The following is a 115,343-nucleotide window of genomic DNA, read 5'->3' on the forward strand; positions in this document are numbered from 1 at the left end:
AGCCCAAAAGTCTTAATGGCTTTTTCACTAGCGAGGATGAGTGTGCCAACACCATCTGAGGTTTGTGAGCTATTACCAGCGGTAACGCTACCCCTAGCTGCGAATGGCGACTTCAGTTTTGCCAGACCCTCAAGAGAAGTGTCAACCCGCGGGCCTTCGTCTTTAATAAACTCGCGCCACTGAACCTCTACTTCACCTTTATCTAAGTTCATAGAGCGTTGCGCTACTTTGACTGGGAAGATTTCGGAGTTAAATTCACCTGCTGCTTGAGCGGCCATAGCTTTTTGGTGCGAGTTAAACGCAAAGGCATCTTGATCCTCGCGACTAATCTTCCATTGCTGAGCAACTTTTTCTGCGGTTAGCCCCATGCCATAAGCAATCCCAATATTCTCATCACCCATAAAGATCTCAGGTGACATGGATGGGGAGTTGCCTCCCATCGGAACCATGCTCATCGACTCAACACCGCCAGCAATCATGACATCTGCTTCACCAACCCGAATGCGATCGGCTGCCATGGCAATGGCATTTAAACCTGATGAACAGAATCGATTGACGGTGATGCCGCCGACGGTATTAGGTAGCCCACCTAAAAGAAGTCCAATACGGGCAACATTTAAGCCTTGTTGAGCTTCTGGCATTGCACACCCAATAATGGCATCCTCAATTGCTTTGGGATCCAAAGTAGGAACTTGCGTTAAAACATGTTGTAAGGCGTTGCCCAGCAAATCATCGGGACGAGTATTTTTTAATGCACCTCGACCAGATCTGCCAACAGCACTGCGAGTGGCTGCTACGATATATGCGTCTTGAAGATTTTTCATATTGATGTCTCAGTAAATTAGTTGCGGACAGGCTTGCCGGTTTGGAGGATGCCCATAATTCGTTCCATCGATTTGGGGTGGCCAATGAGTTCAACAAAAGCTTGGCGCTCAAGTTTGAGGAGCCAGTCTTCGGTAACAAGAGTGCCTGCATCAACATCGCCACCAGTAATAATGTCAATGATTTTCTTGGCTATATGAGCATCGTGTTCTGAGATAAAACCACCATCACGCATATTGACTACTTGACCCATGACAGTTGCTGCAACAGAGCGGCCGCCAACCGGAATGAGTGTGGGGATAGGTGGCCTGTATCCAGAATAGCGCATAGCTTTCACCTGGTCTTGAGCCAAAGCGAGTAATTCATAGACGTTTGGAACAATGATGTCGCCTTTTTGCAAGTAAGCCATCTTCATTGCCTCTTGAGCAGATGAAGAAACCTTGGCCATTGCAGCATTTTCAAAAGCGGCTTTCGTGAAATCCAAATAATTGGTATTGCCAGCCAATGCAACGCCTTGGGCTGCACGTATGGCTGCCTCTTTAAGGCCTCCACCAGCGGGTAATAGGCCAACACCAACTTCTACCAATCCAATATAGCTTTCCATTGCAGCAACCCTGCGTGCAGATTGCAGAACTAATTCGCAGCCACCACCTAAAGCAATGCCGGAAACTGCAGCGACAACTGGTACTTGGGAATATTTGATTTTCATCATCGTGTCTTGAAATTCTTTGACGAAAGGCTCAACACCAGCAGGGCCACCTTTCATGACCATTGGCATTGCGGCTTCTAAATTGGCTCCCGCAGAGAACGGTCCACCAGGTGTGCCTAGCTTTAATGAAGTGGGTTGCCAGATCACTAAGCCCGCATAGTTTGCCTCGGCGATTTCTACAGCCTTTTGCAGGCCACTTAATACGTCTGGGCTGAAGGTATTCATCTTCGAGCGGAAGGATGCAATTAAGACTTCTGGCTGATTAGCATCGACCCAAGCGCGGAAATCTGTATTTTCGTAAATAGTAGTGCCAGCTGTTTTCGGATCAGGTGAACCATCTCCGAGTAATGGCGCTCTAAATACTTGCTTTTGATAAACCGGCAGAGAAGAGCGGGGGATGTATTTATTTTCAGAGGTAGACCATGAACCTTCGGGGGTATGGAAAGCTTGCTTATCAACTACTGGACCGCTAAATAGCCAAGCAGGCAAGGGCTCTTTGCTCAGTGTTTTGCCGGCCTCGATATCTTCTTTAATCCAGTTTGCTACTTTGGTTACCCCGGCAGCTTGCCAGTCTTCGAAGGGTCCTAAATTCCAGCCATAACCCCAGCGCATTGCAAAGTCAATCTCACGGGCAGATTGCGCAATCTCGCCGAGGTGAATGGCGCAGTAATGGAAGATATCGCGATAGATGGCCCACAAGAATTGGGCTTGCGGCTCATCGGTTTCGCGAAGTAGCTCAAGCCGTTCAGCAATAGGCTTTTTAAGAATGCGCTCAATCAGTGGTTCAATTGTTGCAGTAGAGGGCTTGTATTCACCAGTAGCGGCGTCCAATACAAGAACATTTTTGCCATCCTTGCGATAAAAACCGGCTTTGGTCTTTTGACCAAGCGCACCTTTTGCAATCAGTTGAGTAACTACCTCAGGTGTTTTAAAGATTGCCGAGAATGAGTCGCCTTGTAAAGCATTTTCCATGGTCTTAATAACATGGGCCATGGTATCGAGGCCAACAACATCACTTGTTCTAAAGGTGGCTGATTTAGCGCGACCCAACTTACTGCCGGTAATGGCATCTACTTCATCAAAACCTAGGCCAAACTTCTGTGCTTCAGCAAAGACTGCCAAAATTGAGAAAACACCTACGCGATTACCAATAAAGTTCGGTGTATCTTTAGCGCGCACAACCCCCTTACCCATTGTGGAGGTCATAAACGTTTCTAAGGCATCTAATACAGCATGATCGGTATCGGCCGCCGGAATGAGTTCTAGTAAATGCATATACCTTGGTGGGTTAAAGAAATGCACTCCGCAGAAGCGCTTCTTTAGGTCGCCTGAAAAGCCTTTGGCGAGTTCGCCAATTGGCAGGCCTGAAGTATTGGTGGCAAAAAGTGCATGCCCCGGAATATGTGGAGCTACTTTTTCATAGAGAGCATGCTTCCAATCTAGGCGCTCAGCAATCGCTTCAATAATCAGGTCGCATCCTGCCAGAAGGCCTAAGTCATCTTCGTAATTCGCCGGGATGATGAGATTGGCTTCTGAGGGCAAGCCTAAAGGGGCGGGCTTCAGTTTTTTCAGGTTCTCAATTGCTTTTATAGCAATCGCATTTTTATTAACGGGTTTACCGTCATCCGATTTGCTCGGTAAGTCAAATAGCACAACTGGAAGACCGACGTTAATGCACTGTGCAGCAATCTGAGCGCCCATAACGCCAGCACCTAAGATGGCAACTTTTTTAATAATCTTGTTATCACTCATGTTTAGTCTTTCAGAAAAAATCAGCAGGCATAGCCATTAAGGACTTAGAACCAGCGCGTGCTTGACGGATCAGCATGGCAGTCTCGGGAAGTAGTTTGTCAAAGTAGAAACGGGCAGTAGCTAGCTTTGCTTCATAAAAAGGATCTTTGCTTGCTTTATTGGCTAGAGCAATTTTTGCCATGCGTGCAAATAGGTATGAGTAAATTAAGTGACCCACCACGCGTAAGTAAGGCACTGCAGCAGCGCCAACTTCTTCATGATTCATCATCGCTTTCATGCCAATCTCTTTGGTGAGCTTTTCAACCTTGACGGCGATATCGGAAAGAGGGTCAATAAATTCTTGCATTTCTTTGCGGACACCCTCATCTTCAATAAAAGCTTCAATGATCTTGCCAAATTTGGTGAGCTTTTTGCCCATATCGCCAAGCACCTTGCGACCCAAAAGATCAAGAGATTGAATGGTATTGGTACCTTCATAAATCATATTGATGCGGGCATCACGAACGTATTGCTCCATACCCCATTCAGCGATATAGCCATGACCACCAAATACCTGCATACCTTCATTGGTTGCAGTAAATCCGTTATCAGTTAAGAAGGCCTTAATAATTGGCGTGAGAAGGGCGACCATTTCACCCGTTTCTTTGCGAACACTTTCATCTGGATGATTTAGTTCTTTATCAATCATAAGTGCAACCCAGTAAGAGAACGCTCTACCAGCTTCTGCGTAAGCCCTTTGCGTGAGCAGCATCCGGCGTACATCAGGATGAACAATAATCGGATCTGCTGCTTTTTCAGGTGCTTTGGCTCCAGTCAAGCTCCGCATCTGTAAACGCTCTTTAGCGTAAGCAACTGAGTTCTGATAGGCCACCTCAGTTAACCCAAGACTTTGCATGCCCACACCAAGACGAGCGGCATTCATCATCACGAACATTGCATTTAAACCTTTATGCGGTTCACCAACTAGGGTGCCAATTGCGCCATCAAAGTTCATGACACAGGTAGCATTGCCATGAATACCCATCTTGTGTTCAAGTGAACCACAAGAAACTGCATTGGCACTACCAATAGAGCCATCGGCACCAACCTTAAACTTCGGAACAGCAAATAAAGAGATGCCTTTGCTTCCTACAGGAGAGTCAGGTAAGCGTGCCAATACCAGATGCACAATATTTTCTGCAAGATCATGATCGCCGCTAGAGATAAAAATCTTGGTTCCAGTAATGGCGTAAGTGCCATCGGGTTGTGGTTCGGCTTTTGTCTTTAATAAACCAAGATCAGTGCCGCAATGGGGTTCTGTCAAGCACATGGTTCCAGTCCACTGGCCAGAAACTAATTTTTCTAAATAAGTTTTCTTCTGCTCCGCAGTTCCATGGGCATGTAAGCACTCATAAGCGCCATGTGAAAGGCCTGGATACATCGTCCACGATTGATTTGCAGAATTCAGTGTTTCATAAAGAACGGTATTGAGAAGTTGCGGCAATCCTTGACCACCGTATTCAGGATCGCAGGATAGGGCAGGCCAACCCCCTGCAACATACTGCTCATAGGCTTGCTTAAAGCCAGTAGGCGTTGTCACTGAGCCATCATCATGACGTGTGCAACCTTCCTTGTCACCAACCTGATTCAGGGGAAAGGCAATCTCACTTGCAAACTTACCAGCCTCCTCAATAATCTGGTTCATAGTGTCCTTATCAACATCTTGATAAGCTGGTAGGGCAGAAAACTCTTTGCCAGCATCAAGCAGTTCATGAATCACAAATTGAATATCACGCAGAGGTGGGTTGTATTGAGGCATGTCAGATCCAGAATTTAAATAATTGATTAAATGAGAAAAGAAAGTAATGGATGTAAAAAGAAAGTTAAATAAAGAAGTTAAATAAGAAAGTCAAATAGAGAAGACGACTATTTAATTACTTGTTGAGCAAGAAAAACATTTTTAATGAGTTTTTTGGCTAAGCTAAGGCTTTTGGGATTCTGTAAAAATCTCGAGTCGTGATGGGCTCCAAGCACAATGCTGTAAAGGTTAAAAAGCATTTCTTGGGGAACCACGGACTTCTTGAGATCGCCAGCAGCAATAGATTCTTTGATAGCCCGCAAAAGAGCAGAGCGCCAATCTTCGACGCTGCGAACTAATTCATCACGAACTATTCCGGGGCGGTCATCAAATTCAGCAGCGCCAGCAATAAAGAAGCAGCTAGAAGTGTTTGCGCCAACACTCATTTTGATCCAAGCATCGATCATGTAGCGCAAACGAGGCAATCCTTTAGTCTTAGTTAGGGCGGGAATAAAAACAATTGCAGAGAAATATTCGTAGTACTTACGAATCACTTCAATTTGAAGTTCCTCACGTGAACCGAAGTGGGCGAAGACGCCGCTCTTGCTCATGCCAACGGTTTCAGCTAAACGGCCAATTGTGATGCCCTCTAAACCCGACTTGCTAGCAATATCCAAAGCGGCTTGCAAAATGACAGATTTTGTTGCCAAACCTTTTTTGGGTTCAGCAGTCAAAGCTGGAGAACTAGACCTTGTATCAAGCATGGATATCAATAATTACTGATTTTGTTGTAAAAATAATACGATCGTTCGTTTATATTACAACAATATGAAATCGTCTAGAACCCCATCAAATAAGGCCTCTGTAATTCCTACTATCTATAGGGCTAAGTAATTTATTGCATTGCAAAATAAATAAAGGGAAAACCCGAGATACAAAGGCTAATGAATCTAATTAAGATTCATGAAGTTGTTTTAGATTAATTAGAAAAACCAAACACAGGAAGACATATGAAAACAGTAAAGATCAGCGCCTTAGCTTTAGCAATGGCTGGAGTATTCGCAACAAGTGCACATGCACAGTCAGCAAAGACCAATGCTTGGGAAGGTTTTTATGCTGAGGCAGCAGTAGGATATGCAGCATTTAGCCCAACAGTCACTGGAGCTAGATTGGCTCCCACTGGATATCCTGCTGGGGTTACTGTTCCTGTAGCTACATCTACTACCGATCTAAATACTGCTACTAATAAATTAGGTGTTGGCTATAACTATGGAATTAATGATAAGTTCACCCTAGGTCTTGCTGCAAGCTACGCTATCGGAGCTTCATCGGCTGCAGGCGGAACTTTTAATGCGGGTACAGGCCCAAAGTGGTTTAATTATCAATTGAAGAATATCTGGTCTGTAACCCTAAATCCGGGTTATGTCATCGATAAAGATAGTTTGGTTTACGGCAAGGTAGGTGCAACAGGAAACACAATGGGTTTAAATGGTCAAACTGCAAACTACCAAACCAATAATTTCACGGGATATGTCCTTGGTTTGGGTTATAAGCAAATGGTTACCCAATCTATTTACTTGCTCGGAGAAGTTAATTATGCGAGTCTCAGCTCTAAGACGGCAACATTGGCAACAAGTAGCGGTCCTATAACTGCTAATTTGGGCGGTTCTGGCTACGACTTTATCGTCGGTCTCGGCTACCGCTTCTAGTATTTGTTGTAATCAATTAAGTCAAAGCCCTCTCGTTGTAGAGGGCTTTTTCTTTTTGAAATTAGATGTTGCTGTGTTTAGAATGGATTATGCAGATTTAGTAATCTGACTATAAATAAAAATAATTCGAGACTGAAAATAACTTCATGGTTAATCCTACAAAACCCTGGTTAAAGAACTATCCTGAGGGCGTTCCTCACGAGGTTGACATCTCGGGTTATAACTCTTTGCTTGATATGTTTGAAGAAGCATTTGAGCGTTATCCAAATCGTCAAGCATGTGAGTACCTAGATAAGTTTCTAACGTATCGAGATCTAGACCAACATTCCAAACATTTTGCTTCATATTTGCAGAACTTAGGTCTGGAGCCCGGGTCTCGTATTGCCATCATGCTTCCAAACGTATTGCAGTTTCAGATTGCAATGTTAGGCATTCTTCGTGCGGGATTTGTGGTGGTTAACGTCAACCCACTTTACACATCGCGTGAATTAGAGCATCAACTCAAAGATAGTGGTGCATCAGCCATTGTTATTCTGGAAAACTTTGCACACGTTTACCAACAGATTGCTGCTAACGTTCCATTGAAGCAAACCATCGTTACTTCAATGGGTGAAATGATTGGTCTAAAAGGTGCAATCGTGAACTTGGTTGTGCGCAAGGTTAAGAAATTGGTGCCTGCATGGGATTTACCGGGACACATTACTTTCTTGGCTGCTTTAGCCGATGGTAGTCGTCATCGCTGGAATAAACCTAAGACAACTTTGGAAGATATTGCCTTTTTGCAATACACCGGAGGTACCACGGGATTGTCTAAAGGTGCCATTCTCCTTCACAGAAATATCCTTGCCAATGTCTTGCAGACAGAGCTATGGCTCGAGCCAGGATTAAAACGTAAGCATGTTGATCAATTGGTATTTCTGTGTGCGCTACCGATGTATCACATCTTTGCGTTAACGGCCTGTTCAGTTCTAGGGATGCGCAAGGGCGGTCTGTTAATTTTGGTTCCCAATCCTAGAGACTTTGATGGTTTCATCAAGCTTTTGCAGAAGCACCCCAATATCAATATCTTCCCGGGGGTGAATACTTTATTTAATGCGCTCATGCATAAACCCGCATTTGCTGCAGTGAAGTTCCCTAATATTTTAGCAACTATCGGTGGTGGTATGGCTATGCAAAAGGTCGTCGCTGATCAATGGCAGGCTATGACTGGTGCACCTATTGCAGAAGGTTATGGCCTCTCAGAAACTTCTCCTGTAGCTTGTGTGAACTCCCCATTAATAGAGAGCTTTACAGGCTATATTGGTCTGCCAGTTCCAAGCACCGAAGTGCAAATTCTGAATGATGATGGTGTCGAGGTGCCTTTTGGAACGCCTGGTGAGATTTGCATTCGGGGTCCACAGGTGATGGCTGGTTACTGGAATAAGCCAGAAGAAACTAAGAATGTGATGACGCCTGATGGATTCTTTAAGTCGGGTGATATTGGCATCATGAATGCAGATGGACTAACGAAGATTGTTGACCGCAAAAAAGATATGGTTCTAGTCTCTGGATTCAACGTTTACCCAAATGAAGTGGAAGAAGTGCTGTCGCTCATTCCGGGGGTATTGGAGTGCGCAGTCATTGGCGTGCCAGATGAAGAATCGGGCGAAGCTGTCAAGGCATTCATTGTGAAACAAGATTCGTCCCTCACAGAAGAGGCCGTATTGGCGTTCTGCAAGGAGAATCTCACGAACTATAAACGCCCCAAACATATCGTCTTCCGTGCTGATCTGCCGAAAACGAACGTTGGCAAAATCTTGAGACGTGAATTACGAGATTTATAAAGCATCCAAGAAATCGGCTTGATAAGAGAGGTGCCCTAACTTTTAGGGGCGCTCAACTTGTAAAGGCTAGTCATTTAAAATACATTTTTAATTACATATTAGTAAAAATATTATCGTGATTCTTTGGCTTAAATCTTTAATGTTTTATCTATTTGGTTTCACTTCGGTGACCCTTTATGCCTCAGTCATTATTCTGGCGATCCCATTTACCAGTCGACATACTCGCTACAACATCGGCGTAGCTTGGTGTCACTTGATCCAGAATGTGTTGTCAGTCTTGTGTGGCATTCGGTCAAAAATTGAAGGCTTGGAAAACATTCCAAAAGATCCCAATAAGCCATTAATTGTTTTGGGTAAACATCAGTCTGCCTGGGAAACCTTTGTATACCCAGCAATTTTTCCTAAAGAGCTTTGCTTTGTATTCAAGAGAGAGCTCTTATACGTGCCATTCTTTGGATGGGCTTTGTCTTCGCTGCGAATGATTCATATCAATCGTGGCGATCGTGAAAACGCAAGAGCAGCAGTTGCTGCTCAAGGCAAGGTAGTATTGAAGGAGGGTAGATGGATTGCGATTTTCCCAGAGGGCACGCGCACTCCACGTGGATCTTTTAAGCCTTATCGTAAGGGCGGTGTGCGCCTTGCTATTAGCACGCAAACTGATATTCTGCCGGTGGCGCAAAACTCTGGTGCTATATGGCCGAGAAAGACATTTCTCAAGAAGCCCGGATTAATCACGTTGTCCATTGGACCTGTGATTTCTGTTCAAGGCAAAACTGAAGAGCAGTTGCAATTAGAAGTAGAGGCTTGGATTGAAGGTGAAATGCGCCGACTAGATGCGTCAGCTTATGTAAACCAATAAAAGTAAAAGTACTGGTTATTTCACTTCATCTTCTTGCGTATATATAAAGTCTTCGTAATACGCGCAACGACATCTTCTTCCTTGTCTTTAACATCCACAACAAAGTCTTTGTAGATTTTATTGCCAGGCTCTGCAGCGCTGATGATGTCATCAATTTCTTGTTGAGTGACTTCAAAGGAGGCATGCACAGTGCCTTTACCAGGCTTAAGAAATTCAATCTTCGCCGCTTGATCCCAAACGATGTAGCCCTTGCCGATATTCTGCGACACCATCATCATGAAGAAGGGGTCAGTCATTGCAAATAGACTGCCGCCAAAGTGAACACCCACGATATTGCGATTCAATAAGCCATGCTTTAGGCGAACCTTGGCATGCCTAAAATCTTTCGAGATTTTTTCAACAGTAATTCCAGCCCCCAGAAACGGAGGCCATAGATTCATTCCTCTGCGAAGTAGATTGGCATTAATCACTGAATCAATTTCTATTGATTTTTACTTCGACTGCGGCGTCTTGCCAATCATCTTGGCTGATCTTAAGAAATCAAAATCCACACCTTGATCTGCCTGCGTCACGGTATCTAGAAAAAGCTTTTTATACCCACGCTCGGCAGTTGGGGTAGTAATAGGGTTATCTTTCATGCGCTTGGCAAGTTCTTCATCCGAAATCAGTAGGCTAATCTCCCGATTTTTCACACTCAATCGAATGCGATCACCGTTGCGTACTTGCGCTAAAGGGCCGCCAATTGCAGATTCAGGTGTAACGTGCAACACAATCGTGCCAAAGGCGGTACCACTCATACGTCCATCAGAGATGCGTACGATGTCTTTCACGCCAGCTCTTGCTAACTTCATCGGAATTGGGATGTAACCCGCCTCAGGCATGCCAGGAGCACCTTTAGGTCCAATATTCTTTAATACCAAGATATCGTCAGCAGTGACATCCAAATCTGGACTGTCAATGCGGTTCGCTAAATCAGCGGCATCTTCAAAAACTACGGCACGACCTTCATGCTCCATCAACTTCTCATCGGCAGCAGACTGTTTAATGATGGCGCCACCGGGTGCAAGATTGCCATGCAATACAGCAATACTACCGCGTGGATAAATAGGCTTATTAAAAGGACGAACGACATCTTGTTTAAAACTAGGAAGAGCCGCATCAATTTCTTCGCCGAGTGTTCTGCCTGAAACGGTCATTGCATCTAGCTTCAATAATGGCTTGAGCTCACGAAGCAGGGTAGTCATACCCCCTGCATCATGAAAGTTCTCCATGTAATGATCGCCGGAAGGTTTTAAATCCACTAGAACCGGAGTCTCATCACCCATCTTATCAAGGGCATCCAAATCAATCTCAAGCCCCATGCGTCCTGCAATCGCTGCAAGGTGAACAATGCCATTAGTGGAGCCGCCAATGGCAAGTAAAACGCGCATTGCATTTTCAAAGGCATCAGCAGTTAAGATTTTGTCGATCGTTAATCCCTCTTTAGCCATCTTCACTGCACAAGTGCCAGTTTCTTCCGCGATACGGATGCGATCTGCAGTTACTGCTGGAGGGGTTGCGCCACCAGGAACGGTCATACCCAGCGCTTCTGAAATGCAAGCCATGGTGCTGGCTGTACCCATTACAGAGCAAGTGCCAACGCTGGCAACTAACTGATTGTTTACCTCATCCTTTTCTGCTGCATCGATTTCACCGGCACGGAATTTACCCCAATAGCGACGGCAATCTGTGCAGGCGCCAACACGTTCGCTACGATGTGATCCGGTTAGCATTGAGCCGGTAATCAGTTGAATAGCAGGTAGTCCAGCAGAGGCTGCGCCCATCATTTGTGCAGGAACTGTTTTATCGCAGCCGCCAATCATGACGACGGCATCCATCGGCTGAGCACGCAACATCTCTTCGGTGTCCATCGACATCAAGTTGCGTAGATACATTGATGTAGGAGAGGAAAAACTCTCATGAATGGAAATCGTAGGGAAATCCATTGGTAGACCACCAGCTAACATCACACCACGCTTTACTGCTTCAATTAATTGCGGCATATTGCCGTGACAGGGGTTGTATGCACTACCGGTATTAATAATGCCAATTACAGGGCGATCCAGGGCACCATTGGTGTAGCCAGCACCTTTAATAAAAGCCTTGCGTAAAAACAATGAGAACCCTTTGTCGCCATAGCTTGTTAAGCCCTTGCGTAAGCCGCTTTCAGTAGGATCTTTTGGTTTATTGCCCATGAATGTCTCGTATCTCTTATCAATGTTCTTTCACGTGATTGTAGCGACGGAATGACTTGTTTACCTATAGTCCGCCGCCCCAGCGGTATTGCCACGAAATACCCAGGGCATCATAGCTATTGTTTGTTCTGGAGTAGACTCCCGTGCTCCCAGTAAGCCGTATAGAGTTGTGCTTATTAATGGGGTAGGACAGAGTGCTCCCAAATCGCCAATTTTCTTGAGATCCATTGATCGGCATACCATTGACATGCGATTGACCACCCATATAGTAAGTTGCATCCGCTGATATCCAGGCTTGGTTCTCGAAATAGTAAATCACATGCGTTTCAGTGGAGTACATGGGATTTTGGGATAGCGTATTACCGCCCATAAAGTTCGTATTGTTGGTATAGATTGTGGCCATTCCTGCAAGTTCTAAACGCCAAGGACCAATAGCTTGTGAAGCCCCGATACCCGGTTGAATAACGGAGCGATTAGCGCCAACGTTGAGCATTTGATCGCTGTTGTATTTGCCCCATGGAATAGAGGCAGCAAGGCTGGCCCCAACAATCAAGTCTTGTTGATAAGTCTTGAACTCATCCAAGGAAAGTGCAGGAGCGCCATATAAGTTGGCAGAGACTTTAATAACAGGATCGGACAAGCCTTCTGCAGAAGCATTCATGCTCTGAGAGCCTATATTGCCTGACCCCGTTAGCTGCGCATAGGGCAATAAAAGACTAATCCTACCGGATTGCCCAAAGACATCGATGATGCGGGTGATATTGGCTGCCTCGGTAGTAAGTCGATAGGAGCCACTTTTAGCTTGAGCAATACCACCGGTAAGGAAGTTAATTCCAATCGGCGAATTGGAATACATGCGTGCTTCAATTTCTTGGGCAGACGCTTGTTGGCAAAAAATTCCAAACAAGCATAGCCAAAAAATTCTCACGCAATGAAAGGATGACAATTATTTTTTGGAGCCAAACAGGATTTCTAGCGTGGCTGTGTTGCCTAATGCTTGATTGACGCCCATAAAGATTAAATAGGGCCAAACAATGAGCCAGTAGAGAATGGACATGGCAAGAATTCTTAATGGATCGCCATGACCAAAAGCTCCCATAGATGCGATAAAAGTCTTCCCATGCATCAAGCCATCTACACCAGCCTCTAAAAAGTTCAAAGCAATTACAACGATGATGTAGATAATGGATTCAAAAACAAGTGAATTAACGATGCCATGTTCCTTATTCACCTTAATTGGATAAGCCGCTTGCGCAATCAACATGAACTTTGCTGATATACCGGCCTTGATTAGTGCAAAACCAAAAATTGAGAGCGGAATAGGGCGCTCTTCTAAAGCTGTGGCAGCCATAAAAGTAATTGCGCAGAACCAAGCGCCAAAATAAAGCGTTAATGCGAATGCTTTTTTGGCTTCCTCTTTGAACTTTTCTTTAAGGTTACGATTTTTGGTGTTGCTCGCAGCAGCGTTAGTCATCAAAGCACACTTTCAAAGAAAAAAGATTACTCGCCACAAGTGGCGCAAGATCCAGATGTTTCAACAGGAGCTGGTTCTTGTGTATAACGAGCAATAAAGGCATGTTTGCTAGTCATTGGGATCTTGAGCCATACAAAGTGACCAGAGCCTGGCGCAACATCAACAGGCTCGCCATTCACATTCCACATTTCTGACAACACTACATCGGTGTTTCCGTTGGGTTCGATAATCTCAATTTTATCGCCAACAGAAAAGCGATTCTTGACATCGACCTTGACGCGACCGTTAGCAGAATCCATATCTACAGTTTCGCCGACATATAAGCTGCGACCAGATAATGAGTGGCCACGCATATACAGTTGATACTCTTTATCATGATGGCGTTCATAAAAACCATCGGTATAGCCTCGGTTAGCCAGGCCTTCTAACTGACCTAATAAAGCGGTATTGAATGGTCTGCCCGCTACAGCATCATTGATTGCGGCTCGGTAGGCTTGCACGGTGCGAGAAACGTAATAAGGGGACTTGGTGCGTCCTTCGATCTTGAAGGAGTCGACACCCATCTTCGTTAAGCGCTCAATATGCTCAATAGCGCGCAGATCTTTGGAGTTCATGATGTAAGTGCCATGCTCATCTTCTTCCATGGGCATCAAATCATCGGGGCGGCGAGCTTCTTGTAGGAGTACGACATCACCGCTACCATTTTGCTGTCCTGGCTTCACTTTGTAGTCCCAGCGACAGGCATTGGTACAAGCACCTTGGTTAGAGTCTCGATGTGACATATAGCCTGATAATAAGCAACGGCCTGAGTAGGCAATACACAGAGCGCCATGAACAAAGACTTCCAGCTCCATTTCTGGGCAGTCTTGACGTACTTCTTCGATTTCATCAAAAGAGAGTTCGCGAGACAGAATTACTCGGCTGATACCTACGGAACGCCAGAATTTTGCTGAAGCCCCATTGACGGTATTGGCCTGAACTGACAAATGAATTGGCATATCTGGCCAAGCATCACGTGCCATCATGATTAAACCAGGGTCAGACATGATTAAAGCATCTGGCTTTAGTGCAATAACCGGATCCATGTCTTTGATGTAGGTGCGTGTTTTGCCGCCGTGCGGCAATAAGTTTGAAACTAAATAAAACTTCTTGCCTAATTCATGGGCAGCATCAATTCCTTGCTTGAGAACTTCGATCTTGCCAAAGTCGTTATTGCGAACCCGCAATGAATAACGTGGCTGTCCGGCATAAATGGCATCGGCGCCAAAATCAAATGCAGTTTGCAGCATATTGAGGCTGCCAGCTGGAGCAAGTAGTTCAGGAATCTTAGTCATGGGCTCTATTTTAGTGTGCTTAGCCCCAATTTGGTTTATGGCTGTGAGTGCCGTGAATATGCTATCTCAGGCCCTTGCGTGGGGATTGTGTAAAGAAAAAGCCCCTAAATCTCTTTAGGGGCTTCACTTATTTGGCTCCTCGACCTGGGCTCGAACCAGGGACCTACGGATTAACAGTCCGGCGCTCTACCGACTGAGCTATCGAGGAATAAGCCGATATTATAGCAAGATGAAATCACTTCTTCCCACTTCTGTGCAGATCCCCAAAGTGCTGACCATTGCTGGGTCCGATAGTGGCGGCGGGGCAGGGCTTCAGGCTGACCTCAAGGTCATCACGGCCTTGGGTGGCTATGGAATGTCTGTGATCACCGCAATTACAGCTCAAAACACCCTGGGGGTCACGCGTATTCAAGATGTGGATCTTGATGTAGTAGAGGCGCAGATTGACGCTGTATTAATGGATATTGGCGCTGACATTGTCAAAATCGGCATGCTAGCCAGTCCAGAAATTGTCAAAACGGTTGCTAAATCTTTACGCAAACATGGTGTAAAGCGAATAGTCCTTGACCCTGTTTTGCGTGCCACCTCTGGTGCAAGTTTAGGTGGTGACGATACTGCTCAAGCGATGATCGCTGAATTATTTCCAATGGCAACACTCATTACACCAAATTTGGATGAAGCTTCTTTATTGTTGGGTCGTGAGATTAGTGGGCCGAATGATTTCAAAATAGCCGCAGAAGAATTGCTCGAAATGGGACCGCAAGCAGTCCTGATCAAAGGCGGTCACTTAGATAGTACGCATACCCAAATTACAGATTACTTAATGTGGCGCACGATCGAAGATGGTCTGGAGGTAGTTCAAACAAAAGAGTTTAAGCACTATCGCGTGAACACTGTGAACACTCACGGCACAGGATGTTCTCTAGCATCTGCAATTGCGACTTATCTCGCAGATGGCCATGATCTCGCTCATGCGGTTGCTAAAGCCATTGCTTTTGTTGAGGCCGGCTTAGAAGCAGGGCGCTTCTTAAGTATCGGTGAAGGTCCTGGGCCTTTGTGGCATATGCATGACTTTTACCCAACAGCATTGTTGGATGAAAACGATAAGTGCTAATAAATTAAATGCCAAGAAAGATAAGTGCGCTAAAAGATTTAAATCAATCGCTTTAGGCCTGCATTAATTCTTGAAGATGTTTTACTGCCGCCTTTGGATCTTTTGCTTGGGTAATGGCCCTCACAACGGCGACAGACCCCACACCACTTTTGGCAACCGCATGAATGCTTTCTTGATCAATGCCACCGATAGCCACCAAGGGGTAGTGACTCATTAACTTGGCGTACTGATATAAGCGTCCCAGGCCTTGAGGTGCAGTGGGCATCTTCTTTAAATTTGTTGGAAAAACTGCACCCATCGCAATATAGCTTGGGCAAAAGCGATCGGCATGGGCAAGCTCTGCATAACCATGAGTGCTAATGCCTAGTCTTAATCCTTCCCCACGAATTTCTTCAAGGTTGGCGTCAACTAAATCCTCTTGACCTAGATGAACACCATAAGCCCCCGCATCAATAGCTTCTTGCCAGTAATCATTGATGAAAAGTAGCGTCTTGCTATCTTTTGCAGCGGCAACGGATTCTTTAATTTGTTTTCGGATCTTCGCTTTCTCGTCCGATTTGAAGCGCAGTTGCACAGTTGGAATCTCAGCATCGACCATGCGCTTTACCCAGTCGGCATCGGGCATGACGCCATACAAACCCAAACGCTTTGGGCACTCCTTAAAGGCATTCGGATTCATATTGCGAGTCCAGGGCAGCAAATCAAAATGCTCCGGTCTACTCGGCCACTTAAAGGGATTAAAACCACCATCTTGCAAAGTCATGCGTGACCAGGCTTTACCAAGAATTCGGGCATCAGATTCTATAAAACCCATTTCAATGCTGGCTAATGCACCTGCTAGTTCGTAATGATCAACCGCCACCTCGTTATCAATTAATGGGGGTGGATTGTGTAGGTTATAGCTTGGAATCGGAATGCACAGATCATCGTTGCGATGTGCTGCCACGATTTGGTCTGCTAGGTCACGAATGAGGCTCATAGAATCAGTGTACTTAAGTTTGATGCCAAAATGGCGTACCCACCAAAGGCGTACTGGCTTGAGCAGATTCTTGTGGCTTCATGGCGCCGGATACATAGGCAGCACGGCCCGCATCTACCGCCATGGCAAATGCCTTTGCCATGGCCACAGGATCGTTAGCAAGTGCCACTGCAGTATTGAGCAGGACACCATCAAAGCCCCATTCCATCACAGTGCAGGCATGGGATGGAAGACCTAAGCCCGCATCAACTAAGAGCGGGACTTTCAAACGGTCACGCAAGAGTTTCATAGCATAGGGATTTAAAGGTCCTTGCCCAGTTCCGATGGGTGCCGCCCATGGCATGACTGCCTGGCAACCTGCGTCCACTAATCGTTGACACAAAATAAGATCTTCAGTGCAATACGGCAAAACTTTGAAGCCATCTTTAATGAGGATTTCTGCAGTTTGTACTAATCGTAGAACATCGGGTTGTAAGGTGTAGTCATCACCGATTAGTTCAAGCTTGATCCAATCCGTTTCAAAAACTTCACGCGCCATTTGTGCGGTGGTAATCACTTCTTGTGGGCTATGACAACCGGCGGTATTTGGTAAAACTGGTACAGCCATCTTTTTGAGTAAATCCCAAAAGCCGCTATGCGCTTCAGCAGTCGAGGTACCTTGGCGACGCAAGCTTACGGTAATCATGGCAGGATTGGAGGCTTGAACAGCATGCTCCAACACCTGAGGGGAGGGGTAGCGTGAAGTACCCAATAACAAACGGCTGGCAAAGCTCTCGCCATAAAGAACAAGAGTGTCAGCGCTGTTAAGGTTGCTCGGTAAGGGTGCGTTCATTTCAACTTCATTCTTATATTTATCTGCATCAGCCACCGGTAACTGGGGCAATCACTTCAATTTGGTCATTTTCCTTTAAGACAAACTCGGTATGCTTAGTTTTGGGTACAAAATGCAGATTCACTGCGACAGCATAGGGCGGTTTGGCGTTAATTAAGGCTAGCGCATCACTCACCAAGCTCTGGCTCGGAAGCTCATAGGGGACTTGATTAACAATTACGCGCATACAGCATCTACCTGCTTAGTGTTATGAGTAATAGTCAAACCTAATTCCAATGCAGTCTTGCTTGTACCTTGCGCTAAAAGCTCTAGGGCGCAATCGAGCACCGCAGGGGAAATCATAAAACCATGGCGATATAGGCCATTGATCATGATCAAATCAGCCAACCCTTTTTCTTTTTGAAACCGTATTTCTGGGAGATTGTTTTTCAATGTGGGTCGACATTGCGTTGCCATTTCTAAAATTCGGGCTTCAGCAAAGCCGCTATGTACCGTGTATACGGAGCTCAGTAACTCCATAGCAGAGCGCACACTCATTTCTGAGAGATCATCAGATTCAATCTCAGTAGCACCCACTACATAGACATCATTTTCTTTGGGAGCAATATAAATCGGGTAGCGTGGATGGATTAAACGCGTTGGGCGACGCAACTTCACCTCTGGGGCATAGAGTCTAACTACTTCACCACGTACGCCCCGTAAGGCATTGGGCTGCTCACCAGTAGACCAAGACTCTTTAGCGCCGGTACCACGACAATCAACCACCGCTCTGTAACAGCTTTGTTTTTTTAGCTCTTGTGGGTCAACTTCTGTATGCCAGTGGCAATTCACCTTCAATAGCGTTAATTCATTAGCAAGTGCATCTAATAATTGACGATTATCTAGCTGCCCTTCGTTGGGTAAATATAGCCCCTGAGTAAATCTGTCGGCAACACCAGGCTCAAGTTCACGCAAGGCTTCATTGCTTAACTTTTGCGGCGCACTGAGGTCGGAGTTCGCACGACAATTCTTTTGTAAATGCGCAGTAAAACGTTCTGCTTCACTAGCGTCTTGCCTATGCCAAAGAATCAGCGTGCCGTCTTGCTGAAAGTACACTGGGCGAGACAAATCTGAAATCAGTTTTTTCCAGCGCGGTAGGCTGTATAAACCCATTCGCACAACAGAATCTTCCGTGATAGCAGACTCTGCCAAAGGCGCCAACATCGCTGCTGCAATGCGTGCGGCAGCATGAGAACCATCGGGTCCGCCCTTGTCAAAAAGGTCAACCTGCGCACCTTCTTTTGCAAGTGCAAGTGCAAGCAGGCGACCCATGAGGCCGCCGCCAACAATTGCGTACTTACTTTTGGAGAAGCTTTCGCTCGTCATATTTATCTTTTAGTTATGTGACTTACTGATAAATTTCACTACCGCGTTTGCGGAACTCTGCAGACATTTCTTCCATGCCTTTAGAAGCGTCAGCTACTTCAGTAATTGGAATGACTTTAGCTTTAGGGTTGCCATCAGCATCTAAGGTCGCTGCGTAGTCACGTACCTCTTGGGTGATTTTCATGGAGCAGAACTTCGGACCGCACATTGAACAGAAGTGAGCGATCTTTGCACCTTCAGCTGGCAGAGTTGCATCGTGATACTCCCTGGCGCGTTCTGGATCCAAGCCTAAATTAAATTGATCTTCCCAACGGAACTCAAAGCGGGCTTTAGACAATGCGTTATCGCGTACTTGTGCGCCAGGTAAACCTTTAGCTAAGTCAGCGCCATGGGCTGCGATCTTGTAGGTGATGATGCCTTCGCGTACATCTTCTTTATCTGGCAATCCTAAATGCTCTTTTGGTGTGACATAGCAAAGCATGGCAGTGCCGTACCAACCAATTTGCGCTGCACCAATGCCGCTGGTAATGTGATCGTAACCAGGAGCAATATCTGTGATCAATGGTCCGAGGGTATAGAAGGGCGCCTCTAAGCAATGTTTCAGCTCTTCGGTCATATTTTCTTCAATGCGCTGCATAGGTACATGACCAGGACCTTCAATCATCACTTGCACGTCATGTTTCCATGCCTTAGCAGTCAATTCGCCTAATGTATGGAGTTCACCAAACTGAGCAGCATCATTTGAGTCTGCAATGCAACCAGGACGCAAGCCATCACCCAAACTAAATGACACGTCATAGGCTTTCATGATTTCACAAATCTCATCAAACTTCGTATAGAGGAAGTTTTCTTTGTGGTGAGCTAGGCACCACTTAGCCATGATGGAGCCGCCGCGAGACACGATGCCGGTAATGCGGTCAGCCGTAAGTGGGACATAACGGAGTAATACGCCCGCATGAATAGTAAAGTAATCCACACCTTGTTCGGCTTGTTCAATTAAGGTGTCGCGGAACATTTCCCAAGTGAGGTCTTCTGCAATGCCGCCAGTCTTATCTAATGCTTGATAGATGGGAACGGTGCCAATCGGCACTGGAGAGTTGCGAATAATCCATTCACGGGTTTCATGAATGTGCTTACCGGTGGAAAGATCCATGATGGTGTCAGCACCCCAACGAATAGACCAGACCATTTTTTCTACCTCTTCGTTAATGGAGGAGGTCACTGCAGAGTTGCCGAGGTTGCCGTTAATCTTCACGCGGAAGTTACGACCGATAATCATGGGCTCTAGTTCAGGATGATTAATATTGGCGGGAATAATGGCGCGGCCAGCGGCAATCTCAGAGCGCACAAATTCACCGGTAATGATGTCAGGTAGATTGGCGCCATAGCCTTTGCCAGGATGTTGCTTGAGGAGTTGCTTATAAGCAGGGTCTTTGCGCAGTTGCTCAAGCCCCATCGATTCGCGCAAGGCAATGTATTCCATCTCTGGAGTAATGATCCCTTTGCGGGCGTAATGCATTTGACTTACGTTGTGACCAGATTTAGCTACGCGTGGGGCGCTGATGTGTGAGAAGCGTAAGTTTTGGGTTGCTGCATCTTGTGAACGCGCAACGCCGTATTTAGAGCTAGGGCCTGCTAATTGCACTGTGTCGTTGCGTTCTGCTATCCAGGCGTCACGCAATCTTGGCAAACCTTTTTCGAGATTGATGACAACATCAGGATCACTGTAGGGGCCAGAAGTGTCATAAACAGGAACAGGCGGGTTTGCCAATAACTCTTCGCCAACGCGAGTGGGGAGTTGCTCAATCATCCGGATTGGCGCTTTGATATCAGACCTTGAACCCTGGAGGTAAGTTTTTGTTGAAGCTGGGTAGGCAAACTTTTGCCCAAAGTCACGCTCTAAACTTTTTAAACTCGGAATCTCGTGTTTAGCGTTTTTTGTTGTGGTCTTGCCTGTACTCATGTCCATCTCCTAGCTGGTTTAGATGGACGAAACCGGGTGTCGGTCTGATGTAACTCCCCACGCCAGCATTATCTGGATCGGGTTCTAGGGTCTTTCTCAGCGCCTTCAAGCAAAATCGCAATAAAGGGCACCCCTGTTTCATCCTTAAGGAGAATTTAACCACGAATTGGTTGTTTAGAGGGTGACAGCAGTTAAGCTAAGCGCCAACGAATCAATTGGCTTGAAATCAGTTATTTATTGCGCCGCAATATGAAGTCTGCAGTTACAAAAGCAGCATCAGAGGTGAACTCGTCAGCCAAAATTCTTGCAGCAGCTTCTGGAAGTGGGATTTCAATAAATCCACTGACTTCACCATCGTGATTGGTGGGGACAAAATTATCGGCGAGCTCTAAGTCATAAACGTAGAGCTGTTCATCATGAAAGCCTCTTCCTGGTATTGGACGACGCATATGAATGCGGCCTACAGGTTCAATCTGATCGGCAATCTGATCCGGGACGCCAGCCTCTTCCCAAAGTTCACGACGCGCACTGACCCAGGGTGTTTCGTCGGCAGTGATACCACCAGCGGCTAAGTTATCTAACTTACCGGGGTCGGTAGGTTTCGTCTCGCTACGTCTGCCCAACCAAATCGTATTGCCTTGAGTGTAACCATTGATATGAGTTGCCATACTGCGAAAGCCAAAGGTGCGAAACGCAGCGCGCTCCATGCGAAAGTATTTATGACCGTTTTGATCAATCCATGCAAAATCTTCATTACGCCAGCCTGGAATAAATCCACCGAGACGCATACGATTGGCCAATTGATACAGGCTGTTTGATAAATCCTTGGGCTTACTAATGCGAATAGTGAGTTTGTCATGACCCATTTCAATCAGCGGAATAGATTCTTTTTGCAATGACGTTTGCAAGTAGGATATGAACTCTGGATTGAGATGTCCAATTAGCTGGTCACCAAGCACGCCGCGGGATAAGTAAATTGGCAGGTAATCTGCTGGAGCAGGGCGCGCCGTATTCTGGAGCATTTCCTCAAGGGCGGCTAGCGTGCTGGTAGAAAGGCTGGACATGGCCCTAAGTGTAAGGGAAGTTAGGCTCCTGCGCCCTAAGTCAAGAGTCGCCATAGCACATAATTTCAATTTGTATAAATAAAAATTTGTCAGAAAGTACGGAAAACAGAGGAATACTTCTTGCACACAAATTAGGCAAGCTAGGTCAACCTATACAAATCTGTGACTTACGAAAACTTTTGTGGATTTATCCACAAGGCCTGTGGATAAGTGGCAAGAATTTTTTGGTCCCGCCGACAGGAATCGAACCTGTATCCCACGCTTAGGAGGCATGTGCACTATCCATTGTGCTACGGCGAGATGCTAAAAAATATAAAGTGTGGTAGCGCAATTCTAATGAATTACCAACCACAAAGCGCCCAAACTTGATTGGTTACTGCCACCATCATATCTGGTGCGAAGTACAGTGAAAAAACAAACAGTAAAACAAACAACGCAAATCCGTAGGAAATGATTTTCCAGATGGATGTTTTTTTCTTAAGCATTTGCTGCTCGATGAATAGCACGTTCTTTTACGGGAAGATTCACTAAGAAGGCAAATACACCTAGTCCAATAGCAATTTCCCAAACAATTAAATACGAACCTGTTTGATCAAACAAATAACCGCCTAAGAAGGCTCCGCAAAAACTACCCAGTTGATGCGAGAAAAAAATCAAACCAGAAAGCATTGTTAAATACTTAACCCCAAAAATTTGCGCCACGATGCCATTGGTAAGTGGAATGGTTGAGAGCCATAAGAATCCCATGATGGCTGCAAAGATGTAGGTGCTCATCGGCGATGGCGGCAGTAGTAAGAATGCCGTGATGGCAATTGATCGCCCTATATAAATTGCAGACAACAAATAGCGCTTCGGAAAGCGTTGTCCCAATATTCCGGAGCTATAGGTTCCAAAGATATTGAAGAGGCCGATTAAGGCCAGGGCAGTCGTGGCGACTACTGGCGCCCCAACAGCTGGATAGCTTGAGGAGAGGTCTTTTAGGTAGGGCGCCAAATGAACGGCAATAAACACCACCTGGAAGCCACAAACAAAATACCCTAGAGTTAGATAACGAAAGCTTGGATTGCTGATGGCTTCTTTTAATGCCTGCTTGATCGTCTGATCACCTAGGTTATGGTTGTGGGTGAAATTCTTTTCACGCAACATAAAAGCAGTTGGAATCATCAGGCTCGCCATTAATGCCAACATCAGAAGTGCATCTTGCGTGCCAAATATACTGAGCAATCCTTGTTCGGCGGGAATCATCAGAAATTGCCCAAACGAGCCAGCGGCAGCAGTAATGCCCATTGCCCAAACCCGTTTTTCCGGTGATACATTGCGACCCAAGATGCCATAAACCACGCTATAGGTCGTTGCAGTTTGCGCCAAACCAATGAGCAATCCACCGGCTAGGGTGAAGTTCATCACGTCGGTAGAAATGGCCATGCCTGCTAAACCCAGGGCGTACAAAATGCCGCCGGCAACCATAATTTTGAATGCCCCGTAACGATCAGCCAGCGCTCCAGTGATTGGTTGCACAGCTCCCCAGATCAGATTCTGAAGGGCAATCGTCAGCGCAAAGGTTTCTCGACCCCAACCATTGGCTGAGGTAATGGGTAAATTAAAGAGTCCAAAGCCATGACGAATGCCCATAGACAGCGTGACCATGAGTCCGCCATAGATGAGGACATCCTTGATAGAAAGCCCTGCTTTGGAAGTGAGCGTGGTCATGGTTTAAATAACTCCCTTGATGCGCAGCTCTTCTATTGTTTTGTTATCCAATTTGAGGCGCTCATGCAGGATCTCTTGTGTATGCTGGCCCAGAGTGGGCGGCGCCATGCGTACTTCTGTTGGCGTCTTCGATAAACGCATCGGGCTTGCAACCAGCTTCATGTTGCCCACCGTTGGATGGGGAACATGAATTTGTACGCCGCGATGAATGACTTGCTCATTATCAAAAACTTCTTTGAAGTTATTGATTGGCCCGCAAGGAACATTAGCTTTCTCAAGCAATTCAATCCATTCACCTTTGGTCTTCTTGCGAGTCATTTGTTCTAAAAGCGGAATCAGTTGCTTACGATGTTCTACGCGTTGAGGGTTGCTTACAAAGCGTGGGTCATCCGCCAGCTGAGACTCGCCACCCGCGGTCACAAAATGTCGGAATTGGCCATCGTTGCCTGCAGCTACAATCATCCAGCCATCTGAAGTCGGGAAGGTTTGATAGGGAACAATAATTGGTGAGGCGTTACCCCAACGCTTTGGCACTTCACCAGAGGTTAGGTATGCGCTAGATACATTAGCCATTACGGCGATTTGTGTATCTAAAAGCGACATGTCAATGTATTGACCTTCGCCCGTGTGGTCACGATGAACGATGGCTGCAAGAATAGCGGTGCTGGCATACATGCCAGTAAAGATGTCCGCGATTGCAACACCAGACTTTTGTGGGCTGGCACCTTCAAAGTCTTGCGCTTCACCAGTCACACTCATGAAGCCGCCCATACCTTGAATAATGAAATCGTAGCCAGGACGGTGAGCGTAAGGTCCGGTTTGCCCAAACCCTGTAATTGAGCAATAGACTAGGTCTGACTTCACTTTTTTAAGGCTCTCATAATCAAGCCCGTATTTAGCGAGATCTCCTACTTTGTAGTTCTCGATAACAACATCAGACTCCGCTGCCAGCTTACGGATGAGTTCTTGCCCCTCAGGCTTGGCAATGTCAACGGTAATGGAGCGCTTATTGCGATTAATGCAAATAAAATAGGCAGATTCAGCTGTTTCCAGGCCATTGGCGTCTTTGGCAAAGGGAGGGCCCCAATGGCGGGTGTCGTCCCCAACCCCTGGTCTTTCGACTTTGATGACATCCGCTCCTAAATCCGCTAGATTTTGAGCGCACCAAGGACCAGCCAAGACTCGGCTAAGGTCTAAAACGCGAATATGACTTAAGGCTCCCATCCCCTAATTTTGGCATGGATGACAGGGGAATTCCTGAAAAATTCGGTCTAGATCTCAGACATGACTACAATTTGCGCGCATGGCTACCCGTAAAACATCCGAATACAGCGAATCGTCGATTCAGGTCCTAAAAGGACTAGAACCAGTCCGTCAGCGGCCTGGAATGTATACCCGTACTGACAATCCGCTCCACATCATTCAGGAGGTTCTCGATAATGCCTCCGATGAGGCCTTAGGAGGATTTGGCAAACAAATCATCGTCACCATGCATACCGATGGTAGTGTCAGCGTCGAAGATGATGGCCGTGGCATTCCAGTTGGGATGCATCCTACTGAAAAGTTACCGGTAGTTGAGATTGTTTTTACCCAGCTGCATGCTGGTGGTAAGTTTGAAAAAGGCACGGGTGGTGCATATGCATTCTCTGGTGGCTTGCATGGTGTTGGCGTTTCTGTAACCAACGCTTTATCTAAGAGATTAGAAGTTACTGTTTGGCGCGATGGCCAAATGTCAACATTGACCTTTGCCGATGGCAAGGTAATTGAAAAACTAAAATCGATTGCCGCTTCAAAAGAAGATAAATCACACGGCACGCGTGTTCGCGCTTGGCCTGATGGTAAGTACTTTGATAGCTCAGTTATTCCAATGCCGGAGCTCATCCGCTTATTGCGTTCTAAAGCTGTTTTGTTGCCTGGCGTAAAGGTAACCCTGATTCAAGAAAAAACGGGTGATACCCAGACTTGGCAATACGCACAAGGTTTGCGTGGCTATTTAAATGAAGCAATTGCACAAGCAGGCCATGGCGCAGAGGTAATTCCCCCATTTGAGGGTGAGCAATACGCTACTGGTAGCGGTGATGATGATTCCTTCGCTGAAGGTGAGGGCGCAGCTTGGGTTGTTTGCTGGACTGAAGATGGTGCGCCAGTGCGCGAGAGTTATGTGAACTTGATACCAACGCCAGCGGGCGGTACACATGAAAGTGGTTTGCGTGAAGGTCTATTTAATGCTGTCAAAGGCTTTATAGAAATGCATGCATTACAACCCAAAGGTGTGAAGCTGATGCCTGAAGACGTATTTGCACGCGCTTCCTTTATTTTGTCTGCCAAAGTACTGGATCCACAGTTTCAGGGTCAGATTAAAGAGCGACTTAATTCACGTGATGCAGTGCGCTTAGTTTCGGGTTACGCAAAATCTGCACTAGAGCTTTGGTTAAACCAGCACGTGGATTACGGTCGTAAGTTAGCAGACCTAGTGATTAAGCAGGCCCAAGCCAGAACCCGCGCAGGCCAAAAGGTTGAGAAGAAGAAATCATCTGGTGTGGCGGTGCTTCCAGGAAAACTCACGGATTGTGAGAGCCAAGATATCAGCATGAATGAAATCTTCCTGGTGGAGGGCGATTCTGCGGGCGGCTCAGCCAAAATGGGTCGCAATAAGGAATATCAAGCCATTCTCCCGTTGCGCGGCAAGGTGCTCAATACCTGGGAAGCGGAGCGTGATCGCTTATTTGCTAATAATGAGGTGCATGACATTGCAGTAGCGATTGGCGTTGATCCACATGGTCCGAATGACAGCCCAGATCTTTCTAATTTGCGCTATGGCAAAGTTTGCATTCTTTCGGATGCGGACGTTGATGGCGCACATATTCAGGTATTGCTGCTCACTCTTTTTTATAAACACTTTCCTAAGTTGATTGAGTTAGGTCACGTACACATTTCGAGACCACCTCTATTTAGAGTGGATGCGCCAGCACGTGGCAAGAAACCAGCCCAGAAGATCTACGCGCTTGACGCTAACGAGCTACAGGCGATTGAAGATAAGTTGCGTAAGGATGGTGTTAAAGAAACAGCATGGCAGATTTCCCGCTTTAAAGGCTTGGGAGAGATGAGTGCAGAACAGCTTTGGGATACCACTTTAAATCCAGATACTCGACGCTTACTACCGGTAACGCTTGGCGCTTGGACTGAAGACGAAACATTTAAAACAATGGATATGTTGATGGGTAAATCTGAATCTGGCGCACGTCGCGATTGGCTTGAAGAACGCGGCAATGAAGTGGAGGCAGATATCTAATGGCAACCAAAAAGACTCCTGGGAAAAATGCACCAGCAGAGCAAGCGGATCTATTTTCAAGTCCAGTAGAGGAAATGGAAGTAGTTGAAGTCAACGAGGCTTCAGCCAAAGTTGCGTCTTCTGATGGCGGTTCCGGCACTCATGATCCTAAAACCGTTGAATTAAATGAGGACGGTAAAGACAGTCTAACCCTTGCAGTATATGCAGAGCGCGCTTATTTAGATTACGCCATTAGCGTAGTCAAAGGTCGTGCGTTACCTGATGTATCAGATGGTCAAAAGCCTGTACAGCGCCGTATCTTGTTCTCCATGAGCGAAATGGGCTTACGTGCCGATGCCAAGCCCGTAAAGAGTGCTCGGGTTGTGGGCGATGTCCTCGGTAAGTTCCATCCGCATGGTGACCAGTCCGCTTACGATGCTTTGGTTCGTTTAGCCCAAAGCTTCTCATTGCGTTATCCGTTAATTGATGGCCAAGGTAACTTTGGCTCCCGCGATGGTGATGGCGCAGCAGCAATGCGTTATACCGAGGCACGCCTTACCAAGATTGCTAGCTTATTGTTGAGCGAGATCGATGAAGGTACGGTAGATTTTGCGCCCAACTATGATGGCTCATTCCAGGAGCCTAAATTATTGCCAGCTCGTTTGCCATTTGTATTGCTTAATGGTGCGTCTGGTATTGCTGTAGGTATGGCAACGGAGATTCCTTCACACAATTTGCGTGAAGTCGCTACTGCTGCTGTTGCTTTAATGAAGTCTCCAAAGATCAGTACGGCAGAATTACTAGAGATCATGCCTGGACCTGACTATCCCGGTGGCGGTCAAATTATTTCTTCAGCAGCAGAAATCGCCCAGATTTATGAGGCAGGGCGTGGCAGCATTAAAGTGCGCGCACGTTGGTCGGTTGAAGAATTGGCTCGTGGTCAATGGCAAGTTGTCGTCAATGAGTTGCCGCCAGCCACTTCTTCTCAGCGAGTTTTGCAAGAGATTGAAGAGATCACTAATCCCAAGGTAAAGGTTGGCAAGAAGACCTTAACTCCTGAGCAAAATAACCTGAAGTCGACTCTTCTCAATGTGCTCGATGGGGTTCGGGATGAATCCAGCAAGGATGCTGCAGTGCGTTTGGTATTTGAGCCTAAGAGCAAAAATATTGATGTAAACGAGTTTGTTAACCTCTTATTGGCACACACATCATTAGAGTCCAATGCGCCGATGAATTTGGTGATGATTGGCAATGATGGTCGTCCGCGTCAAAAAGGTCTCAAAGAAATCCTGTCCGAATGGATTGCCTTTAGGGTGACCACGGTTACGCGCAGAACCCAACATCGCTTGGGTAAAGTCAAAGACCGCATGCACATATTGGAAGGGCGCTTAACCGTACTTCTGAATATTGATAAGGTTATCAAGATCATTCGCAATAGTGATGAACCTAAAGCTGATCTGATTAAAGAATTCAAGCTAAGCGATCGCCAAGCTGAAGATATTTTGGATATTCGTTTGCGTCAGTTAGCTCGCCTAGAGGGCATCAAGATTGAGCAAGAGCTTAAAGAGCTTAAAGCTGAGCGTGATGACTTAGAAGGTTTATTGCAGAGTGATGCCGTCTTGCGTAAGCGCATCATCAAAGAAATTGAATCCGATATGAAGGATTTCGGTGATGATCGCCGTACCCTCATACAAGAAGATAAACGTGCTGTTGCTGAGACTAAGGTCATAGATGAGCCTGTCACAGTGATCGTTTCGCAAAAAGGCTGGGTACGTGTGCGTCAAGGACACGAGCATGATGCAACTCAGTTCGGCTTCAAGGCGGGCGATGCTTTATATGCAACCTTTGAAGTTAGGACAGTAGACGTCATTCAGGGTTTTGGTAGTGATGGACGTGTGTATACCGTACCTGTTAGCGAGTTACCGGGCGCACGTGGTGACGGTTCTCCATTAACCAGTTTTGTGAACTTGGCTGCTGGATCACAAATGGTTGCGTATTACGCTGGTCAATCGGATGATTTGGTGTTGCTTTCTACCAAAGCAGGTTTTGGTTTCTTGGCTAATGTAGCTGATATGACTACGCGCAACAAAGCAGGTAAATCATTCTTAAGCATGGATGCCAAGGTTCCTGGTAATGCCCCTCTGGGTGCGGCCAAAGTGATGCCCGGAATGAAGCAAGTTGCTTGTTTGTCAGAAGCTTCGAAATTGTTGGTCTTCCCGCTGGATGAGCTCAAACGCTTGCCAACTGGCGGTAAGGGTGTGATTCTGATGGGTCTAGATGATAAAGAGTACTTGGCATCAGCTATTGCTGTAGGTTCCGATGGTGCGACGTATTCAGGTGCTGGTCGTGCTGGTAAGCCAACCGAACTTAGCTTAGATGCTAAAACCTTAAAGTCATTTGCAGGTAATCGCGCACGTAAAGGCCACTTTGTCGAACCCCGCTTGAAAGATGGCAAGCTAAAAGCCAACTAAGTTGGCTGGCTTAATTTTTCTTCGGAATACTTAAGCCATATTTCACCGCAATCACTTCTGCCAGAATCGAAACAGCGATTTCTGGTGGAGTGAGGGCGCCAATATATAGCCCAACAGGGCCATGTAATTTATCCACCTGTTCTTGAGTGACATCAAATTCCAGTAAGCGCTCCTTGCGCTTCTGTGTATTTTTGCGGCTTCCTAATGCACCCACATAAAAAGCTGGCGACTTCAAGGCTTCCATCAACGCCATGTCGTCGAGCTTGGGATCATGTGTGAGAGCAACAACGGCCGTATGAGAATCTACGCCAATGTCCAATAAGACATCATCTGGCATGCCTTGAACAAAGGTAATGTCAGTGCGATTGAGGCCTTCCGCATATTCTTCACGGGGGTCAATCACAATAACCTCAAAGTCGGATGCCAATGCAAAATCTGCCGTATATAAGGAAAGTTGACCTGCGCCAATAATCACCATGCGCCAACGCGGACCATAGGTGGTTTGCATAAGCTCTTCCGTACAAGCAAATTCATCATTACGATTACCTGAGGTGAGGGTGGACTTGCCTGTAGATAGGCTCACAGAGCGACGGATTATTTGATGGGCGCTAATTTCCCGCAGTAATGTTTCCAATACCGCCAATTCGGGTCTAGGCTCCACCAATAGTCGTAAAGTTCCCCCGCAAGGCAAACCAAAGCGCGCCGCTTCTTGTTGCGTTACTCCATAGACCACCATTTCAGGGGTGTCGCGCGTGAGAATTTCGGTTTGCACTCTACGGATCAAGTCGTCTTCAACACAGCCCCCTGAAACGGAGCCCGAAACCTGGCCATCAGCACGGATGGCAAGCCATGAGCCCACTGGACGGGGGGCTGAGCCCCATGTCTGCACAACAGTTGCAATGGCAACGGACTGACCCGATTGGAGCCATTCAACGGCAGACTTGAGGACGCTTAAATCAGTGCTATTCATACGTTTTTTCTTCTACGTTTTCTTTGAATACTATTAATAACTATTTATTATCACTCTAATGACCCTTTCTAGCGATCCCTCTAAAACCTCAAGATTGCGCCTAGCTGTATTGATCCTGGCTGCAGGCGAGGGTAGTCGTTTGGGTGGATATCCAAAGGCCTTGTTGAAAAAGGAATCGGGCAGTTTGTTAAAGCGCTTGATCGAATCATCACAAGGTTTTGCCCCCATCGAAACATTGGTCGTTACTGGCTTTTACTCAGACGAAATAGAAGCTGAAATTCAGTCTATTCAACAGAGTGTGCTTAGCCCAATTACCTGGGTCAGAAATGCAAATCCCGCAGCAGGTCAGTCCACATCCGTAAGGCTTGGTCTTGAGTCGCTAAAGAGTGATTACGATCTTGTCTTGATTGCTTTAAGTGATCAACCTAATATCGGAACATCAGAGATCAAATCGCTACTAGAGCAATTTAGTCAACATTCCTTACAACATGAAATTGTATTGCCTGTGGTCAACGGCCAGCGCGGTAACCCAGTATTGTTCTCGAGAGAGGTTATCCAAAAGATCTTAGAGATACCTGGAATGGCCTGCAGACCCTATATGGATCAGCATCCCCAGCTCGTGAAAACTTATGAGACGGATAATGATGCTTACATTTTGGATGTCGATACACATGACGACATCCAAAAGCTTGGGCTCAATTAAATCTCAGCTATCAATTCGATTTCAACACACGCCCCAAGCGGAATCTGTGCGACACCAAAAGCACTGCGCGCATGTTTACCTGCCTCACCAAATACCTCGAAGAGTAATTCTGAGCAGCCATTGACTACCAGATGTTGTTCTGTATAGCTCTCTGTAGAGTTCACTAAACCCATGACTTTCACAATACGCTTTACTTTGTCTAGCGAGCCTAAATGATTTTGTAGCGTCGAGATTAAATCAATTGCAATGGAGCGAGCAGCTGCTTTGCCGGTCTCAGTATCCATGTCTTTGCCAAGCTTACCGACCCATGGCTTGCCATCACGTTTAGCAATGTGGCCCGAAAGAAAAATGGTATTGCCGGTGGTGGTCGCCATGACATAGGCGGCTGCAGGGGGTCCTGGTGGAGGTAAATCAATTCCAAGGGTTTTGAGACGGTCGCTAATGTTTGTAGTCATGATGGATATGAAGTTGGATTAAGAAATATATTTGAATTTGAAAAGTAGATTGAAAACTTACTTGGAAAGTTGTCGCATGGCGCTTTCAAGCCCATTTAAAGTTACTGGATACATACGATCTTTCATCAAGTTTTGCATGATATCAATCGATTGGCGATATTGCCAAATGGACTCGGGCTCCGGATTGAGCCAAGCAAAATGTGGAAAGTGATCAATCAGTCGATTGATCCAAACGGCGCCCGCTTCCTTGTTGTTGTATTCAACCGAACCATTAGGGCTGAAAATTTCATAGGGTGACATCGTCGCATCACCAACAAAGATCAATTTATAGTCAGGACCATATTTATTAATAATGTCTTGCGTTGGGGTTACTTGATCTCGTCTGCGGCGATTGCTTTGCCATAGATTTTCATAAACACAGTTATGAAAATAGTAGTGCTCAAGATGTTTAAATTCCGCTTTGGCAGCAGAGAACAGTTCAGCAATGCGCTGAATATGATCATCCATAGAGCCACCAACATCCATCAGTAGCAATACCTTGACTTGATTATGTCGCTCAGGTCGCATTTGAATATCTAGCATGCCAGCATTGGCTGCAGTTGAATGAATCGTTTTATCTAGGTCAAGCTCTAGAGTGGAGCCTTCGCGAGCAAAGCGACGCAGACGTCGTAAGGCTACTTTGATGTTGCGAGTGCCTAAGGCTAAATCGCTGTCGTAATCCTTGAATTCACGCGCCTCCCAAACTTTGATTGCCGTTCTATTGCCAGCACTCTCACCCCCGATGCGAATACCTTCTGGGTGATAGCCGCTATGACCAAAGGGTGAGGAGCCGCCGGCACCAATCCATTTATTGCCGCCACCGTGCCACTCTTTCTGCTCTTTTAAAAGCTCTTCAAGACGCTTTCTTAAGGCATCTGGCCCTCCTAGTTTCTTGAGGGCGGCTTTTTCTTCATCGGTGAGAACGCGTTGCAATTTTTTCTCAAGCCAATCAAGTGGGATATCCGGTGAAAGGGCAATAATTTTCTCAACCCCGTTAAAGTAAGCGCCAAAAACTTGGTCAAAGCGGTCAAAGTGCTGCTCATCTTTAATCAATGTCATGCGTGACAGTTGATAAAACTCATCAATAGATGGATTAATGACGCCTGATTTCAAAGCCTCCATGAGTGTTAAAAACTCTCGCACTGAAACAGGTACCTTAGCCTCTTTCAGATTTAGGAAGAATTGAATCAACATGGGTTAGCGGTGGTTGCGATTCATCATGACCAGTCTTTCAAACAAGTGAATATCCTGTTCGTTTTTGAGTAATGCGCCATGGAGCGGGGGAACAACAATCTTTTCATCGCTACTGTGAAGCGCCTCAGGTGGGATGTCCTCAGCCAGTAAAAGCTTTAGCCAGTCAATTAATTCAGAGGTAGAGGGCTTCTTTTTTAGCCCTGGCAAGGAGCGTATTTGATAGAAGGCTCTGAGGGCGGCATCCAGTAAATCCTGTTTGATGTTGGGGTGATGTACATCCACGATGCTTTGCATGGTGGTTGCATCTGGGAAGGTGATGTAGTGAAAAAAGCAACGGCGCAAGAAGGCGTCCGGTAATTCTTTTTCATTATTCGAAGTGATGATCACGAGTGGACGATGTTTTGCCTTAATGAGTTCGCGAGTTTCATATACATAAAATTCCATGCGATCAATTTCACGCAATAAGTCGTTGGGGAATTCAATGTCGGCTTTATCAATTTCATCAATCAGCAAGACAGTTGGCTCATCAGCCTCAAATGCTTGCCAGAGAACACCTTTGATAATGTAGTTTCGAATGTCCTTTACCTTTTCATCGCCTAATTGTGAATCGCGCAAACGGCTCACGGCATCGTATTCATAAAGACCTTGTTGGGCTTTGGTGGTTGACTTGATATGCCATTGAAGTAGGGGCATCTTCAGTGCGGCAGCCACCTCTTCAGCGAGCATGGTTTTACCGGTACCAGGTTCGCCCTTAATTAAGAGAGGGCGCTGCAGTGCAATGGCGGCATTAACGGCCAACTTGAGATCATCTGTGGCGACGTAGCTTTGGCTGCCGTCAAAGCGGTTTTGGGGTGAAGTAGTAGATTTGCTCATCGTGTTGCCTAAAAGTGCATGATTAAGCGTTCCAGTATAGGTAAATGGGTGAAATTTTTCAGTGTTTCTACTGATTTTGGCCTCTGAAATAGCGAGAAGGGCGTCTGTCCGCTATACTCATGCAAATTGATCTAAATCAACTCATTAATAATGATTTCTATGAAAAAACTCTCCATTCTTCCTCATTTAGCCGTAGCTGCAACTTTTGCTTTTGCTGGTTCTGTTGCCCAGGCGGATGAAGTTAAGGGCAATGCTGCTGCTGGTAATGCTAAGGTTTGGCTTTGTGTTGGTTGCCACTCTATTCCTGATTACCGTGCTGATTACCCACTGGTTTACAAAGTGCCGATGCTGGGCGGCCAAAACGGTGCTTACATCGCTAGTGCATTAGCTGCCTACAAAAAAGGCGAGAGAAAGCATCCAACGATGCGTTCTATAGCTAGCAGCTTGTCTGACCAGGATATGGCTGATATTGGCGAATACTATGCTGCGCAAACTGCCAGCTCACCAAACAACCCATTGAAGTGATTCATCGATAAAGATACCTAGAGATATTTTATGAAATTCGCACTAATTACAGCAGTTCTGCTTTCAAGCGTTGGTTTGGTAAATGTAGCCAATGCTGCTAGCGTAGATAAGGGTCAAGCTTTAGTAGAGAAGGCGAACTGTGCCTCTTGTCATGGCGCTGGGCTGAATGCACCCATTTTGCCTGCTTATCCAAAGTTGGCAGGTCAATATAGTGATTACCTTTATTACGCACTTAAAGCGTACAAAGTGGGCAATAGCAACGCTCAGTTTGGTCGCAACAACGCTATCATGGGCTCACAAGTTCAAAACTTTAGCGATGCGGATTTGCAGGATATTGCAGCCTATATCGCTTCATTGCCAGGAAACTTCGTTGTTAAGAAGTAATTCTCATTAGCGTAAAGCTAAGGCTGCTTAATTCAAAGGCTTAGAATAATCTTCTAAGCCTTTGTTTTTTTAATATATTTTAATATTTAACGTAGCGCCTCAAGGCCACGGGCAAGATGTTTTCGCATTGCCAACTCGGCCGCATGCTCATCCCGTTTTAAAAGGCCTCTGAGAATCTCACGATGCTCAACCAGAGAATTTTGTAATCTTCCCGTGCTTGTTAGCGAGTCTCTGCGATGGAGTTTAAGTACTTTGCGCAGGTCGGCAATGACGCCATTCATCCACTTATTGCCCGCAATCTCCTGAATTAATTCATGAAATCTGCCGTTTACTTCAAAAAACTGTTCAATATCGCGATCAGCTGCTGCTTTTTCTAACCTATGGTGTAGGTGATCGAGCATATTTAGCTCTGCTTCAGTGGCTTTAATTGCCGTTTCTTTTGCGGCTTGACCTTCTAAGAGGGAGAGGATGGTGAAGATTTGCTCCAAATCTTTTCTTGCTACCTCGGTGACATAGGCGCCACGCCGCATCCTGATGGTCACTAGACCCTCAGATGCTAAAACCTTAATTGCTTCCCGCATGGGTGTGCGGCTAATCCCAAATTGATCGGCCAGCGATTGCTCGTCTAACCAGCTTCCTGGGGCTAATTGCTTGCTGAAGATCTGCTCACGAAGACGATCTGCAACGTCTTCGTATAGGGGTCTATTATTCAGTTTTGTATTCATAATTATGAATACATTATGTAGACAAAAGAATGATTGTCAAGCAGAATGTAAGGGTATTTCGATGCAATGCAGCAAAAATTAACCTGGGAGTTTTTGTGAGTTCTAAAGAAAACAATTCATGGCCATCATTTCCAGATGCCAATCTGGATGCTTGGAAAAAGTCAGCGCAAAAATCGGCGCCAAATGGCGACGTCGATGCATTAGGTTGGAAAACACCAGATGGAATTCATTTAAAAGCTTTATATACATCTTCGGATGTTGAGGGACTCAATTTCACCGATACATTGCCGGGATTTGAGCCCTTTGTTCGTGGACCACAAGCAACGATGTACTCGGTACGCCCTTGGACCATTCGTCAATATGCAGGCTTCTCAACTGCAGAAGAGTCTAATGCTTTTTATCGCAAAGCGCTCGAGGCTGGCGGTCAGGGTGTGTCAGTTGCTTTTGACTTGGCAACGCATCGTGGTTACGACTCCGATCATCCACGTGTAACAGGTGACGTTGGTAAGGCCGGCGTTGCCATTGATTCTGTAGAAGATATGAAGATCTTGTTTGATGGCATTCCATTGGACAAAGTATCTGTGTCGATGACGATGAATGGCGCCGTTCTACCAGTATTAGCGGGTTATATCGTTGCTGGCGAAGAGCAAGGTGTAAAGCAGGAGCAGTTATCTGGCACGATTCAGAATGACATTCTGAAAGAGTTCATGGTGCGCAATACCTATATTTACCCACCTGAGCCATCTATGCGCATTATTGGCGACATCATTGAGTACACAGCCAAGCACATGCCGAAGTTCAACTCGATCTCAATTTCGGGTTATCACATGCAAGAAGCGGGCGCCAATCAAGTATTGGAATTAGCATTCACATTGGCTGATGGTAAGGAGTATGTAAAAACTGCGCTTGCTAAAGGTTTGGATGTGGATGGCTTTGCTGGACGCCTGTCCTTCTTCTTTGCGATAGGCATGAACTTCTATTTAGAAGTGGCTAAGTTACGCGCTGCCCGTTTGTTGTGGTGGCGCATTATGAAGTCTTTCGAGCCAAAAAATCCAAAGTCATTGATGTTGCGTACACATTGCCAAACATCAGGTTGGTCATTAACGGAGCAAGACCCATACAACAACGTAGTAAGAACTACAGTCGAAGCAATGGCAGCTGTGTTCGGTGGCACTCAATCTTTGCATACCAACTCATTGGATGAGGCGATTGCACTTCCTTCTGAGTTTTCTAGCCGCATCGCCCGAAATACCCAGTTAATTTTGCAAGAAGAAACCCATATCCCTAGCGTGATCGATCCATGGGCCGGTTCTTACATGATGGAGAACCTCACTCAAGAGATGGCTGATAAAGCTTGGGAAATCATTCAAGAAGTTGAAGCAATGGGTGGTATGACTAAGGCGGTTGAAAGTGGTTGGGCTAAGCTCAAGATCGAAGCTGCCGCCGCTGAGAAACAAGCCAAGATTGACTCAGGTTCTGACGTGATTGTTGGTGTTAATAAATACAAGCTCGGCAAAGAAGATCTCGTTGATGTCTTGATGATCGATAACGATAAGGTTCGCGAAGGTCAGGTTGCGCGTTTGAAGGATATTAAGGTCAAGCGTGATCCTAATAAAGTACAAGCTGCATTAGAGGCATTAACAAAGGCTGCTGAAGATAACTCCGGAAATCTCTTGGAGCTGTCGGTAAACGCAATTCGCTTGCGTGCAACAGTAGGTGAAGTTTCTGATGCATTAGAAAAAGTTTACGGGCGCCATCGCGCCGATACTCAAAAGGTGACCGGTGTGTATGCAGCTGCCTATGACTCAGCCGAAGGTTGGGCAAAACTCCAAACAGAAATTGCTGACTTTGCAAAAGACTTCGGTCGTCGCCCTCGTGTGATGATTGCTAAGCTTGGTCAAGATGGTCATGACCGTGGCGCAAAAGTCGTTGCTACTGCTTATGCTGACTTAGGTTTTGACGTGGATATTGGACCTTTGTTCCAGACTCCTGAAGAATGCGCTCGACAGGCCATTGAGAATGACGTTCATGCATTGGGCGTATCTACCTTGGCTGCTGGCCATAAGACTCTGGTGCCAGCCATCATTGCTGAATTAAAGAAGCAAGGATCCGATGACATCATCGTATTCGTAGGTGGCGTGATTCCAAGACAAGATTATGAGTTCCTCTATGAGGCTGGTGTAAAGGGTATTTACGGTCCAGGCACTCCAATCCCAGCTTCAGCTAAGGATGTGCTCGAGCAAATTCGTAAATCTGTTAAATCAGCTTAATACGGAATACGGAACTTAGGCGTGCTCGAAGCTGCTGATCAAGCTCTTGTAAATGACCTTACTAGTGCACCGTCGCTTAAACAGCGTCGCGCACTGGCAAAGATTATTACTTTGCTTGAGTCAACACGCTTAGATCATCGTCATCGCGCAGATGACGTGCTCAATTCTTTGCTTCCTAAGACGGGTAAATCATTTCGCCTAGGAATCTCGGGCGTCCCTGGTGTCGGTAAATCCACGTTGATTGAATCTCTTGGTTTGTATTTGATTGAACAGGGTCATCGGGTGGCCGTATTGGCGATTGACCCCTCTTCCAGTATTTCTGGGGGCTCCATTTTGGGCGATAAGACGCGGATGGAACGCTTATCAGTTCTCGAAAACGCTTTCATTAGACCAAGTCCTTCTTCATGCAACTTGGGCGGCGTCGCCGAGAAGACGCGTGAAGCAATGTTGGTTGCGGAGGCTGCTGGCTTTGACATCATCATCGTTGAAACAGTAGGTGTAGGTCAAAGTGAAATTGCAGTTGCTGGCATGACCGATATGTTTCTTTTATTGCAGTTACCAAATGCAGGCGATGATCTTCAGGCTATCAAAAAAGGGGTAATGGAGATCGCCGATTTGATTGTGATTAACAAAGCGGATATTGATCCGGATGCCGCTATGCGTGCTCAGTTATTTATTACAAGCTCATTGCGTCTGTTGGGTTTTCAGGGGAATCCAGACCACGCTTCACACGATAAAGAATATTGGCATCCACAAGTGATGACTTTGAGTGCATTAGAAGGTAAGGGCGTCTCTGAACTTTGGGATAGGGTCTCTCACTTTGAGAGGCTACAAAAAGCCAACGGGAAATTCGATTCCCGTCGCAAGGATCAAGCAGGCTCATGGATGTGGGATCGCATCGATGCAGGTTTGAAGAACGCATTTCGTAGTAATGAAGCGGTGCAAGCACTTCTTCCAAGTTTAGTAACACAAGTAAATCAAGGGACTATGGCTGCTTCAGTTGCCGCAAGGCGGTTGCTGGAATCCATGGGGCATGAATTTTTCTAAGGAGCAGGAAATGAAGGAAATCATTCAACAACTGGAAGCGAAGCGTGAGCTTGCCCGATTAGGTGGCGGGCAAAAACGTATTCAAGCTCAGCATGCCAAGGGCAAATTAACGGCCCGCGAGCGTATTGAGCTCTTGCTTGATGCTGGCACTTTCGAAGAATGGGACATGTTTGTTGAGCACCGCTGTCATGACTTTGGCATGGGTGATCAAACTGTACCTGGTGATGGTGTTGTGACTGGTTATGGAATGATTAATGGTCGCTTAGTGTTTGTGTTCTCACAGGACTTTACGGTTTTAGGTGGCTCACTATCAGAAGCCCATGCTGAAAAGATCTGCAAAATTATGGATCAAGCACTCAAAGTTGGTGCTCCCGTAATTGGTTTGAATGACTCTGGTGGCGCACGCATTCAAGAGGGTGTTGCATCTCTTGGTGGATATGCAGAAATTTTCCAGCGCAACGTTACTGCCTCAGGTGTGATTCCGCAGATTTCTCTGATCATGGGGCCATCCGCTGGCGGTGCTGTGTACTCACCAGCCTTGACTGACTTTATCTTTATGGTCAAAGATAGCTCTTACATGTTCGTGACTGGTCCTGAAGTGGTTAAGACGGTGACGCATGAGGATGTGACTGCTGAAGAGTTGGGTGGAGCAGTAACCCACTCAACGGTCTCTGGTGTTTGTGATCTAGCCTTTGATAATGATGTTGATGCCATCATGATGTTGCGTCGCTTCTTTAACTACCTGCCACTCTCAAACCGTGAAAAGCCACCTTTGATTAAAGGTGCAAATCGTACAGAAGAGCCTGATTTCTCATTGGATACATTGGTTCCATCTAACCCAAATCAACCATATGACATGAAAGAGTTGATTGAAAAGATTGTGGATGATGGTGAATTTTTCGAGCTTCAGCCCGATTACGCTAAAAACATTGTGATTGGTTTTGCGCGTATGGAAGGTCGCTCCATTGGCATTGTTGCCAATCAACCGTTAGTGCTAGCTGGCTGTTTAGACATCAAAGCATCCATCAAGGCCGCACGTTTTGTGCGTTTCTGCGATGCATTTAATATTCCGGTGGTGACCTTAGTTGACGTTCCTGGATTCATGCCGGGTACGGCTCAAGAATACGGCGGCATTATTAAACATGGCGCTAAATTGCTCTATGCCTATGCTGATTGCACGGTTCCCAAGGTTACTCTCATTACCCGCAAAGCATACGGCGGTGCATACGACGTGATGGCATCCAAGCACTTGCGCGGTGACGTGAACTTTGCATGGCCTTCAGCAGAAATTGCTGTGATGGGCCCCAAAGGTGCTGTAGAAATTATCTTCCGTGAAGAAAAGTCCGATCCAGAAAAAATTACTGCACGTGAAGCAGAATACAAATCCAAGTTTGCTAACCCATTCGTAGCGGGACGTCGTGGCTATATTGATGACGTGATTCTTCCTCATGAAACTCGCAAGCGCATTGCTCGTTCGCTGGCAATGTTGAAAGATAAAGACTTGAAGAATCCTGCGCGTAAACACGGCAATATTCCTCTGTAAAGGCGCTGACAAATTATGACTACGAAAATGTTTAAGAAAATTCTAATTGCTAACCGCGGTGAAATTGCTTGCCGTGTAATGTCTACTGCTAAGAAAATGGGCATCAAGACTGTTGCCGTGTATTCGGAAGCGGATAAAGAGGCGCGCCATGTACAGCTAGCTGATGAAGCTGTATGTATTGGGCCGGCTCCATCACGCGAATCTTATTTGTTAATGGAAAAGATCATTCAAGCCTGTAAAGATACTGGGGCTGAGGCGGTTCATCCAGGTTACGGCTTCCTGTCTGAGAATGAACAGTTTGCCAAGCGTTGTGAAGAAGAGGGTATTGTGTTTATTGGCCCTAAACACCAGTCGATTGCTGCGATGGGTGACAAGATCGCATCTAAAAAGCTTGCTCTTGAAGCTAAGGTCAATACCATCCCGGGATACAACGAAGCCATTGACACGAATGAGGAAGCCGTAAAGATTGCTCAGGGTATTGGTTATCCAGTCATGATTAAAGCTTCTGCAGGCGGTGGTGGTAAAGGTCTACGCGTTGCTTTTAATGATAAAGAAGCAGCCGAAGGTTTTGCTGCTTGTAAAACCGAAGCGATGAATAGCTTTGGTGATGATCGTATCTTTATTGAGAAATTTGTCGAGGGCCCGCGCCATATTGAAATTCAAGTATTGGGCGACTCGCATGGAAATGTTGTCTACCTTAATGAGCGGGATTGCTCCATTCAGCGTCGTCATCAAAAGGTAATTGAGGAAGCACCATCGCCATTCATCGATCCTGCGACCCGGAAAGCCATGGGTGAGCAAGCTGTAGCATTGGCTAAGGCGGTGAATTATCAATCTGCTGGTACCGTTGAATTCGTGGTTGGTAAAGATAAGTCTTTCTACTTCCTCGAAATGAATACCCGTTTACAGGTAGAGCATCCAGTAACCGAGAGTATTACTGGTTTAGATTTGGTGGAGCAGATGATCCGTGTTGCTGCTGGTGAGAAGTTGTCATTTAAGCAAGAGGATGTGAAGTTGGACGGTTGGTCCATGGAATGCCGCATTAATGCTGATGATCCATTCCGTAACTTCCTGCCTTCAACAGGACGCTTGGTCAAATACCGCCCACCTGAATCAGTTAATGGTGTACGCGTAGATACTGGCGTATACGAGGGTGGCGAGATTCCGATGTATTACGACTCGATGATTGCCAAGCTGATAGTGCATGGCAAAGATCGTGCCGAAGCCATCGAAAAAATGCGTGCCGCTTTGAATGATTTTGTGATTCGCGGCATTCATTCCAATATCCCATTTCAGGCGGCGTTGTTGCAGCACCCACGATTTGTAAATGGCGACTTTACAACGGGCTTTATTGCTGAAGAGTATCCAGAAGGTTTCAAGAAGGATTCTGTTCAACCAGCAGACCCTAAGCGTTTAGCAGCTTTAGCGGCATTTATGCGCTATCGCTACTTGCAACATATCCAAATGATTGATGGTCAATTAGCCGGCCACGAAATGATTATTGGTAAGAAGTTCGTGGTCGTCACTGGTAAAAAAACAGGATCAATGAATGACCCGTACGAAGTGCCGATCCGCGTGGAGCTCAAAGACGGTATTTATTCCGTCTACATTGACGATGCAGATGGTGTAAGTCGTTACGATATCGTCAGTGATTGGCGCCCTGGACAAGTTTGTCTACATGCCACGATCAACGGCACCCATAAGATCACCGCACAAGTTGAGCGCCGTGGCGTGAGGTATATCTTGATTCTTGACGGTGTGCATTATGAGTGTATGGTTCTCAGCCCATTAGGAGCTGAACTTCAGCGTCGCATGCCAGTGAAGTTGCCACCCGACACATCGAAATTGGTGATGTCTCCAATGCCTGGTTTGTTAACCAAGATTGCTGTCAAAGTTGGCGAAGCGGTAACCGCTGGTCAGAAATTGGCGTCAATTGAGGCGATGAAAATGGAAAATACATTGTCCGCAATGCAGGATGGCGTGGTTGCCGAGATTTGCGCTAAAGAAGGTGATAGCTTGGCGGTTGATCAATTAATTATTCGCTTTGAATAACGGAGTTGATCAATATGAGCGCTAAGCCATTTAAAATTTTAGGTATTCAGCAAATAGCCATTGGCGGTGAAAACAAAGATCGACTCAAGAAGTTATGGGTTGATATGCTGGGTTTTGAGTACAAAAGTACTTTTGTCTCTGAACGTGAAAACGTGGATGAGGATATCTGTGCAATCGGCTCTGGTGCGCACGAGATTGAAGTGGATCTCATGCAACCCTTTGATATCGAAAAGAAGCCGGCAGTACATCAAACCCCTTTAAATCATATTGGTTTGTGGGTGGATGATTTGCCCAAAGCGGTTGAATGGCTTTCATCTAATGGTTTACGGTTTGCCCCTGGTGGTATTCGTAAAGGTGCGGCTGGCTATGACATCACTTTTGTGCACCCAAAGGGAAATGATGAATTTCCAGTTAGCGGGGAAGGGGTACTTATTGAGCTGGTTCAGGCCCCTCCAGAAGTAATTGCAGGTTTAAGTTCATAATTTAGGCTCATATTTAAATAGCTAAGTAAGGCTTACATTGGCAAATCTATTGGCCATCGACACCTCTTCGGCCTGGTGTTCGGTGGCTTTATCTTTAGGCGATCAAATAGAGCTGAGGCAAGAACTTGCCTCAGCTGGCGCTAGCCAACTCTTATTGCCTTGGATTGAAACGCTTTTAAGTAATGCAAACATCGGTTTAAAGGATGTGGATGCCATTGCAGTTGGTATTGGACCTGGTGCATTTACGGGCGTGAGGTTAGGTGTTGCAGCTGTTCAAGGCTTGGCTATATCCCATAATCTGCCAGTTATTTCAGTTACCAGTCTTGATGCAATAGCTGCCCAAGTAGTTGCTTCCAACACCTTTAAAGATATAAATCCTGAAGAATTTGTCATTGCAATCGATGCACGTATGGAAGAGGTTTATTGGGGTAGATATAAAAACCAGCTTGGTCAGTTGCCAAAACGCATCGGTGACATTTGCCTTACGAAGCCCGAGGATATTGAGCTTGAAGGTATTGGTTACCTGGCTGGAAGTGCCATTAATGCTTATGGGGACCGTTTTCCTAAATTTAATGGCGTCTTAGATTCGGAGATTGCAATATCTTCTCTAGGTATTTTGGCTTGCGCAGAGCAATTACTTGCACAAGGAATGCAGCAAGATGTTCGGCAGCTAGAGCCTTTGTATGTTCGCAATAAGGTGGCCTTGACTACTGCTGAACGTGAAGAGGCATTTAAGTAATGCCAGGCCTTTCTTCGGTTGGCGGTGAGGCTGAATTAGCATTCTTGCCAATGCAGCCAGCAGATTTGGATGAAGTCTTAAAGATTGAGTCTGTTTCGCACATTCATCCTTGGACCAAAGGCAACTTTTCAGACTCGCTTGCTGCTGGTCATTGGGCTTATTGCATTCGCCCACAAGTGGATCACACGGCGAAGGGTTCTTATTTGGATCCGGCTATTCTTTGGGCCTACTGCGTCTTATTTCCCGCTGTAGATGAATTACACCTTCTCAATATTACGGTTTCACCCCATTTACGCAAACTGGGTCTGGGTCAAAGAATGATGGCTGCTATCGAAGGGGTTGCTGCTCAGCAAAAAATGCCGCGCATCATCTTAGAGGTCAGACCTACCAATGCCTCAGCCTTGGCGTTATATCAAAAGCTTGGGTACGAACAGATTGGTGTGCGTAAGAATTACTATCCTGCTAGTCCTGTGACCGGCTCCCGCGAGGATGCGCTGGTAATGGCCAAATCGATTAAGCTAGAGCCATGAGTAACGATCATTCAGCTTTTTTAAGAGAAATGGGCATTACAGAGTGGATCACTCGTGATGCTAGTGGGACATCTGCGGCAGCCTCAGTCTCGACAAGCGCTACATCTGTAGTCTCTGAAGTTTCTGAAAATACCCCATCAATACATGCTTCATACGGAGTTTGGTGGTTCTTTGGCAGTGAACCACAGGGTGATGCCAGAGTGTTATTTCAAAACATGATTCGTGCTTTGGGCCTATCAAGGAACGACTGGTCTTGGAAGAATGCATCAGAAAAATTAAATCAACTAACAAGCCCAGATCTGCCAGTAGTGGCATTTGCATTTGGTGGACCGGTTGCCCAGAAGATCACTGGGGAGAAAGATCCGTTGCCTCAGTTACGTGAAACAATTCTGGCTTTGAATACTGGCAATGATGAAGAGATTCCGGTAATTGCTTCTTTTGAATTAAATCAAGTGCTCACTAAGCCAAAAGAGAAAGCCTTGCTTTGGCAGGATTTATTGCTCGCTAGATCTGTTCTGCAAAACAGTTAAAAAAGAGCAGTGAAGTAAAGCAAGCCAAAGCAAATCAAAGTAAAGAATGGCAAGCTAAAGTAGTTTAGTGCTTATGCTCGCCAATGAGATGCATTGAGTCATACTCGGCTTGATTTCTGGCGTGGCGTTTGATGACGAGCCACATAATCAGACTAACGGTAATGCCAAACCCAATAATGACAATCTGAATTGGGATATCAAGCCAAATGAGTAGCGAGTAGATTAGCAGCATCACCAACACAGAAATATTTTCATTAAAGTTCTGTACTGCAATAGAGTGGCCAGCAGACATTAAAACGTGACCGCGATGTTGTAATAGCGCATTCATTGGAACTACAAAATAACCTGCTAACCATCCAACCAATATTAATAAAAGATATGCAGGCAACAGGTTCAGCGAGACCTGAAGTTTTCCAATGGTGAAAAGAGTGGTATTTGGAAGAAGATCCGAGTTATAAACGGCCATAACGCAGACAACAAGCCCCATAGCAATGCCATAGGGCAGCACGTTTAAAGACTTGCGTAGTGGGATTCTCCAAGCAGCATAGACCGCGCCGCCGGCAACGCCCACTGCTGAAATTGCTTGCAGGATCGCACCTTGCGATAAGTTCATATGCAGCGCAATTTGCGCCCACTTAATCACAATAAATTGAAGAGTTGCGCCAGCACCCCAGAATAAGGTGGTAACCGCTAAGGAAATTTGACCCAAACGATCATCCCAGAGAGTCTTAAAGCAAATAGCAAAGTCCTTTACCAATTCGATTGGATTGGTTTTTTGAGAAACGTAGCGTGCACCAGTGTCTGGAATTTTCAAATTAATTAGTGCGGCAACGACATAAATCATCATGATGATGAGAATCGCGGATTCTGCGGGAGTGTCGATACCAGTCTCAAATGTCGGCAAGTCCAGGGCAAGCAGACTTTGGGACACGGTGCTGCTAATAAGAACGCCGCCTAAAACGGTTCCCAAAATGATCGACCCAACAGTGAGACCCTCAATCCAGCCATTTGCAGCTACGAGTTTTTCAGGGGGCAAAAGCTCGGTCAGGATTCCATACTTGGCTGGAGAATAGGCAGCTGCACCCAATCCAACAATGGCGTAGGCCATTAGGGGGTGGCTCCCGAAAAGCATTGCCACACATCCAATGAACTTAATGGTATTGGTAATGAACATGACGTTACCTTTGGGGCGGGAGTCAGCAAAGGCACCAACAAAGGCCGCTAAGAGAACGTAGGACAAGACAAAAAATAATTTGAGCAAAGGCGTCATCCAGGCCGGGGCGTGAAGCTGGGCCAAGAGAGCAATAGCTGCAATCAGGAGGGCATTATCAGCAAGCGAAGAAAAAAATTGCGCCGCCATAATGATGTAAAAGCTACGGTTCATTCGTACAATCTAGTCATTACTACAATTAAAACATGAAAGGAGGGGTGAATATGGGTGAATCGGCTAACAGCCTGATTAATAGGCCAATTTTGGCATCTATTCATACAGCTGCCTTTCAGCATAATTTAAACCGAGTTCGAGAATTGGCGCCTGAATCCAAGATTTGGTCTGTTATCAAAGCTCGGGCCTATGGCCATTGTTTTGAGGCTGCCTTGAAGGGTTTGGCTTCTACCGATGGCTTTGCCCTACTGGACATACAGGATGCTGCGTGGTTGCGAGATCATGGTTGGGAAGGCCGTATTCTGCTTTTGGAAGGGTTTTTTCATGAAAACGAGCTAAGTCTTGCGCAAGATTTAGCGTGTGACTTAGTGGTTCATTGCGATGCTCAAGTGGAGTGGCTGGAGCGATTCGAATGCAGAGACCATAAGCCTTTTAATGTTTTCATGAAGATGAACACTGGTATGAATCGATTGGGATTTAAGCCGCATGCTTATCGAACGGCGTTTCATCGCTTACATGCAGCTGGCTATCGCATGCACCACATGACCCATTTTGCAAATGCGGATCAAATTGATCGACTACCTTCTGTCGGTGCCCAACAAGAAATATTTAATGAAACGATTGCAGGTCTTGAAGGTGCTACGTCGCTTGCAAACTCTGCAGCTATTTTGTGGCATCGTAATGCTCTAGGTGATTGGGTGCGACCTGGAATTATGCTCTATGGCGCTTCACCAACAGGACTGCACGCAGATATAGAGCATGCTAATTTACAAGCGGTCATGCAGCTTCATAGTGAAATTATCGATATTCAAGAACTGCAAGAAGGAGATCGTATTGGTTACGGTGGCCGTTATGAGGCTCCTGCTGCAATGCGAGTCGGGATTGTTGCTTGTGGTTATGCCGACGGCTATCCACGTCATGCAAAAGATGGCACTCCAGTTTGGGTGTCTAGTGGCAGTGACGGCGTAATTTGTCCGCTTATTGGCAGAGTTTCAATGGATATGCTGGCAATTGATTTACGTCAGGCGCCTGATGCCAAGATCGGTAGCCTTGTTCAGCTCTGGGGCGATAAGGTCCCAGTGGATGAGGTTGCGCGTATGAGCGATACGATTGGCTATGAATTACTTTGTGCTGTGGCGCCCAGGGTGCCGGTTGAAATCAAGTAAAAACTTAAAATACTTTCCAAACAAAAAATCCTCCAGTACGGAGGATTTTTTATAGAGCAACTCGTAATTGAAATAAGAGTTTAAAACTAAGTGTTGGCGTTTATTTATTCCAGAACTGCCACCATCTACGTTCTTTTTTGACACGTTGACCGGTTATCATCATTTCGCTATCGGGAAAGTTCAATTTGAAAACACGGGCAGAGTCATTGCTTAATTGAACCATGCCTAACTTTTCATAGGACTTAGTCAGAATATAAAGCGCTTCCTCTACAGCGGGTGCACGGTCATAGTCACGAATCACCAGCTGAGCACGATTGGCTGCAGCTAGATAAGCACCGCGTTGATAGTAAAAGCGCGCCACGATAACATCCGCTTCTGCAAGGGAGTTCACAATGTAGCGCATCCGATCTAATGAGTCGGGAGCATATTTGCTGTCTGGGAAGCGTTCTACAACGACCTTGAAAGATTCAAATGCTTCTTTAGCTGCTTTAGGGTCGCGTTCACTTAGATCTTGGCCGGTGAATTTACCTAGCCATCCCAAATCGTCATTAAATGTAATGAGGCCTTTTAAGTAATAGGCGTAATCTAAATTAGGGCTACCTTGATGCAGCTTAATAAAGCGATCAATTGCAACGAGCGCTTGAGTTTGTTCTTGAGCTTTCCAGTAGCAATAGGCAGAGTTGATTTGCGCTTGTTGTGAGTAAGGGCTAAATGGAAAGCGTGCCTCTAATTTCTCAAAGTATTTACCGCATTTAGCATAGTCGGCATCGTTGAGTTTGTCGGTGGCCTCTGAATAGAGTTTTGCTTCAGACCAAATATCGGTGTCGTCTTTGGTGCCATCGCTACCTGCGCACCCACCTAACAACATGAGCGCAAAAATGAAGGCAAAAAGTAGGGCAAGAGGGGCTCCATATAAACGGAACCTCTTTTTTTGTGGGGAAGAATTCCCAGCAAGCCTTAAACTGGCGTCTGATATTACGTCGGACATAACTGAAAGGCTTTTTAAGCGTGGCATTGCCGCAAACTCCTGATTCGAATCCCATTGATTATATCGATGATGAGGATTTCATCTCCTTAGATATCCCTTTGGAGATGGCTGGCGAACGCTTGGATAAGGTGCTAGCGCAGTCTTTGCCTGATTATTCACGTAACCGCCTTAAGGCGTGGGTTGAGGCTGGAGCAGTGATGGTCGACGGAAAAGTCACTAAAGCCCGCTATTTGCTGCATGGGGGTGAAAGTATTAAGGTATTTCCGCAGGAAATGCCTGAGCAATTTGCCTTTAGCGCTGAAGATATCCCCTTGGATGTGGTCTATGAGGATGAGGCCATCATCGTGGTAAACAAGCCGCCAGGCTTGGTAGTTCATCCAGCGGCCGGCAATTGGTCGGGGACCCTCCTCAATGGACTCCTATTTCATTACCCTGAGCTAAAGCAGCTGCCCAGGGCCGGAATTGTGCATCGCCTGGATAAAGACACATCCGGATTAATGGTGGTTGCCAGAACCTCCCAGGCCCAAACCTCTCTGGTGCGACAACTTCAAGAGCGAACGGTAGGGCGCCGCTATCTTGCTTGGGTGTGGGGTAATGCTCCAAGTCAGGGCAAGGTCCTGGCATCTGTTGGCCGTGATCAAAGGGATAGATTAAAAATGGCCGCCGGCAGCCCCCAAGGAAAGCCCGCTGCCACTATCTATCGATGTTTAGCAAAAGGGTTCTTTGAGGAGTCCCCTGTAGCCCTATTGGAGTGTCGACTTGAGACTGGTCGCACCCATCAGATTCGTGTCCACCTTGAATCACTTGGCTTTCCCTTGGTCGGTGATCCGGTGTATCGCAAAAAGACGCCAGGAGTAGCCAAAAACCTGGCATTCCATCGCCAGGCATTACACGCCTTTGCGCTGAGCCTTCAGCATCCAGTTAAAAGCGATCTCATGACTTGGTTTCGATTGCCACCACAAGACATTATGGATTTACTGCCTCAACTGGAAATGAATAATGATGTTCTCCCAAAAGAAGTCTCGGTATTGGCCTCTATAGAAAACGAATTGCGCTCATGAGTTTCATTGCTCCTAAGTGGTCAGCGCCAAATTCAGTTAAAACCTTGGTGAGCACAAGAGAGGGTGGTGTTAGTCATCAGCCCTTTGACTCACTCAATCTTGGCGATCATGTGGGCGATGATCTAAACCATGTTTTGATCAATAGAGCTATTTTTAGCAAAGAGCTTCCAGCCGAACCTATTTGGTTAAACCAAGTCCATGGCACATCCGTGAGCACACCGCAAAGTCGTCTTTTATATCAAGATTCATCGATTAAAGCTGATGCTTCTGTGACTAATGTTCCAGGAGAGGTATTGGTCATCATGACTGCTGACTGCTTGCCTGTGCTTTTTACGAATCAAGAGGGGTCTGTTGTTGGTGTTGCGCATGCAGGCTGGAGAGGACTTTGCGCTGGAGTTTTAGAAAATACACTTATCGAGTTACTCAATCTCACAGAGGATAAAAATCCCGCAAACATAATTGCTTGGTTGGGACCAGCTATTGGGCCGGATGCCTTTGAGGTTGGAGAGGAAGTGGTTACGGCCTTCAAAAAATCCGGCTCATCCATTCCTATTAATGCATTTAAGGAAATTCCACATAAGCCTGGCAAGTATTTAGCTGATATTTACCAATTGGCAAGAGGGCGCTTAGAGTCCAGCGGTGTCAAATTGATTTCTGGAGGTGAATATTGCACCGTGCGAGATCAAGAGCAATTCTTTTCCTATCGTCGCGATGGTGAAACGGGAAGATTTGCTTCGGCAATCTGGATTAAAAAATAGTCTTAATGCATGCGGGTTACTACTAGCCTTTGCAGCAAGCTAGGGTTATTGCGTATAACTCTATAGTGCTTAAGGGCGGAGAATGTCTCTAATTAATTGAAGAGACTACTATGTTTGCAGGCATGAATACCGGTGCAACGCCTTCTTTGGCGCCGCATCATATGGCGCTAATTCCGCCAGAGCGTTTATCTGAAATTCAAAAAGACTATTTCACAGAATTAGCGCACATTGCAACCAATCCTGAGGCGATTGAAGTAAAGGATCGTCGTTTCGCAGGAAAGGCTTGGCATTCATCATGGAGCAAAGTTATTGCTGCCACCTATTTGCTTAATTCCAAACATCTGATGGCTTTGGCAAAAGCTGTTGAGACCGATGAAAAGTCAAAGCAGAAAATTTTGTTCACTACCGAGCAGATGATTGATGCGCTCTCTCCATCAAACTTCATTGCAACCAATCCTGAAGTACTCGAAAGCATTATTAGCTCACAAGGACAATCCATTCAAAAAGGGATTGTGAATTTGTTGGGCGATATGAAAAAGGGTAAGGTCTCACAAACCGATGAGTCTGCTTTTGAGGTGGGTAAAAATATTGCTACAACCGAAGGCCATGTGGTGTTTCGTAATGAATTGTTTGAACTCATTCAATACACACCATTAACGGAACAGGTATTTGAGCGCCCATATTTGATGGTGCCACCTTGCATTAATAAATATTACATTTTGGATTTGCAGCCCGATAACTCAGTGGTTCGCCATATGGTTAGCCAAGGCCACACCGTTTTCTTGGTATCTTGGAAAAATCCAGATGCCTCTATGGCCCAAGTCAGCTGGGATGATTATGTTGGTAAAGGCGTCATCAAGGCAATTGATGTGGTTAAAGAGATTGGCGATACCAAGCAAATTAATATTTTGGGATTCTGTGTTGGCGGGACATTAACTACCTCTGCTTTGGCAGTCTTGGCTGCGCGAGACGAACATCCAGCAGCCAGCCTTACCCTTTTAACTACCTTATTGGATTTCACAAATACTGGCATTCTGGATATCTTTATTGACGAAGGTATGGTCGAGATGCGTGAGAACACCATCGGTGGCAAAGGTGGTAAGTACGGCATGATGTCTGGTCTCGACTTGGGCAACACCTTTTCGTTCTTACGCCCAAATGATTTGGTCTGGAATTACGTGGTAGAGAACTATCTCAAGGGAAATTCGCCGCCACCGTTTGATTTGTTGTATTGGAATGGCGACTCTACTAATTTACCAGGCGCTATGTATTGTTGGTATTTGCGTCATACCTATTTACAAAATGATTTGGTAAAGCCAGACAAAGTCAAAATTTGTGGCGAGAAGATAGATCTCGGAAAAATTAAATGCCCTGCATATTTGTACGCTTCGCAAGAGGACCACATTGTGCCTTGGCAATCTGCATATGAGTCAACTCATATCTTGAAAGGTAAAAATCGTTTTGTTCTTGGGGCATCAGGACATATTGCTGGCGTAATTAATCCACCTGCAAAAAATAAACGCTATTACTTCGAAAATAACAAGATTGCGCCTACGGCAAATGAGTGGCTCGAAGGTGCAAAACAAATTACCGGAAGTTGGTGGCCTGACTACACCAAGTGGCTAGAGCAATTTGGTGGGGATAAGAAGGCGGCCAGCGGCACTTTTGGTAACGCAAAGTACAAAAAAATGGAAGCTGCACCTGGCAAGTATGTCAAAGAAAAGGCAACGCCAGAGCTTAAGTAATAACTAACGAAGGTTTTTTAAAGGGGAAAGTAATGTCTCAAAAAGTCGCATATGTAACTGGTGGTATGGGTGGTATCGGTACCGCTATTTGTCAACGTCTTGCCAAAGACGGTTTTAAGGTTATCGCTGGTTGTGGCCCAAATTCGCCACGTAAAGACCGCTGGATCGGCGAACAAAAGGCCCTTGGCTTTGACTTTATCGCCTCTGAAGGCAACGTTTCCGACTGGGACAGCACTGTTGCTGCCTTTGACAAGGTTAAGGCTGAAGTTGGTCGCGTAGATGTTTTGGTAAATAACGCCGGCATCACTAGGGATAGCGTATTTCGCAAAATGACCCCAGACGCTTGGAAGGCGGTTATTGACACGAACTTGAACTCCCTATTTAACGTTACCAAGCAGGTGATTGACGGTATGGTTGAAAATAATTGGGGCCGTGTGATCAATATCTCCTCTGTAAATGGTCAAAAAGGTCAATTTGGTCAAGCCAACTATTCGACAGCTAAGGCAGGTCTTCATGGTTTTACGATGGCTTTGGCTCAAGAAGTTGCCACTAAAGGGGTAACAGTAAATACCGTTTCTCCAGGCTACATCGGTACCGATATGGTTAAGGCGATCCGTGAAGACGTTTTGGAGAAAATTGTTGCCGGTATTCCAGTGAAGCGTTTGGGGACTCCTGAAGAAATTGCCTCTATTTGCTGCTGGATTGCATCTGATGATGGTGGTTACGCCACTGGTGCGGACTTCTCATTGAATGGCGGTATTCATACTGGTTAATATTGCGCTGCAGCAATTTAATTAGTATGTGCAGGACGCAACACAGCGTATTTACCTTTTGGTCAAACTAGGACTAAACTACGCTCGTGTTGCGTTGCAGTAAAAAAGTAAGGAAAAAAATGGTAACCCGCGCTAAACGATCTGACCAAGATCGCCTCATTAAGAAGTATCCAAATCGCCGTCTCTACGATACCCAAACTAGCACCTATGTCACCTTATCTGACATTAAGAGCCTAGTAATGGGAAATGAAGTCTTCAAGGTTGTTGACGCCAAGACGGAAGAAGATTTGACGCGCAACATTTTGTTGCAAATTATTCTTGAAGAAGAGGCTGGTGGTGCGCCTGTTTTCTCTACTCAAATGCTTTCCCAAATCATTCGTTTCTATGGAAACTCCATGCAAGGATTGATGGGGAATTATCTCGAAAAGACAATGCAATCTTTTGTAGATATCCACAATAAGCTTGGTGATCAAACCAAGGGGCTTGGCGCTGGTAGTACTCCAGAGGCTTGGTCACAGATGATGAATCTGCAAAACCCGCTCATGCAAGGTTTAATGGGTAACTATATGGAGCAGAGCAAAGATCTTTTTATTAAGATGCAAGAGCAAGTACAAGGCTCACAAAATATCTTTGGAAATTTCCCATTTACAGCTCAGCCAAATAAGACTGAAAAAGACTAGTTGTGGCTGGAAAAATTGGATTTGTATCCTTAGGATGTCCTAAGGCGCTAGTAGATTCAGAGCTCATCCTGACGCAACTCAGTGCAGAAGGTTACGAGACTGCTAAAGATTATTCCGGTGCAGACCTCGTTGTTGTAAACACCTGTGGTTTTATCGATTCCGCCGTAGAGGAGAGTCTTTCCGCGATTGGCGAGGCTCTAGCAGAAAACGGCAAAGTGATTGTCACTGGTTGCTTGGGTGCCAGGAAGAATGCGGATGGAAACGATCTGATCTCCAGCATTCACCCTAAGGTCCTTGCTGTGACAGGGCCGCACGCTACCAATGAGGTGATGCAAGCGATTCATTTGCATCTACCCAAGCCGCATGATCCATTTGCAGATTTAGTACCACCTGCTGGCGTCAAACTAACACCAAAGCATTACGCCTACCTCAAAATTAGCGAAGGCTGTAACCACCGCTGTACTTTTTGCATCATCCCTAATATGCGCGGTGATCTTGTATCAAGACCTATTGGCGAAGTCTTGTTAGAGGCCAAACGCTTGTTTGAGTCAGGCGTAAAGGAGCTGTTGGTAGTATCGCAAGATACAAGTGCCTATGGTGTGGATATTCAATATCGAACAGGTTTTTGGGATGGCAAACCCGTTAAAACCAAGATGTTTGATTTGGTAAACGCCTTAAATCAAATTGCCCGTGAGCATCAGGCTTGGGTAAGATTGCACTATGTCTATCCTTATCCGCATGTAGACGACGTCTTGCCCTTAATGGCTCAATTCTCGGAGCATGGTTATGGCGTTCTGCCGTATTTAGATATTCCACTACAGCATGCACATCCAGATGTTTTGAAACGTATGAAGCGTCCTGCTAGTGGCGAAAAAAATATAGAGCGCATTTCAGCATGGCGACGAGCGTGTCCTGATTTAGTCATTCGCAGTACTTTTATTGCAGGCTTTCCCGGTGAGACCGAGGAAGAGTTTGAGTATTTACTCAACTTTTTGGATGAGGCGCAAATTGATAGAGCGGGTTGCTTTGCTTATTCGCCGGTAGAGGGTGCCACAGCAAATCTGTTGGATAACCCCGTTCCAGATGAAATTCGTGAGGAACGGCGTGCTCGTTTCATGGCAAAAGCAGAGGAAATCTCGATTAAACGACTTGCTAAAAAAATAGGCAAACGCATTCAGGTCATCATTGATCGCGTTGATGAATCAGGCGGTATTGGCAGAAGTATTGGTGATGCCCCTGAAATTGACGGTCTGGTGAGGGTTTTGCCACCAAGCAAGCCCTCAAAACGCTATCGTGCAGGAGAAATCATTCGTGCGACAGTCATTAGCTCCCAAGGGCATGACCTAATAGCCGAAACTTGACGAATCGAATAAAACTGATAGTTGGATTGCTTATTTAGTAATTATTTAGTGCAGTGTCAGCCTAATTATTGGGCTTAGTAAAGGGGATTGATATGAGTCGTGATGTCGTTGTCTTAAGTGCAGTTCGTTCCGCAATTGGCACCTTTAATGGTTCTCTCAGCAGCTTTGAGCCTTCAGAGCTCGGCGGCATTGTGATGAAAGAGGCGGTTGTACGCTCTGGTGTGGATCCAGCGTTAATTAATTACGTGACCGTAGGAAATACGATTCCTACAGATAGTCGCTATGCCTATGTTGCTCGCGTGGCTTCGATTCAAGCAGGTCTTCCAATGGAATCTGTAGCGATGGCGCTCAATCGTTTATGCAGCTCCGGCTTGCAAGCGATCGTGACCACTGCTCAGCAGATCATGTTGGGTGATTGTGATTACGGTGTTGGCGGTGGCGTTGAGGTAATGTCCCGCGGCATGTATGGTTCGCCAGCAATGCGCAGTGGTGCACGTATGGGTGACACTAAGATGCTGGACTTGATGGTTGCTGTTCTAACGGATCCATTTGGCGTTGGTCATATGGGCGTAACTGCAGAAAACCTTGTTGAAAAATGGAAACTGACTCGTGAAGAGCAGGATGCATTAGCAGTTGAGTCGCATCGCCGTGCTGCAAATGCAATTAAGGAAGGCCGTTTCAAATCTCAGATCGTGCCAATCACCATCAAAACCCGCAAGGGCGATATCGTGTTTGATACTGACGAACATTGCAAGCCAGACACCACAATGGAAACACTCGGCAAGATGAAAGCCGTATTTAAGAAAGAAGGCGGCTCTGTTACTGCTGGTAATGCTTCTGGCATTAACGATGGCGCAGCATTCTTTGTATTGGCTGATGCTGAGACTGCCAAGAAGGCTGGTCATAAGCCTATCGCACGTTTAGTTTCTTATGCGGTTGCCGGTGTACCAAACCATATCATGGGTGAAGGTCCAATTCCTGCCACTAAATTGGCTCTTGAGCGTGCTGGTCTCAAACTAGATCAAATTGATGTGATTGAGTCGAATGAGGCTTTTGCCGCACAGGCTTTGGCTGTTACTAAGGGCTTAGGTTTGGATCCTGCTAAGACTAACGTTAACGGTGGTGCTATTGCTTTGGGTCACCCAATTGGCTGCTCAGGTGCAGCGATTGCTACTAAAGCAATCCATGAATTGCATCGCGTCCAAGGTAAATACGCTTTGGTAACAATGTGTATTGGTGGCGGTCAAGGTATTGCCACCATTTTTGAGCGTCTATAAGCTATAGGAATATATAGCCGTCAAAATATTATGCTGATCTCTTAGGTAAAAACTTAAGAGATTAGTAGTAAAGCAGCATCTAAGCCGACTCGGTCAAAAGCCGCGTCGGCTTTTTCTTTGACAACTGGTTTTGCTTGATAGGCAACACTAATACCTGAACCATTCATCATGATTAAATCATTGGCGCCGTCTCCCATGGTGATGGCGTTGGCTTTTGAGAAACCAAGGCGAGCGCACGCTTCATCCAAATGAGCAGCCTTGGCTGCGCCATCCACGATATCGCCAAGTACTTTGCCGGTGAGCTTGCCATCGATAATTTCTAATGTATTGGCCTGCGTTTGCTTGAATCCCAACTGCTCACGCAGCTTTTCAGTAAAGAAAGTAAACCCGCCAGAGACCAGGAGGGTGTACAACCCTCGTTCATAGGCACCAGCTAATAGTTCAGCTGCACCAGGATTGGGGCGTAAGCGCTCGCGATAAACAGATTCAAGCGCGTCAGCATGGACGCCCTCAAGCAAGGCAACACGCCTGCGCAAACTTTCTTTAAAGTCTTTGATTTCTCCGCGCATGGTAGCTTCTGTAATTTCCGCTACAGCGGATTTCTTGCCTGTGTAGTCGGCGATCTCATCAATACATTCGATATTAATTAAGGTTGAGTCCATGTCCATCGCTAGGACGCGAATGTCTTGTGGTATCAGATCGGATCTCAGAAAACATAGATCAGCATTAAAGTTTGCAGAAATCGTTCTAAGCTGCTCCCGTTGAGCGGTATCTAAATTAGCGTTGGCTTCAAGACGTTCGACATAGTAGGTTCCATTGCCCCTTTGTCCGCCAATAGAATGGAGCGAAACACCAAATTTTGACGCTTGATCCTTTAAAGTAAAGACCAGTTTTTCAGCTATAGGATTTCTGGAGAGGGCAACAAGGATTTGGTGATTGGGCATGACTTAATAATAATCGGATTATGAGTTGACTTTAGCTGAGCTTAAGACGGCTGAATCATTGAGACGTCGCAAGATATTGCGAATGGCATCTAGTCTCTGTTCAAGCTTCTCAAATTCACGGTCTTTCTGAGGAAGTACTTTTAATTTATCCTGCCCATTGAGTTGGATGTGCTTTGAGGACTGGATAAGCTGAATGATCTTCATTGGATCAATGGGCGGGTTCGGGATGAATTGAATCTGTATGGATATAGGAGTTGCATCAATCTTTTTGATGCCAAAACCGGTCATCTCTAGACGTAGGCGATGCGTCTCATAAAAAGATTTGGCTTGGTCCGGTAGATCGCCAAAGCGATCTACTAGCTCTTCGCGTAAGCCCATCAATTCGGAAAAATCATGTGTCCCAGCAAAGCGCTTGTATAAGGATAGGCGTTCATGCACATCAGGACAATAATCTTCTGGAAGTAGGGCGGGAACACCAAGATTGACATCGGTTGTTGCTTGAAGTGGGGATAGCAAGTCAGGTTCTTTGCCGTTGCGTAAGGACTTAACAGCCCGATTGAGCATTTCGGTATACAGCTGGAAACCAATTTCATGGATTTCACCGGATTGCTTATCGCCCAACACTTCACCAGCCCCACGAATCTCTAAGTCATGCATGGCTAAATAAAAGCCAGAGCCGAGCTCTTCCATTGCTTGAATGGCATTGAGCCTTAGCTGTGCTTGTTTGCTTAGCGCCTCTGGATCGGGCACTAGCAAATAGGCATACGCTTGATGATGAGAACGACCTACACGACCACGTAATTGATGTAGCTGCGCTAAGCCAAACTTATCTGCGCGATGCATGATGATCGTATTGGCCGTAGGTACGTCAATGCCCGTTTCAATAATGGTGGTGCACAACAATATATTGGTGCGCTGCGTAACAAATTCACGCATGACAGATTCCAGTTCGCGCTCATGCATTTGACCGTGGGCAACACTAATACGCGCTTCTGGAATAAGCTCTTGCAATGCATGTTTACGGTTCTGAATGGTTTCAACTTCGTTATGTAAAAAGTAAACCTGACCACCACGTTTAATTTCGCGTAGAACGGCTTCTCGAATGACGCCATCCCCTTCACGCCGCACAAAGGTCTTAATTGCTAGGCGCTTTTGGGGTGCTGTGGCGATAATCGAAAACTCGCGCAACCCTTCCATAGCCATGCCCAATGTTCTAGGTATTGGTGTAGCTGTCAGTGTGAGGATATCGACCTCGGCACGTAATGCCTTCAGAGCATCCTTTTGACGAACCCCAAAGCGATGCTCCTCATCTACGATAACCAAGCCGAGGTTTGCGAATTGAGTCTCTTTTGAAAGTAATTTATGCGTTCCAATAATGATGTCTGCATCGCCTTTGGCAATAGCTTCTAAGGCTGCATTGATTTCCTTGGTGGTTTTAAAGCGTGATAGTTCGACAATGCGCACGGGCCAATCTGCAAAACGATCCTTCCAGGTGGCTACATGTTGTTCTGCAAGCAGGGTGGTTGGTGCCAAGATGGCAACTTGCTTTCCGCCCATGACGGCCACAAAGCTTGCGCGCAGCGCAACCTCTGTTTTACCAAAGCCTACATCACCACAAACTAGGCGATCCATAGGTGTACCACTAGTCATATCGCCTATTACCGCAGCAATCGCATTAGCTTGATCAGGGGTTTCTTCAAATCCAAAGCTTTCTGCGAAAGCAGCGTAGTCATGAGCTGAAAATTCAAAGGCGTGTCCTTTGCGAATTGCTCTGGCTGCATATAGTCCTAGCAGTTCGGCGGCGGTGTCACGAATTTGCTGAGCAGCTTTGCGCTTCGCTTTATCCCACTGTCCAGAGCCTAATTGATGCAGCGGTGCTGAATCAGGATCGGAGCCTGCATAACGAGTCACCATCTGTAATTGCTGTACAGGGACGTATAAGGTCGCTTGTCCTGCATACTGTAGATGGAGGAACTCTTCAAAAATGGGAGCTTCTTTTGGTGGCGCTAAATTCAAGAGAACTAAGCCTTGGTATCGCCCAATACCATGCTCTGCATGTACTACAGGATCACCGATCTTCAGTTCAGAAAGATCTTTAAAGAGCATGTCGGGATCGGCATTCTCACTTGCTTTCCCTTTACGTCTCTGTCTTGCAGTTGTAGTGAATAACTCTGCCTCAGTAATGACGAGAAGATTTTCTGCGGGCCAAGAAAATCCATTAAAGAGTGGGGCAGTGACTAGACCAAATGCAGAATCACTCTTAATAAACTCAGCAATACTATCGAAGCCTTCTGGTTTTAGGGGATAGAGTGGCTTGCCGTCTTGCCCAGCTACGGAATTACTTTCGTCAAAAAGCTGGCGAATGGATTCTTTGCGACCTGCGCTATCACTACAAACTAATACGCGAACTTTTTCTGATGCCACAACTTTGCGAAGGAGGTTGATAGGGTCAGTGTCACGACGATGCACTGCAATATCAGGCACTGGGAGAAATTGGCTCTTAGCTGCCGCATCCTTTTCGAGGGTTAAGCGTGCATAGGGTTTAGAAAGGGTAAAAAATTCATCAACGTCTAGGAATAGTTCTTTTGGAGGAAGAATAGGGCGATCTAAATCATGCTTAAGGAACTCATAACGAGAGAAGGTATCCTTCCAAAATCCTTTGATGGTCTCTTCAATATGACCAATGCTAACAAGCCATACAGGATCGCCCGAGCGAGGAAAATAATCAAAGAGGTTGGAGCGCTCTTCAAAAAAAAGCGGTAGGTAAGACTCAATTCCTGCGCTGGGTATACCTAGGTTGGCATCTTTATAGATTGAGCAGCGACTCGGATCGCCCTCAAAGACTTCACGCCAGCGACCCCTAAAGGCGGTGCGCGAGACATCATCAAATGGAAACTCATGTCCAGGCAGCAGGCGAACTTCTTTAACCGGATATAGGCTGCGCTGAGTATCAGGATCAAATGCGCGAATTTGTTCAATCTCATCACCGAATAAATCTAATCGATAAGGTAAATTAGATCCCATTGGGAATAAGTCAAACAGCCCGCCTCGAATACTGTATTCACCAGGGCGCATTACCGCGCTTACAGGATCATAGCCAGCTTGTTGCAGTTGTAGCTTTAAAGCAGCCTCATTGAGCTTATCGCCTTGTCTGAAGAAAAAGGTGTGACCAGATAAAAAGTTTGGAGGCCCTAGTCTTTGTAATGCGGTTGTTATTGGCACCAACACAATGTCGCAACTACCATTGAGTAACTCATAAAGTGTGGCGAGTCGCTCGGAGACTAAATCTTGATGTGGTGAGAAATGGTCGTAGGGAAGAATTTCCCAGTCAGGAAGGAGTCTCGTTTTTAACTGTGGAGCAAAAGCGGGAATTTCTTCCAGAAGGCGCTGAGCTTCCTGGGCTTGAGCGCAGAAGATCACCATGACTGAAAACTGATTGCGATAGCGCAGGGCAGTTTGGGCAATTAAGGCGGCATCAGCTGATCCTACTAGCCCAGAAAAGGTAAAGCGCTGCCCAGCCCGCGGAGCGGGTATGGGGGGTGCTAGATTTAATGCGTCAGACATCTGGGCTCATTATAGAATCAGGCATGGATTCTGGAAATCACACAAACAAACGTTGCCATGCACTTTTGCCAACGGCAGGCACAGGGTCACGCTTGGGCGGCGAATTACCAAAGCAGTTCCAGCAATTGGTTGGAAGGCCCATGGTTTCTTATGCGCTAGAGGCCTTTCAGGAATGCCCTCAGATCGAATCCATTTGGATTGGTGTTACCCCCAGTTTTATTACCAATCCAATTTTGCAAACTATTGCTCAGTCCGATTCAGGGATTCATGTGGTACCAACAGGCGGTCCAACCAGACAAGAGACTGTGCGCAATACCTTGGCTGCGATGATGGAATCCGGCGTTTCCGAAAATGACTGGATATTGGTGCATGATGCAGCTAGACCGGGTATTACACCAACATTAATTCAAAAGTTAATTCACTCGGTCCAATCATCCAAAAGTGGTGGCATCTTAGCTGTTCCGCTAGCAGATACATTAAAGCAAGCAGATCTTGATTCAGTGGTTGCCGGAAACATCCCGCACTCAGAAAGAACCATTCCCAGAGAACATCTTTGGCTGGCCCAAACCCCGCAGATGTTTGGATTAAAACAATTGCATGATGCTATTGATAACGCCATTCGTCTTGAAGCCGATGTGACGGATGAGGCCAGTGCGATTGAGCTCGCTGGCGATAAGCCTCTATTAATTGAAGGTGCTGCACGTAACTTTAAAGTCACGCACCCAGCTGACTGGGAATTGATGCAATTGCTTTTAAGCTCGGGTAACAAGTCAACATCATAGGCCTCCCCAATGACTCAAACTAATTCACACTTCCCGCAGTTCCGTATTGGTCAGGGCTACGATGTGCATGCCTTAGTCGCCGATAGAAAACTAATTTTGGGCGGTGTTCATATTCCTTTTGAAAAAGGTCTGCTGGGACACTCTGATGCAGATGCCTTGTTGCATGCACTAACAGATGCATTGCTTGGGGCAGCTGGCCTAAATGATATTGGACAGTTATTTCCAGATACGGACCCTCAATTTAAGGGTATGGATAGTCGAATTTTGCTCAGGGCTGCCTTGCAAAAGGTTCAGGCAGCCGGTTTCCAGATTGGTAATGTGGATGCAACCATCATTTGCCAGAAGCCAAAATTAGCTGATTTTTTGCCAGAAATGGTCCGCAATATTGCTGCTGATTTAGCCGTGACCCCCAGCCACGTTAATCTCAAGGCCAAGACCAATGAGTCACTTGGCCATTTGGGCAGAGGCGAGGGCATCGCCGTCCATGCGGTAGCTTTGCTCTATAAGGCCTAAAAGATCCTCTAAAACCCTAGGCATTGTAGAATTATGGTCTTTAGAGTGAAGTCTAGGCTTGGCAGTTTGCGGATATTCGCGAGGATGGCGAAATTGGTAGACGCACCAGGTTTAGGTCCTGACGCCAGAAATGGTGTGGGGGTTCGAGTCCCCCTCCTCGCACCACAAGATTGCTACTTGGCTTGGACTTCACATTTCCAGATTTCAATTAAGAGACGAGAATAGCTGTGCAGATAGAAAATTTAGGTTCACTAGACCGCAAAATGACTTTGGAATTCGCGCGTGCCGATTTGGCAAAAGCCCGCGAAGCCCGTTTAGCTAAAGTTGGTAAGACCATGAAAATGGCTGGCTTTCGTCCAGGCAAGGTTCCAAAGAATCTCGTTGAAAAACAGCATGGCATGCAAGTTGATTTCGAATTGCAGTTCGATAAAGCTGCTGAAATGTTTTATGAGCTTGCGCAAAAAGAGGGTGTCGCTTTAGCGGGTCAACCGCGTCTTGAGCCAAAGAGTGAACTTGATGCAGATAAAGTGGTTTTTGATGCCTTCTTTGAAGTATTGCCAGAAGTAAAGATTGGTGACTTCAGCTCAGCAGAAGTTACAAAATACTCAACCGAAATTGGTGAAGCTGAAATTGATCGCGCTTTAGATGTATTGCGTAAGCAGCAGGTTCACTACCACCCACGTGGTGAGGCTGGCGCTCATGGTGACGGCGGCTCTAATACCGCAGCACAAAACGGCGACCAAGTGGTTATTGATTTCGTCGGTAGGATTGATGGCGTTGAGTTTGCTGGCGGTAAAGCAGAGAACTTTGAATATGTTTTGGGTGAAGGTCGCATGCTTCCTGAGTTTGAAGCGGCCACCTTGGGTCTTAAGTCAGGCGAAAGCAAGTCCTTCCCATTAAGTTTTCCAGCGGATTACCACGGTAAAGATGTAGCAGGTAAAACTGCTGAATTCACAATTACGGTTAAGTCCGTAAATTGGGCACATTTGCCAGCCGTCGATGATGCCTTCGCATTGTCTTTGGGTGTTACTGAAGGCGGTGTTGCAAAAATGCGTGCTGAAGTAAAAGAAAATTTAGAGCGCGAAGTGAAGCGTCGCATCACTTCCTTGCTTAAGAATGAAGTGATGGATAAGCTCAATAGCCTTTGTGAACTCGATGTTCCTAAGTCCTTGGTTGCCTCTGAGCAAGAACGTTTAGTTGAAGGCGCACGTCAGGATTTGATGCAGCGTGGCGTTCCGAATGCGAAAGATGCCCCGATTCCTGCGGAGATTTTTGCAGAACAGGCAACTAAGCGCGTTCGTCTTGGCTTGATTTTGAGCGAGCTGGTTAAAAATCAAAACTTGGCCGCTACCGCCGATCAAATTAAGGCTGAAATTGATGAGCAAGCAGCTACTTATGAAGATCCTAAAGAGGTTGTACGCTGGTTCTACAGCAATCCCGGTCGTTTGAAAGATATTGAGAACTTGGTTCTTGAGGATAACGTAATCAAATACTTCACATCTCAAGCTAAAGTTAACGATAAAGCCGTGACTTTTGAAGAGCTCAGCAAGCTAAACTAAGCTATCCACATACCAATAAGAGGTTTCAAAATGATTCACAATCATTCTCATTCTGACAATCTAGAGCCACAAGGCCTCGGCCTAGTTCCTATGGTGATTGAAACCTCTGGTAGGGGTGAGCGAGCGTACGACATCTACTCCAGATTATTGCGTGAGCGCGTAGTTTTTTTAGTTGGCGAAGTAAATGATCAAACTGCCAATTTAGTAATAGCTCAGCTATTGTTCCTCGAGAGTGAAAATCCAGACAAAGAAATTTCACTGTATATCAATTCTCCAGGCGGATCGGTTTCAGCGGGCTTGGCGATTTACGACACGATGCAATTTATCAAACCGCATGTCAGCACCTTGTGCATGGGCATGGCTGCTAGTATGGGCGCATTCTTGTTGTGTGCAGGTGAAAAAGGGAAGCGATATGCCTTACCTAATTCTCGCGTCATGATTCATCAACCATTAGGTGGCGCACGCGGTCAAGCATCAGATATTGAGATTCAAGCACGTGAGATTTTGTATTTGCGTGAGCGCCTTAACAAAATCCTGGCAGATCGTACTGGTCAATCGATCGAAACGATTGCGAAAGATACGGATCGCGATAACTTTATGTCAGCAGAACAAGCACGAGAATATGGCTTGATCGATAAGGTTATTGAAAAGCGCCCTTAATTTGCATTAGAAATTTATTGAGTTTATTTTGAGCGATACCAACACAACTAATTCAACAGACAAAATTCTGTATTGCTCTTTTTGTGGCAAAAGTCAGCACGAAGTTAAAAAACTCATTGCGGGCCCTTCTGTGTTTATTTGTGATGAGTGCATCGATCTTTGCACTGACATCATTCAGGAGGAAATTGCTAAGCTTCCAAAGGAAGAGGGTGATGATTCATTACCAACACCGCATCAAATTCGTGAAAACCTAGATCAATATGTCATTGGTCAGAATCATGCAAAGAAAACCTTGGCAGTTGCTGTCTACAACCACTACAAGCGCTTGCAATACTTGCCTAAGCCCAAAAAAGAGAAGCTAGATAAAGATGGTAAGCCTGTAGAGGTCTCAGATAAGAAAGAATCCAAGACCCCAGCCAAGGCAATTGTTGACGGTGTTGAACTCGCAAAGAGCAATATTCTGTTAATTGGGCCTACTGGCTCAGGCAAGACTCTGTTAGCCCAAACTTTAGCTCGCATGTTAGACGTTCCATTCGTGATGGCTGATGCAACCACTTTAACTGAGGCTGGTTATGTGGGTGAAGACGTTGAGAATATTATCCAGAAGTTACTGCAAGCCTGCGACTACAACGTAGAAAAAGCGCAGCGCGGTATTGTTTACATTGATGAGATCGATAAGATTTCACGCAAGTCAGACAATCCATCCATTACTCGCGACGTATCGGGTGAGGGTGTTCAGCAAGCGCTATTAAAGCTAGTGGAAGGCACCATGGCTTCTGTGCCGCCACAAGGCGGTCGTAAACACCCCAATCAAGATTTCTTACAAGTAGATACGACGAATATTTTGTTCATTTGTGGTGGTGCCTTTGACGGCCTTGAAAAGGTTATTCAACAACGTACCGCTAAAACGGGTATTGGCTTTAATGCAACCGTGCCCGGCAAGGATGATCGCGGTGTAAGTGACCTCCTAGTTGAAGTTGAACCAGAAGACTTGATTAAATTTGGCTTGATTCCTGAGTTAATTGGTCGTTTACCGGTGGTTGCAACATTGGCCCAATTGGATGAAGAAGCTTTAATTCAGATTCTGACTGAACCTAAGAACGCTTTAGTTAAGCAATATCAAGCCCTCTTGACCATGGAGGGTTCTGAGTTGGAGGTGCGTCGAGAAGCGCTTTCTGCTATCGCTAAAAAGGCTATTGCACGTAAAACGGGTGCTCGTGGCCTGAGATCGATTTTGGAGGGCTCATTGATGGATGTTATGTATGACTTACCTTCTCTGAAGAATGTCCAAAAAGTCGTTATTGATGAAAATAGCATTGCCGAGGGCGGCAAACCCCTTTTGGTCTACAAACAGGATGCTGAACAAGCAGATTTAAGCAAAAAAGCTTAAATTCTTAGGGTTTTCGCTATTTTTGGGGCATTTTTGCCCCATTTTTGTCTTTTTACCCCTTGTTTTTCTCAAATGATTACCCATATAGGTAGTATGCTATTCATGAATTATGTCTGTATTTAGTGGCTACATATTTAAATGCTGCTGAATATGGCTTTTGAGGTTTGATTATTTTGGAGGATTTGCCCCATGCCTGGCCACTTATTACTACCCTCTGAACCTATTCAACTACCTTTACTCCCGTTGCGGGACGTAGTTGTATTTCCTCATATGGTGATCCCTCTGTTTGTAGGGCGTCCAAAATCAATAAAAGCCCTAGAAGCTGCCATGGAAACTGGCAAAAATGTTTTGCTAGTAGCCCAAAAAGCAGCCGCTAAGGATGAGCCTGTCATTGAGGATCTGTATGAGGTAGGCTGCATTGCGAATATTTTGCAAATGTTGAAGTTGCCAGATGGCACTGTAAAGGTGCTTGTGGAAGGTGTGCAGCGCGCTGAAGTGAGTCAAATTGAGGATAGTCTTGGCTATTTCAATTGCGAAGCTACTCCAACAGCAATCAATGCTGTTGATGCCCATGAAACCGAAGCATTACGTCGTGCAATCATGGCTCAATTTGATCAATACGTAAAACTCAATAAAAAAGTGCCCCAAGAGATTCTGTCTTCTTTGGGTGGCATCGATGATCCAAGTCGTTTGGCTGATACCATTTGTGCGCACTTGCCAGTCAAGCTTGAGCAGAAACAACGTTTACTGGAAATGACGGATGTTGTGCAGCGTTTGGAAAGCTTGCTTGCAGATCTCGAGAGTGAGATTGATATTCTGCAAGTAGAGAAGCGTATTCGTGGACGTGTGAAGCGTCAGATGGAAAAGAGTCAGCGTGAGTACTACTTGAATGAACAAGTAAAAGCCATTCAAAAAGAGTTGGGTGAAGGAGAAGAGGGTGCTGATCTAGAGGAGTTAGAGAAGCGTATCAAAGCTGCACGCATGCCCAAGGAAGCTTTGAAGAAAGCTGAGTCTGAGCTTAAGAAATTGAAGCTAATGTCGCCTATGTCTGCTGAGGCTACGGTGATTCGAAACTTTATTGATACGCTGGTGAATTTGCCATGGAAGAAAAAAACCAAGATTAATAATGACCTCGCAAATGCTGAAAAAGTATTGGATGAAGATCACTATGGCTTGGATAAAGTTAAAGAGCGCATCTTGGAGTATCTCGCGGTTCAGCAACGTGTTGATCGCGTAAAGGCCCCAATTCTTTGCTTGGTTGGACCTCCGGGCGTTGGTAAAACCTCTTTAGGGCAATCTATTGCTCGAGCCACTAACAGAAAGTTTGTGCGTATGGCCTTGGGAGGCGTGCGCGATGAATCTGAGATTCGTGGTCATCGCCGTACCTATATTGGATCTATGCCTGGCAAGATTCTCACTAGCCTGACGAAGGTTGGGGTACGTAATCCATTATTCCTCTTAGATGAGGTTGATAAGATGGGTATGGATTTCCGTGGAGACCCAGCCAGTGCTTTGCTAGAGGTTTTAGATCCAGAACAAAACCATACCTTCCAAGATCATTATGTTGAAGTCGACTTTGATCTTTCTGATGTGATGTTTGTTGCAACCTCTAACTCCTTGAACATTCCAGGACCATTGCTTGATCGTCTGGAAATTATTCGTCTTGCTGGATATACAGAGGATGAGAAGACAAGCATTGCAGTCAATTATTTGATTCCTAAGCAAATCAAAAATAATGGTTTGAAAAAAGACGAGCTCAAGATTGAAGATAGCGCTGTACGCAATATGATTCGCTACTACACTCGCGAGGCTGGAGTCCGTTCTTTAGAGCGTGAAATCAGCAAGATCTGCCGCAAGGTGGTCAAGCTATTGCTTTTGAAGAAAGAGGCGGCACCTGTTGTTGTAAATGCAGACAACCTGGAGAAGTTTCTTTCTGTTCGTATGTATGACTTTGGTTTGGCTGGTAAAGAAAATCAAGTTGGCCAGGTTACTGGCTTAGCATGGACAGAGGTAGGCGGCGACTTGCTCACTATTGAAGCAGCAGTTATGCCAGGTAAGGGCGTCATTACTCGCACCGGCTCGATCGGTGATGTGATGAAAGAGTCTGTTGAGGCTGCACGCACAGTTGTTCGCTCTAGAGCAAAACGCCTCGGTATTGCTGATGAATCTTTTGAAAAGAAAGATATTCATATTCACTTTCCAGATGGTGCGACGCCTAAAGATGGTCCTTCCGCTGGTATCGCCATTACAACGGCTTTAGTGTCTGTCTTTACTGGTATTCCGATTCGCTCAGATGTTGCCATGACGGGCGAAATTACGCTGCGCGGTGAAGTCTTGCCTATTGGTGGATTGAAAGAGAAATTATTGGCAGCACACCGTGGCGGAATTAAGTTGGCTTTGATTCCAGAGGAGAATGTAAAAGATCTGATTGATATTCCAGATAACGTCAAGAATGCGATCGAAATTGTTCCCGTTCGCTGGATTGATAAAGTCCTGGAGTTGGCGTTAGAGAGAATGCCTGAAGCCTTGCCGGATCCTACTCCTGAAGAGTTGGCTAAGAAGGCTACAGAAGCTGGTAAAGCAAGTGAAAAAGGCGCTGCTCCGGACGTTCTTAAGCACTGAAAATAGGGTAATTTTCCGCTTAGATCGCCTAAGTAATATAGGCTGATTTAGCGGAAAATCCACCCAATACCTGCTCTTAGGTTACAATCTCAGCTGTAATATTTTTGGGGCGCTTAGCTCAGTTGGTAGAGCGTCTGCCTTACACGCAGAATGTCGGGAGTTCGAGCCTCTCAGCGCCCACCAAATTATTACCATCCCCCATATGCCTGCTCAGGCATTTCAACACTCTTTAGCCTCAGCCCTAGTAAACTCCTAGTATTCATATTTTTACTAGCGAACTTTTTCATGTTTGATACCGTCCGTAAGCACCAACGAATTCTGCAGTTAGCCTTGATGCTCTTAATCGTGCCATCTTTTGCTTTTTTTGGTATCTCAAGTTATTCCAGCTTTTTGGATAAAGAAACTGATCTTGTGAAAGTCAACGGTAAGCCTATCACTGCGCAGGAGGTCGACTCTGCTGCAAAACGTCAAGCAGAACGCGTCGGTGGAAATGCACAGATTGCACAGAGCCTACCCTTTAGGCAGGCCATTTTGAATGAGTTATTACAACAGCGTATTTTGGGTTTTGCTGTTGGCAATCTCCGCTTGCAAGTTGGGAAAGAGGCGCTCGTTAAAAGTTTGCAGAATATTCCACAAATTCGTGCGCTATATAAACAAGATGGCAGTTTTGATGATGCTCGCTTTAAGCAATTATTGGCAAGCAATGGTTTAAATGAAGAGCAGTTTTATGCAAGCCAAGCTTTTGATCTGAAAATTGGCCAGTTGGTTAACTCTGTAGCTCGCACAGAAATTGCTAGCCCAAAATTATCTGAAATCATTTCAACTCTCTATGAAACTGAACGTCAAGTGCAAGCGATGTCGTTCGATGCCAAAGATTACTTGTCCAAAGTAAATCCTTCCCAAGAGGATTTGCAGACTTTCTATAACGCTAATGCCAAGCTCTTTGAGAGCCCTGAATATGTTGATGTTGAGTACATTGTTCTCAAGACGGATCCAAAGGATGACGCCAAGGTGTTTAGTGAAAAGGCGGATCAGTTTGCCAATATGACTTATGACCAGTCAGACAGCTTAAAGCCTGCCGCAGATAAGCTAAAGCTGAATGTTCAAACGCAGAAAGGGGTTACTCGCTCTGGTGTAACTGGTGTTGGAAAGGATCACCCATTGGCTAACCCCAAGGTTATTCAATCTCTTTTTGGGGATGAGGCTGTTAAGAATAAGCGCAACATAGAAGCCGTGCAAACTTCACCAGGCGTTTTTGTTTCGGCACGTGTAGTCACTTTTCACCCGGCACAAACTTTGCCATTCAAAGATGTGGCGGCAGAAGTCAAGCGACAAGTCAGTCAGCGCATGGCTGAGAAATTGGCCACCAGCGCTGCGGCGGACCGCTATGCGGCATTGCAAAAAGATCCCAAAAGCGCCTCTGGCTTTGCTGCTCCAATCTGGGTATCTCGTAACAAGCCTGGGAATTTGGTAGGCGGAGCGCTTGATGATGTGATGTCGGTTAATCCCGATAAATTTCCTGCAGTGGTGTCCGTTCAAAATCCTGGTGTCGGCACGATCTTGTATCGGGTAGATCAGCTTCGTCAACCCACTGGTGTAGATGCAAAGGTGCACAAAGCGCAAGCCCAGCAAATACAGGCATTGGCTGCTCAATCGGAGTTTGCAGGGTTTATGGCTTACTGGCGTGATGTGGCTGGAGTAAAAGTCATCAACCCCCTCAAGCCGTCTTCATCGGGCTCAGGCAGCTAAGTTATTTACCCTTTAGTAGTGTTCGGTAGGGTGCCATAGCGTCCCATACGTTTTTGAAGAGAATGGGCTGCGCTTGTTCATTTGGATGAATACGATCAGCTTGAAATAAAGTGGTATCAGAAGCAACCCCTTTTAAAAAGAAGGGGAGTGATTGCACATTTTCTTGAGATGCCAATTTTGTATATAGGTTCTTAAACTGCTTGGTATATTCCTGCCCGTAGTTGGGTGGTATCTGCATACCAAATAAGAGTACTTTTGCTCCAGACTTTTTGCTCAGCTGAATCATCTTGCGCAAATTATTTTCAGATTCCTGGATTGATAGTCCGCGCAGGGCATCATTTGCGCCAAGCTCCAAGAGTACGATTCCTGGTTTCTTTTGTTCTAAGAGTTTCGATAATCTAGCTAGGCCTCCAGAGCTTGTTTCGCCGCTGATGCTCGCATTAAACACGCTCCATCGGCTTTCTTCCTTGTGAAGTTGATCTTCTAGAAGTCTTACCCAGCCAGATCCCCGGGCCAAGCCATATTCTGCTGATAGGCTGTCACCCATCACCAAAATAGTGGTATTTGTCTGCGCGTAGGTGCTAATGGGAATTAGCAGGCAAAATAGGGTGACCGCCATGAATGTGGACGACAGTTTTTTACTCAAGAAGTTCAACCAAATCATTTGATGCATTTATGAGTATTCCGGTAAAGGTTCTTAGTGCGATACATCTAGGTAAACAGGTTTTATCTAGTGACGGATCATTAACTATTTTGCACGACATTAGCTTTGATGTCTGCGAGGGAGAAAGCGTTGCCATTACTGGTGCGTCTGGATCTGGTAAAAGTACATTGCTTGGCCTTCTAGCTGGTTTGGACACACCCACCAGTGGTCATGTTGAGTTGGCTTCTCATAATTTAAATCAACTAGATGAAGATGGACGAGCCAAGCTAAGGGGTCAAAAAGTGGGGTTCGTATTTCAATCCTTGCAGTTGCTGCCCCACTTAACGGCGCTTGAAAATATTATGCTTCCAGCCGAGCTGAACGGACTTAACTCTCCCAAGGAGAATGCTCTAATTTGCCTTCAACAAGTGGGCTTATCTGATCGAGCAAACCACTTTCCCAAAACACTTTCTGGGGGTGAGCAACAGCGAGTAGCTCTTGCTAGGGCCTTCATCATGAAGCCCGCCATCTTGTTTGCTGATGAGCCCACGGGTAGCCTGGATGAGCAGAGTGGGAGCCGGGTTATTGACCTGCTTTTTGAGCTTAATAGGGTAAATCATTCGACCCTGATTCTGGTAACCCACGACCAAGCCCTAGCCGATCGGTGCCAGCGGCAATTACACCTTCAGGGTGGTCGATTGCTGTAGGCAAAACCTTATAATCTAGGGATGTCTTTCTTCCACTTTTTACCCGGCGCTGATGCGCTTTCCCCCTTCCGCCAACAGCGACTTTTAGCCACGTTGGCAGCCCAAGGGGTTGATCTTGAGTCCATCGAAGCCCAGTACCTTCATTTTGTTTGGTCGACAGCTGAGTTCAGTGCCGCAAATAAAGAAGTCATGGCAAGTTTATTGACTTACGGTCAGCCATTTATTTCAAAAATGAATCTGGGTAAATCATGGTTCAGCAACGGCAAGACAGATAGTCAAGGCGCAATTGTGATCCCCAGATTTGGAACGGTATCTCCTTGGTCTAGTAAAGCCACGGATATTGCTCGTCAATGCGGATTGGATGTATTGCGTCTTGAACGAGGCGTTCAATTTGCTTGGAAGAGTAAAAAAGCGCTGACTCCAGAACAAACGCAATTAGTGCTCGCTGCGGTTCATGACAGAATGACCGAAGTTGTTATTGATTCAACCGATAAAGCCAATCATTTATATCAATCCCTTGAAGATAAACCCTTAGTACGCATTCCTGTGATGTCAGAAGGTAGGGCTGCGCTTGATAAGGCTAATCAGGATTTGGGTCTTGCTCTGTCTGATGATGAAGTGGCCTATCTAACTGAAAACTTTACTAAGTTACAACGCAACCCCTCAGATGTTGAGTTGATTATGTTTGCTCAGGCAAACAGCGAGCATTGTCGTCATAAAATATTTAACTCCAGTTGGACGATTGACGGGGATGATCAAGAGCGTTCTTTGTTCGCTATGATTCGTAATACGCACCAATTGCAACCTCAAGGAACGATTGTTGCTTACTCCGATAATTCGGCGGTGATGGTTGGCTGTGAGGCTGAAACTTGGGTTCCTCAGGGTGAGGATCATCGTTACGAAAAAGATACTCGCTTAGTTCACACCCTAATGAAGGTGGAGACACATAATCATCCAACAGCGATTGCACCATTCCCAGGCGCTTCTACCGGCGCAGGTGGTGAGATTCGTGATGAAGGCGCCACCGGTATTGGTGGTCGTCCTAAGGCAGGACTAACAGGCTTCTCTGTTTCTAACCTGAATATCCCTGGCACAGATCTTCCATGGGAAGCTAAGAAATACGGTAAACCAGAGCGCATTGCAACACCTTTGCAAATCATGATTGATGGCCCGCTTGGTGGCGCTGCATTTAATAATGAATTTGGCCGTCCAATCCTGGGTGGATACTTCCGCGTCTTTGAACAAACCTTAGATGGCACTCGTCGTGGATATCATAAGCCCATCATGATTGCTGGCGGTATTGGTAGCATCGATGCCATACATACTGAAAAAAAGGCTATACAAGCAGGCCATCTATTGATTCAACTGGGTGGCCCTGGAATGCGCATTGGCATGGGCGGCGCAACTGGCAGTTCTGTGGCAACTGGTACAAATACTGCTGATCTTGATTTTGATTCTGTACAACGTGGCAATCCAGAAATGGAACGTCGTGCACAGGAGGTAATTAATGCCTGCCGAGCGCTCGGTGAACGAAATCCGATTGTGTCTATTCATGATGTTGGGGCAGGTGGTTTATCGAATGCATTTCCAGAGCTAGCGGATGGCGCTGGTTTAGGGGCTGCTTTTAAATTGCGCAACGTACCACTTGAAGAGAGTGGCATGAGCCCTGCGGAGATTTGGTGCAATGAATCTCAAGAGCGCTATGTCTTAGCAATTGATAAAAAGGATTTAGATCTCTTTAAATCATTTTGTGAACGTGAGCGTTGCCCATTTGCAGTAGTTGGCGAGGCAACAGCAGAGCGTCAACTGACCTTAAGTGACGAAAAACAAGCATCTGGTGCAGATGCTGCTTCACCAATTGATATGCCGATGGAGGTTCTTTTAGGTAAGCCCCCAAAGATGCATCGTGATGTCAAACGCATTACTCAAGAATTTAAAGAGTTAGATGTTACTGACACTGATCTAGCGCAATCAATTGCGTGGGTCTTGCAACAACCTACCGTAGCCAGCAAATCATTTCTTATCACTATTGGCGATCGAACAGTCGGTGGCCTAAATGCACGCGACCAGTTTGTTGGTCCATGGCAAGTTCCTGTAGCTGATTGCGCAGTCACGATGATGGATTACAAGGGTTACCGTGGCGAAGCCATGTCTATGGGGGAAAGGACCCCATTGGCAGTCATTGATGCTCCTGCAGCAGCGCGAATGGCTGTTGGTGAGGCTATAACCAATCTATTGGCTGCAGATATTCTCGGTCTTGAGGGTGTCAAGTTATCCGCCAACTGGATGGCCGCTTGTGGCGCACCTGGAGAAGATGCAAAGTTGTTTGACTCAGTAAAAGCAGTAGGTATGGAGTTATGTCCTGCGCTGGGTATTTCTATCCCCGTTGGCAAAGATTCTTTGTCAATGTCGACCGCTTGGCAAGATGGCAATGAAGCCAAAAAAGTAGTTGCTCCAGTTTCTTTGATTATTTCTGCTTTTGCATCAGTTGAAGATGCGCGTAAAACATTAACACCGTTGTTAAAACTTAAAGATCAAGCGGGCTCACCTTTGGAGACCGAACTTATTTTGATCGATTTGGGTCGCGGCAAAAATCGCATGGCTGGAAGTATCTTGGCCCAGGTTTTAGACCAATCCGGTAAGGTTGCCCCCGATCTTGATCACCCAGAAGATCTCAAGTCCTTATCTGCTGCAATTATTGAGTTGCGTAAAGCCAATAAATTGTTGGCCTACCATGATCGATCCGATGGCGGTTTGCTTGCTTGTATTGCGGAAATGGCTTTTGCTTCCCACTGCGGCGTTTCGATAAATGTCGATATGATTGCCATGGATGCAGGACAAGAGCCTGATTACGGCGATGCTAAAAATTGGGCACAACAGGTCTCTGGTCGTCGCCACGAACAAACTATGCGCGCTTTATTCAATGAAGAACTTGGCGCTGTTATTCAGGTTCGCAAAGAAGATCGTGATGCCGTGTTTGCCACTCTCAGGAATTTAGGTCTTAGTGCTTACAGTCACGTCATTGGCAAGCCCAATACCAATGGCCGTATTGAAATCTGGCGTGATGCCAAGAATATCTTTGCTGAGCCTCGTGAAGTTCTGCAAAAAATGTGGACGAATACTAGTTATCAGATTGCCCGTTTACGCGATAACCCAGCTTGCGCAGATAGCGAATTCGCACTTTTGGAAAATATTTCTGATCCAGGAATGAGTCCTAAGCTGACCTTTGATGCTTCTGAGGATATTGCAGCGCCTTATATCGCCAAGAATGCACGTCCTAAGGTCGCTATTTTAAGAGAGCAGGGTGTTAATTCTCATGTGGAAATGGCCTACTCAGTTAACTGGGCTGGATTTGATAGTTATGACGTGCATATGTCTGACCTGCTTAGTGGTAAAGCAAAGCTGGATCACTTTAGAGGCTTGATTGCCTGCGGCGGTTTCAGTTACGGTGATGTGCTTGGCGCAGGTGAAGGCTGGGCAAAAACAATTCTATTTAACCAACAACTGAGAGACCAGTTCTCTACATTCTTTAATCGTCAAGATAGCTTTGCATTGGGCGTCTGTAATGGTTGCCAAATGATGAGCAATCTTTCAGGAATCATTCCTGGTGCAGAAGCATGGCCGAAATTTACACGCAATCAATCCGAGCAATATGAAGCTCGCCTTGTGATGGCCGAAGTGATGTCTTCACCATCAATCTTTACTCAAGGCATGGAAGGCAGTCAAATTCCGATTGCGATTGCACATGGTGAAGGCTATGCCAACTTTAGTCAGCAAGGAAATTTGGAGCAAATTCAGCAGCAGGGCTTAGCTTCTTTCCGTTTTGTGGATCATCAAGGAAATCCTACGGAAACTTACCCCATGAATCCCAATGGCTCGCCAGGCGGTCTTACAGGGGTCACCACACCAGACGGTCGATTTATGGTCATGATGCCTCATCCAGAGCGGGTCTTTAGGGCGCCTCAAATGAGTTGGTGCCCGCCTGAGTGGTTAGATATCCCTGATGGCGCCAGCCCATGGATGCGTTTATTCCGCAACGCACGTCGCTGGGCAAATTAATTTGTCTACTGAACATTTAATGGAGCCGGTCACTTTTTCAGAAAGTGGTGGCATTCGATATCTGCACTTTGGCACCGAACTGATTCAGGGGGCAATGCGCATTCGTGACCCGGATGAGATTTACCTTGAATACAACCAGCAAATGATGGCGTGGTTATTATTTTTGGAAACTAAGCCAGGTATGCGTGTTGCACAGCTTGGTCTGGGAACTGGCGCTCTTGCTAAATTTCAATATCGGTATTGCCCAGCCGTGAAAACAACTGTGGTCGAACTTAACCCAGCAGTTATCGTTTCAGCCCGTTCGATGTTTTTTATGCCAGATGATGGCCCTAAATTGGAAACCCATCAAGCTGATGCAAAACAGTTTGTGAAGAATAAAAAGTATTTTGGGAAGTTTGATGCTGTTCAGGTCGATTTGTATGATGCGATCTGCGATGGCCCAGCTGCAAGCTCTTTAGAGTTTTATAAGGGCTGTTTCAATGTTCTTAAAGGTCCGGGTGTTATCACAGTGAATTTATTTTCACGTCATAAAAGCTTTGAGCTAAATTTAAAGAATATCTGCGAGGCTTTTGATAACAGAGTACTCTTATTTCCGGAATCCCATGACTGCAATGTCGTTGCCATTGCATTTAAGGGTCCAAAATTAGAGGCAGAGTGGAAAGACGTATCTAAACGTGCAAAGCTCATCTTTGAGAAAACCGGCCTGCCAACCAATAAATGGGTGTCAGGCATTAGCCGTGAAAATGCACGCCAAGAATCTAAGTTATCCATCTAGATCAATTCTGACCAAGAAAAAAGGCGATCAATTGATCGCCTTTTTTATTCGACACCTTAGATAGGCGTCTGAGCTGATAACTTAGATAGTTACTGTATCAGCTACATCACTAAATGACTTGATCTTGTCAAAATTCATGTAGCGATAGACTTCGGCTGACTTCGCATTTAAGGACTCTACCTGCTCCAAGTATTCCTTCGGAGTAGGCAAGCGACCTAAGAGTGCCGCAACAGATGCTAACTCAGCAGAAGCTAAGAACACGCGCGTATCGATACCTAAGCGGTTCGGGAAATTACGTGTAGAGGTAGAAACTGCTGTGGAGCCTTTACGGATTTGTGCTTGGTTACCCATGCAGAGTGAGCAGCCAGGGGTTTCCATGCGTGCACCAGTGCGACCTAACACACCGTAGTAACCTTCTTCAGTCAGAACCATTTGGTCCATCTTGGTAGGAGGGGCAATCCATAAGCGAGTAGGGATGTCGGATTTTCCTTCCAATACTTTGCCAGCCGCACGGAAGTGACCAATATTCGTCATGCAAGAACCGATAAATACTTCATCAATCTTCTCACCAGCAACTTCTGAGAGGAATTTGACATCATCCGGATCATTAGGACATGCCAAGATTGGTTCCTTGATCTCATCCATATCAATCTCAATGATTTCTGCATAATCAGCATTGGCATCAGCCTTGAGTAAGTCGGGTTTTGCGATCCAAGCTTCCATTGCCTTGATGCGACGACCTAAAGTGCGTTTGTCATCGTAACCATTTGCAATCATCCACTTCATTAAAGTGATATTAGATTGCATGTATTCAATGATTGGTTCTTTATTCAATTGAACTGCGCAGCCACCAGCAGAGCGTTCAGCTGAAGCATCAGACAATTCAAATGCTTGCTCAACTTTAAGGTCAGGCAAACCTTCGATTTCAAGAATGCGGCCAGAGAAAATATTCTTTTTGCCTTGTTTCTCAACGGTTAACAAACCTTTTTTGATTGCATACAAAGGAATGGCATTAACCAGATCACGCAAAGTAATACCAGGCTGCATTTTGCCTTTGAAGCGAACCAAGACAGACTCAGGCATATCTAAGGGCATTACGCCAGTAGCTGCTGCGAAAGCAACCAAGCCAGAGCCAGCTGGGAATGAAATACCGATTGGGAAACGGGTATGACTATCGCCGCCTGTACCGCAGGTATCAGGGAGCAATAAACGGTTTAACCAGCTGTGGATTACGCCATCACCTGGGCGCAATGCAACGCCACCGCGGTTAGTCATAAATGCTGGCAATTCATGGTGAGTGCGAATATCGACAGGCTTTGGATAGGCTGATGTATGACAGAATGATTGCATTACCAAGTCTGCAGAGAAGCCTAGACATGCCAAGTCTTTTAATTCATCGCGTGTCATCGGACCTGTGGTGTCTTGTGATCCAACAGTAGTCATGTGTGGTTCACAGTAAGTGCCCGGACGAACACCTTGACCTTCAGGTAGGCCACAAGCACGACCAACCATTTTCTGCGCCAAGCTGAAGCCTTTCTTGTTATCAGGAGGGCTCACCGGTACGCGGAATTCAGTTGATGCAGGCAATCCAAGAGCTGCACGTGCTTTCGCTGTAAGGCCTCGACCGACGATTAGTGGAATACGGCCACCGGCACGTACTTCATCGAAAATCACAGGAGACTTCATTGTGAAGGAGGCGATTTCTTTGCCGTCCTTAAATGCTTTACCTTCGTATGGACGCAATTCAATTACGTCGCCCATATTCATTTGGTTTACATCAAGCTCAATAGGTAAAGCACCAGCATCTTCCATCGTATTAAAGAAGATTGGAGCAATTTTGGTGCCTAAGCAAACGCCGCCAAAGCGCTTATTGGGAACAAAAGGAATATCTTCACCTGTCCACCACAAGACGGAGTTTGTGGCTGACTTACGAGAAGAGCCAGTACCAACTACGTCACCTACGTAAGCAATTTGATTGCCTTTTTTCTGTAGTTCGGCAATTTGCTTCATTGGGCCGCGAACCCCAGTTTCATCAGGCTCGATACCTGGACGTGGGTTTTTCAACATTACAGTTGCATGTAGCGGAATATCTGGACGACTCCAAGCGTCAGGCGCAGGAGATAAGTCATCGGTATTGGTTTCACCGGTTACTTTAAATACAGTAAGTTTTAAACTCTCCGGAACCGCTGGACGGCTTGTAAACCATTCGGCATCAGCCCAACTTTGCAATACTGCCTTCGCATTAGCGTTGCCTTTTTCAGCGAGTTCTTGAACATCATGGAAGTAATCAAACATTAATAATGTTTTCTTGAGGGCAGCAGCGGCAGCGCCACCACACTCAGAATCGCTTAATAGCTCAACCAAAGGTTTGATGTTGTATCCACCAAGCATCGTGCCAAGCAATTCAGTCGCTTTGATGCGTGAAATTAAAGGGGATTTATCCGTACCTTTCGCGATTGCATCTAAAAATTCAGCCTTTACCTTGGCTGCCTCATCTACGCCCGCAGGAACGCGGTTGGTAATCAACTCTACGAGCTCAGCTTCTTTGCCAGCTGGTGGGTTTTTTAATAACTTAACTAATTCAGCAGTCTGATCCTTGGTTAAAGGAAGGGCTGGAATACCAAGAGCTGCGCGCTCGGCAACTTGGGCGTTATAGGCTTCTAACATTGTGTTTCCTATGAGGTAAAAGTGGTCAATAGAAAGGCCAAAAGGGAATTTTCTCCCGATTTACTAAATTATAGATGTTTATTTAAGTCTTATATAAGACTTTAAGGCTTTAAATTGTGTAAAAAATGGTCAATTTCACAGCATATTAGGGTTTTTACGCAATTTAAGGGATGAATAAAAGGCATATAGCCTTGGTAATCCTTATGGCTTATAAGACCTCTTCGTCCTTCATAGCCCACACCAAAGCGATTGCCCAGCCAATCAGAGACCAGCCTAGAAAGAGATTCAGGGCAAAAATAGCCCCAGAATTTGCCCGTTTCTTGTTGAATGCAATTGCAAATGGCAGGAAATAAAAGAGGGAGAGTAGGGCAAGGAGGATCGCAAATATGAGGCGCATAAGGACAAAAATTAGACTAAAGGGTGGATATCCCATTCATATTACTGATTTTGAAATTTATATCTAGCAGCCCTCTATCGTTATAATTACTTTTTCCAACAGAGCTTAAGCGATGACCAAATACGTTTTTGTCACTGGTGGTGTGGTTTCTTCTTTAGGGAAAGGAATCGCAGCTGCCTCGCTTGCCGCGATTCTCGAATCCCGCGGCCTGAAAGTCACCCTCCTAAAATTAGACCCTTATATCAACGTTGACCCGGGCACAATGAGCCCACTCCAACATGGCGAAGTTTTTGTTACTGAGGATGGCGCTGAAACCGATTTAGATTTGGGCCACTATGAGCGCTTCGTTTCGGCGAAGATGCGCAAAAGTAATAACTTCACTACCGGCCAGATTTATGAATCTGTGATTAGCAAAGAGCGTCGCGGAGAATACTTGGGGAAAACTGTTCAAGTTATTCCCCATATTACTAATGAAATTCAGGCATTTGTTGAGCGTGGTGCCAAGGCAAGTCACGATGGCAAAGCGGATGTTGCAATTTGTGAGATTGGTGGAACAGTAGGCGATATCGAATCGCTGCCATTCTTGGAGGCTGCCAGACAAATGAGCTTGCGCCTGCCCTTGCATGACTGCGCTTTTGTGCACTTGACTCTCGTTCCTTACATTAATAGTGCTGGCGAGTTAAAAACCAAGCCAACTCAGCATTCAGTCCAAAAGCTACGGGAGATTGGCATCTTGCCAACCGTATTACTTTGTCGAGCTGATCGACCAATTCCAGAGGATGAGCGCGCAAAGATTTCACTTTTCTCAAATGTTCGTGAGGAAGCTGTTATTTCCGTTTGGGATGTGGACACAATTTATAAGATTCCAGAAATGCTGCACGCACAGGGCATGGATGATTTAATTTGCCGTCAACTTGACCTCAAAGCGAAAACTGCAGATCTTTCTGTTTGGGCAAAGTTGGTTTATGAAATGGCGAATCCACAACATGAAGTGACCATTGGTATGGTCGGAAAATATGTTGAATTAACAGAGTCATACAAATCTCTTATTGAAGCTTTGCGTCATGCTGGCATTCACACGCATACGCGCGTGAATATTAATTACATTGACTCTGAAGTGATCGAAAAAGATGGCATCGATTGTCTGCGATCTTTAGATGCCATTTTGGTTCCAGGTGGTTTTGGTAAGCGCGGAACAGAAGGTAAGATCGCTGCTATTCGTTACGCACGCGAAAATAATGTGCCTTATTTAGGTATCTGTTTAGGTATGCAATTGGCCGTCATTGAATTTGCTCGCCATGTTGCTAATCTCACGAAGGCAAATAGTACGGAATTTGATCCTCAGGCTGAGCAACCTGTTGTGGCGCTCATTACAGAGTGGCTTGATCGAGAGGGAAATGTTGAAAAGCGTTCAAACGACTCAGATATGGGCGGAACTATGCGCCTGGGTTCACAACGCTGTCCAGTTAAAGCGGGCACCTTAGCGCATCGCATTTATGGATCTGAAGTGAATGAGCGCCATCGCCATCGCTATGAAGTAAACAATACCTATGTGCCACAACTTGAGCAGTCTGGATTAATTATTTCTGCCAGAACTCCAAATGAAGAGTTACCGGAGATGATGGAGTTACCTGCGTCTATTCATCCTTGGTTCTTTGGCGTGCAATTCCATCCTGAATTTACATCAACACCACGTGATGGCCACCCCTTATTCTCTGCTTTCATTAGTGCTGCACTTGAGCATCAAAAAATTGCCGAGAAGCAGGCTGCATAGGGGAAGAATATGAGCGCATTCAAGCTTTGTGGTTTTGATGTTGGTCTAGATAATCGCTTCTTTCTGATTGCGGGTCCTTGTGTCATTGAATCTGAGCAATCCGCTATTGATATTGCTGGGCAGCTAAAAGAAATTACTACAGCATTAAATATTCCATTTATCTACAAGTCTTCGTTTGATAAAGCCAATCGCTCTTCCGGCACATCGTTCCGTGGTTTGGGAATGGAAAAGGGCTTGGAAATTTTGGCTAAAGTTAAAAAACAAGTTGGTGTATCAGTTCTGACAGATGTTCATGACATTAGTGGAATTGATGCAGTTGCAAGTGTTGTGGATGTATTACAGACACCCGCATTTCTTTGTCGGCAAACAGACTTTATTCGCGCATGTGCTCAAAGTGGCAAGCCTGTCAACTTTAAAAAGGGACAGTTTCTTTCGCCACATGAAATGCTCAATGTAATCGAAAAGGCACGCGCTGCTGCAATAGAAAAAAACCTTGCGGATCAGTTTATGGTGTGCGAACGCGGGGCATCGTTTGGATACAACAATTTAGTTTCAGACATGCGCAGCTTGGCAATCTTGCGAGAATCAAAAGCACCCGTAGTTTTTGATGCAACCCATTCAGTTCAACTTCCTGGCGGCCAGGGTAGATCTAGTGGTGGTCAGCGTGAATTCGTGCCAGTTTTAGCCCGTGCTGCTGTTGCGGTCGGAATCAGCGGTCTTTTTATGGAAACGCATCCAGACCCTGCTAAAGCCTTATCTGATGGCCCTAATGCAGTTCCGCTTGATCGAATGAAAGAGTTACTTGAATCATTGGTGGCAATTGATAGTGTTATTAAATCAACAGGTTCTTTTTTAGAAGACAGTTTTAAGTAACTTTTTATTAGTTAAACCCATTTCATATTGTTTTAAGGAGAAGGTGCATGAGCGCCATTGTTGACATCATCGGTAGAGAAGTTCTGGATTCCCGCGGCAACCCAACAGTTGAGTGCGATGTATTGCTTGAGTCTGGGGTAATGGGTCGTGCAGCTGTGCCATCTGGCGCTTCTACAGGATCACGTGAGGCGATTGAGCTGCGCGATGGTGATAAGGCTCGCTATTTGGGCAAAGGTGTCCTTAAAGCAGTTCAAAACATCAATGTTGAAATAGCTGAGTCTATTTTAGGTTTGGATGCAAGCGAGCAAGCTTTTCTAGATCGCACACTCATTGACTTGGACGGTACCCACAACAAAGCGCGACTTGGTGCTAACGCTACTTTGGCCGTTTCCATGGCGGTTGCTAGGGCTGCTGCTGAAGAAGCTGGCTTACCTTTATATCGCTACTTTGGCGGATCTGGTGGTATGCAGTTGCCAGTGCCCATGATGAATATTGTTAATGGTGGTGCGCATGCTAATAACAGCTTGGATATCCAAGAGTTCATGGTGATGCCGGTAGGCGCTGAAAACTTCCGCGATGCGTTGCGTTGTGGCGCTGAAATTTTCCATGAATTGAAGAAAATTTTGGGGGCACAAGGTATGCCAACTACTGTTGGTGACGAGGGTGGATTTGCGCCAAATTTCAAGAGCAATCACGAATGCTTGCAAACCATTATGAAAGCCATCGAAGGTGCTGGCTATCAAGCCGGTGAAGACGTTGTTTTAGCCTTGGATTGTGCTGCTAGTGAATTCTACAAAGATGGTAGGTACCACCTGTCTGGTGAAGGACTGCAACTGAGCTCAAGCGAGTTTGCAGATTATCTTGGCAATTTAGCAGATCAATTTCCAATCGTTTCAATTGAAGATGGTATGCATGAGGGTGACTGGGATGGCTGGGCCGATATCACCAAGAAGCTTGGCAAGAAAATTCAATTAGTTGGTGATGATTTGTTCGTTACCAACACTCGGATTCTTCAAGAGGGTATTGATAAAGGCATTGCTAACTCCATTCTGATTAAGATCAATCAGATTGGTACCCTGACAGAAACCTTTGCAGCTATTGAGATGGCTAAGCGTGCAAATTACACCGCAGTGATTTCTCATCGTTCAGGCGAGACTGAGGACAGCACTATTGCAGATATTGCGGTTGGTACCAACGCAGGTCAAATTAAGACTGGCTCTTTATCTCGCTCGGATCGTATTGCTAAATACAATCAGCTCCTACGTATTGAAGAAGATTTGGGCGATGTTGCAACTTATCCTGGTAAGTCTGTTTTTTATAACCTCAAACGCTAAGATTCGATAAATTATGCGGATCGTCATCTACTCTATGCTGGTATTACTCATTGTGATCCAGTACCCGCTTTGGCTGGGCAAAGGTGGATGGCTAAAGGTGTATGAGATGGAGCGTCAAGTAGAGCTTCAGGAGGCTAAAAATAGCCTTCTAGCTCTGCGCAATGCCAAGTTAGCCGGGGATGTGAAAGATTTAAAAGAGGGTACCCGCGCTATTGAAGAGCGTGCTCGTGTTGAGCATGGCATGATCAAAGAAGGCGAGTTTTTTGTGCAAATCTTGCCAGCAGACAAATCTAGCGAATCTCAAGCTAGAAAGCAATAATTTAAGTTGTAATCAACCGGTCTTCATTAGTGACCGCTAGATGGTGGCCTTGTAGCGTCACTTAATAAATCGGTTTTGAATACCTGTAGGCAATCGATAGCATCAAAACGATAGGGTTTTGCACAGAAATCGCATGTGGTCTCTACAGCACCCTGTTCAGCAAGTATGCTTTGAACCTCTTCTTCGCCCAACATTCGCAAAATATCAGCAACCTTAGCTCTGGAGCAGCGACAAGCAAATCGAATGGATCTTGCTGGGAAGCTTCGCACACCATTTTCAGCAGATTCTTCTAAAAACAAACGCCTTAAAATGGTTTCCGGCGGAAGAGAAAGTAATTCCTCATCAGTAATTGTCTCGCCAAGCGTTTTGATTCGGGACCAGCCTTCATCTGCAATTTGTGGATCCAAATGTGCATGACCACCAGAATTGGGTAAACGCTGTAATAAAAGGCCGCCAACATGGGTATCGCTGGATGCCAGCCAAATGCGCGTATCTAGTTGCTCAGAATTTTGCATATATAAAGCAATAGCCTCGGCAGCACTGGTTACGGGTTTGATGACTGCGCCCTGGTGGTCTTGAAGGGCGACAATACCTTGATAGGGCGCTTGCCCTGGTTCGCGATCTGATGGGTCAAGGGTGATCACTAATCTTCCGCTTCCAGAGGCATCCAATAATTCCGCTAAGGTTGCATTGTCCTGAATTGCCGAGGACTCTACCGAAAGCTTGACGGTCGCACGCATTGATAAGTCTGACTTGCATTCCACAACGAGAACCTGAATAGGGCCTTTGCTTTGTGCCTGAATAATGAGAGTGCCGTCAAACTTCAGGCTGGCGCTGAGGAGGGTGGCTGCACCTACAAAGTCGCCCAAAATGCGACGCACAGCAGGTGGATCGTTGCGGCGCTCTAAAACTGCCTGCCAAGCGCTACCAATCGACACAATTTCACCCCTAACTGGGGCACCATCACACACAAAGACGAGCAATTCATTCATAGGTCAAAGTATCCACGTTTTTTGAGATTTAGTCTTAGGATTGCCGACCTGAGATAATGGCAATTATGCATATTCGTACACGATTCGCCCCTAGTCCCACGGGCTTTATTCATCTGGGAAATCTTCGTAGCGCACTCTATCCATGGGCCTTTGCGCGCCACAATAAAGGCGACTTTATTCTTCGCATTGAAGATACCGATCTAGAGCGCTCCACCCAAGAGGCAGTAGACGTCATTATCGAGGGTATGGCATGGCTTGGCCTAGACCTAGATGAGGGTCCGATCTATCAAATGCAAAGAATTGATCGCTACCGTGAGGTGGTAAAACAGATGCTGGATGCTGGCCTAGCTTACCCCTGTTATATGAGTGAGGAAGAGCTCAACCAGTTGCGCGATCAGCAAATGGCAAACAAAGAAAAGCCTCGCTATAACGGTTTATGGAGACCGGAACCTGGCAAGACGTTGCCGCCGATTCCTGAAGGGGTAAATCCAGTCATTCGCTTTAAGAATCCTATTGGTGGTTCAGTGATTTGGAATGATGCTGTAAAAGGTCAAATTGAAATTAGTAATGATGAGCTAGATGACCTAGTGATTGCTAGACCAGATGGCACGCCGACCTATAATTTTTGCGTGGTGATTGATGACATGGATATGAAAATCACCCATGTTATTCGGGGTGATGATCATGTTAATAACACGCCACGACAAATCAATATCATGAAGGCTTTGGGTGGCACGCCGCCTGTCTACGCCCATCTACCAACGGTTTTGAATGATTCCGGCGAGAAAATGAGCAAACGCAATGGCGCAATGAGCGTCAGAGATTATCAAAAAGCTGGCTATCTACCTGAAGCTATTCTGAATTACCTTGCTCGTTTAGGTTGGTCTCACGGCGATGCGGAAGTATTTACCAAGGAGCAATTTGTAAATTGGTTTGATCTGGAAAGTCTCGGACGTTCACCCGCACAACATAATCCTGAAAAGTTGCTTTGGCTTAATCATCAATATATTCAAAATGCAGATCCAGCAATATTAGCAGTAGCAACAAAGCCATTTGCTCATGAGCTGGGTATTGATACTGAATCAGGTCCGGACTTCACTCAAGTAGTTGGGCTTTTAAAAGATCGAGCAAATACTTTGATTGAAATTGCTGAAGGGGCTAAGCTCTTCTATTTACCGCCGCCTCATTTTAGTTCTGAGCAAATCAAGGAGAATATTCCTGAAGCGGTTGTCCCAGCTCTGAGAGATTTGGTTGAGGCAATTGGACTTGCTGAGCCAACAAAAGAAGGTTATAGCGCAGCATTTAAACAAGTTTTGGCTAAGCATCAGCTCAAAATGCCTGCATTAGCTATGCCTGTTAGATATGCCTTATTCGCCACCACACAAACCCCAGCTATAGATTCGGTGTTGGTTGTTTTAGGCAAAGAAGAGGCTATAGAAAGGCTCTCCAAGGTAATCCTGTAGGTAATTTGCGCACCTGCACAAAAATAGGATAAAATCTTGGATTGTTTTGAATGTCTTGTAGTTTTATTGCGAGATTTCGGGGGTATAGCTCAGCTGGGAGAGCGCTTGCATGGCATGCAAGAGGTCAGCGGTTCGATCCCGCTTATCTCCACCAAGCATTTAAAATAGCAGTTTGTTGTAGTCCAGGTCCCCATCGTCTAGAGGCCTAGGACATCACCCTTTCACGGTGAGTACGGGGGTTCGAATCCCCCTGGGGACGCCAGATTATTCTGGTTGTAGTAAAGCTGTATGATGTTGCGTTACTCGATGCATTTGGAGCGGTAGTTCAGTTGGTTAGAATATCGGCCTGTCACGCCGAGGGTCGCGGGTTCGAGTCCCGTCCGTTCCGCCAAGACAAATAAAAAGCCCCCTTTATAGGGGGCTTTTTTTATTCTCATTTAGCCTGGCTTATTCGTAACCAACTCTTAATTTGAGAACCTTACGATTTTCGGTGCTCACTGGATCTGCTGCATGTCTTTCAACTGCGCTAGTTTGAGAAATGAAATTTAACACTTCATTGAGAACAATTTCACGTTCGTTATCAATTGTGACGATGTGATAACTATTGCCTAGCCATATTACGCGACGCACTTCTGATTTGCAGTGAGCTAATATTTCATTAGCAGACCATACTGAGCATGTATCGTCTTCGACTGACTGAATTACTAGCAATCTAGCAGTTAGATTAAATAAACTATTCTGAACTTTAGACATCAAGCCCTTGGCTTCATGTAAGTGACGGGCAGAAATTGATTCAGCACCAACCTCTGAGACCTTAGAGGTCTTAAACTTTTCACTAATGCGACGGCGTAAATCAAGATTCTTAACGCCAAATGGTTCGCGCTCAGAATATTCCCAATTGCGCGCGCCAAGAAAATAAAAGAAGTCAAGAATAGGGCGATAAAAGGGTACTGACCAGCCGTCGTATCTGAGTACGGGAGACATCAGACAAAGTGAGGAGATGTCTGATCTTTGACAGCATATAAGGGTTGCCAATGTGGCGCCCATACTTATTCCGGCAAGATTAACAACGGAATAAGTTTCCTTCTGCTGGTCAATCAAATGATGAAGCTGTAGAGCCCAATCTTCGAAGCTGCTGGCAGGTGCTCCGTATACAAATCCATGGATTTCGGGAATCAAAACATCATGACCAGCAGCCTCCAAAAACCGAGGGAGCTGCCCAAGCTCCAAACCGCTCCCATTAAGCCCAGGAATAATAATGGTGAGATCATGCTTGGATTTGAGGGTTACCGGCTCAGACATCAAAATATTTTGGCTTATTCATTGAGATAGGTTAGGATACACCGAAATAAACCAAAATTATGAGACAAAATTTAAATTCCAAGCGTTGGTGCTCCAATAAAAGCTTCGGTTACCTAATGGCGATCTTTGGGGTCTTGATAGCTTTCTCTTTGCGCTACGTGCTTCACCCGTTTCTCGGTGGCTCGCTCCCACTATTTTTCTTTCAGATTAACACCATATTAATTGCATATTTTTTTGGTATTGTCCCTGCATTCCTCACTCTCGCCTTGAGCGCTCCATTGTTAATCTTTTTCTTTATGGAGCCCTTTGGCGCTCTATCGGTTGTTGATCAGAGAGATATCACCACGATATTTGTATACCTCTCCTACACATTGCTTTCGGGAATATTGGTTGAACTCTTGAGGCGCGAGCAATACAACGCCAAAATGGCTTATCTTGTAAGCGAAACTAGACTAAAGTTGATGGTTGAAGGTGACCAGAAAATGCGTAATATCATGCGCAAAACCCTTACAAAAACAACAGCTGAATAAATTTGGTCGTTTTGTATGGGCCCTGACCTTTAATTTGAATTGGTCAGGGCTATTTTAAGCAATACGTTCTTGCTTACTTCTTAGGTGTAGTGATTGATGCGGCCATTGCATCAAAGTAAATTACCTTCACTTGCTCACCCACATTAATATCCGCCAAAAGGGCTGGGTTCTTTACGGTCACTGTGGTGATTTTTCCACTTGGACCTTTCACTGATACCAGTTTCTTCTCGCGATTTACTTCAACAATATCAGCAATGATAGTTGTCTTGTTCGTAATGGTTTCGGATGGCTTTTCATCTGCCTTAGACTTGGTTACGGTATTGGTTTCAACCTTGCTACGGACGCCATCACTCTTGGTCTTGATTAACTCAATTGCAACAGCTAATTCATAGCTCACATTAACGCGATCACCTTTTTTAATCTGTGCAAAGTTGGTGATTTCAGGCCCTGCTACAAATTTAGATTCACCCTCTTTGTTTTTAAAGGTAATAGTGCGAGTTTTCTTATCAATCTTTACCACTTCACCTTCATACAACTGGTAACGGTTATCGGTCACTGCCGCATCGATTACTGCTGGTTTAGCGGCACTTGCCGCCGGGGCAGACTGAGCATGAACTGCTGCGGATCCCGCAAAAAATACCGCCGCAATCAGGGCAATAGGAGTGCATTTTGTATTCATTGTATTTCCTTATTTATATCGAACTAGCTACCATCTTAGCCTATTTTTATCGCTAAATTTAGTTGCTAATTCCATTATTTGCAGCTGACGTCTAAATTCACATCTTTTGTTAAGATTCTTGTTTATATCGAGATAGCCATAAGGAATCGAAATGCCGAAGTTTGCCGCAAACCTCACCATGCTATTTAACGAGTATCCATTTATGGAGCGATTTGATAGGGCGGCTAAAGCCGGCTTTCAGGTGGTTGAATTTCTTTTCCCATACCCATTTACAGCAAGCGATATTCGTCAAGAGTTGGATAGGAATAAGCTTCAATTAGTACTTCACAATTTACCAGCAGGGGACTGGGATGCAGGCGAACGGGGAATTGCCTGTTTGCCAGATCGTATTGAAGAATTTCGCTCGGGCGTTTCTAAAGCGATTGAATATGCCAAAGTGCTAGGAGTTCATCAGATCAATTGTTTAGCAGGTAAAGCACCTGCCGGAGTTACGCCAGATCTATTACATAAAACTTTTGTTGATAATTTGCGTTATGCAGCCACTGAATTGAAAAAGGTCAACATCAAATTACTAATAGAGCCCATCAATACATTTGATATTCCTGGATTTTATTTATCCAAAACTCAGCAGGCTCTCGATATCCTGAATGAAGTTGGCTCAGATAATTTATTTATTCAATACGACATCTATCATGCACAACGCATGGAAGGCGAGCTTTGCAAAACATTGGATACTAACCTTTCTAAAATAGCTCATATTCAATTAGCCGATAATCCTGGTCGAAATGAGCCAGGCACAGGTGAGATCAATTACGCCCATCTATTTAAATTCATCGATAGCATTGGCTATCAGGGTTGGATTGGTTGCGAATACAAGCCCGCCTCGAATACTGAGGCTGGATTGGGTTGGATCAAATCATTAAATTAAAAAAATAAATACGGAGACTATATGAGTGAGAAATTAAAGTTGGGCTTTATTGGTTTAGGAATCATGGGTGCACCTATGGCAGGACATCTTGTGAATGCGGGCCATGAAGTTTTTATTAATACCCGCACCAAAATTCCTGAGAGTTTGGCTTCTACATCAGCCATTCAATGTAGCTCTCCGCAAGAGGTTGCCAACAAGGCGGATATTATTTTTACAATGGTTCCGGATACACCAGATGTCGAGAAAGTGCTTTTCGGTGACAAAGGTATTGCATCTGGTTTATCTAAAGGAAAAATTGTTGTAGATATGAGTTCGATATCTCCGATTGCCACAAAAGAATTTGCCAAAAAAATAAATGCTTTGGGATGCGATTATCTTGATGCGCCTGTTTCTGGTGGAGAGGTTGGCGCTAAGAATGCGACTCTTTCCATTATGGTAGGCGGCGACGAAAAGATCTTCGAAAAAGTGAAACCGATCTTTGAATTGATGGGAAAAAATATTAATCTTGTGGGTGGCAATGGAGATGGTCAGACCGCCAAAGTGGCAAACCAAATTATTGTTGCTTTAAATATTGAAGCAGTTGCTGAGGCGCTGTTATTTGCTGCCAAAGCTGGCGCCGATCCTGCAAAGGTTCGTCAGGCCTTGATGGGTGGATTTGCCAGCTCTAAAATTCTGGAGGTTCATGGAGAGAGAATGGTCAAGAGAACATTTGATCCCGGGTTTAGGATTGAGTTGCATCAGAAAGATTTAAGTCTAGCCTTGAATAGCGCTAGAGCGCTTGGCGTTTCACTTCCCAATACTGCCACTGCCCAGGAGTTATTTAACTCTTGCTCAGCTCATGGTGGTAAGGCTTGGGATCACTCGGCTATGGTGCGTGCGCTTGAGAAATTGGCAAACTTTGAAATCGGCCAAAAGGCTTAAGCTACCCTTATGTCATCAACCTTAGTCGTTTACCTACATGGTTTCCGATCATCACCCCGATCAAGCAAAGCAGTCATGACAGGGGAGGCAATTCGGTCAATGGCTACCGAGGAGAATCCCATTGAGTGGTATTGCCCCCAGCTTTTAGCCTCTCCAAAACAAAGTATGGATATGGTAGAAAAACATATCCAAGATTCAAAGCATTATCGACTGGTTGTAATTGGATCATCTTTAGGGGGCTATTATGCAAATTATTTGGCTGAGAAGTATGGTTGCAAGGGGCTGGCCTTAAATCCTGCAGTGAGAGCCCCCAAAGAGCTTGCTTCGCATGTTGGTATGCTGACTGCATACGACACTAATGAGCCATATGATTTTCGCCCAGAATACATCGATCAATTAAAAGATCTTCAAGTAGAGGTCATTAGCAATCCATCGCGCTACTTCTTAATGGCGGCAAAAGGGGATGAGCTTTTGGATTGGCAAGAGATGGTTGAATTCTACAAGGGTGCTGAGCAACTAGTGCTGGAGGGTAGCGACCACGGTATTTCTGAGTACTCTGATCACTTACCCAAAGTCTTAAACTTCATCACCACCTAGATGATTGATTGCTGGCATCTTCTTCTGTAAGATGACCCAAACGAAGCCTTCTAATTTGATGACTTCTAGAAAGGAGAGTTTGTGCTGAGCATCTTGAAATTAGACGCAGGTGGAATTCCCCAGGGCTGGGTTAATGCTGAAGAATCTACCAAGCAATATGCTGACAACAACGTGTTATGGACTTTAGGTGATCCTATCTTTCAGATGCGCGGCGGCATCTCTCGTTTTACTGGAATGCAATCTCTCATTGAACTTCACTCCATTATTGCGGTGAAGGGTAGTGCCAAGATTAATCTTTTTGATGTAGTTCCTGTAATTACAAAGCACAAACTATACAAGCGTGACAAAGGTCTTTGCGCCTATTGCGGTGTTTTAATACATGAAAACCAAGCAGAGGCAGAACACATCATTCCCAATAGTCGTGGCGGTAAATATAGCTGGATGAATCTCGTGATTGCTTGCAGGCCTTGTAATCAACGTAAAGGCAATCAGACTCCAGAACAGGCTGGTATGAAATTGCTATACACCCCATATTTGCCAAGTCTATATGAAGACATGATTCTAAAAGGTCGCAATATCTTGGCAGATCAAATGGACTTCTTGTCTGCAAATCTACCTAAAAATAGTCGTCTTTTGGAGAGTTCTTCCTGAGACTGCGATTAGAGGGGAATCATCGTTTCGATTCACCCAAACTCAAATCCCTCTGGATAATTTTTGCTGCCTTACTGGTCTCAGTAGTTGGTCATCTCATTCTATTTTTTGGGCTGCCATTCCTCTCATTTGGGGTTTCAAAACCTATTCTAGAAGATCTCATTATTAGGGCGGAATTAAAAAATGAGCCACCACAAAAAATTCAGATGGCGAGAGCACTTAGAAAAAAAGCTGAAATAAACACTAGATCATCTAATGCGAGTGAGGAAAGTAACTCAAATGGTTCTGGACAGCAGGGGGCCTTAGGAGATCAATCCGGAGTCGCTTTCAAATTACCGGCATCAGGAATTATTTATTACGATTCGTATGTCGATGGGCAGAAGTACCAAACCGGTGAGATTGATTGGTTTGTGGATGGCAATAGTTATCGCCTATATATCAATATTCCGTATGCATTTGTTGGCCCATTTGTATTTGAATCACGCGGATCAGTAGATGCCTACGGAATTGCGCCGAGCATTTACTGGTCGCAAAGAGGCACAAAGCCACCGCGATATTCGCGCTTTGACCGCAATGCAAATGGGGAAGGGCAGATGTTTTTTTCTGAAAAGCCGGAGTTCACCCCTACGATCTTGCCGGGTACTCAAGACAGATTTAGTCTGATGTTCCAATTAGCCTCTTTGTTAAATGGCGATAGCAAGATGGATGAAGCTGGAAGCATACGATCAATTCCAGTGGTTGACTACAACACATTAGAAATGTGGAACTTTAAGAGTTATGGGGAGACGGTCTCAGACGATATTCCTAGCCTAGGGAAATCTGTAAATCGCCATTACGCCTTAATGCAGCGTGAAAACGACCCCTATAAGCGTCAGGTCGATATCTGGTTGGCCAAAGATCTTGAATGGCTGCCAGGGCGCATTCGCTCACAAGAGTCCAATGGGCGGGTATTAGAACTCGTTTTTAAACAGAAGAACCCTGTACCCACCGCGGTTAGCCCATAGATTTAGAATCCAGAGCCAGATTTTGGATTTTGATTGGGGTGACCTAGCAAAGCTCCCATCATGGTGTACAGCGCAGCACCAGACATGGAAACAGCAAAAATTCCGGAGAAAGAGATGATGATGGGGAGAATCCGCCATTGTTCAGACAGTTTGTAGTCCCCATATCCAACGGTCGTATACATTTCGCCAGCAAAGTAAAAGGTTTGTGGGTTTGTTGGAAATACCTTCAAAGCTACGCAAATATAGGCCCAAACTACGATTTCAGCCAAATGGATGGCAATAACTAAGAGTATGGCTATGAAATACGACAAGAAACTTGCACCCACAATACGCCGCCTAGTCATAATTTCATCAATTGCATGAAATGCGCCTGCAATACCCAGAACTGCAACTGCATGGACAGCAAGCATCAAACAGGCGCTAACAACGATGACCCAGATCTGACCATTTCCCATGTCTGTATTGATTTCATTGAACAGGGTAGCAAAGCTAGGTAGGTCAGTGTTTTGAAATAAGCTCAACATGGCAGTTCTTAGTTGGGTTGAATAACAGATTTATCTTATTTGACATAATAATGATTATACGCAAATAAGTTAAATCAGCTCTTAGGCTGGCTAAGCCCTTTGGGATAAATATAGGGTTTCTTATAAAGCTTTAACCATCGTGAAGTTAGTCCCTCTGCAACCCAGGGCTTGTCATATATCACTGCAATATCAATCGCAGACAAGCCAACCGAGTTACGAATTTGCAAATCAGCACCTTTATCTAGGAGCAACTTAATTAATGGCTCATTTCCGGATTGAACTGCCATCATTAATGGTGTTGTATCGCCAGGACTTAAGGAATCAACAGCGGCACCATTTGCTAGCAAATACTGAGCAACTTCTAAATGACCTTTGGCGCATGCGTAATGCAACGGCGTCCAACCTACATGGTCAATCATGGCTTTTCTTTGCTGCACTAGCGCCTTAACTACAGGCAAATTACCGTCTATTGAGGCAATCATCAAGGGTGTTTCACCATGCTTGTTAGATTGATCTACGTCCGTAGCCTTATTGGAGATTAAAAAATAAATCACATCGTCAGACTTATCCTTAATTGCCAAGTTCAGCATTGGCTCACCTTTAGGATCCGTGGTATTTGGACTAACACCTTTGGAAACCAATGCTTTAACGGTAGCAACATCATTAAATTTGGCTGCCTTGGCAAAATCTGCAATTTGAGCGTCAGTTTGTCCAAATGCGCGGCCATTGACTGCCATAGCAAAGACAAAAATCACTAAATAATTATTAAACTCAAATCTCATGTTGATTTTCTATCTATCTGAAAACATTGATAAAAATTTCTTGAAGTTTGTATAGCCAATTCTTCTATGGGAACACCCTTAAGCACGGCAATAAATTGGCCAACATTTGCCACCCAAGCAGGCTCATTTGTTTTGCCGCGATAAGGAATTGGCGCCAAGTAAGGAGAATCTGTCTCGATTAGCATCCTATCTAACGGAACCTGTTTGCAGGTTTCCTGCAATTCTTTAGCACTTTTGAAGGTGACAATTCCTGAAAAAGAGATAAAAAATCCCATATCCATAGCCGCCTTCGCCACTGCATAGGATTCAGTAAAACAATGCATTACTCCGCCAATTGTTTGAGCGCCCTCTTCTTGAAGAATTCTAATGGTGTCCTGAGAGGCTGATCTTGTGTGGATGATTAGCGGCTTTTTTGAGGCAATCGCTGCTCTAATATGAGTTCTAAAACGTTCACGTTGCCATTCCATGGAATCGTGGCTGCGATCGCCCATTCGATAGTAATCGAGACCTGTCTCACCAATCGCGACTATTTTGGAATGCTTTGCTGCGGTCTCGACAAGAAACTCCAGTGTTGGCTCAGGCGTATCCTCGTAATCTGGATGAACGCCAACGGATGCGAAGAGATTCGGATGTTTATTTGCTAGCTTAAGTACGTTCGGAAAATCAGGCAAATCAACGGATACGCACAAGGCATGGCTTACCTTGGCTTCCTGCATATTAGCCAACACCTCAGGTAGTCGAGATTGAAATTCCGGAAAATCGAGATGGCAATGAGAGTCTATGAACATGACTCGTATTTTAGTCTTGCCAAGGCAGCATCAGACCCCAAATATCTGCTGGTATTGCGAAAGTAATGATTCAAGTTGAATTCGATTGGCCAAGGGGTGATTTTCATTGCGACGAGCCTGAACAAGTAACCTCCAAAATTGAAGCAGTTTGGGTATGCTGGCCATTTTAGAAAGACCCTCTAAGGTATTTAAATGCTTAGGGTAATAACGTGGCACCCCGCCTTGGGCTACAGATTGCAAATCTGAAACCCAGCGTTGCATGGCGGCTAGCAAAAAGCCGTATTGGGCTTTATGTGTTTTCTCAGCTGTATCGAGCCAATTGATTCGGACGCCTTGAGCCATCGATTGAAGCAAATAGCGTGTGGCCTGAATGGAGATTGATAATTCGTCTTTGTCATCCTTGTTGTGTCTTGCTATTAGTGAGCTCAACACTGAAAACGGGGCACCACCCTGCTCGTCATAAACAGTTTCAATATCAGCATTGCTGACTTTAAGGCCGCTAATTGCCCCTAATTGCTCTATTAACCAGGCCAATCCTTGTTCGCGATGAGGGCGAGGTGCGGTCAGAAGACGGCAGCGGGATCTAATCGTGGGCAATACCCGATCTACTCTATCAGCCAGCAATATAAAAATAGTGTTCTCAGGGGGCTCTTCTAAGGACTTCAATAAAGTATTTGCGGAATCAGAGCGCAGCATCTCTAGTGGATAAATTAATATCACGCGATTTCCACCGCGATGAGAGCCTATAGAAAGATTTTCTATGGCACTGCGAGTTTCTTCAATGGAGATGTTTTTCTTTTCTTTCTTCTCGCTGGTCTCGCTATCATCCTCACGAGATGATTTTCCTTTTTTGGAAGCATCATCACCCTCATAGTTCCCACGAGGTAAGAGCTTTCGATGTGTTTCGGGAACCAGCGCAATAAAGTCTGGATGATTTCCTGTGTCAAACCAATGACATGCCTCACATTGATTGCAGGGTCGCGCTGAGTCACTAGAGTTTTCACAAAGCAACGCTTTAGCTAGCTCAACCGAAAAAGCAAATTTGCCTATACCGGATTGACCATGTAGCAAAACGGCATTAGGGAAATTGCCAAAGTCTAAGGCTTTCCAGAGGGGTTCAAGCCATGGAGCAATTTGAGGCAATTGAATCACTTAAATGCGATCTCAATGAGTTTCAAGCCATCCCAAATGGTTTCTGGTGTTTGGGTAGCATCAACTAAGTGGAAGCGGCCAGAATCCTCTTTTGCACGCCGCAAATATTCTTGGCGTACTTTCTCAAAGAAATCCAAATTCATTTGCTCAAATTTATCGGGTGTCCGCACTTTAGAGCGTCGCGCCTCAGCGATTTCACCAGGCAAATCAAACAAAATAGTCAGATTGGGTTGCAACAACTCCCCATTGGGAAGGGTTTGCACCCAACGTTCTAATTCATTTAGTTTGGTAAGACTTAAACCACGACCACCACCTTGATAAGCAAAGCTAGCATCAGTAAAGCGATCGGATATGACGATCTTACCCGCTGCTAAGGCGGGCTCGATAACCTGAGCAATATGTTCTCGACGTGCAGCAAACATTAATAGTGCTTCGGTTTCTAAATTCATGGGTGAATCTAAAAGTAGTTTTCGTAATTGCTCGCCGAGTGGAGTGCCCCCTGGCTCACGAGTTAATACTACCTCTCTATCTGGATAGCGCTCTTGCATCAATTTGCGAAATGCATCGATATGTGTACTCTTGCCTGCACCATCGATGCCCTCAAAGCATATGAAATATCCTGTATATGTTGATGTCATCTTGAATTGGTTTGGTTCTCTGTGCTCTTTGGAGCAATCCTACGTTGAAATCGATCTACCGCTGACTCATGCTCTTGAAGACTTTGAGAAAAGTGACTGCTGCCATCGCCTTTTGCAACAAAATACAGTGCATTACTTTTGGTGGGGTGCGCTCCCGCCAAAATAGATTCTTTGCTTGGCATGGCGATAGGTGTTGGAGGTAAACCTTTATGCATATACGTATTGTAGGCAGTGTCTTTACGTAAGTCTGCTTTCCGTAAATTTCCATCAAATTTTGGCCCTATTCCATAGATCACCGTAGGGTCTGTTTGGAGGGGCATGCCTCTATTTAAGCGGTTAACAAAGACCGCTGACACCATCCCGCGATCACTGAGACGCCCCGTCTCCTTTTCAATAATAGAAGCCAGAATAAGGAGCTCATAAGGTGTTTTGAGCGGTAGACCATTCTCCCTTTTATCCCAGATTGGAATCAACTGTTTTTGCATGGCTTGAGCAGCCTTACGATAAATGTTGAGATCGGGCTCATCTGGGTCGAACACGTATGTGTCTGGCAGAAAAATTCCCTCATCACTGGGGTAGCTCAGATTCAGGCTTTGCAAAAGCTCTCTATTGCTCATGCCTTTAGTTTGATGAATGATGGCTGAATGTGAATCCATCAATATTCTTAGTTGCCATATTGTCATGCCAGGGATGATGGCAATGCTTTCCCTGATGCGATCACCTCGTGCAATTTGCAGCAAAATTTTGCCTAGGCTGGAGCTTGTCGGAAATAGATAAGTTCCAGGCTTTAATGTTGACGCAACAAACAAAGATCTAGCGCTCAAATGCAGGATGAAGGGATTGGTCGAAATACCCTGTTCCCTAAGTTGCTCGGCAATACTCGATAAACTTGAGTGTGAGGCGATCTTGACTTTAAATGTAGAGGTGTCTCCATTATTGGATTTGCTAGGTACTACTGTAGCTAAAAAGATAACGCCGTACATTAAGCTTAAAAAGCTTACTAGCAATATGAACGAGTATTTAAGCCCTCGCTTTGTAGCCCCTTTATTCGAAAATAGAGTCGTTCTCTGAATTTTTCTACGCATCAGGCTATGATAAAAGGGTCATGAATAATTCGCCCCAAATTCAGCCAAATTGGCCTAGTAACCCCTCCTCCCTACCCTGCGAACTCTTGGAATGGGGTCTTATTGTGATTGAGGGATCGGATGCTGCAAGTTTTTTGCAAAATCAATTAACCAATTCTGTTCTGGGTCTTGAGCGCACATTACCAGGGAGGGTAGCGCAAGAATATTCAGGCACGCACCTTGTAGGATATTGCAGTCCTAAAGGAAGACTTTTGGCAAGCGCCTGGCTCGGTCTTTTTCCAACGGGAGCTGATGCACAAGATCGCTTCGTGTTATTTATTTCAAAGGATATTGCAGCCAGCACAGCTAAACGTTTGTCAATGTATGTGCTGCGCTCCAAAGTAAAAGTCACAGATCTTTCCAATGATTTGAGTATTTCCGGACTTTATTGTTCTGAGGAACAATTGCTTGATGTTAAGCCCAATCCAGATGGCATTAATTTGCGATTGCCCAATGTTTTGGTGGGCAGTCAATCAGTGGCCCGCCTTTTGATGGCGGTCGCAAAAAATAATCAAGCTAGTTCAGATAAGTCATCTGAACAATTATCCGTTTGGAATGATCTTGAGGTATTAAGTGGCATTCCGCGTATCGTTCAAGCAACCCAAGAACAATTTGTGCCGCAAATGATCAATTTTGAGTCTGTTGCTGGCGTTGATTTTAAAAAAGGCTGTTATCCAGGCCAAGAAATAGTTGCTCGCAGCCAATATCGCGGTGCTATTAAGCGTCGCCTCCAGCTGGCGCATGTCACAAATGCTAGATCCATACTACCCGGCACTGAACTTTTTCACTCGACAGATCCAGGGCAGCCAGCTGGCATGGTGGTCCTATCGGCTCAAAGTCCATATGATTTAAGTCGCACTGACCTTCAAATTGAATGCAAACTAGAGGCGCTCGAAGCCGGTGAAATTCATCTGGGCAGCACCGATGGACCTGTGTTAAAAATAGACTCATTGCCTTATCGATTGCTTGATATTTAACTGCTTATGTGCCTCATTCTTTTCGCCTGGAATTCTCATCCAGACTACTCTTTGGTAGTGGCAGCGAATCGTGATGAGTTTTATGAACGCAATACTGATGCAGTGGGATGGTGGCCTGAGCATCCACATGTTCTGGCAGGACGAGATCGCGCAGATGTACTGGGAAGTCCTGGTACTTGGTTAGGATTTAGCAAAACTGGAAAATTTGCCGCCTTAACGAATGTTAGAGCTCCGAGTGAAAAAAACCCAGATGCAAGGACTCGCGGCGAACTTTCATTAATGTATCTCTCTGGCAATGACAAACCGACTGAATTTATTCAAAGCAATACAAAACGATTTCAGCAGTACAACGGATTTAATCTTTTAATGGCAGATCTTCGCGATCCGGCAAATGCAGAAATGCATTGGGTAAGTAATCGCATGATGATGGGGCAAAGTATTCGTCCTCGCAAAGTATTCCCACAACAAGCATTAGAGCCAGGGGTATATGGTCTCTCGAATGCCATGTTAGACACGCCATGGCCAAAGGTAAATCACCGTATAGCAGCATTTGCTCAAGCTTTAGCTATGGATCAAGGGCATCTCAAGAATGCCGATCAGTATTTAAAGTTGCTGGCTGATACGCATCACGCTAGCGATCATGAACTTCCAAACACGGGTGTAAGTAAGGAGTGGGAAAAGGCTCTATCCCCGGCGTTTATCAAAACACCTTCTTACGGCACCCGCTCAAGTACTGTTCTCAGAATACGAAAAGATGGGCAATTTGAGTTAGTTGAGCGTCGCTTTGATGCTTCTGGGGCCGTAGGTCATGACGTTGTTACAGGAGCTCTCAGCTCCCCATCTGATTCAAATTTATCTGTCTAGACTTACTCAGAGCGACCATCGTCGTTTACAACGCGTATGCCATCTGCGTTGCGCGTAGCTAAGCGCTTTAAATATTTAAATGTGCCTGTAGCCATACAACAAATTTCACCTTGATCGTTATAAAGCTTGGCTTCACAAAAAGCCATGGTTGCAGTTCTGCGAACGGTATCCGCCTTCACGCGCAATACACCAGTGGCAGCCTGCATGAAATTATTTTTCATTTCAATAGTTACGACACTTCTGTCGCCAGGATCTCCTGATCTAGCAGCAACTGCCATAGCAACATCCATCAACGTCAACAAAACACCGCCATGGGCTACTTCCCAGGTATTGTTGTGCTCTGGCTTGAGCGCCAGCAAAATCTCACCCTTGCCCATCTCAGCACTTAAGCAACGTACTCCAAGTAGCTTTAAAAAAGGAACGTTTAGCTCTTCTCCTAAATTGGCTAATTGGGTTTGGGGGTTAATTTGGACTTGTTTATTCATGGGGTAATTTTAGAGGCATGTACGCAGTTTGGGAAATCCCCCTAGAATAGGTTTATGGCCTTTACCCTAAGTGGCGATGACGTCTGCCAAACCACACTTCCAACACCTATACCTAACCCATACTGGGTTGCGCTTTCACCCTCTTCCGCCAAATTGATCGGCATTGCCCTTAACAAAGCTCACTTACCAGATGATCAAGCCTGGTTGGCCGTATTGTCTGGAAATCAGTTAAGCACTTCTGAACATCATTTTGTTAGTCCAATCGCTACGGCCTATAGCGGACATCAATTTGGTGTCTGGGCAGGCCAACTGGGAGATGGACGCGCAATTTTGCTTGGTGATATTGCTGGACAGGAGCTCCAACTTAAGGGCGCCGGAAAGACGCGATTCTCGCGCATGGGTGATGGCCGGGCTGTATTGCGCTCCTCTATCAGAGAATTTTTATGCAGCGAAGCAATGCATGCCTTAGGTGTTCCAACAACCAGGGCTTTATCAGTCATTGGTTCTGATTTGCCGGTAAGAAGAGAAATCATTGAAACAGCGGCCGTTTGCGCTCGACTCGCACCCAGCTTTATTCGTGTTGGTCACTTTGAGCATTTTGCCGCCCTCCAAGATCGCGATAGGTTAAAAGAGTTGGCCGATTATCTGATCGAGTATCACTACCCTGAATCTAACAATGGAGCAAACCCCTACTTAGAGTTGTTTAAAAGTATCTGTGTGCGCAATGCCAAACTGGTTGCGCAGTGGCAAGCCCTTGGTTTTTGTCATGGGGTGCTCAATAGCGACAATATCAGTGCGCTCGGCTTGACAATGGACTATGGCCCTTTTGGATTCCTAGATCAGTTTCAAATTGACCATATATGCAACCACAGTGATCAAGGTGGTCGCTATTCATACTATCGTCAACCACAAATCATGCATTGGAATATGGCTTGCCTAGCAGGTGCAATGACCCCCCTGCTAGCAGTCAATAATGATGAGAAAGAGGTACAAGATCAATTTCGTACGGCACTTGAAGCCTTCCCTAGAACCTATGCACAAGCTTGGCAGTCTCAATTTCGCCAGAAATTGGGCTTTCAAAGTGCGCATGACGGAGATATTGCCTTAATTGAAAGACTACTCCAAGCAATGCATGACTCCAGAATTGACTTCACGAATTTCTTCCGAAATCTTAGTGACGTCAAAATAAATACTTCGACTGCATTATTTTCACTAAGAGATGATTTTATTGATCGAAATTTAATTGATCGGTGGTTTGCTGATTACAGAGAACGTTTAAATTCTGAATCAAGCATAGATTCTGTGCGTAAGGAAGCGATGGATAGAGTTAATCCAAAGTATGTGCTTCGTAACCATTTGGCGCAAACTGCAATAGAACTTGCTCAGAAAAAGGATTTTTCAGAGGTGAACAAACTTTTGAAGATTTTAGAAAATCCCTATGACGAGCAGCCTGAGTATGAGGCATATTCATTAGCGCCTCCGTCCAATTCCCCGTCAATTGAAGTAAGCTGCTCATCTTAGAAGATAGAAGCAAATCTAGTGCATTGGAGTCACCATGAAAAAAACTGACCAAGAATATAAGCAATCCTTGAGTGATATTGAATATCGCGTTACGCGAGAGTCCGCTACCGAAAGACCATTCACTGGAAAATATTGGGATCATTGGGACAAAGGATTCTACAAATGTGTCTGCTGTGGCACCCCACTATTTCTATCTAGCACCAAATTTGATGCTGGCTGTGGCTGGCCAAGCTATAACGCACTGGAAAACGCTTCTTCTATTAAAGAAGTTCGTGATACGAGCCATGGAATGGTACGTACGGAGGTCCGTTGTGCTAGCTGCGATGCCCATTTGGGGCATGTCTTTGAGGATGGTCCGATGCCAACCGGATTACGCTATTGCATTAACTCGGCATCACTTCAGTTTGAGCCAAGCTCTAATGCCACACCAACAAATACTAATGAATAAGTAAATAGCTGGATAATCCCATTATGAAATTCTTATTCGACCTCTTCCCCATCATTCTATTTTTTGTCGCCTTTAAATTTGGCGATATCTATACAGCAACGATTGTTGCAATGGTAGCCACCATAGGTCAGATTCTCTGGGTCTATTACCGACATCGCAAAATTGATGCAATGCAATGGGTAAGCTTGGTGATGATTCTGGTATTCGGTAGCTTGACTATCTTCTTACATGACAAAACCTTCATTCAACTAAAACCAACCGCTCTTTATTGGCTATTCTCAGGAGCTCTTTTTATTAGTGCGCAGTTCTTTCAAAAAAATTGGATACAGGTATTGATGGGCAAACAAGTAACACTAAAAGAGAGAAGCGCACATTCAGTCTGGCATCGACTGAATATGGCTTGGGCTCTATTCTTCTTTGTTATGGGCGGCCTCAATCTCTATATCGCATTTGAATATTCTGAGGAAACATGGGTCAACTTTAAGCTATTTGGTAGCACTGGATTGTTATTAGTCTTCGTCATTGCTCAAGGGGTTTGGCTCTCTAAACATATGGAGCATCCAAGCGAATGACTGCAAATCAAGAACGCATTGCTGCATTTGAAGAGGACCTTCGCAAGGCCTTTCAAGTTGTAGATCTGCTGGTTGAAGATGAAAGTCACCTTCATACTGGGCATGCTGGCGCTGCATCTGGCGGTGGCCATTTCAAGCTAAAAATTATTGCACCGGAATTTAAGGGGTTAAGTCTAGTGGCTCGTCACAGGGCTGTTTATGCAGCCCTCAATCGCCATATCCCCAAGGAAATTCATGCGCTTACTATTATTGCCCTGACTCCGGATGAGGCGTTTACCTAAAGCTACTTTAGAATATTCCCATTCTCTTTTATTTCAATATTTCATAATATGTTCAAAAAACATCAAATTCTCTCTGTCGGCATTCTATTGGCAACTCTTTTGTCTGCAAATGCAATGGCCCAAAACGCCGTGATCGTGAATGGCAAGTCAATCCCAAAAGCTCAATTAGATAAATTAGTGCAGCGTTCAGGACAACCTGATAATCCGCAAGTGCGAGGTCAGGCACGCGAGATGCTCGTCACTCGTGAATTGGTATTGCAAGAGGCGGATAAACGAGGGGTGCTGCAAAATGAAATCGTCAGAGAGCAACTAGAGCAAGCACGCATGGGCGTACTCGTCGGGGCTGTATTTGAAGACTATATTGAAAAGGAAGGTGTTGCTGAAGCGGATCTAAAAGCGGCATATGATTCTGTTAAAGCACAGTACACCGGCAAGGAATATCACGTAGAGCATATTCTGGTTGAAAAGGAATCAGATGCTAAAGCAATCATTGCCCAGCTAAAGGCAGGCGCTAGTTTCGAGGAGATTGCAAAAGCTAAATCAATTGATCCAGGCTCAGCTAAAAATGGTGGCGATCTTGGCTGGGTTAGCGATAAGGCTTTAGTTCCAGAATTCTCAAAGGCAATGGTGCAGCTTAAAAATGGCCAAACCACTGACAAGCCAGTGAAGTCTCAATTTGGTTGGCACATCATTAAGATGATCGATTCACGTGATGTCAAAGCGCCAAGCATCGAAGAAATGAAAGATCAACTTAAGCAAATGATCATGTCTGATAAAAATTGGCAAAAAGCCAAGTTTGCAGAGATGATGCAAAAGTTACGCGCAAAGGCAAAAATCCAATAAAGCTGCTTTTATCTGTTCTATCTGGCGGGGTAGCGGCGCGGTCTGAGTTTCTGGATCGCCATACCCGCCAGTCCACATGCAAATGCAGACATCACAAAGACATTCCTTGGTTGCGAAGCCTCCCAAATCCAGCCCGCGCATAAACCTCCTAGCGTTCCACCCAAGCCGTACGAGATAGTTGCCATCAGAGCTTGTCCTCGAGCTTGTAGCGGGCCAGTAAACCAACGCTGCAATAATTTGGTAGCAGCACTATGGTGTGCCGCAAAAGTTCCTGCATGCATTAATTGAGCCACAATCAATACGGAAGTAATTGGGAGGAATGCGATCAAAATAAACCGAACTACTCCTACTCCGAATGCAGCTTGTAATATCACCTCAGCATCAAGACGGCTGAGAATCTTACTTTGGAAGTAAAAAAATAATACTTCAGCAGCCACTCCAAGAGCCCAGAGCAAGCCAATCTGAAATTTATCGTATCCAAGGTCGGCAAGATAAAGGGAGTAAAAAACATATAAAGATGCATGCGCAAAGATCATGAAAAATCCCGAAACCAAAAACCAACGCACATCGGGATTAAACAGCACAATCAACAATTCGCCTTTAACCATTTTGTGGCGAGCCATTTTAGGCTCATGCAAACAAAAGGTAATCAGGGCCAAGGCCAACAAAACAATGGTACCTACAAGCGGATAAAGCTCAATCGTCTTGCGCTGAAAAAGCTCCCCTGCTGCCAGCACCATGGTAATAAAACCAATAGAGCCCCATAAGCGCAAACGACCGTAGCGCTTATCAAATGAATTATCTTTATATAAGGCATGGATAGTGGCCGACTCACCAAGCGGCATTAGACTGCTCAAGACGGTATGCAGCACAAACATCCAAATGAAAAAGCCAACATAACTTTGTAAAAAATAGATGCATAGAAAAATCAATGCGGCCAAACAGGCACAAAAGCGAATAATGCTGATGCGATTTGAGAGGTAGTCAGATAACCATCCCCAGGAGAATGGGCCAACTATTCTGGTGATCTGCAGCATTGACATCAACACGGCTATTTCAAGAACGTTAAAGCCGCGATCCAAAAAGAATAAGCTGGCATACGGTGAAACCAAGCCAACATAAGCAAAATATAAAAAGAAAAAGGACCCGAAGGCCCAGCGAAGCAAAGGCGTCATCTATAGAGCCAAGCTAGTCGCGATGTGAGCCAGGTTGGGCGGCTGGAATAGACGCCATATCAGGCACGTCAGCACACTGAGCGCGATGACGAAGTGCATGATCCATCAACACCAGGGCTAACATTGCTTCAGCTATAGGCGTTGCACGAATGCCAACACAGGGGTCGTGTCGCCCTTTGGTTTGGACAGTAATCGGTTTTCCATCCAGATCCACAGATTGCTTAGGACTCATGATGCTAGAGGTTGGCTTAATAGCAATGGATACACGCAAGTCCTGACCGCTACTAATGCCTCCCAAGGTGCCGCCGGAGTTATTGCTTGCAAAACCATCAGGGTGTAGCTCATCACCATGCTCGCTACCCCGTTGTGCAACTGATTTAAAGCCGGCACCAATCTCAACACCTTTGACAGCGTTAATACCCATCATGGCATGCGCAATATCTGCATCTAGTTTGTCGAATAACGGTTCACCTAAGCCAGCGGGCACATTACGTGCACGAACCTCAATGCGCGCACCACAGGAGTCCCCTGCTTTGCGCAGTTCATCCATATAGCTCTCTAGCTCAGGAATCATTTCAGCATTTGCCGCAAAGAATGGATTGTTTCCAATTTCAGAGGCATCCTTAAATGGAATCTCAAGAGATCCCAATTGGCTCATGTAGCCATAGAACTCTGTTCCATATTTCTCATGCAACCATTTTTTGGCAATTGCTGCCGCAGCAACTACTGGCGCAGTTAAACGTGCAGATGATCTACCGCCACCACGAGGGTCGCGGATACCGTATTTTTGTTGATAAGCATAATCTGCATGACCTGGTCTGAAAGTCTGCAAAATATCGCCATAATCTTGGCTGCGTTGATCTGTATTACGAATCAGTAATGCGATTGGGGTTCCGGTAGTTTTACCCTCGAATACCCCGGAAAGTATCTCAACCTTATCCTCTTCCTTGCGCTGAGTTACGTGACGCGAAGTCCCGGGCTTGCGCCTATCCAAATCCAGCTGAATATCCGCCTCGGACAATTTCATGCCCGGCGGACAGCCGTCAACAACAGCACCGATGGCTGGACCGTGGGATTCACCAAAAGTGGTGACAGTAAAAAGGAGGCCTAAAGTATTCCCTGACATAGCGACATTATGTCATTGGTCAGAAAATGATGGCTAGAACTGCTTAGGAAGCTGCTTTTTCAGTATCTTCTGGCCAGTCGCGGATATAAGCCTTCAGCATGGTGTTCTCGAAGTCTTGGGCCTCTACTACCGACTTGGCGACGTCGTAAAAAGAAATAACGCCCATCAACATTTTTTGATCTACTACCGGTAGATAGCGTGCATGATCAACCAACATCATACGGCGGACTTCATCAATCTCTGTTTCCATATTGCAGGTTAAGGGCTTTTGATTCATAACCGTTCTGACTTGAAGACCATCAAGCTTGCCATGGTGCTTGGCCAATGCTGCTATCACTTCACGGAAAGTCAGGATGCCGACCAGTTTGTCGTACTCCATGACTACGAGAGAGCCAATATCGTGCTCGCTCATTACGAGCACCGCTGTTTGCAGCGCAGTGTCGGGCGCAACGGTAAAAAGAGTACTTCCTTTAACGCGTAATATGTCACGAACTTTCATTTGGTCTCCAAAAACTAGGGATTTATAGCTTCAATATAGACTCAAGACCTCTTTGAATCAAGGGCTTAGACTCAACTTTTAGTAACGAATAACCCTAATGACGCCGCTACGGATGTCAGGCAAATTTGCCACTAAGACCGCCCCAGCCAAGGTAATCCACCAGGTCAAATAAATCCACATGAGACCCAGAGGAAAGATGGCAAATGCACCATAAACCGTTTTGTAGAAGGCGGTATGGGTTAAGAAAATAGCAAAGCCGAATTTCATTAACTCAAACGCAAGTGCGGCAACTAGGGCTCCAGCAAACGCATCACGCCACAAGATCTTGCTGTACGGAAGTATTTTGTATACCACTGCATAGACGAGGATGGCTAGAAAGATTTGTGCAATCGTGGCTACCAATTTAAAGCCAATAGATACCGCACTAATCCAACCTTCCGATGCGCTAAACAAAACACCGCTCAGGTAAATACCAAAGCCCAGCAGAATTGGACCCAAGATAGTGGCTGCGCTGTAAATAAAAAATTTCTTATACAGCGGGCGACTGGCGTTGACCTTGAAGATTTGATTAAAGGCTCCCTCGATCACAGCAAGAGTCGTTACTGTAGTAATGATCAGACCAGCAAGACCAATAAAGGTTAAGCCACGTGCCTGCGAAGAAAATTGATCCAAATAAATGAATACTTGCTGATTGATGCCCCCTGGCATATAGGTATCTAAAAGCCAAGTTTTAAAGGAATTTTTGACTTGAATGACGCTGGGTAGGTAGCCGATGAGGATGGTTGCGATGGTCACCATGGGAACCATCGATAAAGTGGTTGTGAAGGCTAGACTGGCGGCAATTTGCTTCAAATTTTGATCACGATTGCGCTCCCAGATCTCTTTTGCCAGAGAGAGCCATAATTGGGGGTTACGAATAAGGCGCATCGCCGTATCATAAGAGATCAATATGAGCCAACACGATATTTTAGTTTTGTACTACTCCCGTTATGGTGCAACCAAGGATTTGGCGCGCCTGATTGCCGAGGGTATAGAAAGCGTTCCCGGCGCTAATGCTCGCCTAAGAACCGTACCAGCCATATCAACTGTTTGCGAAGCAACAGAGGCATCCGTACCCCAAGATGGGGCCCCTTATGCTGAATACTCTGATTTACAGGAATGCATCGGTCTTGCGCTAGGATCACCAACCCGTTTTGGCAATATGGCAGCTCCAATGAAGTACTTTTGGGATGGCAGCTCTTCTGAGTGGATGAATGGCGCGCTGATCGGCAAACCAGCCTGTGTATTTACCAGCACGGGCAGCCTTCATGGCGGTCAAGAAAGTACCCTTCTCACAATGATGATTCCATTACTACATCACGGCATGATGATGATGGGCATTCCTTATAGTGAACCTGATCTTATGTCTTCTAGTACGGGCGGAAGTCCTTATGGTGTCTCCCACCTTGCACACGCTGACGGGCGTGCGCCTATCAGCGCCGAAGAGCAGCGATTAGCAAAAGCTCAAGGAAAGCGTCTGGCAGAAACGGCCCTACTACTGCATCTCAATAAAAAGTAAACCATACAAATCTCATCATGATGCAAAAGATTCTGAATAAAAATCCTTACCAACTGATTGCGACGGCCGCATTTGTTGATTTATTCATTCTATGTGTTTGCTGGGAGTGGTTTATCTCACCATTAAGACCTGGCGGTTCATGGTTAATTCTGAAAGGTGTGCCCCTGTTGTTTGCAATTCCAGGGCTATGGAAAGGCAACGTTTACACCATGCAGTGGGCCTCTATGCTGATCCTGCTTTACATCACCGAAGGCCTGGTTCGTATCCTTGAGACTGGCGCAAACTTTTGGCTGGCTGTATTGGAAACTTTGCTAGCCACCATTGGTTTTGTTTGTCTACTGATGTATTTAAAGCCTATCAAAAAAGATGCAAAAGCATTAAAGAAGAAAATGCAAACTGAGAAATAATGCAGGACTTCATTCAACAACTTTCAACCTTTCTTAATCAGAAATATATTCTGACCCAAGACGCAGACAAGGCGCCTTACCTTACTGACTGGCGCAAACGTTTTACAGGTAAAGCGCTTGCTGTTTTGCTGCCGAGCACGAGTGCTGAAGTTGCGGAAATCATTAAGCTGTGCGCAAAGCATCATATTGCAGTAGTCCCACAAGGCGGACACACGGGCTTTTGTGGTGGCGCAACACCAGACAATTCTGGCACACAAATCATTCTCAATCTTAAGCGCATGAATCAAATTCGTGAGATTGATAAAGCCAACCAAACCATTACGCTTGAGGCGGGTTGTATTTTGCAGGCAGTGCAAACGACTGCAGCCGAGAATGGCTTTCTTTTTCCTTTGAGCCTTGGTGCCGAAGGTAGCTGCATGATTGGTGGTAACTTAGCAACGAATGCTGGTGGCACCAATGTGCTTCGTTATGGCAATGCCCGGGACCTCTGTCTAGGTCTAGAAGTTGTCACAGCTAAGGGTGAAATTTGGAATGGTATTAAAGGTCTGCGTAAAGATAATACTGGCTATGATCTGCGAGATTTATTCATTGGATCTGAAGGCACTCTTGGGATCATTACCGCCGCAGTGATGAAGTTATACCCACTGCCAATTTCACAGTGGACTACCTTAGTTGCGTGTGACAACATCGCCTCAACAATTGCTCTTTTAAATTTGTTTCAGAAACGTGCAAGCGCCCTACTTACCGGCTTTGAAATGATGACGTGCGAATCATTAACATTAAATGAAAAGCACTTTCCACATATGGCAAATCCCTTGCAGGGAAATCCTCCCTACACCATCTTGATTGAATTGTCGGATCATGAGAGCGAAGCACATGTAAGGCAACTTCTTGAAGCCATATTAGAGGAGGCATTTGAAACTCAGACCATTACTGATGCGGTCATCGCCACCAATTTAAGTCAGGCAAATGCGTTTTGGCATATGCGAGAACATATTACCCTCGCCCAAGCTGAGGAAGGCGCCAATCTCAAGCACGACATCACCATCCCCCTATCGTCACTAGATCGCTTCATTCAAGAAACAGACGCATTAATGAAGGAGAGGTTCCCGGGTGTCAGGATTATCAATTTTGGGCATTTAGGGGACGGTAACCTCCACTACAACATTGCCCCACCCTTGGGCATGGACCCCAAGACCTTTAATGAAATGAATGAAAAACAGATCCATGAGCTCATTTATGGGCAGGTAGAGTGCTGTCAAGGCTCTATTTCTGCTGAACATGGGGTTGGGCAGCTTAAATTAGATGACTTAAGGGCTCATAAGGGTGAAGTGGCTCACGACCTCATGAAGACTCTAAAAAGAGCCCTAGACCCCCAAAATATCCTCAATCCCCATAAAGTTGTCTCGATTTAATCAATATCAACAGTTTTTGTTAAATATTTTGTAATTCGTGTCATCCCACCCCCTTTTCCATGCGTTGTTAGCACATGGAGGTGGCAAATATGTCAACAAGACTCAAACGTTGGGCCCGTGCAATTCAACAGATCGACCTGTCTAAAAGGACGCCTGAAGTAGCTATTGGCTACTTGGATAGCAAGTATCGCGACATAGCTTGGCGTTACATCCGTATTCTTGGCTTTGAACGCACCATCAGCTTCATGGCCAGCAATAATTTTCACCCAGAATAACAACATTAAACCCTAAATAATTGATTTATCTAGGGTTTTTGTTTTTTTGCTGTTTTTAGACTGGCTTTGGGGTGAAAAAATCATTTACTTCTGCCAGCAATCGCTCCGGTATCTCCTCGGGTATGTAGTGCCCGCTTGGCACAGACCCTCCTCTGACATCAGTTGCAACCTGCTTCCAATCGTCTATTGGCTTAAAGCATTTGTTCACTAAGCCATGTTCACCCCATAAAACTTTAAGGGGCATGCTCAGCTTTTTTCCTGCAGTACGATCCGCACGGTCATGATCAAGATCAATAGAGGCAGCCGCACGATAGTCTTCGCACATTGCATGCATGCCTTGCGGATCACTTGCGCCAGCCAAGTACTCGGCCCAACGATCTGGTGAAAATATCCCCGTTCCTGCATGGCGACCCATGTGATTCTTGAGCCAATATTCTGGATTTGCCCCAATCATGGTTTCTGGAACTGGTTCTGGCTGAATTAAAAAGAACCAATGCCAATAACCCTTGGCAAATTCCATGGTGGTGTTGTCATACATTGTTAAGGTTGGAGAAATATCCAGAACCATTAAACGCAATACGCTGTCCGGAAAATCCATTGCCAATCGATGAGAGACCCTCCCCCCTCTATCATGACCAAGCAAAAAGAATTGATTAAAGCCCAAGCTCTTCATTAAGGCATGCTGATCTGCTGCCATGGCTCGTTTTGAGTAAGTGGAGTGATCAGACTTTCCGTGGGGTTTTGAGGATTGCCCATAACCACGAAGATCCGCAGCGACCACTGTAAAGTGCTTTGCCAGCTCTGGCGCTACCTGACTCCAGATTGCCTTAGTTTGCGGAAAACCATGCAATAACAATAAAGGCGGGCCATTGCCGCCAATGAGATACGAAATCTCAATTTGCCCGTCATCCGATGGGACGCTCGCTGTATTTTCTTTAAAGCCTGGAAAGGTAACGGGCATTATTCATCCAAAAAAGAGAGCCCCCCTTATGGGGAGAAGTTTCATAAAGAAACTTATTTTCCAGTTGGCGTTGGATTGGCTGATGTTTCCATTGCAGTTCTGACTACCTTCTTGGCCATTGCAATAAAGGAGTCTGCCGATCCAGAGCTAGTCCTGAAAGATTCGCCCTGAACAGTGATTAAGCCTTCACCCAGTAGCTGTTTAGATTGACTGTCAGTAATCTTGCTTTCAACAAGTAGTGCTGGGGTTTTTGAGTTCACACCACCCGCATAAGCAGCAGCATTCATGGCTAAGCCAATGGGCGTGAAATTCCATGGTTGTAGACTGTCAGTTGAACTCTCTGCCCCTGTAATGCCAACAGAGATACGAGCGACGCCAGGACCTGGCTGATTAACAATGCGGATATTTCCGCGCGCATTAACTGCCTCAACCATGGAGGCTTGTAATGCCGCCTTTGCTTTATTGATTACATCAATACTGACATCTTTAGTGGCGCTTTGATTTAAATAAATTGGATCAAGAATGACTGCAGTGTAAGCCCCAGGATTTACCCCAGAAATACGATATCGCCAAACTCGTGTGTCTTTATCGCTTGTAGCCATCGGCACTAACAGGTTGTAGTCAGGCAAAAATCCTGATCTAGGCATAGACTCTGTCGCTAATTTTGGTGCATTACTACAAGCAGCTAAGATGATGGCCGAGGTAATTATGGCCAGCAAAACATTCATTTTTTTCATAGCAATTCCAGTTAATTAAATGAAATACTCAAAGATTGGTTCATAAACATCATACCCAGATCTCATTAATCTGGTGCTGGGCATGGCAAGGTCCCACCCGTCTTTTTATGTATCTGTGGTTTGCAGTCCGTCTGCGTAGAAATAGTTTTGCCGGGTTCAGTAGGTACGGCGGCTGTAGCAACACTTGATGGAGATTGAAGTGGAGTGCTCGATGTCGCTGTTGCAGGAGTTGGCTTAGCTGGCGCAAGACCTACCTCTCGATAAAACGATTTCTCTGATCCAGGGCACGGCATTAAAACCCCTGTTTTGGGATTAATGACATCTTTACATTGAGGATTGGCCTCTAGTCGGGCCTCCAATTTAGCGACAGAGCATGCGCACAATAAGCATGTGATAACAATTGCAAGTGAAGTCTTGATTAAACCAGTATTCATGAATCCATTCTAAGTCACAACAGGGATTGAGCATTCATAGCTTGCTGCATGTTGGAGCACAGAAATTGAGCGGTAGGTGGCCTGCCCAGCACGATTCGAACGTGCGACCTACGCCTTAGAAGGGCGTTGCTCTATCCAGCTGAGCTATAGGCAGTGAGTACTGGGACTGAAAACGTAATACAAGAGAAAGTGGTCGGAGTACAAGGATTCGAACCTTGGACCCCCTGCTCCCAAAGCAGGTGCGCTACCAGGCTGCGCTACACTCCGACGGAATCGATATTCTACACCGAGAGGCCCATTGCAGGCAAATCCTGTAAGATTCGTGCCATGGTTGCCTATTTTTCAAGCAAATTTAAGAAGCAAATTTTTGCCGCTTTTACAGCAGCATTGTTGGTCTTTTGCTTGTTGGGAACTCATTGGATAGGTCTTTCTCACAGCATTTCGCATGCGGGCATGCAGGATTTATCTCTGGAGATCGGCAAGTCAAACACTTCAGATAAGAGTTTGAGTCACAGCTCGGATGTATGCCATTTATTTGATGCACTATCTCTAGCAGGTTTTATTCCTAGTGCTCTATCGACATCCAACACCGACCAACAAAGCACATTAGCCCAGTCTAATGTGAATTATGCGTTTTTAAGAAATTTATTCAGTAGCGCCTATCAGTCACGCGCACCCCCTACCATCATCCTTTAAAACATAGTGCTCTGTTGAGCAATCACGTTTTGACTTATCACCAGCTCTTGGTGAACTTGGATGATTATGAATTACTGCTTTAAAAAATTTACTCGCCTATCGCTATTAGCATTGGTCTTGCTGACGCTAATAGGCAAAGCGCACTCTCAAAGTCAAACGGACGCTTTGCCGCAACTAGATGTCACCGGAGTTCGTGAAAACGGCCAAGGATTCTTATCGCCCAACAAAGTATTGGCTGGTGATGAACTTCAAAATAAGCTGTCAGGAACTCTTGGAGCAACTCTGGCTAATGAATTAGGTGTCGCAGCTACAGGCTATGGCGCTGGATCTTCAAGGCCGGTCATTCGGGGTTTAGATGGCGCTCGGGTTCAAATCCTTCAAAATGGATTATCGGTTGGAGATGTTTCGAGCATATCTCCAGATCATGCTGTCGCAAGCCCTATGCAAAACCTGCATCAAATCGAAATCCTGCGCGGCGCCTCTGCGCTTTTGTATGGATCGGGGTCAAGCGGAGGATTAGTGAACGTTGTAAATGATCGGATTGTGACGTCTTTGCCGGATACCGTTTCTGGCGCAATAAATACTAGTTATGAAACCGTTAATCAAGGCAAGACTGCGAATATTGAACTAGATGCCCCTGCTGGTCCTCTGGCCTTACATTTTGATTCCGCCATCAGTAATTCAAACAACTATCGCATTCCAGGATATGCAGAGCAAGGCGGTCCAAATGCCGGGTGGTCCATCAATCCTGGTGAACCGGTAAACGTACCCTATAGCGGTAAATTGCCTTTCTCATTTAGCAATCAAAATAGTATGGGCTTGGGTGCTAGCTACATTCGTACGGATGGTTATACCGGCGTTTCGATGGAACGCATGAATCATAACTACGGCATTCCTACATCTGAAGGTGGTTTTATTCAGCAGTCACAAAATCGCTATGATCTAGCCCATCAGACCAATGATCCATTTGATGGCTTTAGTTCTGTCAAAATTAGCGCTGCCAACACAAATTACCAACATACTGAATTTACCAATAATGGTGTTGCCTCTACCCAATGGAATAACACGGCCACTGAAGCTCGCTTAGAGCTGGCCCATAAGGAATTGTTTGGATCCAAAGGAATATTAGGAGCCCAAATAACCGGTTCAACCCTTAATGCGGTGGATCTATCCACCAATAATTACGCCATTGTGCCGCAGACGAAGTCAAATTCAACCGCCCTGTTCTTGGTTGAAGAAGGTCGATATGGTCCACTAAAGACCAATCTGGGAGTGCGGTACAACTATGCCACTCAAAATCCAAACTCCGGAACGCAGTTTCCGAGTCCCGCCAGTCAAGAGATTGTGCCAAATTCATATGGACCGCCATCTCTTCAAAGTCGCCAATTTAATTTAATGTCATATTCCGCCGGTGGGATGCTGGATGTGGAAAAAGGATATGGGCTTGGACTTACTTACACTGTTTCTCAACGAGCCCCATCAGCTCAAGAGCTGTATTCCTATGGACCACATGATTCAACCGCGACCTTTGATATTGGTAACTCGAACTTAGGTATTGAAACATCCCATAACCTTGAACTCAGTTTTCAAAAGACACTCGGGCTCATACGTAGTAAGGCTAGTATCTATAAAAACCAATTTACCAATTTCATTTATGGTTTTTATACAGGCGCCTACAGTCAGGCTAATGAAAATTTTTCAGTTGTTCAAGCATCGCAAGCAAATGCATCTATTCAGGGTGCTGAAGCAGAGCTAAGTTATAACCTTAATGAGACTGGTGTTGGTGGACGCCTATTTGGCGATGTCTCACAAGGTACATTTACTGCTGGAGGCAATCTTCCTATGCAACCGGCACCGCGTATTGGCGCTGATTTATCGTATCAACGTAATGGCTGGTTAGCAGGCGCCAGCTATATATATAGTTATCAACAAAATAAGTTAGCCAGTTGGGAAATCGGGCCAACGCCAAGTTATAACCTGGTCAACGCCAATCTCTCGTATACGGAACGCATTGGCAAAGTCAATTGGACGGGATACTTAGTTCTGAAGAACTTGCTAAATGAAGAAATCCGCTACGCTACATCCCCTATGGCAGTGAGATTGTATGCGCCACAACCAGGAAGAAGTCTTATGGTAGGTGTAAGAGCAGCGTTTTAAACTACTATGCTGTTGGCACTAAATCGGCAATGCTTTTAGCTGCGCTCATTGCAACATCTGCATTCTTAGTCTCAACCATTACTCGCAATAATGGCTCTGTGCCAGAGGCACGTATTAACAATCTACCAATATTTTTTAGATCAGACTCAACTTTGGTGATTTGTTTTTTTAAATTCTCGTCAGACTTCCAGTCATAACCAGGCTTAAATTTAATGTTCAATAGGACCTGTGGGTAGACTTTGACAGTGTCGAGCAGTTGGGCAAGACCCAGTTTATTTTGACTCATTGCAGCCAGAACCTGGAGGGCTGCAATAGTTCCATCGCCAGTCGTATGTTGGTCAAGACAAAGCAAATGCCCAGAACCCTCACCACCAATGATCCAGCCCTTCTGTTTTAGCAACTCTAGAACATAGCGATCGCCAACATTAGCACGCTCAAAACCTATTCCCAGGTCTTTGATGGCATTCTCAATCGCAAGATTGGTCATTAATGTACCGATAACACCACCCAATTTCTGACCACGATCTAGACGATCTTTGGCTAGTACATAAAGTAGCTCATCACCATTAAATAATCTGCCAGAGGCATCAACCATTTGCAGACGATCTGCATCGCCATCTAGGGCAATACCCAGATCAGCCTTAACCTCTTTCACTTTGGCAATTAAAGCTGCAGGCGCAGTTGCACCGCAACCCTCATTGATATTGCGTCCATCTGGATTAACGCCAATAGAAATGACCTCAGCACCTAACTCATGGAAAACATGTGGGGCCGTGTGATAAGCGGCACCATTAGCACAATCAACTACCAGTTTCAGACCTTTAAGGTTGAGCTCACCAGGAAATGTAGATTTACAAAACTCTATATAACGCCCTGCTGCATCATCTAATCGATAAGCCTTACCAAGTTCTTTTGAATTCACGCAGCCCATAGGCTTATCTAATTCTGCTTCGATTGCATATTCGAAATCATCCGAAAGCTTGTCGCCAT

General features: G+C 45.4%; 106 protein-coding genes, 9 tRNA genes and 1 riboswitch (2 of these 116 cut by a window edge). Of the genes, 64 read left to right on the forward strand and 51 right to left on the reverse strand.

The features are described from left to right. The 4 genes from ICV36_RS04515 to ICV36_RS04530 all read right to left on the reverse strand — a co-directional run. Positions 1–824 carry the 5' portion of an acetyl-CoA C-acyltransferase gene (locus ICV36_RS04515; protein ID WP_215401390.1) on the reverse strand. Its footprint begins 373 nt before the window's first position, so 824 of the gene's 1,197 nt are visible here — the first part of the coding sequence; it begins with the start codon at positions 822–824; its stop codon lies off the left edge, out of view. Between the two features lie 17 nt (positions 825–841). After that, the gene (locus tag ICV36_RS04520; protein WP_215401391.1) at positions 842–3,283 is read right to left on the reverse strand and encodes a 3-hydroxyacyl-CoA dehydrogenase/enoyl-CoA hydratase family protein; all 2,442 of its coding nucleotides are present in this window, start codon (positions 3,281–3,283) and stop codon (positions 842–844) included. Between the two features lie 10 nt (positions 3,284–3,293). After that, complete coding sequence (locus ICV36_RS04525; RefSeq protein WP_215401392.1) at positions 3,294–5,081, reverse strand: acyl-CoA dehydrogenase C-terminal domain-containing protein; 1,788 nt, start codon at positions 5,079–5,081, stop codon at positions 3,294–3,296. Positions 5,082–5,188: 107 nt separating this feature from the next. Next, a complete protein-coding gene (locus ICV36_RS04530; protein WP_215401393.1) occupies positions 5,189–5,824 on the reverse strand; it encodes a TetR/AcrR family transcriptional regulator in 636 nt (211 codons plus the stop codon). Between the two features lie 246 nt (positions 5,825–6,070). Here ICV36_RS04530 and ICV36_RS04535 point away from each other — a divergent pair, with 246 nt between their 5' ends. The 3 genes from ICV36_RS04535 to ICV36_RS04545 all read left to right on the forward strand — a co-directional run bounded on the left by ICV36_RS04535 (position 6,071) and on the right by ICV36_RS04545 (position 9,451). Next, positions 6,071–6,769 (forward strand): outer membrane protein, encoded by a 699-nt coding sequence (locus ICV36_RS04535; protein ID WP_215401394.1) that lies wholly within the window; start codon positions 6,071–6,073, stop codon positions 6,767–6,769. A gap of 146 nt (positions 6,770–6,915) precedes the next feature. After that, positions 6,916–8,592 (forward strand): long-chain-fatty-acid--CoA ligase, encoded by a 1,677-nt coding sequence (locus ICV36_RS04540; protein ID WP_215401395.1) that lies wholly within the window; start codon positions 6,916–6,918, stop codon positions 8,590–8,592. A 118-nt stretch (positions 8,593–8,710) separates the two neighbouring features. Continuing rightward, complete coding sequence (locus ICV36_RS04545; RefSeq protein ID WP_215401563.1) at positions 8,711–9,451, forward strand: 1-acyl-sn-glycerol-3-phosphate acyltransferase; 741 nt, start codon at positions 8,711–8,713, stop codon at positions 9,449–9,451. 20 nt (positions 9,452–9,471) lie between these two features. Here ICV36_RS04545 and ICV36_RS04550 read toward each other — a convergent pair whose 3' ends face one another. The 6 genes from ICV36_RS04550 to ICV36_RS04575 form a co-directional block, all read right to left on the reverse strand. Beyond that, positions 9,472–9,891 (reverse strand): DUF4442 domain-containing protein, encoded by a 420-nt coding sequence (locus tag ICV36_RS04550; RefSeq protein ID WP_215401396.1) that lies wholly within the window; start codon positions 9,889–9,891, stop codon positions 9,472–9,474. 51 nt (positions 9,892–9,942) lie between these two features. Further along, positions 9,943–11,685: an IlvD/Edd family dehydratase gene (locus ICV36_RS04555; protein ID WP_215401397.1), complete on the reverse strand. Its 1,743-nt coding sequence runs from the start codon at positions 11,683–11,685 to the stop codon at positions 9,943–9,945. Positions 11,686–11,749: 64 nt separating this feature from the next. Continuing rightward, complete coding sequence (locus tag ICV36_RS04560) at positions 11,750–12,592, reverse strand: transporter (protein ID WP_251375091.1); 843 nt, start codon at positions 12,590–12,592, stop codon at positions 11,750–11,752. Between the two features lie 39 nt (positions 12,593–12,631). Then, positions 12,632–13,159, reverse strand: a complete 528-nt coding sequence (locus ICV36_RS04565) for a hypothetical protein (RefSeq protein WP_215401399.1) — start codon at positions 13,157–13,159, stop codon at positions 12,632–12,634. Between the two features lie 26 nt (positions 13,160–13,185). Continuing rightward, entirely contained in the window at positions 13,186–14,493 is a 1,308-nt protein-coding gene (locus tag ICV36_RS04570) for a U32 family peptidase (protein WP_215401400.1), read from the reverse strand. A 132-nt stretch (positions 14,494–14,625) separates the two neighbouring features. After that, a tRNA-Asn gene (locus ICV36_RS04575) sits at positions 14,626–14,701 on the reverse strand. A 21-nt stretch (positions 14,702–14,722) separates the two neighbouring features. Between ICV36_RS04575 and thiD the strand changes: the two genes are divergently transcribed. Further along, positions 14,723–15,607 carry a bifunctional hydroxymethylpyrimidine kinase/phosphomethylpyrimidine kinase gene (thiD, locus tag ICV36_RS04580; protein ID WP_215401401.1) on the forward strand — a complete coding sequence of 295 codons (885 nt, stop codon included), beginning with the start codon at positions 14,723–14,725 and terminating at the stop codon, positions 15,605–15,607. Positions 15,608–15,659: 52 nt separating this feature from the next. Here thiD and thiE read toward each other — a convergent pair whose 3' ends face one another. The 9 genes from thiE to ICV36_RS04625 all read right to left on the reverse strand — a co-directional run bounded on the left by thiE (position 15,660) and on the right by ICV36_RS04625 (position 24,744). Then, on the reverse strand, positions 15,660–16,586 hold the full coding sequence (gene thiE, locus ICV36_RS04585; protein ID WP_215401402.1) for a thiamine phosphate synthase: 927 nt from the start codon (positions 16,584–16,586) through the stop codon (positions 15,660–15,662). 13 nt (positions 16,587–16,599) lie between these two features. Continuing rightward, a complete protein-coding gene (locus ICV36_RS04590; protein WP_215401403.1) occupies positions 16,600–17,418 on the reverse strand; it encodes a thiazole synthase in 819 nt (272 codons plus the stop codon). A 28-nt stretch (positions 17,419–17,446) separates the two neighbouring features. After that, positions 17,447–17,644: a sulfur carrier protein ThiS gene (gene thiS / locus ICV36_RS04595; protein ID WP_215401404.1), complete on the reverse strand. Its 198-nt coding sequence runs from the start codon at positions 17,642–17,644 to the stop codon at positions 17,447–17,449. After that, complete coding sequence (locus tag ICV36_RS04600) at positions 17,635–18,783, reverse strand: FAD-dependent oxidoreductase (RefSeq protein ID WP_215401405.1); 1,149 nt, start codon at positions 18,781–18,783, stop codon at positions 17,635–17,637. The genes thiS and ICV36_RS04600 overlap by 10 nt, the downstream gene beginning before the upstream one ends. Before the next feature lie 22 nt (positions 18,784–18,805). After that, positions 18,806–20,746, reverse strand: coding sequence for a phosphomethylpyrimidine synthase ThiC (gene thiC / locus ICV36_RS04605; RefSeq protein WP_251375093.1), 1,941 nt, complete (start codon positions 20,744–20,746; stop codon positions 18,806–18,808). A gap of 37 nt (positions 20,747–20,783) precedes the next feature. Continuing rightward, positions 20,784–20,891: riboswitch (TPP riboswitch) on the reverse strand. Positions 20,892–20,976: 85 nt separating this feature from the next. Continuing rightward, positions 20,977–21,810, reverse strand: a complete 834-nt coding sequence (locus ICV36_RS04610; protein WP_215401406.1) for an NUDIX hydrolase family protein — start codon at positions 21,808–21,810, stop codon at positions 20,977–20,979. Positions 21,811–22,035: 225 nt separating this feature from the next. Then, positions 22,036–22,110, reverse strand: a tRNA-Arg gene (locus ICV36_RS04615). 177 nt (positions 22,111–22,287) lie between these two features. Then, positions 22,288–23,520, reverse strand: coding sequence for an MFS transporter (locus tag ICV36_RS04620; RefSeq protein WP_215401407.1), 1,233 nt, complete (start codon positions 23,518–23,520; stop codon positions 22,288–22,290). 3 nt (positions 23,521–23,523) lie between these two features. Next, the gene (locus tag ICV36_RS04625; protein ID WP_215401408.1) at positions 23,524–24,744 is read right to left on the reverse strand and encodes a CaiB/BaiF CoA-transferase family protein; all 1,221 of its coding nucleotides are present in this window, start codon (positions 24,742–24,744) and stop codon (positions 23,524–23,526) included. Positions 24,745–24,823: 79 nt separating this feature from the next. On the opposite strand from ICV36_RS04625, the gene ICV36_RS04630 reads away from it, so the two are divergent. Both ICV36_RS04630 and parC read left to right on the forward strand, forming a co-directional pair. Further along, positions 24,824–26,812: a DNA topoisomerase IV subunit B gene (locus ICV36_RS04630; RefSeq protein WP_215401409.1), complete on the forward strand. Its 1,989-nt coding sequence runs from the start codon at positions 24,824–24,826 to the stop codon at positions 26,810–26,812. 74 nt (positions 26,813–26,886) lie between these two features. Next, positions 26,887–29,262 (forward strand): DNA topoisomerase IV subunit A, encoded by a 2,376-nt coding sequence (gene parC, locus ICV36_RS04635; RefSeq protein ID WP_215401565.1) that lies wholly within the window; start codon positions 26,887–26,889, stop codon positions 29,260–29,262. Between the two features lie 10 nt (positions 29,263–29,272). On the opposite strand, the gene ICV36_RS04640 is transcribed toward parC, so the two are convergent. Then, positions 29,273–30,232 (reverse strand): XdhC family protein, encoded by a 960-nt coding sequence (locus ICV36_RS04640; RefSeq protein WP_215401410.1) that lies wholly within the window; start codon positions 30,230–30,232, stop codon positions 29,273–29,275. 58 nt (positions 30,233–30,290) lie between these two features. Between ICV36_RS04640 and ICV36_RS04645 the strand changes: the two genes are divergently transcribed. Continuing rightward, a complete protein-coding gene (locus ICV36_RS04645) occupies positions 30,291–30,935 on the forward strand; it encodes an NTP transferase domain-containing protein (RefSeq protein ID WP_215401411.1) in 645 nt (214 codons plus the stop codon). On the opposite strand, the gene ICV36_RS04650 is transcribed toward ICV36_RS04645, so the two are convergent. The 3 genes from ICV36_RS04650 to ICV36_RS04660 are packed head-to-tail and all read right to left on the reverse strand — an operon-like array spanning position 30,932 to position 33,496. Next, positions 30,932–31,390, reverse strand: coding sequence for a RidA family protein (locus ICV36_RS04650; RefSeq protein WP_215401412.1), 459 nt, complete (start codon positions 31,388–31,390; stop codon positions 30,932–30,934). The two genes, ICV36_RS04645 and ICV36_RS04650, sit on opposite strands and share 4 nt — an antisense overlap. A gap of 57 nt (positions 31,391–31,447) precedes the next feature. Continuing rightward, positions 31,448–32,623, reverse strand: a complete 1,176-nt coding sequence (locus ICV36_RS04655) for a VWA domain-containing protein (protein ID WP_215401413.1) — start codon at positions 32,621–32,623, stop codon at positions 31,448–31,450. Positions 32,624–32,626: 3 nt separating this feature from the next. Next, positions 32,627–33,496 (reverse strand): MoxR family ATPase, encoded by an 870-nt coding sequence (locus ICV36_RS04660; protein WP_215401414.1) that lies wholly within the window; start codon positions 33,494–33,496, stop codon positions 32,627–32,629. A gap of 159 nt (positions 33,497–33,655) precedes the next feature. Here ICV36_RS04660 and ICV36_RS04665 point away from each other — a divergent pair, with 159 nt between their 5' ends. Then, positions 33,656–34,021, forward strand: a complete 366-nt coding sequence (locus ICV36_RS04665) for a cytochrome c (protein ID WP_215401415.1) — start codon at positions 33,656–33,658, stop codon at positions 34,019–34,021. 30 nt (positions 34,022–34,051) lie between these two features. Further along, a complete protein-coding gene (locus ICV36_RS04670) occupies positions 34,052–34,405 on the forward strand; it encodes a cytochrome c (protein ID WP_215401416.1) in 354 nt (117 codons plus the stop codon). A gap of 86 nt (positions 34,406–34,491) precedes the next feature. Here the strand turns inward: ICV36_RS04670 and ICV36_RS04675 are convergent, their stop codons facing one another. Then, positions 34,492–35,130, reverse strand: a complete 639-nt coding sequence (locus ICV36_RS04675) for a GntR family transcriptional regulator (protein WP_215401417.1) — start codon at positions 35,128–35,130, stop codon at positions 34,492–34,494. Positions 35,131–35,225: 95 nt separating this feature from the next. On the opposite strand from ICV36_RS04675, the gene scpA reads away from it, so the two are divergent. From scpA to ICV36_RS04715, 8 genes are read left to right on the forward strand one after another with little or no spacing between them, the layout of a single operon-like run. After that, a complete protein-coding gene (scpA, locus tag ICV36_RS04680; RefSeq protein ID WP_215401418.1) occupies positions 35,226–37,400 on the forward strand; it encodes a methylmalonyl-CoA mutase in 2,175 nt (724 codons plus the stop codon). A gap of 21 nt (positions 37,401–37,421) precedes the next feature. Further along, positions 37,422–38,447, forward strand: a complete 1,026-nt coding sequence (gene meaB / locus ICV36_RS04685) for a methylmalonyl Co-A mutase-associated GTPase MeaB (RefSeq protein ID WP_215401419.1) — start codon at positions 37,422–37,424, stop codon at positions 38,445–38,447. Positions 38,448–38,457: 10 nt separating this feature from the next. Continuing rightward, entirely contained in the window at positions 38,458–39,990 is a 1,533-nt protein-coding gene (locus ICV36_RS04690) for an acyl-CoA carboxylase subunit beta (RefSeq protein WP_215401420.1), read from the forward strand. Between the two features lie 27 nt (positions 39,991–40,017). After that, positions 40,018–42,042 (forward strand): acetyl-CoA carboxylase biotin carboxylase subunit, encoded by a 2,025-nt coding sequence (gene accC, locus ICV36_RS04695; protein ID WP_215401566.1) that lies wholly within the window; start codon positions 40,018–40,020, stop codon positions 42,040–42,042. Positions 42,043–42,056: 14 nt separating this feature from the next. Next, the gene (locus ICV36_RS04700; protein ID WP_215401421.1) at positions 42,057–42,524 is read left to right on the forward strand and encodes a VOC family protein; all 468 of its coding nucleotides are present in this window, start codon (positions 42,057–42,059) and stop codon (positions 42,522–42,524) included. A 37-nt stretch (positions 42,525–42,561) separates the two neighbouring features. Beyond that, positions 42,562–43,263 (forward strand): tRNA (adenosine(37)-N6)-threonylcarbamoyltransferase complex dimerization subunit type 1 TsaB, encoded by a 702-nt coding sequence (tsaB, locus tag ICV36_RS04705; protein ID WP_251375096.1) that lies wholly within the window; start codon positions 42,562–42,564, stop codon positions 43,261–43,263. After that, positions 43,263–43,793: a ribosomal protein S18-alanine N-acetyltransferase gene (gene rimI / locus ICV36_RS04710; RefSeq protein WP_215401422.1), complete on the forward strand. Its 531-nt coding sequence runs from the start codon at positions 43,263–43,265 to the stop codon at positions 43,791–43,793. Before tsaB ends, rimI begins: the two co-directional genes overlap by 1 nt. Next, positions 43,790–44,323, forward strand: coding sequence for a DNA polymerase III subunit psi (locus ICV36_RS04715; RefSeq protein ID WP_215401423.1), 534 nt, complete (start codon positions 43,790–43,792; stop codon positions 44,321–44,323). Before rimI ends, ICV36_RS04715 begins: the two co-directional genes overlap by 4 nt. Before the next feature lie 64 nt (positions 44,324–44,387). On the opposite strand, the gene lplT is transcribed toward ICV36_RS04715, so the two are convergent. Beyond that, positions 44,388–45,707 (reverse strand): lysophospholipid transporter LplT, encoded by a 1,320-nt coding sequence (lplT, locus tag ICV36_RS04720; protein ID WP_215401424.1) that lies wholly within the window; start codon positions 45,705–45,707, stop codon positions 44,388–44,390. A gap of 74 nt (positions 45,708–45,781) precedes the next feature. Here lplT and alr point away from each other — a divergent pair, with 74 nt between their 5' ends. Further along, positions 45,782–46,873, forward strand: a complete 1,092-nt coding sequence (alr, locus tag ICV36_RS04725) for an alanine racemase (protein ID WP_215401568.1) — start codon at positions 45,782–45,784, stop codon at positions 46,871–46,873. 100 nt (positions 46,874–46,973) lie between these two features. Here the strand turns inward: alr and ICV36_RS04730 are convergent, their stop codons facing one another. After that, positions 46,974–47,861 carry an outer membrane protein assembly factor BamD gene (locus tag ICV36_RS04730; RefSeq protein WP_215401425.1) on the reverse strand — a complete coding sequence of 296 codons (888 nt, stop codon included), beginning with the start codon at positions 47,859–47,861 and terminating at the stop codon, positions 46,974–46,976. Positions 47,862–47,881: 20 nt separating this feature from the next. On the opposite strand from ICV36_RS04730, the gene ICV36_RS04735 reads away from it, so the two are divergent. The 7 genes from ICV36_RS04735 to ICV36_RS04765 all read left to right on the forward strand — a co-directional run bounded on the left by ICV36_RS04735 (position 47,882) and on the right by ICV36_RS04765 (position 55,516). Further along, positions 47,882–48,922: an RluA family pseudouridine synthase gene (locus tag ICV36_RS04735; RefSeq protein WP_215401426.1), complete on the forward strand. Its 1,041-nt coding sequence runs from the start codon at positions 47,882–47,884 to the stop codon at positions 48,920–48,922. After that, the gene (gene pgeF, locus ICV36_RS04740) at positions 48,919–49,680 is read left to right on the forward strand and encodes a peptidoglycan editing factor PgeF (protein WP_215401427.1); all 762 of its coding nucleotides are present in this window, start codon (positions 48,919–48,921) and stop codon (positions 49,678–49,680) included. The genes ICV36_RS04735 and pgeF overlap by 4 nt, the downstream gene beginning before the upstream one ends. 110 nt (positions 49,681–49,790) lie before the next feature. Beyond that, complete coding sequence (gene phaC, locus ICV36_RS04745) at positions 49,791–51,425, forward strand: class I poly(R)-hydroxyalkanoic acid synthase (RefSeq protein ID WP_215401428.1); 1,635 nt, start codon at positions 49,791–49,793, stop codon at positions 51,423–51,425. 32 nt (positions 51,426–51,457) lie between these two features. After that, the gene (locus tag ICV36_RS04750) at positions 51,458–52,198 is read left to right on the forward strand and encodes a 3-ketoacyl-ACP reductase (protein WP_215401429.1); all 741 of its coding nucleotides are present in this window, start codon (positions 51,458–51,460) and stop codon (positions 52,196–52,198) included. A 119-nt stretch (positions 52,199–52,317) separates the two neighbouring features. Then, positions 52,318–52,878: a polyhydroxyalkanoate synthesis repressor PhaR gene (gene phaR / locus ICV36_RS04755; protein WP_215401430.1), complete on the forward strand. Its 561-nt coding sequence runs from the start codon at positions 52,318–52,320 to the stop codon at positions 52,876–52,878. Positions 52,879–52,880: 2 nt separating this feature from the next. Continuing rightward, positions 52,881–54,239 (forward strand): 30S ribosomal protein S12 methylthiotransferase RimO, encoded by a 1,359-nt coding sequence (gene rimO / locus ICV36_RS04760; RefSeq protein ID WP_215401431.1) that lies wholly within the window; start codon positions 52,881–52,883, stop codon positions 54,237–54,239. Positions 54,240–54,331: 92 nt separating this feature from the next. Continuing rightward, the gene (locus ICV36_RS04765) at positions 54,332–55,516 is read left to right on the forward strand and encodes an acetyl-CoA C-acyltransferase family protein (protein WP_215401432.1); all 1,185 of its coding nucleotides are present in this window, start codon (positions 54,332–54,334) and stop codon (positions 55,514–55,516) included. Positions 55,517–55,569: 53 nt separating this feature from the next. On the opposite strand, the gene serB is transcribed toward ICV36_RS04765, so the two are convergent. Continuing rightward, positions 55,570–56,460: a phosphoserine phosphatase SerB gene (serB, locus tag ICV36_RS04770; RefSeq protein ID WP_215401433.1), complete on the reverse strand. Its 891-nt coding sequence runs from the start codon at positions 56,458–56,460 to the stop codon at positions 55,570–55,572. Between the two features lie 18 nt (positions 56,461–56,478). Next, the gene (gene mfd / locus ICV36_RS04775; RefSeq protein WP_215401434.1) at positions 56,479–60,024 is read right to left on the reverse strand and encodes a transcription-repair coupling factor; all 3,546 of its coding nucleotides are present in this window, start codon (positions 60,022–60,024) and stop codon (positions 56,479–56,481) included. A 23-nt stretch (positions 60,025–60,047) separates the two neighbouring features. Between mfd and ispD the strand changes: the two genes are divergently transcribed. From ispD to ICV36_RS04820, 9 genes are all read left to right on the forward strand, one after another. After that, positions 60,048–60,806 carry a 2-C-methyl-D-erythritol 4-phosphate cytidylyltransferase gene (gene ispD, locus ICV36_RS04780; protein ID WP_215401435.1) on the forward strand — a complete coding sequence of 253 codons (759 nt, stop codon included), beginning with the start codon at positions 60,048–60,050 and terminating at the stop codon, positions 60,804–60,806. A gap of 9 nt (positions 60,807–60,815) precedes the next feature. After that, entirely contained in the window at positions 60,816–61,319 is a 504-nt protein-coding gene (gene ispF, locus ICV36_RS04785; RefSeq protein ID WP_215401436.1) for a 2-C-methyl-D-erythritol 2,4-cyclodiphosphate synthase, read from the forward strand. A gap of 78 nt (positions 61,320–61,397) precedes the next feature. Then, a tRNA-Leu gene (locus ICV36_RS04790) sits at positions 61,398–61,484 on the forward strand. A 56-nt stretch (positions 61,485–61,540) separates the two neighbouring features. Next, complete coding sequence (gene tig / locus ICV36_RS04795) at positions 61,541–62,878, forward strand: trigger factor (RefSeq protein ID WP_215401569.1); 1,338 nt, start codon at positions 61,541–61,543, stop codon at positions 62,876–62,878. A 30-nt stretch (positions 62,879–62,908) separates the two neighbouring features. Continuing rightward, the gene (gene clpP / locus ICV36_RS04800) at positions 62,909–63,538 is read left to right on the forward strand and encodes an ATP-dependent Clp endopeptidase proteolytic subunit ClpP (RefSeq protein ID WP_215401437.1); all 630 of its coding nucleotides are present in this window, start codon (positions 62,909–62,911) and stop codon (positions 63,536–63,538) included. Positions 63,539–63,566: 28 nt separating this feature from the next. Continuing rightward, on the forward strand, positions 63,567–64,928 hold the full coding sequence (gene clpX, locus ICV36_RS04805) for an ATP-dependent Clp protease ATP-binding subunit ClpX (RefSeq protein WP_215401438.1): 1,362 nt from the start codon (positions 63,567–63,569) through the stop codon (positions 64,926–64,928). 189 nt (positions 64,929–65,117) lie between these two features. Next, positions 65,118–67,550 carry an endopeptidase La gene (lon, locus tag ICV36_RS04810; protein ID WP_215401439.1) on the forward strand — a complete coding sequence of 811 codons (2,433 nt, stop codon included), beginning with the start codon at positions 65,118–65,120 and terminating at the stop codon, positions 67,548–67,550. Positions 67,551–67,657: 107 nt separating this feature from the next. Continuing rightward, positions 67,658–67,733, forward strand: a tRNA-Val gene (locus tag ICV36_RS04815). Positions 67,734–67,835: 102 nt separating this feature from the next. After that, complete coding sequence (locus ICV36_RS04820) at positions 67,836–69,299, forward strand: peptidylprolyl isomerase (protein ID WP_215401440.1); 1,464 nt, start codon at positions 67,836–67,838, stop codon at positions 69,297–69,299. Between the two features lies 1 nt (position 69,300). Here ICV36_RS04820 and ICV36_RS04825 read toward each other — a convergent pair whose 3' ends face one another. Then, the gene (locus ICV36_RS04825; RefSeq protein ID WP_215401570.1) at positions 69,301–69,918 is read right to left on the reverse strand and encodes an arylesterase; all 618 of its coding nucleotides are present in this window, start codon (positions 69,916–69,918) and stop codon (positions 69,301–69,303) included. 56 nt (positions 69,919–69,974) lie between these two features. On the opposite strand from ICV36_RS04825, the gene ICV36_RS04830 reads away from it, so the two are divergent. Genes ICV36_RS04830 through ICV36_RS04840 form a run of 3 tightly spaced genes read left to right on the forward strand, consistent with a single transcriptional unit; the run spans position 69,975 to position 75,483 of the window. After that, the gene (locus ICV36_RS04830) at positions 69,975–70,649 is read left to right on the forward strand and encodes an ABC transporter ATP-binding protein (RefSeq protein WP_215401441.1); all 675 of its coding nucleotides are present in this window, start codon (positions 69,975–69,977) and stop codon (positions 70,647–70,649) included. A gap of 21 nt (positions 70,650–70,670) precedes the next feature. Beyond that, a complete protein-coding gene (gene purL, locus ICV36_RS04835) occupies positions 70,671–74,708 on the forward strand; it encodes a phosphoribosylformylglycinamidine synthase (RefSeq protein WP_215401442.1) in 4,038 nt (1,345 codons plus the stop codon). After that, positions 74,653–75,483 (forward strand): spermidine synthase, encoded by an 831-nt coding sequence (locus tag ICV36_RS04840; RefSeq protein ID WP_251375100.1) that lies wholly within the window; start codon positions 74,653–74,655, stop codon positions 75,481–75,483. Before purL ends, ICV36_RS04840 begins: the two co-directional genes overlap by 56 nt. Before the next feature lie 81 nt (positions 75,484–75,564). On the opposite strand, the gene ICV36_RS04845 is transcribed toward ICV36_RS04840, so the two are convergent. Both ICV36_RS04845 and ICV36_RS04850 read right to left on the reverse strand, forming a co-directional pair. Continuing rightward, a complete protein-coding gene (locus tag ICV36_RS04845) occupies positions 75,565–78,150 on the reverse strand; it encodes a bifunctional aconitate hydratase 2/2-methylisocitrate dehydratase (RefSeq protein ID WP_215401443.1) in 2,586 nt (861 codons plus the stop codon). A 208-nt stretch (positions 78,151–78,358) separates the two neighbouring features. Further along, entirely contained in the window at positions 78,359–78,547 is a 189-nt protein-coding gene (locus ICV36_RS04850; RefSeq protein ID WP_215401444.1) for a superinfection immunity protein, read from the reverse strand. Between the two features lie 112 nt (positions 78,548–78,659). Here ICV36_RS04850 and ICV36_RS04855 point away from each other — a divergent pair, with 112 nt between their 5' ends. From ICV36_RS04855 to ftsB, 4 genes are read left to right on the forward strand one after another with little or no spacing between them, the layout of a single operon-like run. Beyond that, positions 78,660–80,321: a CTP synthase gene (locus tag ICV36_RS04855; RefSeq protein ID WP_215401445.1), complete on the forward strand. Its 1,662-nt coding sequence runs from the start codon at positions 78,660–78,662 to the stop codon at positions 80,319–80,321. A 9-nt stretch (positions 80,322–80,330) separates the two neighbouring features. Continuing rightward, on the forward strand, positions 80,331–81,194 hold the full coding sequence (gene kdsA, locus ICV36_RS04860; protein ID WP_215401446.1) for a 3-deoxy-8-phosphooctulonate synthase: 864 nt from the start codon (positions 80,331–80,333) through the stop codon (positions 81,192–81,194). Positions 81,195–81,241: 47 nt separating this feature from the next. Then, the gene (gene eno, locus ICV36_RS04865) at positions 81,242–82,528 is read left to right on the forward strand and encodes a phosphopyruvate hydratase (protein ID WP_215401447.1); all 1,287 of its coding nucleotides are present in this window, start codon (positions 81,242–81,244) and stop codon (positions 82,526–82,528) included. A 13-nt stretch (positions 82,529–82,541) separates the two neighbouring features. Beyond that, entirely contained in the window at positions 82,542–82,847 is a 306-nt protein-coding gene (gene ftsB, locus ICV36_RS04870; protein WP_215401448.1) for a cell division protein FtsB, read from the forward strand. A 26-nt stretch (positions 82,848–82,873) separates the two neighbouring features. On the opposite strand, the gene ICV36_RS04875 is transcribed toward ftsB, so the two are convergent. Then, positions 82,874–83,839: an Hsp33 family molecular chaperone HslO gene (locus tag ICV36_RS04875; RefSeq protein WP_215401449.1), complete on the reverse strand. Its 966-nt coding sequence runs from the start codon at positions 83,837–83,839 to the stop codon at positions 82,874–82,876. Between the two features lie 56 nt (positions 83,840–83,895). On the opposite strand from ICV36_RS04875, the gene gltX reads away from it, so the two are divergent. The 4 genes from gltX to ICV36_RS04895 all read left to right on the forward strand — a co-directional run bounded on the left by gltX (position 83,896) and on the right by ICV36_RS04895 (position 85,693). After that, on the forward strand, positions 83,896–85,302 hold the full coding sequence (gltX, locus tag ICV36_RS04880; RefSeq protein ID WP_215401450.1) for a glutamate--tRNA ligase: 1,407 nt from the start codon (positions 83,896–83,898) through the stop codon (positions 85,300–85,302). Positions 85,303–85,380: 78 nt separating this feature from the next. Beyond that, a tRNA-Ala gene (locus ICV36_RS04885) sits at positions 85,381–85,456 on the forward strand. 32 nt (positions 85,457–85,488) lie between these two features. After that, positions 85,489–85,564 (forward strand) — tRNA-Glu (locus ICV36_RS04890). A gap of 52 nt (positions 85,565–85,616) precedes the next feature. Beyond that, a tRNA-Asp gene (locus ICV36_RS04895) sits at positions 85,617–85,693 on the forward strand. 56 nt (positions 85,694–85,749) lie between these two features. Here ICV36_RS04895 and ICV36_RS04900 read toward each other — a convergent pair. Continuing rightward, positions 85,750–86,604, reverse strand: a complete 855-nt coding sequence (locus ICV36_RS04900) for a carboxylesterase (protein ID WP_215401451.1) — start codon at positions 86,602–86,604, stop codon at positions 85,750–85,752. 59 nt (positions 86,605–86,663) lie between these two features. Here ICV36_RS04900 and ICV36_RS04905 point away from each other — a divergent pair, with 59 nt between their 5' ends. Beyond that, entirely contained in the window at positions 86,664–87,134 is a 471-nt protein-coding gene (locus ICV36_RS04905) for a DUF4118 domain-containing protein (protein ID WP_215401452.1), read from the forward strand. Between the two features lie 73 nt (positions 87,135–87,207). Here the strand turns inward: ICV36_RS04905 and ICV36_RS04910 are convergent, their stop codons facing one another. Continuing rightward, complete coding sequence (locus ICV36_RS04910; protein ID WP_215401453.1) at positions 87,208–87,813, reverse strand: hypothetical protein; 606 nt, start codon at positions 87,811–87,813, stop codon at positions 87,208–87,210. 151 nt (positions 87,814–87,964) lie between these two features. Between ICV36_RS04910 and hyi the strand changes: the two genes are divergently transcribed. From hyi to ICV36_RS04935, 5 genes are all read left to right on the forward strand, one after another. Next, on the forward strand, positions 87,965–88,741 hold the full coding sequence (hyi, locus tag ICV36_RS04915; RefSeq protein WP_215401454.1) for a hydroxypyruvate isomerase: 777 nt from the start codon (positions 87,965–87,967) through the stop codon (positions 88,739–88,741). Positions 88,742–88,762: 21 nt separating this feature from the next. Beyond that, on the forward strand, positions 88,763–89,662 hold the full coding sequence (gene glxR / locus ICV36_RS04920) for a 2-hydroxy-3-oxopropionate reductase (protein WP_215401455.1): 900 nt from the start codon (positions 88,763–88,765) through the stop codon (positions 89,660–89,662). A 9-nt stretch (positions 89,663–89,671) separates the two neighbouring features. Next, positions 89,672–90,259, forward strand: coding sequence for a YqiA/YcfP family alpha/beta fold hydrolase (locus ICV36_RS04925; RefSeq protein WP_215401456.1), 588 nt, complete (start codon positions 89,672–89,674; stop codon positions 90,257–90,259). Between the two features lie 81 nt (positions 90,260–90,340). Next, positions 90,341–90,910, forward strand: a complete 570-nt coding sequence (locus ICV36_RS04930) for an HNH endonuclease (RefSeq protein WP_371743212.1) — start codon at positions 90,341–90,343, stop codon at positions 90,908–90,910. A gap of 206 nt (positions 90,911–91,116) precedes the next feature. Further along, a complete protein-coding gene (locus ICV36_RS04935) occupies positions 91,117–91,914 on the forward strand; it encodes a DUF3108 domain-containing protein (protein WP_251375101.1) in 798 nt (265 codons plus the stop codon). Positions 91,915–91,916: 2 nt separating this feature from the next. On the opposite strand, the gene ICV36_RS04940 is transcribed toward ICV36_RS04935, so the two are convergent. The 6 genes from ICV36_RS04940 to mltG form a co-directional block, all read right to left on the reverse strand. Then, a complete protein-coding gene (locus tag ICV36_RS04940; RefSeq protein WP_215401457.1) occupies positions 91,917–92,438 on the reverse strand; it encodes an ion channel in 522 nt (173 codons plus the stop codon). A 74-nt stretch (positions 92,439–92,512) separates the two neighbouring features. Continuing rightward, positions 92,513–93,220 carry an ankyrin repeat domain-containing protein gene (locus tag ICV36_RS04945; protein WP_215401458.1) on the reverse strand — a complete coding sequence of 236 codons (708 nt, stop codon included), beginning with the start codon at positions 93,218–93,220 and terminating at the stop codon, positions 92,513–92,515. Then, positions 93,217–94,008, reverse strand: coding sequence for a TatD family hydrolase (locus ICV36_RS04950; RefSeq protein ID WP_215401459.1), 792 nt, complete (start codon positions 94,006–94,008; stop codon positions 93,217–93,219). Before ICV36_RS04950 ends, ICV36_RS04945 begins: the two co-directional genes overlap by 4 nt. A gap of 30 nt (positions 94,009–94,038) precedes the next feature. Further along, positions 94,039–95,160 carry a DNA polymerase III subunit delta' gene (locus ICV36_RS04955; protein ID WP_215401460.1) on the reverse strand — a complete coding sequence of 374 codons (1,122 nt, stop codon included), beginning with the start codon at positions 95,158–95,160 and terminating at the stop codon, positions 94,039–94,041. Further along, a complete protein-coding gene (gene tmk, locus ICV36_RS04960; RefSeq protein WP_215401461.1) occupies positions 95,157–95,798 on the reverse strand; it encodes a dTMP kinase in 642 nt (213 codons plus the stop codon). The genes ICV36_RS04955 and tmk overlap by 4 nt, the downstream gene beginning before the upstream one ends. After that, on the reverse strand, positions 95,795–96,883 hold the full coding sequence (gene mltG / locus ICV36_RS04965; RefSeq protein ID WP_215401462.1) for an endolytic transglycosylase MltG: 1,089 nt from the start codon (positions 96,881–96,883) through the stop codon (positions 95,795–95,797). Before mltG ends, tmk begins: the two co-directional genes overlap by 4 nt. Positions 96,884–96,903: 20 nt before the next feature. Between mltG and ICV36_RS04970 the strand changes: the two genes are divergently transcribed. Both ICV36_RS04970 and ICV36_RS04975 read left to right on the forward strand, forming a co-directional pair. Continuing rightward, positions 96,904–97,899 carry a folate-binding protein YgfZ gene (locus ICV36_RS04970; RefSeq protein ID WP_215401463.1) on the forward strand — a complete coding sequence of 332 codons (996 nt, stop codon included), beginning with the start codon at positions 96,904–96,906 and terminating at the stop codon, positions 97,897–97,899. 6 nt (positions 97,900–97,905) lie between these two features. Further along, entirely contained in the window at positions 97,906–98,763 is an 858-nt protein-coding gene (locus ICV36_RS04975; protein ID WP_215401464.1) for an NRDE family protein, read from the forward strand. 2 nt (positions 98,764–98,765) lie between these two features. On the opposite strand, the gene ICV36_RS04980 is transcribed toward ICV36_RS04975, so the two are convergent. Next, entirely contained in the window at positions 98,766–99,248 is a 483-nt protein-coding gene (locus ICV36_RS04980; RefSeq protein ID WP_215401465.1) for a PaaI family thioesterase, read from the reverse strand. Positions 99,249–99,302: 54 nt separating this feature from the next. On the opposite strand from ICV36_RS04980, the gene ICV36_RS04985 reads away from it, so the two are divergent. From ICV36_RS04985 to ICV36_RS05005, 5 genes are read left to right on the forward strand one after another with little or no spacing between them, the layout of a single operon-like run. After that, complete coding sequence (locus ICV36_RS04985) at positions 99,303–100,769, forward strand: YdiU family protein (protein ID WP_215401466.1); 1,467 nt, start codon at positions 99,303–99,305, stop codon at positions 100,767–100,769. Between the two features lie 34 nt (positions 100,770–100,803). Continuing rightward, entirely contained in the window at positions 100,804–101,217 is a 414-nt protein-coding gene (gene msrB / locus ICV36_RS04990) for a peptide-methionine (R)-S-oxide reductase MsrB (protein WP_215401467.1), read from the forward strand. Positions 101,218–101,240: 23 nt separating this feature from the next. Continuing rightward, positions 101,241–101,789, forward strand: coding sequence for a septation protein A (locus ICV36_RS04995; RefSeq protein ID WP_215401468.1), 549 nt, complete (start codon positions 101,241–101,243; stop codon positions 101,787–101,789). Then, positions 101,786–102,070 carry a BolA family transcriptional regulator gene (locus ICV36_RS05000; protein WP_215401469.1) on the forward strand — a complete coding sequence of 95 codons (285 nt, stop codon included), beginning with the start codon at positions 101,786–101,788 and terminating at the stop codon, positions 102,068–102,070. Before ICV36_RS04995 ends, ICV36_RS05000 begins: the two co-directional genes overlap by 4 nt. Positions 102,071–102,118: 48 nt before the next feature. Next, on the forward strand, positions 102,119–102,913 hold the full coding sequence (locus tag ICV36_RS05005) for a peptidylprolyl isomerase (protein ID WP_215401470.1): 795 nt from the start codon (positions 102,119–102,121) through the stop codon (positions 102,911–102,913). A gap of 17 nt (positions 102,914–102,930) precedes the next feature. Here ICV36_RS05005 and ICV36_RS05010 read toward each other — a convergent pair whose 3' ends face one another. The 4 genes from ICV36_RS05010 to ICV36_RS05025 form a co-directional block, all read right to left on the reverse strand. Beyond that, positions 102,931–104,088, reverse strand: a complete 1,158-nt coding sequence (locus ICV36_RS05010) for an MFS transporter (RefSeq protein WP_215401471.1) — start codon at positions 104,086–104,088, stop codon at positions 102,931–102,933. Positions 104,089–104,101: 13 nt separating this feature from the next. Continuing rightward, positions 104,102–105,214 (reverse strand): chorismate synthase, encoded by a 1,113-nt coding sequence (gene aroC / locus ICV36_RS05015; protein ID WP_215401472.1) that lies wholly within the window; start codon positions 105,212–105,214, stop codon positions 104,102–104,104. 43 nt (positions 105,215–105,257) lie between these two features. Beyond that, the gene (locus ICV36_RS05020) at positions 105,258–105,713 is read right to left on the reverse strand and encodes a CBS domain-containing protein (RefSeq protein ID WP_215401473.1); all 456 of its coding nucleotides are present in this window, start codon (positions 105,711–105,713) and stop codon (positions 105,258–105,260) included. Between the two features lie 78 nt (positions 105,714–105,791). Then, positions 105,792–106,640 (reverse strand): YhjD/YihY/BrkB family envelope integrity protein, encoded by an 849-nt coding sequence (locus ICV36_RS05025; RefSeq protein ID WP_215401474.1) that lies wholly within the window; start codon positions 106,638–106,640, stop codon positions 105,792–105,794. Positions 106,641–106,662: 22 nt separating this feature from the next. Here ICV36_RS05025 and wrbA point away from each other — a divergent pair, with 22 nt between their 5' ends. From wrbA to ICV36_RS05045, 4 genes are all read left to right on the forward strand, one after another. Then, entirely contained in the window at positions 106,663–107,271 is a 609-nt protein-coding gene (gene wrbA / locus ICV36_RS05030; protein WP_215401475.1) for an NAD(P)H:quinone oxidoreductase, read from the forward strand. 17 nt (positions 107,272–107,288) lie between these two features. Next, positions 107,289–107,678, forward strand: coding sequence for a DUF2069 domain-containing protein (locus tag ICV36_RS05035; protein WP_215401476.1), 390 nt, complete (start codon positions 107,289–107,291; stop codon positions 107,676–107,678). Then, on the forward strand, positions 107,678–109,093 hold the full coding sequence (locus ICV36_RS05040) for an FAD-binding oxidoreductase (RefSeq protein WP_215401477.1): 1,416 nt from the start codon (positions 107,678–107,680) through the stop codon (positions 109,091–109,093). Before ICV36_RS05035 ends, ICV36_RS05040 begins: the two co-directional genes overlap by 1 nt. Before the next feature lie 89 nt (positions 109,094–109,182). Next, on the forward strand, positions 109,183–109,368 hold the full coding sequence (locus ICV36_RS05045) for a hypothetical protein (RefSeq protein ID WP_015420997.1): 186 nt from the start codon (positions 109,183–109,185) through the stop codon (positions 109,366–109,368). A 55-nt stretch (positions 109,369–109,423) separates the two neighbouring features. On the opposite strand, the gene ICV36_RS05050 is transcribed toward ICV36_RS05045, so the two are convergent. The 5 genes from ICV36_RS05050 to ICV36_RS05070 all read right to left on the reverse strand — a co-directional run bounded on the left by ICV36_RS05050 (position 109,424) and on the right by ICV36_RS05070 (position 111,767). Then, positions 109,424–110,329 carry an alpha/beta fold hydrolase gene (locus ICV36_RS05050; protein ID WP_215401478.1) on the reverse strand — a complete coding sequence of 302 codons (906 nt, stop codon included), beginning with the start codon at positions 110,327–110,329 and terminating at the stop codon, positions 109,424–109,426. A gap of 53 nt (positions 110,330–110,382) precedes the next feature. Then, complete coding sequence (locus ICV36_RS05055; RefSeq protein ID WP_215401479.1) at positions 110,383–111,066, reverse strand: DUF3313 domain-containing protein; 684 nt, start codon at positions 111,064–111,066, stop codon at positions 110,383–110,385. Positions 111,067–111,131: 65 nt separating this feature from the next. Next, positions 111,132–111,500: a hypothetical protein gene (locus ICV36_RS05060; RefSeq protein WP_215401480.1), complete on the reverse strand. Its 369-nt coding sequence runs from the start codon at positions 111,498–111,500 to the stop codon at positions 111,132–111,134. A gap of 77 nt (positions 111,501–111,577) precedes the next feature. Further along, positions 111,578–111,654, reverse strand: a tRNA-Arg gene (locus ICV36_RS05065). A 36-nt stretch (positions 111,655–111,690) separates the two neighbouring features. Then, positions 111,691–111,767, reverse strand: a tRNA-Pro gene (locus ICV36_RS05070). Between the two features lie 60 nt (positions 111,768–111,827). Here ICV36_RS05070 and ICV36_RS05075 point away from each other — a divergent pair. Then, on the forward strand, positions 111,828–112,196 hold the full coding sequence (locus tag ICV36_RS05075) for a hypothetical protein (protein WP_215401481.1): 369 nt from the start codon (positions 111,828–111,830) through the stop codon (positions 112,194–112,196). A 60-nt stretch (positions 112,197–112,256) separates the two neighbouring features. Further along, positions 112,257–114,353, forward strand: coding sequence for a TonB-dependent receptor (locus ICV36_RS05080; protein WP_251375104.1), 2,097 nt, complete (start codon positions 112,257–112,259; stop codon positions 114,351–114,353). Between the two features lie 4 nt (positions 114,354–114,357). On the opposite strand, the gene glmM is transcribed toward ICV36_RS05080, so the two are convergent. After that, on the reverse strand, positions 114,358–115,343 hold the 3' portion of the coding sequence (glmM, locus tag ICV36_RS05085) for a phosphoglucosamine mutase (RefSeq protein ID WP_215401482.1). Its footprint extends 358 nt past the window's final position; the window shows 986 of its 1,344 coding nt (coding positions 359–1,344); the start codon falls outside the window, past its right edge; the stop codon is at positions 114,358–114,360.

This window comes from Polynucleobacter sp. MWH-UH35A, from assembly GCF_018687075.1.
In the GTDB taxonomy this organism is placed as follows: Bacteria; Pseudomonadota; Gammaproteobacteria; order Burkholderiales; family Burkholderiaceae; genus Polynucleobacter.

What these genes read in the sequence shown, in the direction of transcription:
- ICV36_RS04655 (WP_215401413.1), bottom strand. Translation starts at nt 32,623, where the DNA reads ATGTTGATTCAATTCTTCCTAAATCTGAAAGAGGCTAAGGTACCTGTT.
- ICV36_RS05000 (WP_215401469.1), top strand. Translation starts at nt 101,786, where the DNA reads ATGACTGCAAATCAAGAACGCATTGCTGCATTTGAAGAGGACCTTCGC.
- ICV36_RS04590 (WP_215401403.1), bottom strand. Translation starts at nt 17,418, where the DNA reads ATGAACGCACCCTTACCGAGCAACCTTAACAGCGCTGACACTCTTGTT.
- ICV36_RS04975 (WP_215401464.1), top strand. Translation starts at nt 97,906, where the DNA reads ATGTGCCTCATTCTTTTCGCCTGGAATTCTCATCCAGACTACTCTTTG.
- ICV36_RS04630 (WP_215401409.1), top strand. Translation starts at nt 24,824, where the DNA reads ATGGCTACCCGTAAAACATCCGAATACAGCGAATCGTCGATTCAGGTC.
- thiE (WP_215401402.1), bottom strand. Translation starts at nt 16,586, where the DNA reads ATGAGCCTCATTCGTGACCTAGCAGACCAAATCGTGGCAGCACATCGC.
- ICV36_RS04945 (WP_215401458.1), bottom strand. Translation starts at nt 93,220, where the DNA reads ATGAGATTTGAGTTTAATAATTATTTAGTGATTTTTGTCTTTGCTATG.
- ICV36_RS05035 (WP_215401476.1), top strand. Translation starts at nt 107,289, where the DNA reads ATGATGCAAAAGATTCTGAATAAAAATCCTTACCAACTGATTGCGACG.
- ICV36_RS04840 (WP_251375100.1), top strand. Translation starts at nt 74,653, where the DNA reads ATGGCGCCAGCCCATGGATGCGTTTATTCCGCAACGCACGTCGCTGGG.
- ICV36_RS04625 (WP_215401408.1), bottom strand. Translation starts at nt 24,744, where the DNA reads ATGGGAGCCTTAAGTCATATTCGCGTTTTAGACCTTAGCCGAGTCTTG.
- ICV36_RS04910 (WP_215401453.1), bottom strand. Translation starts at nt 87,813, where the DNA reads ATGAATACAAAATGCACTCCTATTGCCCTGATTGCGGCGGTATTTTTT.
- ICV36_RS04985 (WP_215401466.1), top strand. Translation starts at nt 99,303, where the DNA reads ATGGCCTTTACCCTAAGTGGCGATGACGTCTGCCAAACCACACTTCCA.
- ICV36_RS04535 (WP_215401394.1), top strand. Translation starts at nt 6,071, where the DNA reads ATGAAAACAGTAAAGATCAGCGCCTTAGCTTTAGCAATGGCTGGAGTA.
- ICV36_RS04665 (WP_215401415.1), top strand. Translation starts at nt 33,656, where the DNA reads ATGAAAAAACTCTCCATTCTTCCTCATTTAGCCGTAGCTGCAACTTTT.
- lon (WP_215401439.1), top strand. Translation starts at nt 65,118, where the DNA reads ATGCCTGGCCACTTATTACTACCCTCTGAACCTATTCAACTACCTTTA.
- ICV36_RS04765 (WP_215401432.1), top strand. Translation starts at nt 54,332, where the DNA reads ATGAGTCGTGATGTCGTTGTCTTAAGTGCAGTTCGTTCCGCAATTGGC.
- ICV36_RS04530 (WP_215401393.1), bottom strand. Translation starts at nt 5,824, where the DNA reads ATGCTTGATACAAGGTCTAGTTCTCCAGCTTTGACTGCTGAACCCAAA.
- tmk (WP_215401461.1), bottom strand. Translation starts at nt 95,798, where the DNA reads ATGACATCAACATATACAGGATATTTCATATGCTTTGAGGGCATCGAT.
- mltG (WP_215401462.1), bottom strand. Translation starts at nt 96,883, where the DNA reads ATGCGTAGAAAAATTCAGAGAACGACTCTATTTTCGAATAAAGGGGCT.
- eno (WP_215401447.1), top strand. Translation starts at nt 81,242, where the DNA reads ATGAGCGCCATTGTTGACATCATCGGTAGAGAAGTTCTGGATTCCCGC.
- phaC (WP_215401428.1), top strand. Translation starts at nt 49,791, where the DNA reads ATGTTTGCAGGCATGAATACCGGTGCAACGCCTTCTTTGGCGCCGCAT.
- mfd (WP_215401434.1), bottom strand. Translation starts at nt 60,024, where the DNA reads ATGTCTGACGCATTAAATCTAGCACCCCCCATACCCGCTCCGCGGGCT.
- aroC (WP_215401472.1), bottom strand. Translation starts at nt 105,214, where the DNA reads ATGTCAGGGAATACTTTAGGCCTCCTTTTTACTGTCACCACTTTTGGT.
- ICV36_RS05040 (WP_215401477.1), top strand. Translation starts at nt 107,678, where the DNA reads ATGCAGGACTTCATTCAACAACTTTCAACCTTTCTTAATCAGAAATAT.
- ICV36_RS05080 (WP_251375104.1), top strand. Translation starts at nt 112,257, where the DNA reads ATGATTATGAATTACTGCTTTAAAAAATTTACTCGCCTATCGCTATTA.
- ispF (WP_215401436.1), top strand. Translation starts at nt 60,816, where the DNA reads ATGACTCAAACTAATTCACACTTCCCGCAGTTCCGTATTGGTCAGGGC.
- ICV36_RS04600 (WP_215401405.1), bottom strand. Translation starts at nt 18,783, where the DNA reads ATGACGAGCGAAAGCTTCTCCAAAAGTAAGTACGCAATTGTTGGCGGC.
- ICV36_RS04640 (WP_215401410.1), bottom strand. Translation starts at nt 30,232, where the DNA reads ATGAATAGCACTGATTTAAGCGTCCTCAAGTCTGCCGTTGAATGGCTC.
- ICV36_RS04730 (WP_215401425.1), bottom strand. Translation starts at nt 47,861, where the DNA reads ATGTCCGACGTAATATCAGACGCCAGTTTAAGGCTTGCTGGGAATTCT.
- lplT (WP_215401424.1), bottom strand. Translation starts at nt 45,707, where the DNA reads ATGAACCGTAGCTTTTACATCATTATGGCGGCGCAATTTTTTTCTTCG.
- ICV36_RS04935 (WP_251375101.1), top strand. Translation starts at nt 91,117, where the DNA reads ATGGCGAGAGCACTTAGAAAAAAAGCTGAAATAAACACTAGATCATCT.
- kdsA (WP_215401446.1), top strand. Translation starts at nt 80,331, where the DNA reads ATGAGCGCATTCAAGCTTTGTGGTTTTGATGTTGGTCTAGATAATCGC.
- ICV36_RS04570 (WP_215401400.1), bottom strand. Translation starts at nt 14,493, where the DNA reads ATGACTAAGATTCCTGAACTACTTGCTCCAGCTGGCAGCCTCAATATG.
- ispD (WP_215401435.1), top strand. Translation starts at nt 60,048, where the DNA reads ATGGATTCTGGAAATCACACAAACAAACGTTGCCATGCACTTTTGCCA.
- ICV36_RS04820 (WP_215401440.1), top strand. Translation starts at nt 67,836, where the DNA reads ATGTTTGATACCGTCCGTAAGCACCAACGAATTCTGCAGTTAGCCTTG.
- ICV36_RS04980 (WP_215401465.1), bottom strand. Translation starts at nt 99,248, where the DNA reads ATGAATAAACAAGTCCAAATTAACCCCCAAACCCAATTAGCCAATTTA.
- ICV36_RS05025 (WP_215401474.1), bottom strand. Translation starts at nt 106,640, where the DNA reads ATGCGCCTTATTCGTAACCCCCAATTATGGCTCTCTCTGGCAAAAGAG.
- thiC (WP_251375093.1), bottom strand. Translation starts at nt 20,746, where the DNA reads ATGAGTACAGGCAAGACCACAACAAAAAACGCTAAACACGAGATTCCG.
- ICV36_RS04555 (WP_215401397.1), bottom strand. Translation starts at nt 11,685, where the DNA reads ATGGGCAATAAACCAAAAGATCCTACTGAAAGCGGCTTACGCAAGGGC.
- ICV36_RS04675 (WP_215401417.1), bottom strand. Translation starts at nt 35,130, where the DNA reads ATGAATACAAAACTGAATAATAGACCCCTATACGAAGACGTTGCAGAT.
- ICV36_RS05055 (WP_215401479.1), bottom strand. Translation starts at nt 111,066, where the DNA reads ATGAAAAAAATGAATGTTTTGCTGGCCATAATTACCTCGGCCATCATC.
- gltX (WP_215401450.1), top strand. Translation starts at nt 83,896, where the DNA reads ATGGCAATTATGCATATTCGTACACGATTCGCCCCTAGTCCCACGGGC.
- ICV36_RS04850 (WP_215401444.1), bottom strand. Translation starts at nt 78,547, where the DNA reads ATGCGCCTCATATTTGCGATCCTCCTTGCCCTACTCTCCCTCTTTTAT.
- ftsB (WP_215401448.1), top strand. Translation starts at nt 82,542, where the DNA reads ATGCGGATCGTCATCTACTCTATGCTGGTATTACTCATTGTGATCCAG.
- ICV36_RS04620 (WP_215401407.1), bottom strand. Translation starts at nt 23,520, where the DNA reads ATGACCACGCTCACTTCCAAAGCAGGGCTTTCTATCAAGGATGTCCTC.
- ICV36_RS04950 (WP_215401459.1), bottom strand. Translation starts at nt 94,008, where the DNA reads ATGTTCATAGACTCTCATTGCCATCTCGATTTTCCGGAATTTCAATCT.
- ICV36_RS04670 (WP_215401416.1), top strand. Translation starts at nt 34,052, where the DNA reads ATGAAATTCGCACTAATTACAGCAGTTCTGCTTTCAAGCGTTGGTTTG.
- parC (WP_215401565.1), top strand. Translation starts at nt 26,887, where the DNA reads ATGGAAGTAGTTGAAGTCAACGAGGCTTCAGCCAAAGTTGCGTCTTCT.
- ICV36_RS04825 (WP_215401570.1), bottom strand. Translation starts at nt 69,918, where the DNA reads ATGGCGGTCACCCTATTTTGCCTGCTAATTCCCATTAGCACCTACGCG.
- ICV36_RS04830 (WP_215401441.1), top strand. Translation starts at nt 69,975, where the DNA reads ATGAGTATTCCGGTAAAGGTTCTTAGTGCGATACATCTAGGTAAACAG.
- ICV36_RS04700 (WP_215401421.1), top strand. Translation starts at nt 42,057, where the DNA reads ATGAGCGCTAAGCCATTTAAAATTTTAGGTATTCAGCAAATAGCCATT.
- ICV36_RS04905 (WP_215401452.1), top strand. Translation starts at nt 86,664, where the DNA reads ATGAGACAAAATTTAAATTCCAAGCGTTGGTGCTCCAATAAAAGCTTC.
- ICV36_RS04520 (WP_215401391.1), bottom strand. Translation starts at nt 3,283, where the DNA reads ATGAGTGATAACAAGATTATTAAAAAAGTTGCCATCTTAGGTGCTGGC.
- rimI (WP_215401422.1), top strand. Translation starts at nt 43,263, where the DNA reads ATGCCAGGCCTTTCTTCGGTTGGCGGTGAGGCTGAATTAGCATTCTTG.
- ICV36_RS04550 (WP_215401396.1), bottom strand. Translation starts at nt 9,891, where the DNA reads ATGAATCTATGGCCTCCGTTTCTGGGGGCTGGAATTACTGTTGAAAAA.
- msrB (WP_215401467.1), top strand. Translation starts at nt 100,804, where the DNA reads ATGAAAAAAACTGACCAAGAATATAAGCAATCCTTGAGTGATATTGAA.
- ICV36_RS04525 (WP_215401392.1), bottom strand. Translation starts at nt 5,081, where the DNA reads ATGCCTCAATACAACCCACCTCTGCGTGATATTCAATTTGTGATTCAT.
- ICV36_RS04565 (WP_215401399.1), bottom strand. Translation starts at nt 13,159, where the DNA reads ATGACTAACGCTGCTGCGAGCAACACCAAAAATCGTAACCTTAAAGAA.
- ICV36_RS05020 (WP_215401473.1), bottom strand. Translation starts at nt 105,713, where the DNA reads ATGAAAGTTCGTGACATATTACGCGTTAAAGGAAGTACTCTTTTTACC.
- ICV36_RS04855 (WP_215401445.1), top strand. Translation starts at nt 78,660, where the DNA reads ATGACCAAATACGTTTTTGTCACTGGTGGTGTGGTTTCTTCTTTAGGG.
- ICV36_RS04875 (WP_215401449.1), bottom strand. Translation starts at nt 83,839, where the DNA reads ATGAATGAATTGCTCGTCTTTGTGTGTGATGGTGCCCCAGTTAGGGGT.
- ICV36_RS05075 (WP_215401481.1), top strand. Translation starts at nt 111,828, where the DNA reads ATGGTTGCCTATTTTTCAAGCAAATTTAAGAAGCAAATTTTTGCCGCT.
- ICV36_RS04715 (WP_215401423.1), top strand. Translation starts at nt 43,790, where the DNA reads ATGAGTAACGATCATTCAGCTTTTTTAAGAGAAATGGGCATTACAGAG.
- ICV36_RS04660 (WP_215401414.1), bottom strand. Translation starts at nt 33,496, where the DNA reads ATGAGCAAATCTACTACTTCACCCCAAAACCGCTTTGACGGCAGCCAA.
- ICV36_RS04690 (WP_215401420.1), top strand. Translation starts at nt 38,458, where the DNA reads ATGAAGGAAATCATTCAACAACTGGAAGCGAAGCGTGAGCTTGCCCGA.
- ICV36_RS04940 (WP_215401457.1), bottom strand. Translation starts at nt 92,438, where the DNA reads ATGTTGAGCTTATTTCAAAACACTGACCTACCTAGCTTTGCTACCCTG.
- ICV36_RS05045 (WP_015420997.1), top strand. Translation starts at nt 109,183, where the DNA reads ATGTCAACAAGACTCAAACGTTGGGCCCGTGCAATTCAACAGATCGAC.
- ICV36_RS05060 (WP_215401480.1), bottom strand. Translation starts at nt 111,500, where the DNA reads ATGAATACTGGTTTAATCAAGACTTCACTTGCAATTGTTATCACATGC.
- ICV36_RS05005 (WP_215401470.1), top strand. Translation starts at nt 102,119, where the DNA reads ATGTTCAAAAAACATCAAATTCTCTCTGTCGGCATTCTATTGGCAACT.
- thiD (WP_215401401.1), top strand. Translation starts at nt 14,723, where the DNA reads ATGAAATCACTTCTTCCCACTTCTGTGCAGATCCCCAAAGTGCTGACC.
- ICV36_RS04650 (WP_215401412.1), bottom strand. Translation starts at nt 31,390, where the DNA reads ATGACTACAAACATTAGCGACCGTCTCAAAACCCTTGGAATTGATTTA.
- pgeF (WP_215401427.1), top strand. Translation starts at nt 48,919, where the DNA reads ATGAGTTTCATTGCTCCTAAGTGGTCAGCGCCAAATTCAGTTAAAACC.
- glxR (WP_215401455.1), top strand. Translation starts at nt 88,763, where the DNA reads ATGAGTGAGAAATTAAAGTTGGGCTTTATTGGTTTAGGAATCATGGGT.
- ICV36_RS04750 (WP_215401429.1), top strand. Translation starts at nt 51,458, where the DNA reads ATGTCTCAAAAAGTCGCATATGTAACTGGTGGTATGGGTGGTATCGGT.
- ICV36_RS04645 (WP_215401411.1), top strand. Translation starts at nt 30,291, where the DNA reads ATGACCCTTTCTAGCGATCCCTCTAAAACCTCAAGATTGCGCCTAGCT.
- ICV36_RS04970 (WP_215401463.1), top strand. Translation starts at nt 96,904, where the DNA reads ATGAATAATTCGCCCCAAATTCAGCCAAATTGGCCTAGTAACCCCTCC.
- ICV36_RS04540 (WP_215401395.1), top strand. Translation starts at nt 6,916, where the DNA reads ATGGTTAATCCTACAAAACCCTGGTTAAAGAACTATCCTGAGGGCGTT.
- ICV36_RS04900 (WP_215401451.1), bottom strand. Translation starts at nt 86,604, where the DNA reads ATGTCTGAGCCGGTAACCCTCAAATCCAAGCATGATCTCACCATTATT.
- serB (WP_215401433.1), bottom strand. Translation starts at nt 56,460, where the DNA reads ATGCCCAATCACCAAATCCTTGTTGCCCTCTCCAGAAATCCTATAGCT.
- ICV36_RS04925 (WP_215401456.1), top strand. Translation starts at nt 89,672, where the DNA reads ATGTCATCAACCTTAGTCGTTTACCTACATGGTTTCCGATCATCACCC.
- wrbA (WP_215401475.1), top strand. Translation starts at nt 106,663, where the DNA reads ATGAGCCAACACGATATTTTAGTTTTGTACTACTCCCGTTATGGTGCA.
- ICV36_RS04610 (WP_215401406.1), bottom strand. Translation starts at nt 21,810, where the DNA reads ATGTCCAGCCTTTCTACCAGCACGCTAGCCGCCCTTGAGGAAATGCTC.
- ICV36_RS04845 (WP_215401443.1), bottom strand. Translation starts at nt 78,150, where the DNA reads ATGTTAGAAGCCTATAACGCCCAAGTTGCCGAGCGCGCAGCTCTTGGT.
- accC (WP_215401566.1), top strand. Translation starts at nt 40,018, where the DNA reads ATGTTTAAGAAAATTCTAATTGCTAACCGCGGTGAAATTGCTTGCCGT.
- hyi (WP_215401454.1), top strand. Translation starts at nt 87,965, where the DNA reads ATGCCGAAGTTTGCCGCAAACCTCACCATGCTATTTAACGAGTATCCA.
- phaR (WP_215401430.1), top strand. Translation starts at nt 52,318, where the DNA reads ATGGTAACCCGCGCTAAACGATCTGACCAAGATCGCCTCATTAAGAAG.
- ICV36_RS04995 (WP_215401468.1), top strand. Translation starts at nt 101,241, where the DNA reads ATGAAATTCTTATTCGACCTCTTCCCCATCATTCTATTTTTTGTCGCC.
- clpP (WP_215401437.1), top strand. Translation starts at nt 62,909, where the DNA reads ATGATTCACAATCATTCTCATTCTGACAATCTAGAGCCACAAGGCCTC.
- ICV36_RS05050 (WP_215401478.1), bottom strand. Translation starts at nt 110,329, where the DNA reads ATGCCCGTTACCTTTCCAGGCTTTAAAGAAAATACAGCGAGCGTCCCA.
- thiS (WP_215401404.1), bottom strand. Translation starts at nt 17,644, where the DNA reads ATGCGCGTAATTGTTAATCAAGTCCCCTATGAGCTTCCGAGCCAGAGC.
- purL (WP_215401442.1), top strand. Translation starts at nt 70,671, where the DNA reads ATGTCTTTCTTCCACTTTTTACCCGGCGCTGATGCGCTTTCCCCCTTC.
- ICV36_RS05010 (WP_215401471.1), bottom strand. Translation starts at nt 104,088, where the DNA reads ATGACGCCTTTGCTTCGCTGGGCCTTCGGGTCCTTTTTCTTTTTATAT.